The 103,526-nt window shown below is 55.9% G+C and carries 105 protein-coding genes, 4 tRNA genes and 4 pseudogenes (2 of these 113 only partly in view); 40 read left to right on the top strand and 73 right to left on the bottom strand.

All coding sequences use genetic code 11. The features are described from left to right. The 3 genes from ACF0H7_RS07180 to ACF0H7_RS07170 form a co-directional block, all read left to right on the top strand. On the top strand, positions 1-792 hold the 3' portion of the coding sequence (locus tag ACF0H7_RS07180) for an SDR family oxidoreductase (RefSeq protein ID WP_397452087.1). It extends 66 nt beyond the left edge of the window; the window shows 792 of its 858 coding nt (coding positions 67-858); its start codon lies beyond the left edge, outside the window; it ends in the stop codon at positions 790-792. A gap of 95 nt (positions 793-887) precedes the next feature. Next, positions 888-1,319: a hypothetical protein gene (locus tag ACF0H7_RS07175; protein WP_397452086.1), complete on the top strand. Its 432-nt coding sequence runs from the start codon at positions 888-890 to the stop codon at positions 1,317-1,319. 151 nt (positions 1,320-1,470) lie between these two features. Beyond that, positions 1,471-2,610 (top strand): glutathione-independent formaldehyde dehydrogenase, encoded by a 1,140-nt coding sequence (locus ACF0H7_RS07170; RefSeq protein WP_397452085.1) that lies wholly within the window; start codon positions 1,471-1,473, stop codon positions 2,608-2,610. A gap of 144 nt (positions 2,611-2,754) precedes the next feature. Here ACF0H7_RS07170 and ACF0H7_RS07165 read toward each other — a convergent pair whose 3' ends face one another. From ACF0H7_RS07165 to ACF0H7_RS07150, 4 genes are all read right to left on the bottom strand, one after another. After that, positions 2,755-3,141 (bottom strand): response regulator, encoded by a 387-nt coding sequence (locus ACF0H7_RS07165; RefSeq protein ID WP_397452084.1) that lies wholly within the window; start codon positions 3,139-3,141, stop codon positions 2,755-2,757. 530 nt (positions 3,142-3,671) lie between these two features. Then, on the bottom strand, positions 3,672-3,854 hold the full coding sequence (locus ACF0H7_RS07160; RefSeq protein WP_397452083.1) for a hypothetical protein: 183 nt from the start codon (positions 3,852-3,854) through the stop codon (positions 3,672-3,674). Between the two features lie 428 nt (positions 3,855-4,282). Beyond that, positions 4,283-4,612 carry a hypothetical protein gene (locus ACF0H7_RS07155; protein WP_397452082.1) on the bottom strand — a complete coding sequence of 110 codons (330 nt, stop codon included), beginning with the start codon at positions 4,610-4,612 and terminating at the stop codon, positions 4,283-4,285. A gap of 107 nt (positions 4,613-4,719) precedes the next feature. Next, positions 4,720-5,526, bottom strand: a complete 807-nt coding sequence (locus tag ACF0H7_RS07150; protein ID WP_397452081.1) for a sulfite exporter TauE/SafE family protein — start codon at positions 5,524-5,526, stop codon at positions 4,720-4,722. Between the two features lie 121 nt (positions 5,527-5,647). On the opposite strand from ACF0H7_RS07150, the gene ACF0H7_RS07145 reads away from it, so the two are divergent. Further along, a complete protein-coding gene (locus tag ACF0H7_RS07145) occupies positions 5,648-6,412 on the top strand; it encodes an AraC family transcriptional regulator (protein WP_397453848.1) in 765 nt (254 codons plus the stop codon). A 46-nt stretch (positions 6,413-6,458) separates the two neighbouring features. Here the strand turns inward: ACF0H7_RS07145 and tnpC are convergent, their stop codons facing one another. The 7 genes and pseudogenes from tnpC to ACF0H7_RS07110 all read right to left on the bottom strand — a co-directional run bounded on the left by tnpC (position 6,459) and on the right by ACF0H7_RS07110 (position 12,146). Continuing rightward, on the bottom strand, positions 6,459-8,006 hold the full coding sequence (gene tnpC, locus ACF0H7_RS07140; protein ID WP_397452080.1) for an IS66 family transposase: 1,548 nt from the start codon (positions 8,004-8,006) through the stop codon (positions 6,459-6,461). Between the two features lie 81 nt (positions 8,007-8,087). Further along, on the bottom strand, positions 8,088-8,423 hold the full coding sequence (gene tnpB, locus ACF0H7_RS07135; protein WP_397452079.1) for an IS66 family insertion sequence element accessory protein TnpB: 336 nt from the start codon (positions 8,421-8,423) through the stop codon (positions 8,088-8,090). Continuing rightward, the gene (gene tnpA, locus ACF0H7_RS07130) at positions 8,420-8,788 is read right to left on the bottom strand and encodes an IS66-like element accessory protein TnpA (protein ID WP_397452078.1); all 369 of its coding nucleotides are present in this window, start codon (positions 8,786-8,788) and stop codon (positions 8,420-8,422) included. Before tnpA ends, tnpB begins: the two co-directional genes overlap by 4 nt. Positions 8,789-9,236: 448 nt before the next feature. Next, a complete protein-coding gene (locus ACF0H7_RS07125) occupies positions 9,237-9,713 on the bottom strand; it encodes a CGNR zinc finger domain-containing protein (protein ID WP_397452077.1) in 477 nt (158 codons plus the stop codon). Between the two features lie 134 nt (positions 9,714-9,847). Continuing rightward, a pseudogene (locus tag ACF0H7_RS07120) lies at positions 9,848-10,090 on the bottom strand (LysR substrate-binding domain-containing protein); the annotation flags it as partial. 114 nt (positions 10,091-10,204) lie between these two features. Next, complete coding sequence (locus tag ACF0H7_RS07115) at positions 10,205-10,972, bottom strand: sulfite exporter TauE/SafE family protein (RefSeq protein ID WP_397452076.1); 768 nt, start codon at positions 10,970-10,972, stop codon at positions 10,205-10,207. A gap of 190 nt (positions 10,973-11,162) precedes the next feature. Then, on the bottom strand, positions 11,163-12,146 hold the full coding sequence (locus ACF0H7_RS07110) for a hypothetical protein (RefSeq protein ID WP_397452075.1): 984 nt from the start codon (positions 12,144-12,146) through the stop codon (positions 11,163-11,165). Positions 12,147-12,294: 148 nt separating this feature from the next. Here ACF0H7_RS07110 and ACF0H7_RS07105 point away from each other — a divergent pair, with 148 nt between their 5' ends. Then, positions 12,295-13,167, top strand: coding sequence for a LysR family transcriptional regulator (locus tag ACF0H7_RS07105; protein WP_397452074.1), 873 nt, complete (start codon positions 12,295-12,297; stop codon positions 13,165-13,167). Between the two features lie 882 nt (positions 13,168-14,049). Further along, on the top strand, positions 14,050-14,490 hold the full coding sequence (locus ACF0H7_RS07100) for an Lrp/AsnC family transcriptional regulator (protein ID WP_397452073.1): 441 nt from the start codon (positions 14,050-14,052) through the stop codon (positions 14,488-14,490). A gap of 39 nt (positions 14,491-14,529) precedes the next feature. Here ACF0H7_RS07100 and ACF0H7_RS07095 read toward each other — a convergent pair whose 3' ends face one another. The 4 genes from ACF0H7_RS07095 to ACF0H7_RS07080 form a co-directional block, all read right to left on the bottom strand. Beyond that, positions 14,530-14,841, bottom strand: a complete 312-nt coding sequence (locus ACF0H7_RS07095) for a cupin (RefSeq protein WP_397452072.1) — start codon at positions 14,839-14,841, stop codon at positions 14,530-14,532. A 151-nt stretch (positions 14,842-14,992) separates the two neighbouring features. Then, complete coding sequence (locus tag ACF0H7_RS07090; protein WP_397452071.1) at positions 14,993-15,775, bottom strand: carbon-nitrogen hydrolase family protein; 783 nt, start codon at positions 15,773-15,775, stop codon at positions 14,993-14,995. Continuing rightward, positions 15,762-16,766, bottom strand: a complete 1,005-nt coding sequence (ctlX, locus tag ACF0H7_RS07085; RefSeq protein WP_397452070.1) for a citrulline utilization hydrolase CtlX — start codon at positions 16,764-16,766, stop codon at positions 15,762-15,764. Before ctlX ends, ACF0H7_RS07090 begins: the two co-directional genes overlap by 14 nt. A gap of 513 nt (positions 16,767-17,279) precedes the next feature. Then, on the bottom strand, positions 17,280-17,795 hold the full coding sequence (locus ACF0H7_RS07080; protein ID WP_397452069.1) for a VOC family protein: 516 nt from the start codon (positions 17,793-17,795) through the stop codon (positions 17,280-17,282). Positions 17,796-17,816: 21 nt separating this feature from the next. On the opposite strand from ACF0H7_RS07080, the gene ACF0H7_RS07075 reads away from it, so the two are divergent. Continuing rightward, entirely contained in the window at positions 17,817-18,443 is a 627-nt protein-coding gene (locus ACF0H7_RS07075) for a helix-turn-helix transcriptional regulator (protein ID WP_397452068.1), read from the top strand. Positions 18,444-18,609: 166 nt separating this feature from the next. On the opposite strand, the gene ACF0H7_RS07070 is transcribed toward ACF0H7_RS07075, so the two are convergent. Then, positions 18,610-18,795, bottom strand: coding sequence for an antitoxin Xre/MbcA/ParS toxin-binding domain-containing protein (locus tag ACF0H7_RS07070; protein ID WP_397452067.1), 186 nt, complete (start codon positions 18,793-18,795; stop codon positions 18,610-18,612). A gap of 62 nt (positions 18,796-18,857) precedes the next feature. On the opposite strand from ACF0H7_RS07070, the gene ACF0H7_RS07065 reads away from it, so the two are divergent. From ACF0H7_RS07065 to ACF0H7_RS07045, 5 genes are all read left to right on the top strand, one after another. Continuing rightward, positions 18,858-19,046 (top strand): type II toxin-antitoxin system VapB family antitoxin, encoded by a 189-nt coding sequence (locus ACF0H7_RS07065; RefSeq protein ID WP_397452066.1) that lies wholly within the window; start codon positions 18,858-18,860, stop codon positions 19,044-19,046. A 761-nt stretch (positions 19,047-19,807) separates the two neighbouring features. Further along, positions 19,808-20,383: a hypothetical protein gene (locus ACF0H7_RS07060; protein WP_397452065.1), complete on the top strand. Its 576-nt coding sequence runs from the start codon at positions 19,808-19,810 to the stop codon at positions 20,381-20,383. A gap of 4 nt (positions 20,384-20,387) precedes the next feature. Beyond that, positions 20,388-20,771, top strand: a complete 384-nt coding sequence (locus ACF0H7_RS07055) for a hypothetical protein (RefSeq protein ID WP_397452064.1) — start codon at positions 20,388-20,390, stop codon at positions 20,769-20,771. 286 nt (positions 20,772-21,057) lie between these two features. Further along, on the top strand, positions 21,058-21,657 hold the full coding sequence (locus ACF0H7_RS07050; RefSeq protein WP_397452063.1) for a DNA translocase FtsK: 600 nt from the start codon (positions 21,058-21,060) through the stop codon (positions 21,655-21,657). A gap of 58 nt (positions 21,658-21,715) precedes the next feature. Next, a complete protein-coding gene (locus tag ACF0H7_RS07045; RefSeq protein WP_397452062.1) occupies positions 21,716-21,979 on the top strand; it encodes a hypothetical protein in 264 nt (87 codons plus the stop codon). Positions 21,980-22,454: 475 nt separating this feature from the next. Here ACF0H7_RS07045 and ACF0H7_RS07040 read toward each other — a convergent pair whose 3' ends face one another. The 3 genes from ACF0H7_RS07040 to ACF0H7_RS07030 all read right to left on the bottom strand — a co-directional run bounded on the left by ACF0H7_RS07040 (position 22,455) and on the right by ACF0H7_RS07030 (position 24,976). Beyond that, positions 22,455-23,828, bottom strand: coding sequence for a transposase (locus ACF0H7_RS07040; RefSeq protein ID WP_397452061.1), 1,374 nt, complete (start codon positions 23,826-23,828; stop codon positions 22,455-22,457). An 87-nt stretch (positions 23,829-23,915) separates the two neighbouring features. After that, complete coding sequence (locus ACF0H7_RS07035; protein ID WP_397452060.1) at positions 23,916-24,326, bottom strand: VOC family protein; 411 nt, start codon at positions 24,324-24,326, stop codon at positions 23,916-23,918. A gap of 167 nt (positions 24,327-24,493) precedes the next feature. Further along, positions 24,494-24,976 (bottom strand): GNAT family N-acetyltransferase, encoded by a 483-nt coding sequence (locus ACF0H7_RS07030; RefSeq protein ID WP_397452059.1) that lies wholly within the window; start codon positions 24,974-24,976, stop codon positions 24,494-24,496. 304 nt (positions 24,977-25,280) lie between these two features. On the opposite strand from ACF0H7_RS07030, the gene ACF0H7_RS07025 reads away from it, so the two are divergent. From ACF0H7_RS07025 to ACF0H7_RS07015, 3 genes are all read left to right on the top strand, one after another. Then, the gene (locus ACF0H7_RS07025) at positions 25,281-25,985 is read left to right on the top strand and encodes a CTP synthase (RefSeq protein ID WP_397452058.1); all 705 of its coding nucleotides are present in this window, start codon (positions 25,281-25,283) and stop codon (positions 25,983-25,985) included. 236 nt (positions 25,986-26,221) lie between these two features. Next, positions 26,222-26,728, top strand: coding sequence for a hypothetical protein (locus ACF0H7_RS07020; protein ID WP_397452057.1), 507 nt, complete (start codon positions 26,222-26,224; stop codon positions 26,726-26,728). A gap of 160 nt (positions 26,729-26,888) precedes the next feature. Then, entirely contained in the window at positions 26,889-27,290 is a 402-nt protein-coding gene (locus ACF0H7_RS07015) for a hypothetical protein (protein WP_397452056.1), read from the top strand. A 145-nt stretch (positions 27,291-27,435) separates the two neighbouring features. On the opposite strand, the gene ACF0H7_RS07010 is transcribed toward ACF0H7_RS07015, so the two are convergent. Continuing rightward, entirely contained in the window at positions 27,436-28,092 is a 657-nt protein-coding gene (locus ACF0H7_RS07010) for a DUF6988 family protein (protein ID WP_397452055.1), read from the bottom strand. An 888-nt stretch (positions 28,093-28,980) separates the two neighbouring features. Between ACF0H7_RS07010 and ACF0H7_RS07005 the strand changes: the two genes are divergently transcribed. Beyond that, complete coding sequence (locus ACF0H7_RS07005) at positions 28,981-29,673, top strand: hypothetical protein (RefSeq protein ID WP_397452054.1); 693 nt, start codon at positions 28,981-28,983, stop codon at positions 29,671-29,673. A gap of 198 nt (positions 29,674-29,871) precedes the next feature. Here ACF0H7_RS07005 and ACF0H7_RS07000 read toward each other — a convergent pair whose 3' ends face one another. The 3 genes from ACF0H7_RS07000 to ACF0H7_RS06990 all read right to left on the bottom strand — a co-directional run bounded on the left by ACF0H7_RS07000 (position 29,872) and on the right by ACF0H7_RS06990 (position 31,927). After that, on the bottom strand, positions 29,872-30,522 hold the full coding sequence (locus tag ACF0H7_RS07000; protein WP_397452053.1) for a hypothetical protein: 651 nt from the start codon (positions 30,520-30,522) through the stop codon (positions 29,872-29,874). A 382-nt stretch (positions 30,523-30,904) separates the two neighbouring features. Then, positions 30,905-31,435 (bottom strand): hypothetical protein, encoded by a 531-nt coding sequence (locus ACF0H7_RS06995; protein WP_397452052.1) that lies wholly within the window; start codon positions 31,433-31,435, stop codon positions 30,905-30,907. A gap of 51 nt (positions 31,436-31,486) precedes the next feature. Further along, on the bottom strand, positions 31,487-31,927 hold the full coding sequence (locus ACF0H7_RS06990; RefSeq protein ID WP_397452051.1) for a PACE efflux transporter: 441 nt from the start codon (positions 31,925-31,927) through the stop codon (positions 31,487-31,489). Between the two features lie 115 nt (positions 31,928-32,042). On the opposite strand from ACF0H7_RS06990, the gene ACF0H7_RS06985 reads away from it, so the two are divergent. After that, positions 32,043-32,933 carry a LysR substrate-binding domain-containing protein gene (locus ACF0H7_RS06985; protein ID WP_397452050.1) on the top strand — a complete coding sequence of 297 codons (891 nt, stop codon included), beginning with the start codon at positions 32,043-32,045 and terminating at the stop codon, positions 32,931-32,933. A gap of 42 nt (positions 32,934-32,975) precedes the next feature. Here the strand turns inward: ACF0H7_RS06985 and ACF0H7_RS06980 are convergent, their stop codons facing one another. The 5 genes from ACF0H7_RS06980 to ACF0H7_RS06960 form a co-directional block, all read right to left on the bottom strand. Then, entirely contained in the window at positions 32,976-33,122 is a 147-nt protein-coding gene (locus ACF0H7_RS06980) for a hypothetical protein (protein ID WP_397452049.1), read from the bottom strand. Positions 33,123-33,375: 253 nt separating this feature from the next. Beyond that, positions 33,376-33,687: a hypothetical protein gene (locus tag ACF0H7_RS06975; protein ID WP_397452048.1), complete on the bottom strand. Its 312-nt coding sequence runs from the start codon at positions 33,685-33,687 to the stop codon at positions 33,376-33,378. Positions 33,688-33,926: 239 nt separating this feature from the next. Next, positions 33,927-34,076 carry a type II toxin-antitoxin system Phd/YefM family antitoxin gene (locus ACF0H7_RS06970; RefSeq protein ID WP_397452047.1) on the bottom strand — a complete coding sequence of 50 codons (150 nt, stop codon included), beginning with the start codon at positions 34,074-34,076 and terminating at the stop codon, positions 33,927-33,929. Between the two features lie 124 nt (positions 34,077-34,200). Continuing rightward, positions 34,201-34,647: a hypothetical protein gene (locus tag ACF0H7_RS06965; RefSeq protein ID WP_397452046.1), complete on the bottom strand. Its 447-nt coding sequence runs from the start codon at positions 34,645-34,647 to the stop codon at positions 34,201-34,203. 73 nt (positions 34,648-34,720) lie between these two features. Beyond that, positions 34,721-35,224, bottom strand: a complete 504-nt coding sequence (locus tag ACF0H7_RS06960; protein ID WP_397452045.1) for a hypothetical protein — start codon at positions 35,222-35,224, stop codon at positions 34,721-34,723. 326 nt (positions 35,225-35,550) lie between these two features. On the opposite strand from ACF0H7_RS06960, the gene ACF0H7_RS06955 reads away from it, so the two are divergent. Further along, entirely contained in the window at positions 35,551-35,910 is a 360-nt protein-coding gene (locus ACF0H7_RS06955; protein ID WP_397452044.1) for a helix-turn-helix domain-containing protein, read from the top strand. A 279-nt stretch (positions 35,911-36,189) separates the two neighbouring features. Here ACF0H7_RS06955 and ACF0H7_RS06950 read toward each other — a convergent pair whose 3' ends face one another. The 5 genes from ACF0H7_RS06950 to ACF0H7_RS06930 form a co-directional block, all read right to left on the bottom strand. Then, the gene (locus ACF0H7_RS06950) at positions 36,190-38,019 is read right to left on the bottom strand and encodes an AAA family ATPase (RefSeq protein WP_397452043.1); all 1,830 of its coding nucleotides are present in this window, start codon (positions 38,017-38,019) and stop codon (positions 36,190-36,192) included. Between the two features lie 500 nt (positions 38,020-38,519). After that, complete coding sequence (locus tag ACF0H7_RS06945) at positions 38,520-38,843, bottom strand: hypothetical protein (RefSeq protein ID WP_397452042.1); 324 nt, start codon at positions 38,841-38,843, stop codon at positions 38,520-38,522. Between the two features lie 4 nt (positions 38,844-38,847). Beyond that, positions 38,848-39,420, bottom strand: coding sequence for a hypothetical protein (locus ACF0H7_RS06940; protein ID WP_397452041.1), 573 nt, complete (start codon positions 39,418-39,420; stop codon positions 38,848-38,850). Between the two features lie 308 nt (positions 39,421-39,728). Next, entirely contained in the window at positions 39,729-40,118 is a 390-nt protein-coding gene (locus tag ACF0H7_RS06935) for a hypothetical protein (protein ID WP_397452040.1), read from the bottom strand. Positions 40,119-40,132: 14 nt separating this feature from the next. Continuing rightward, a complete protein-coding gene (locus ACF0H7_RS06930) occupies positions 40,133-40,612 on the bottom strand; it encodes a hypothetical protein (RefSeq protein ID WP_397452039.1) in 480 nt (159 codons plus the stop codon). Between the two features lie 351 nt (positions 40,613-40,963). Between ACF0H7_RS06930 and ACF0H7_RS06925 the strand changes: the two genes are divergently transcribed. Further along, positions 40,964-41,128: a DUF5710 domain-containing protein gene (locus ACF0H7_RS06925; protein ID WP_397452038.1), complete on the top strand. Its 165-nt coding sequence runs from the start codon at positions 40,964-40,966 to the stop codon at positions 41,126-41,128. Between the two features lie 167 nt (positions 41,129-41,295). Here ACF0H7_RS06925 and ACF0H7_RS06920 read toward each other — a convergent pair whose 3' ends face one another. The 12 genes and pseudogenes from ACF0H7_RS06920 to ACF0H7_RS06865 form a co-directional block, all read right to left on the bottom strand. Then, a complete protein-coding gene (locus ACF0H7_RS06920) occupies positions 41,296-42,345 on the bottom strand; it encodes a hypothetical protein (RefSeq protein ID WP_397452037.1) in 1,050 nt (349 codons plus the stop codon). A 221-nt stretch (positions 42,346-42,566) separates the two neighbouring features. Beyond that, positions 42,567-44,207 (bottom strand): antiviral reverse transcriptase Drt4, encoded by a 1,641-nt coding sequence (drt4, locus tag ACF0H7_RS06915; RefSeq protein WP_397452036.1) that lies wholly within the window; start codon positions 44,205-44,207, stop codon positions 42,567-42,569. Positions 44,208-44,830: 623 nt separating this feature from the next. Continuing rightward, positions 44,831-45,130, bottom strand: a pseudogene (gene tmk / locus ACF0H7_RS06910) (dTMP kinase); the annotation flags it as partial. 19 nt (positions 45,131-45,149) lie between these two features. After that, positions 45,150-46,532, bottom strand: coding sequence for an endolytic transglycosylase MltG (gene mltG / locus ACF0H7_RS06905; protein WP_397452035.1), 1,383 nt, complete (start codon positions 46,530-46,532; stop codon positions 45,150-45,152). A 3-nt stretch (positions 46,533-46,535) separates the two neighbouring features. Further along, a complete protein-coding gene (gene pabC, locus ACF0H7_RS06900; RefSeq protein WP_397452034.1) occupies positions 46,536-47,351 on the bottom strand; it encodes an aminodeoxychorismate lyase in 816 nt (271 codons plus the stop codon). After that, positions 47,351-48,595 carry a beta-ketoacyl-ACP synthase II gene (gene fabF / locus ACF0H7_RS06895; RefSeq protein WP_397452033.1) on the bottom strand — a complete coding sequence of 415 codons (1,245 nt, stop codon included), beginning with the start codon at positions 48,593-48,595 and terminating at the stop codon, positions 47,351-47,353. Before fabF ends, pabC begins: the two co-directional genes overlap by 1 nt. Positions 48,596-48,707: 112 nt before the next feature. Beyond that, positions 48,708-48,944: an acyl carrier protein gene (gene acpP / locus ACF0H7_RS06890; protein ID WP_397452032.1), complete on the bottom strand. Its 237-nt coding sequence runs from the start codon at positions 48,942-48,944 to the stop codon at positions 48,708-48,710. 191 nt (positions 48,945-49,135) lie between these two features. Then, positions 49,136-49,879: a 3-oxoacyl-ACP reductase FabG gene (fabG, locus tag ACF0H7_RS06885; RefSeq protein ID WP_397452031.1), complete on the bottom strand. Its 744-nt coding sequence runs from the start codon at positions 49,877-49,879 to the stop codon at positions 49,136-49,138. A gap of 15 nt (positions 49,880-49,894) precedes the next feature. Further along, complete coding sequence (fabD, locus tag ACF0H7_RS06880; RefSeq protein ID WP_397452030.1) at positions 49,895-50,833, bottom strand: ACP S-malonyltransferase; 939 nt, start codon at positions 50,831-50,833, stop codon at positions 49,895-49,897. 143 nt (positions 50,834-50,976) lie between these two features. Continuing rightward, positions 50,977-51,984, bottom strand: a complete 1,008-nt coding sequence (gene plsX, locus ACF0H7_RS06875; RefSeq protein ID WP_397452029.1) for a phosphate acyltransferase PlsX — start codon at positions 51,982-51,984, stop codon at positions 50,977-50,979. Positions 51,985-51,988: 4 nt separating this feature from the next. Next, positions 51,989-52,171: a 50S ribosomal protein L32 gene (gene rpmF, locus ACF0H7_RS06870; protein WP_008152339.1), complete on the bottom strand. Its 183-nt coding sequence runs from the start codon at positions 52,169-52,171 to the stop codon at positions 51,989-51,991. Positions 52,172-52,184: 13 nt separating this feature from the next. After that, positions 52,185-52,715, bottom strand: coding sequence for a YceD family protein (locus ACF0H7_RS06865; protein ID WP_397452028.1), 531 nt, complete (start codon positions 52,713-52,715; stop codon positions 52,185-52,187). A 106-nt stretch (positions 52,716-52,821) separates the two neighbouring features. Between ACF0H7_RS06865 and ACF0H7_RS06860 the strand changes: the two genes are divergently transcribed. Continuing rightward, complete coding sequence (locus tag ACF0H7_RS06860; protein WP_397452027.1) at positions 52,822-53,400, top strand: Maf family protein; 579 nt, start codon at positions 52,822-52,824, stop codon at positions 53,398-53,400. 58 nt (positions 53,401-53,458) lie between these two features. Here the strand turns inward: ACF0H7_RS06860 and sppA are convergent, their stop codons facing one another. Genes sppA through rluC form a run of 3 tightly spaced genes read right to left on the bottom strand, consistent with a single transcriptional unit; the run spans position 53,459 to position 56,079 of the window. Then, a complete protein-coding gene (gene sppA, locus ACF0H7_RS06855) occupies positions 53,459-54,451 on the bottom strand; it encodes a signal peptide peptidase SppA (protein ID WP_397452026.1) in 993 nt (330 codons plus the stop codon). Positions 54,452-54,473: 22 nt separating this feature from the next. Then, the gene (locus ACF0H7_RS06850; RefSeq protein WP_397452025.1) at positions 54,474-55,133 is read right to left on the bottom strand and encodes an HAD-IA family hydrolase; all 660 of its coding nucleotides are present in this window, start codon (positions 55,131-55,133) and stop codon (positions 54,474-54,476) included. Then, complete coding sequence (gene rluC / locus ACF0H7_RS06845; protein WP_397452024.1) at positions 55,123-56,079, bottom strand: 23S rRNA pseudouridine(955/2504/2580) synthase RluC; 957 nt, start codon at positions 56,077-56,079, stop codon at positions 55,123-55,125. Before rluC ends, ACF0H7_RS06850 begins: the two co-directional genes overlap by 11 nt. A gap of 713 nt (positions 56,080-56,792) precedes the next feature. Here rluC and rne point away from each other — a divergent pair. Then, positions 56,793-60,003, top strand: a pseudogene (rne, locus tag ACF0H7_RS06840) (ribonuclease E). A 146-nt stretch (positions 60,004-60,149) separates the two neighbouring features. Beyond that, positions 60,150-60,608, top strand: a complete 459-nt coding sequence (locus tag ACF0H7_RS06835; protein ID WP_397453847.1) for an REP-associated tyrosine transposase — start codon at positions 60,150-60,152, stop codon at positions 60,606-60,608. A gap of 344 nt (positions 60,609-60,952) precedes the next feature. Here the strand turns inward: ACF0H7_RS06835 and ACF0H7_RS06830 are convergent, their stop codons facing one another. From ACF0H7_RS06830 to ACF0H7_RS06780, 11 genes are all read right to left on the bottom strand, one after another. Then, complete coding sequence (locus tag ACF0H7_RS06830; RefSeq protein WP_397452023.1) at positions 60,953-61,546, bottom strand: NTP transferase domain-containing protein; 594 nt, start codon at positions 61,544-61,546, stop codon at positions 60,953-60,955. After that, complete coding sequence (locus tag ACF0H7_RS06825) at positions 61,543-62,529, bottom strand: XdhC family protein (protein WP_397452022.1); 987 nt, start codon at positions 62,527-62,529, stop codon at positions 61,543-61,545. The genes ACF0H7_RS06830 and ACF0H7_RS06825 overlap by 4 nt, the downstream gene beginning before the upstream one ends. Further along, the gene (locus ACF0H7_RS06820) at positions 62,529-64,856 is read right to left on the bottom strand and encodes a molybdopterin cofactor-binding domain-containing protein (protein WP_397452021.1); all 2,328 of its coding nucleotides are present in this window, start codon (positions 64,854-64,856) and stop codon (positions 62,529-62,531) included. Before ACF0H7_RS06820 ends, ACF0H7_RS06825 begins: the two co-directional genes overlap by 1 nt. Then, positions 64,853-65,323 carry a (2Fe-2S)-binding protein gene (locus ACF0H7_RS06815; RefSeq protein ID WP_397452020.1) on the bottom strand — a complete coding sequence of 157 codons (471 nt, stop codon included), beginning with the start codon at positions 65,321-65,323 and terminating at the stop codon, positions 64,853-64,855. The genes ACF0H7_RS06820 and ACF0H7_RS06815 overlap by 4 nt, the downstream gene beginning before the upstream one ends. 265 nt (positions 65,324-65,588) lie before the next feature. Beyond that, positions 65,589-66,608, bottom strand: coding sequence for a UDP-N-acetylmuramate dehydrogenase (gene murB / locus ACF0H7_RS06810; RefSeq protein ID WP_397452019.1), 1,020 nt, complete (start codon positions 66,606-66,608; stop codon positions 65,589-65,591). After that, complete coding sequence (gene kdsB / locus ACF0H7_RS06805; RefSeq protein WP_397452018.1) at positions 66,608-67,372, bottom strand: 3-deoxy-manno-octulosonate cytidylyltransferase; 765 nt, start codon at positions 67,370-67,372, stop codon at positions 66,608-66,610. The genes murB and kdsB overlap by 1 nt, the downstream gene beginning before the upstream one ends. After that, complete coding sequence (locus tag ACF0H7_RS06800; RefSeq protein WP_087265487.1) at positions 67,369-67,554, bottom strand: Trm112 family protein; 186 nt, start codon at positions 67,552-67,554, stop codon at positions 67,369-67,371. The genes kdsB and ACF0H7_RS06800 overlap by 4 nt, the downstream gene beginning before the upstream one ends. 16 nt (positions 67,555-67,570) lie before the next feature. Further along, positions 67,571-68,566, bottom strand: a complete 996-nt coding sequence (lpxK, locus tag ACF0H7_RS06795; RefSeq protein WP_397452017.1) for a tetraacyldisaccharide 4'-kinase — start codon at positions 68,564-68,566, stop codon at positions 67,571-67,573. Beyond that, positions 68,566-68,997: an ExbD/TolR family protein gene (locus tag ACF0H7_RS06790; RefSeq protein ID WP_397452016.1), complete on the bottom strand. Its 432-nt coding sequence runs from the start codon at positions 68,995-68,997 to the stop codon at positions 68,566-68,568. Before ACF0H7_RS06790 ends, lpxK begins: the two co-directional genes overlap by 1 nt. Continuing rightward, the gene (locus ACF0H7_RS06785; protein ID WP_397452015.1) at positions 68,994-69,632 is read right to left on the bottom strand and encodes a MotA/TolQ/ExbB proton channel family protein; all 639 of its coding nucleotides are present in this window, start codon (positions 69,630-69,632) and stop codon (positions 68,994-68,996) included. Before ACF0H7_RS06785 ends, ACF0H7_RS06790 begins: the two co-directional genes overlap by 4 nt. Positions 69,633-69,715: 83 nt before the next feature. Further along, on the bottom strand, positions 69,716-71,932 hold the full coding sequence (locus ACF0H7_RS06780) for a DNA internalization-related competence protein ComEC/Rec2 (protein ID WP_397452014.1): 2,217 nt from the start codon (positions 71,930-71,932) through the stop codon (positions 69,716-69,718). A gap of 137 nt (positions 71,933-72,069) precedes the next feature. Between ACF0H7_RS06780 and ACF0H7_RS06775 the strand changes: the two genes are divergently transcribed. Next, the gene (locus tag ACF0H7_RS06775) at positions 72,070-72,591 is read left to right on the top strand and encodes a DUF2062 domain-containing protein (protein ID WP_397452013.1); all 522 of its coding nucleotides are present in this window, start codon (positions 72,070-72,072) and stop codon (positions 72,589-72,591) included. A gap of 93 nt (positions 72,592-72,684) precedes the next feature. On the opposite strand, the gene ACF0H7_RS06770 is transcribed toward ACF0H7_RS06775, so the two are convergent. The 3 genes from ACF0H7_RS06770 to ACF0H7_RS06760 form a co-directional block, all read right to left on the bottom strand. Continuing rightward, positions 72,685-73,464 (bottom strand): ABC transporter permease, encoded by a 780-nt coding sequence (locus ACF0H7_RS06770; RefSeq protein ID WP_397452012.1) that lies wholly within the window; start codon positions 73,462-73,464, stop codon positions 72,685-72,687. Then, positions 73,461-74,393 carry an ABC transporter ATP-binding protein gene (locus tag ACF0H7_RS06765; protein ID WP_397452011.1) on the bottom strand — a complete coding sequence of 311 codons (933 nt, stop codon included), beginning with the start codon at positions 74,391-74,393 and terminating at the stop codon, positions 73,461-73,463. The genes ACF0H7_RS06770 and ACF0H7_RS06765 overlap by 4 nt, the downstream gene beginning before the upstream one ends. A gap of 131 nt (positions 74,394-74,524) precedes the next feature. Further along, a complete protein-coding gene (locus tag ACF0H7_RS06760) occupies positions 74,525-75,148 on the bottom strand; it encodes a glutathione S-transferase family protein (protein ID WP_397452010.1) in 624 nt (207 codons plus the stop codon). Between the two features lie 272 nt (positions 75,149-75,420). On the opposite strand from ACF0H7_RS06760, the gene ACF0H7_RS06755 reads away from it, so the two are divergent. Together ACF0H7_RS06755 and ACF0H7_RS06750 are read left to right on the top strand one after the other, a co-directional pair. Next, positions 75,421-77,868: an acyl-CoA dehydrogenase gene (locus ACF0H7_RS06755; RefSeq protein WP_397453846.1), complete on the top strand. Its 2,448-nt coding sequence runs from the start codon at positions 75,421-75,423 to the stop codon at positions 77,866-77,868. Between the two features lie 77 nt (positions 77,869-77,945). Next, the gene (locus ACF0H7_RS06750) at positions 77,946-78,356 is read left to right on the top strand and encodes a PA2817 family protein (protein ID WP_397452009.1); all 411 of its coding nucleotides are present in this window, start codon (positions 77,946-77,948) and stop codon (positions 78,354-78,356) included. Between the two features lie 137 nt (positions 78,357-78,493). Here ACF0H7_RS06750 and ACF0H7_RS06745 read toward each other — a convergent pair whose 3' ends face one another. From ACF0H7_RS06745 to ACF0H7_RS06735, 3 genes are read right to left on the bottom strand one after another with little or no spacing between them, the layout of a single operon-like run. Next, the gene (locus tag ACF0H7_RS06745; RefSeq protein WP_397452008.1) at positions 78,494-79,501 is read right to left on the bottom strand and encodes an ABC transporter substrate-binding protein; all 1,008 of its coding nucleotides are present in this window, start codon (positions 79,499-79,501) and stop codon (positions 78,494-78,496) included. Between the two features lie 46 nt (positions 79,502-79,547). Continuing rightward, a complete protein-coding gene (locus tag ACF0H7_RS06740; RefSeq protein ID WP_397452007.1) occupies positions 79,548-80,321 on the bottom strand; it encodes an ABC transporter ATP-binding protein in 774 nt (257 codons plus the stop codon). Between the two features lie 2 nt (positions 80,322-80,323). Then, positions 80,324-81,184 (bottom strand): ABC transporter permease, encoded by an 861-nt coding sequence (locus tag ACF0H7_RS06735; RefSeq protein ID WP_397452006.1) that lies wholly within the window; start codon positions 81,182-81,184, stop codon positions 80,324-80,326. Positions 81,185-81,412: 228 nt separating this feature from the next. Between ACF0H7_RS06735 and ACF0H7_RS06730 the strand changes: the two genes are divergently transcribed. Continuing rightward, positions 81,413-82,501, top strand: a complete 1,089-nt coding sequence (locus tag ACF0H7_RS06730) for an LLM class flavin-dependent oxidoreductase (RefSeq protein ID WP_397452005.1) — start codon at positions 81,413-81,415, stop codon at positions 82,499-82,501. 120 nt (positions 82,502-82,621) lie between these two features. Here ACF0H7_RS06730 and ACF0H7_RS06725 read toward each other — a convergent pair whose 3' ends face one another. Together ACF0H7_RS06725 and ACF0H7_RS06720 are read right to left on the bottom strand one after the other, a co-directional pair. After that, complete coding sequence (locus tag ACF0H7_RS06725) at positions 82,622-83,422, bottom strand: class II aldolase/adducin family protein (protein ID WP_397452004.1); 801 nt, start codon at positions 83,420-83,422, stop codon at positions 82,622-82,624. 120 nt (positions 83,423-83,542) lie between these two features. Further along, positions 83,543-84,436, bottom strand: coding sequence for a LysR family transcriptional regulator (locus ACF0H7_RS06720; RefSeq protein WP_397452003.1), 894 nt, complete (start codon positions 84,434-84,436; stop codon positions 83,543-83,545). Between the two features lie 287 nt (positions 84,437-84,723). Here ACF0H7_RS06720 and ACF0H7_RS06715 point away from each other — a divergent pair, with 287 nt between their 5' ends. The 12 genes and pseudogenes from ACF0H7_RS06715 (at position 84,724) to ACF0H7_RS06660 (ending at position 99,042) form a co-directional block, all read left to right on the top strand. Continuing rightward, entirely contained in the window at positions 84,724-85,329 is a 606-nt protein-coding gene (locus tag ACF0H7_RS06715; protein ID WP_397452002.1) for a cysteine dioxygenase, read from the top strand. Next, a complete protein-coding gene (locus tag ACF0H7_RS06710) occupies positions 85,326-86,909 on the top strand; it encodes a rhodanese homology domain-containing protein (protein ID WP_397452001.1) in 1,584 nt (527 codons plus the stop codon). Before ACF0H7_RS06715 ends, ACF0H7_RS06710 begins: the two co-directional genes overlap by 4 nt. 127 nt (positions 86,910-87,036) lie before the next feature. Then, positions 87,037-87,915: a TauD/TfdA dioxygenase family protein gene (locus tag ACF0H7_RS06705; RefSeq protein WP_397452000.1), complete on the top strand. Its 879-nt coding sequence runs from the start codon at positions 87,037-87,039 to the stop codon at positions 87,913-87,915. A 114-nt stretch (positions 87,916-88,029) separates the two neighbouring features. Beyond that, positions 88,030-90,504, top strand: coding sequence for a TonB-dependent receptor plug domain-containing protein (locus tag ACF0H7_RS06700; RefSeq protein ID WP_397451999.1), 2,475 nt, complete (start codon positions 88,030-88,032; stop codon positions 90,502-90,504). A 339-nt stretch (positions 90,505-90,843) separates the two neighbouring features. Further along, entirely contained in the window at positions 90,844-92,436 is a 1,593-nt protein-coding gene (locus tag ACF0H7_RS06695; RefSeq protein ID WP_397451998.1) for an FAD-dependent oxidoreductase, read from the top strand. Continuing rightward, positions 92,433-92,795 (top strand): ferredoxin family protein, encoded by a 363-nt coding sequence (locus ACF0H7_RS06690; RefSeq protein ID WP_397451997.1) that lies wholly within the window; start codon positions 92,433-92,435, stop codon positions 92,793-92,795. Before ACF0H7_RS06695 ends, ACF0H7_RS06690 begins: the two co-directional genes overlap by 4 nt. A gap of 14 nt (positions 92,796-92,809) precedes the next feature. Continuing rightward, a pseudogene (locus ACF0H7_RS06685) lies at positions 92,810-93,788 on the top strand (ABC transporter substrate-binding protein). 36 nt (positions 93,789-93,824) lie between these two features. Continuing rightward, on the top strand, positions 93,825-95,168 hold the full coding sequence (locus ACF0H7_RS06680) for an LLM class flavin-dependent oxidoreductase (RefSeq protein ID WP_397451996.1): 1,344 nt from the start codon (positions 93,825-93,827) through the stop codon (positions 95,166-95,168). Next, complete coding sequence (locus tag ACF0H7_RS06675) at positions 95,165-95,848, top strand: peroxiredoxin-like family protein (protein WP_397451995.1); 684 nt, start codon at positions 95,165-95,167, stop codon at positions 95,846-95,848. Before ACF0H7_RS06680 ends, ACF0H7_RS06675 begins: the two co-directional genes overlap by 4 nt. 13 nt (positions 95,849-95,861) lie before the next feature. Continuing rightward, positions 95,862-96,866, top strand: a complete 1,005-nt coding sequence (locus ACF0H7_RS06670; RefSeq protein ID WP_397451994.1) for an ABC transporter substrate-binding protein — start codon at positions 95,862-95,864, stop codon at positions 96,864-96,866. Between the two features lie 32 nt (positions 96,867-96,898). After that, complete coding sequence (locus tag ACF0H7_RS06665) at positions 96,899-98,098, top strand: acyl-CoA dehydrogenase family protein (protein WP_397451993.1); 1,200 nt, start codon at positions 96,899-96,901, stop codon at positions 98,096-98,098. Beyond that, positions 98,095-99,042, top strand: a complete 948-nt coding sequence (locus ACF0H7_RS06660) for a D-isomer specific 2-hydroxyacid dehydrogenase family protein (RefSeq protein WP_397451992.1) — start codon at positions 98,095-98,097, stop codon at positions 99,040-99,042. Before ACF0H7_RS06665 ends, ACF0H7_RS06660 begins: the two co-directional genes overlap by 4 nt. A 257-nt stretch (positions 99,043-99,299) precedes the next feature. Here ACF0H7_RS06660 and ACF0H7_RS06655 read toward each other — a convergent pair. The 4 genes from ACF0H7_RS06655 to ACF0H7_RS06640 form a co-directional block, all read right to left on the bottom strand. After that, a tRNA-Gly gene (locus ACF0H7_RS06655) sits at positions 99,300-99,375 on the bottom strand. 3 nt (positions 99,376-99,378) lie between these two features. Then, a tRNA-Glu gene (locus ACF0H7_RS06650) sits at positions 99,379-99,454 on the bottom strand. Between the two features lie 101 nt (positions 99,455-99,555). Next, positions 99,556-99,631 (bottom strand) — tRNA-Gly (locus ACF0H7_RS06645). 2 nt (positions 99,632-99,633) lie between these two features. Continuing rightward, a tRNA-Glu gene (locus ACF0H7_RS06640) sits at positions 99,634-99,709 on the bottom strand. 273 nt (positions 99,710-99,982) lie between these two features. Between ACF0H7_RS06640 and ACF0H7_RS06635 the strand changes: the two genes are divergently transcribed. Further along, on the top strand, positions 99,983-100,747 hold the full coding sequence (locus ACF0H7_RS06635) for a hypothetical protein (protein ID WP_397451991.1): 765 nt from the start codon (positions 99,983-99,985) through the stop codon (positions 100,745-100,747). Positions 100,748-100,844: 97 nt separating this feature from the next. Here the strand turns inward: ACF0H7_RS06635 and ACF0H7_RS06630 are convergent, their stop codons facing one another. Next, positions 100,845-101,330: a GAF domain-containing protein gene (locus ACF0H7_RS06630; RefSeq protein WP_397451990.1), complete on the bottom strand. Its 486-nt coding sequence runs from the start codon at positions 101,328-101,330 to the stop codon at positions 100,845-100,847. Next, positions 101,327-102,220 (bottom strand): ATP-binding protein, encoded by an 894-nt coding sequence (locus tag ACF0H7_RS06625; protein WP_397451989.1) that lies wholly within the window; start codon positions 102,218-102,220, stop codon positions 101,327-101,329. The genes ACF0H7_RS06630 and ACF0H7_RS06625 overlap by 4 nt, the downstream gene beginning before the upstream one ends. 85 nt (positions 102,221-102,305) lie before the next feature. Here ACF0H7_RS06625 and ACF0H7_RS06620 point away from each other — a divergent pair, with 85 nt between their 5' ends. Next, positions 102,306-103,526, top strand: the 5' portion of a protein-coding gene (locus ACF0H7_RS06620) for a response regulator (protein ID WP_397451988.1). The gene runs 1,098 nt beyond the window's last position; the window shows 1,221 of its 2,319 coding nt (coding positions 1-1,221); its start codon is at positions 102,306-102,308; its stop codon lies off the right edge, out of view.

The raw sequence follows: 103,526 nt of genomic DNA, 5'->3' as shown, positions 1-103,526 counted from the left end.
ATGCATCCGCTGCCAGACTGCGGAGAGCGGACGTACAAGGGGTCTGGCCGATTGAAAAACAAGGTCGCGCTGGTTACCGGCGGCGATAGCGGCATCGGCCGCGCGGTGGCTATCGCGTTTGCTCGTGAGGGTGCAGACGTGGCGGTTGCTTATCTCGATGAGCATGAAGATGCGCAAGAGACGGCGTTCTGGATCGAGCAAACCGGGCAGCAATGTTTGCTGCTGCCAGGCGATATCGCGGAGAAAGCCAGGTGCCAGGATATCGTGGATAAAACCGCCGAGCGTTTTGGACGGATCGATGTGCTGGTCAACAATGCGGCTTTTCAGATGACCCACAAATCACTGGAGGACATACCAGACGAGGAATGGGTAAGAACCTTTGATATCAACATCACGGCCATGTTTCGTATCTGTCAGGCCGCGATGAAACACATGCAGTCCGGGGCGTCGATCATCAACACCAGCTCGATCAATTCTGATATGCCCAAGCCTACCTTGCTGGCCTACGCGGCTACCAAAGGCGCCATCGCGAATTTCACCGCAGGTTTGGCCCAGTTGCTGGGGGACCGTGGAATACGGGTCAACAGTGTGGCTCCCGGACCGATCTGGACACCGCTCATTGTCTCGACCATGACTGAGGATGACATTCAAAGCTTCGGTGCGGAGACCCCATTGGGGCGTCCAGGGCAACCGGCAGAGGTGGCTCCAATTTACGTGATGTTGGCTTCAGACGAGGCGAGCTATATCTCTGGGTCGCGTTACGGCGTCACCGGTGGAAAACCTATCCTGTAGCCATTCGGCTTGCCAGCAAAGGCCAGTGCAAAGGTCGCCGAGGTCGCTAAGCGAGTTGCGTTCGAGCCTTCTCTAATAAGTTGGAGCATCTTTTAATGAAAGCGCCTGTCTCTGTTCTCTTATGCGTTGCGCTACTAGCTGTCGGTACCAACATTGAATTTGCCAGCGCTGCTGAAGGCCCACCCTCATCGGCCTTCCCGCCAGCTGTAGCAATGGAAGATGGGAACTTCCTGTTGACGATCTTCCTCCGCCACGATCAGTCCAAACCTCTATCTGAAATCAATCGGGAATTGACCGAGCAGGAATTCTTCAAACGCTTCCCACCAGAGGGAATTGAAGTGGTCTCCTGGTACGTCATGATGGGGATTGGCCAAGTCGTCACGCTCAAAGTCCCTGCCGCAAGATTACGTGAAGTAAACCGCGTGATCGAAGACACCGCCTGGGGTGGGTTCAAGACCGAATTTTACCCCACGTACGACTACACACCCATGGCCAAAACGATGCACAGCGAAGCGTTAGGAAAGTAATTTTGCTCCGTGTTGCTCGGCTAGATACAACTCGGAGAACACCACCGGTCAGACGCTATGTCACAACGATTGAACGTCCTTCACCACCACCGGGACCAATATTTTGTGAGTCATGAATGACTCCCTTCCCGAGCACTAGAAGGAGAGCAAGATGAAAGCGATCATCTATAACGGACCGCGTGACGTCAGCGTACAAAATGTCCCTGATGCAAAAATAGAAAAACCCACCGATGCTTTGATTCGAATTACCACCACCAATATCTGCGGGTCGGATTTGCACATGTACGAAGGCCGCACCTCGTTTGAAAAAGGCCGAGCTTTCGGCCATGAAAATCTAGGTGAAGTCATCGAAATCGGTGCGGGTGTAGACCGGATTAAAGTGGGTGATCGTGTCTGTCTGCCCTTCAACATCGGCTGTGGTTTCTGCGAAAACTGCGAGAAAGGCCTTACCGGCTTTTGCCTGACTGCCAACCCTGGCAATGCTGGAGCCGCTTATGGCTTCGCAGAAATGGGTCCTTACCAAGGTGGTCAGGCTGAGCTACTGCGAGTTCCCTACGCAGACTTCAATTGTCTGGTGCTACCCGAGGACGCCCAAGAGCGTGAGGACGATTATGTCATGCTCTCGGACATCTTCCCGACAGGGTGGCACGCGACAGAATTGGCGGGGCTGAAACCTGGTGAAAGTATTGCCATCTATGGTGCTGGCCCGGTCGGTTTGATGGCTGCCCATTCGGCATTGATCAAAGGCGCATCCCAGGTGTTTGTCGTTGATAATCACCCCGACCGCCTGCAACTGGCGGCAAAAATGGGGGCTACCCCAATTAACTCATCGGAGAAAGAAGCGGTCGACCAGATACTCAACCTTACCCATGGCAAAGGGACAGATCGTGGGTGTGAATGTGTCGGCTATCAATGTTGCGACCGCCACGGGCATGAGGCCAACCACCTGACCATGAATAACCTTGTCGCTTCGACCAAGGCCACCGGCGGGATTGGAGTCGTGGGTGTATTCATACCTGAGGACCCAGGCGCAAAGAACGAGTTAGCGAAGGAAGGCAAAATGGCCTTCGACTTTGGCGCATTCTGGTTCAAAGGTCAGACCATCCGAACCGGTCAGGCGAACGTCAAGGCGTACAATCGCCAGTTGGCTGAACTGATTCATCACGACCGCGCCAAGCCTTCGCAAATTATCTCTCATCGCCTGCCTCTCGCTGAGGGCCCGGAGGCCTACAAGCACTTCGATGCACGAGACGATGGTTGGACCAAAGTTGTGCTCAAGCCTGCCGCTTGAGACCGGCCCCTCGCTTGCATTTTCGGATGCAAGCGATCACCTAGGTGAACAATTCGGAATAAGAGAGAACCGTTGCGAGGTAAATGGCTACTTACGGCGGAAGCATAGGCGGCAGACCCGGGCCATCTACAGATGTCCAAGGCTCTAACGAAGGAGTTCCAACGTCATCCGCTCGAATTGGTCAACTGTCCAAGGCTTCTGAATGTAAGCAGCGCCCGGAGGAAGTGTTGTCAATGGTAGCTCGTATCCGCTGGTAATCAGGAGAGCAACGTTGGGCCACTTCGCCTTGACCATCTCAGCAAACCTGGTTCCCAGCAACCGTCCAGGCAAGACATGATCGACGATCACCAGCGGACAAATTGCGTGGGACTCAAGGACATGTTCTAGGGCGTCATCGGCGGTTTCGAAAGCCACGGCCGTGGCGCCGATGTCTGTCAAAATATCAACGATGAGGGTACGTATGACGGGGTCATCCTCGACCACGACAACATCGCTACGATAGCCGTAAATCTGTCGAAATTTATCATTCATCGGTTTCGTCCAAGCCGAAGCCCAAATCGTGCCAAGAAGCGTCTCGACCAAGAGACTATCCGCGGACCTGCGTACTCGCCGGCTCGAAATCGGGTGGTACATGGCTGCCCCCTTCCATGTACTTCATGGCGCCATACACCACAGCGATCCACAGGAGCGCCAAAGCTACGATTCCCGCGATGAATCCTTTAGAAATCATGATGTTCTCGCCTGCCAGTTATGGGCTTACGACCACTCATTTTAATAGGTTGAAAATCGTTCAAATAAGTACAACTAAAAGTGCTTTTTCCGTCAACTATTTCAGACAGAAAATTTCAGAATCTCGACGAAAGACATCCAAATCATTTCCTCAAATACGCGCCCACTTTTCCTAGGCATCAGCAATGCTGACTTCTGACACGACTCGCAGATGCGGGCGTGAGCGTATTGGCCGTCGACGATTGTTTCTACAACACTCAGATCAAACCCACCAGTTACGGCTATGGAGGTTGCCACCACAGGAAGAACAACGAGTTCATCACATTGAATCATCATTGAAGATTGGGACGGAGACGGCACGGTTCATTCTCCTGAAGCCCTGCAAGCTGGGCGCGGACGTAGGAGATTCTCTCTACCTCATCGAGGTGTTCGTCGGTGAAGCGATACGCGAATTCCTCTGCCAGCAGCACGGCGATGAAGGAGCCCGCGCCGATGATCGCTAACGGCATGTTCAAGCCACGACTGCTGCAATCCGAGCGGGAATTGATCGCTGATGCCCGCTAACGGGCTTACCCAGGGTCGTGCAAGCCCGATAGCAGGCAGGTGAAAAACATAGGCGAGGCAGGCAAAACAAAGCAAAAACGGCCGAAAGAGCGGAGTTTACGAGCTGTAATGTAAGGTTTTCCTGCGCGATGGGAGGATCTGCTCATAGCGTTCGCATCCGTAAACTGTGTGCCGCTGGCGATCAACTGGCACGGGACAGAGGTCTTGGCTTCGATACTAAGTGATCAGCAACAATGATCTATTCAAGCCCACGTTGCCCTTCACTTTACGATTCAGGGGAATCTGCGGCTGAAGAATCAGGATTGCTGGAGTAATAGGATGCTGGGACCAAGGGGCCTATCAATGTCGAGTGAGCACGCACCCGGTGCCCGAACATTGGCTACTGGATGTCTTTCAAGTAGTCTTTGATCACAATGAGCGGGACATCCAGCTGCTCCATCGTTTTAGCACTGCTGAAATCAGCTGACAACCTGTGCAGCTCGCGCCCCAGTGGCTTATCAGTGCCCCCCAGTGCATTCAACGCCAGGCCCAGGCATTCATCGACTTTCAGCTGGATAGCCTCGACATCACCCCTCCGGACCAGCAACTCAAATACGTCCTTCTGGTAGTCGCCCATGATCAGATCGTCACGCAAAATCGGACTTTGACCTTCCGTTTCGTAAGCCAGCTTGAGGGAGAAAAGAGCTACTGTTTCCAGTGACGATTCCATTGTAAGCGTCCGGCGATCTCACCTTACTTATGAATTTTTACGTCCGGCGTAAACGTCCGGCCAAGTCATTTACCTTGTGTCGCAAGCCAGCCTTTTGAAGCCGTTAGCTAATTAATACATAGCGCTAACAAAACAAGTATGAGCAGTGCAACGTAAATGTGTGCATGCAGCTTGTCCGGGATCCTTCCTGCAAGAGGTAGTGCCAAGCGAACGCCGATCAACGAACCGACGGTCAATAAACCAAATGCGGGGAGATAGATATAGCCCAGAAAACCGTTGTTTATTCCCGCCGTTTCGAGTTGCCCGGTAGCTGCGTACATCAGCGATCCTACCAGCGCCACTGGCATGCTCAAAGGGTTCGCCAGTGCCGATGATTGAGCCATGCTCAAACCGGCTCTGCGCATTAGCGGCACGGTCATAACGCTGCCTCCTACGCCCAGCAGAGTAGCAACCGTTCCGATGGTGACACCTTTGATAGGTATCGCACGCACATTCCTTTTGGTGTGAACTGAATTCTGTAAAAAACCCTCGCGAAACAGGCAATCCGCGATGGTCAGCCCTAGGTAAACCATGAACGCTATCCGGATACCATTACTGCTCATTGCACTGGCCAGCACTGCTCCAGCCACCGAACCAAGTGCGATATAGCCTGCCAGCGGCCAGATGTAGCCACGAACAAGTTTTGCAGCCCGATGCTGTTTGAAAGTAGCCATCGATGCGCTGATCACCATGACAGCCGTTGAAGTGGCCACCGCGATTTGCATCGCAGAATCATAAACAGGCTCCCCCGGACTGTGACCGGAAATCAACACGTGATACACCAGCGGCACGACCACAAATCCGCCTCCGAACCCGAACAGCACAGTGGTCACTCCAGTCAAGCAGCCAAAGGCTGCGAGGATCAAAAGGCTCATCCAGTATCTTCCATTGCTCAATGTTTATTGAGCAGGCATCTTAGTAATGCGGCGCTTGGACAACTTTAGTGAACGAGCCAACCGTGTTTTCGTTTCGGCCAAAGCCTCATGGATCATCACGATGCACAATGCTTCCATCGCCATTCTGGATTCGACCCCTCGTAACGTTGTGGCTATCAGCACAGACTATAACCATGGGCATCGCCTACCGATGCACAGCCATCGGCGCTCTCAATTGCTCTATGGATCGAAAGGCGTCATGCAGGTAACGACGAGCCTTGGCACATGGGTGGTGCCACCACAACGCGCGGTTTGGATACCGCCGCAGATACCCCATGAAGTGCTCTTTCTTGGCGTAAGGACTCACAGTTTGTACATCGAGCCCGGCGAATCAACGATCACTCAAGAGCAATGCCAAGTGATCGAGGTGAGCGCATTAATGCGCCATCTGCTTCAGGATGCCGTGAATTTGCCTTTGGAGTACGAAGAGGATGGTCGAGACGGCGTGCTGATCAGTCTTCTGTTGCACGAAATACAACGTGCAAACGAACTCCCTTTGCATATTCCTATGCCCACACATGAGCGGTTGCTGGCAAGCTGTAAAAGCTTTCTGATGACGCCGGATATCAACCTGTCTCCCCTACAACTGGCTGATTCGTTATTCATGAGTGTGCGGACATTCACTCGCCTTTTTCGGGAGCAAACCGGCCTTAGCTTTGGGCAATGGCGTCAACGAGCATGCGTCGTTCTGGCACTTTCACGACTGGCCGACGGTCATAGTGTGACCACCGTTGCCCTAGAAATGGGGTATGAAAGCCCCGCTGCGTTCGCGACCATGTTTCGCCGGGTATTAGGTCAGGCACCTTCGATGTATCTAATCAACTAAGCCGCTTCTCGGCACCAGCTAAGCCCTGTCATCAAGCCTTGCGTAGTTAAGCTGGCAACCATTTATGCGGTAGCAGCTCTGTAATCTCACTCGCTCGCTGCGTCGGCAGACGCGTGAGGATGTCCTTCAAATAGGCGTACGGATCATGGCCGTTGAGCCGCGCCGATTGTATCAAACTCATGATCGCCGCTGCCCTTTTGCCGCTGCGCAGTGATCCTGCAAAGAGCCAGTTTTTGCGACCTAACGCCCACGGCCGTATCTGGTTCTCCGCCCAGTTATTGTCAATGGGTACGGCCCCGTCATCGAGATAGCGCGACAGCGCTGCCCAACGTTTGAGGCTGTAATCCAGAGCTTTACTGATAGCCGAACCATCATGCACAAGGTGGCGCTGGGCGATCATCCAGGCATGCAAGGCGTCCATTACAGGCCCCGCTTTTTCTTGCCGTATTCGGCGGCGTAAATCCGGTTCAAGATCGCGGACTTCGCTCTCGATTTCGTAAAGCAACTGGATGTAGCGCAAGGCCTGTTCGGCGAGCTGGCTCTTGTTGGTGGCGTGCAGTTCGAAGAACTTGCGCCGCGCATGAGCCATGCAGCCGATCTCAGTAACGCCGAGTTCAAAGCTGGCCTTGTAGCCGCCAAAATCGTCGCAGACCAACTTGCCTTTCCAATCTTGCAGGAAGTTACGTGCATGCTCTCCGGCGCGGCTGGGGCTGAAGTCGTAAACGACCGCCGCCAACTCCGAGAACTGGCTGGTGGCGTAGGCCCAGACATATGCTCGATGGGTTTTCTTTGCGCCCGGCGTCAGCATCTGTACCGGCGTTTCATCAGCGTGGATTACGCCATGTTCGAGAACAGCATCACGCAGGGCATCGACCAGCGGCTGCAACTGCACACCACAATTGCCGACCCATTGCGCCAGGGTTGAACGAGCGATGGCCAAACCGGCTCGCCCAAAAATCGACTCTTGGCGATAGAGCGGTAAATGGTCAGCGAACTTCGCGATCATGACGTGGGCCAGAAGCCCTGCGGTTGGGATGCCCTTGTCGATGACCTGCGCCGGAACGGGTGCCTGGATCAGGGTTTCGCAATCATCGCAGACCCACTTGCCACGGATATGGCGCTCGCCGGTGAACACGCCCGGCGTGTAGTCAAGTTTCTCGCTGACATCCTCGCCAATGCGCTTGAGGGCGCAGCCGCACGGGCAGTGACTGTTGTCGGGTTCGTGGTGGATCAGGGTGCGCGGAAACTGCGGCGGCAAGGCAGTACGCTTGGGTTTTTGCCGAGTCTCGGTCGAAACGGGAGCGGGCTGTAGCGCTTCAAGTTCGGCTTCGATGGCTGCGATGTCGGTGTCGATCAGGTCATCAAGCAGGCTGGTCTGATCCGGGCTCAGTTGCTCGCTGCGCTTGGCAAATTTGAAGCGCTTGAGCTGCGCGATCTCGTGGGCCAGTTTCTCGTTGACCGTTTTGTGATGATGGATTTGCTTGCCCATAGTCTCGACTTTCTGATCGAGACTCTCGACACGCTGCATCAACTGCGCCGCCAGAGCGCGCAGTTGTTCAGGGTTTAGTTGGTCAAGATTGGGAAGCGAAGTCATGCCGCCGATTCTGCCAGAGCGTGCTAAAACCGACGATAGGCTGAACGGATAGTTGCACGGCCTGGGTGGTCATGGCAGGTGTTATATGATGGAAATCGCGCCGCTGGGGCCGACTCTTTGCCAAGGTAAACCCAGCACCAGGGCATGCAGTTGTTCAGCACCCAATTCCATCTGTGAGCCGTGCCGAGAATCCGGCCAGAAGAACTTGCCTTGATGCAGGCGGCGCGCCGCCAGCCAGATACCCAGACCGTCGTGCACCAGCACTTTCATGCGATTGGCGCGGCGGTTGGCAAACAAATAAGCACAGTGCGGCTGCGCCGCACCGAACACGGCGACCACACGCGCCAGCGCAGTTTCGGTGCCGGCGCGCATGTCCATGGGCTCAGTGGCGAGCCAGATGGAGTCGATGCGGATCATCGCAACAGGTCTCGAAGAAAGGTGGCGCACGCAGCTGCACTTTCAGTCGGCCAGTTCACTTTGACAGTGCCACGCGGGTGCTGGATTTCAATGCAGATATTTGATGATCCAGCCTGCGAATTTGCTCCGGCTAGCGGCATGGGTAACGGAATAAACGCAGGTTGCAGCTCAGTTTTTTGCTGCGTTTGGACTCGAATCCATTTGTGGACGAGTTTCGCGTTGAGGCTGTGATTCAGCGCGACACTGGCAATCGAGGCGCCGGGCTGGGCGCACTCTTGAATGACCTGGGCTTTGAAGGATTTGGAGTAAGAACGGCGTTGTGGCTGCATGGAAAACCCGCTTAAAAGGCTAGAAATGGTGTCCACTTAAATTAGGTGGACACCATCGCCTTAGGCGGCGGTGTCAGGAAGGTGTGTTGGCCGGACGCATACATTCCATTTGATTAATCCTTGCAAAATGCTCTGCCAGTCAGAATGCGTGAAAGAGGAGGATCAAAAGATCTCAGCCTTCGGCAGCTCCTACAGGGCGGAAGGGAGTACGATGTCGTTTTTGCAGGCGAAAAAAAGCCCTGCCACGCAAAACCTTTCTTGAATTTGGTGCCTAAAGAGACTGGTGTCATCCATAGATTTCGTGGTTTTCAGCCAGATTCTATCCCCAAGGATATAAGCGGGATACGCGCTTCTCGGCGTTACCGGTCTTACTTCAAACGATCATAAGTCCAATAGTTTGTTTCTTGCCGTGGATATGGGGTGCAAGAGTGATGGCGATGTTACCTAGCGGCCGATAGAAGATCGCGCGCCCTTCACTACGAAATCATCGCTCCACTGAACGCCGCTCGGCCCGCCCTTTTTGCTTGAGTACTTTCTCCTTGCTCCCGCATGTCGACATGGAGCACCATCGCCGCTTATGGTTTTTTGAGGTGTCGATAAATAGCCAAGTACATCCCTCACACTGCTTCATTTTTGCAACCAAAGCGCCGCTCAGAAACTCGTTTAAGCCAAGGGCTAGTCGTTGAGCAATTGTTCCCAAGCTCAAACCTGACGGGGTCGTCCCCCATCGCACGATGCCAGTCTCATCAAATCGGAAAGCGGCGCTAGAGATCGCTTTCTGGATCGATAGCTCAATGGTTTTCCAATCCTCTTCAGTAAGCGTTTGGTTTCGAGAAAGGATGGCCAAAGACCTAAAAGCTACTTCGCGCCAGAGCACTAAATCCGCCAGCGTGCTTTCTGATTCGTAGGGCGCTACTTTTGCCTCAGATAACAGTTCATCAAACTCTTCGTCGTTGATCATGTTCGCTGCCAGGGCCCATGTCAAAACCATGGCAAAACTCGTGAGCCGGTTATGACCTTCACACCTGCCGCCAAAATCGACAGAGTGAATCTCGAACAAAACCACACTGTGTTAATCACTCAGGCCACACTCTTCTATCCTTCCAAGCTGGAGAGGTCATTAAATAGATTCGACGCCTCCGGCGAGATCCGTGAGTTTCTTGCTATTCCCACGTAAGGCGTTCGCTCAGCCCAATCATCTTCGAGAGTGATAGCTCTGAGACTTGCCTTGAACACCTACGGACGCACGGAGCAAATCGGCAGGATGCCAATCCCCAGCCCAGCTTCAATCATGCGACAAATGCCGCAAAAGCTGCTGACCTGGATTCTTACTTTTAATAGCTTACAACAGCGCAACTTTGCGAGTGATGACGCAGTGCAAAAAGCTGTAATTGTAATTGAAAATCATACGAATTTTAGCGCGCAGTCACTGATTGATACCTAGGTAACGAGTTATAAGAATATCGATATTCCCATTCTACCTATGAGGAACAAAAGTAAAACTAAAAAAAATTTTCGAATAAAACCACTTCCAAAACGCAAGGCCAAAAAAACACCCGTAAGAGAACCTGCGGTATTGCAGACCGCAACCACACCACCTATCGTCCATAAAACATTGCCGGAAGGAATAAAAAACAACAAAGCTGCGCTAAACGTCCCCAAGTTAACTAGCTTTGCTGAAGCTGATGCGTTAAGGAAGTCGAATCCAAAAAATCTGACAAAAATAAACAGTAGTAAGCTGCCACTACCTGGACCAAATACCCCATCATAGAAACCAATCACTCCCCCAAAAAAAATCCCTAGCAAAATTTCTCTTTTTCCGCAGTGCATGTCAGAACTGAATCGGCCTAGGTCTTTTTTTATAAATGTATAGCTCGCCATAACTATCAAAATTATAAAAACAACATACTCCATAAGACGTCTAGGAATTAGTGAAACAGAGAGGGCGCCAAGGAAGGCGAATATAAATGCTGAAACCATCGTTGGAAGCATGAGCTTCCATATGATTTTTATCCTTTTGAGATAGGTAAATATTGAAGAAAAATTTCCGGCCAACACAGCTAACTTATTAGTTCCAAAAACCGTTGCCAAACTGTATTGGGGAAGAGCGTGTAAGAGTGCCGGAACCTGCACAAGCCCTCCGCCGCCAACCGCTGCATCAATCAGTCCACCGCAGAAAGCGAAAAAACCCAATGCAACTAAACTACTTTCAAAACCCATATAAACCATCCGACGCAGATTTCAGTTTTCGACTGAGCATTGTGATTTCCCTTTGATATGCAATCTGTGATTTTCGTAAGATGTTCATCGAGGCTTCCCTGAGCATGATGATGACTGTCTCATTCCTCCGGGTTGAGGTAGCGACTTTCATTTTGGATCCGGAATTCCCAAGATGAAAGCCGCTAACGCGTTAATTAATCGACGCAAAGGATCCATGTAACGAGTTAAATGCTTTTCCAACCCGGCGGTTGTAATCAAGCATTATTTCTTTCAGTCGATCTATTTGAAATGGCAAGTCAACCGTTCGCCCGTAAGCCTGTGCTGCCGCTAATGCATGCAAGCCATGTTTGTTCTCTACCTCCCCAGCATGGCCAAAAATGTATCCTTTTGCATTGCGTAAACTCTGAGAATTGCTAGCTAACATAGGATTTATGGACAGAAGTTTTTCTTCAATGTATTGAGCGATAAAATTGTATTCCCTTCCATTCCAAAGTTCGGACGCGATGGAGATCATCATGGCATCCATAATAGATTGTTTGTGCTCAAGAGAGTTCATAGGCGACCTATGTTCCGCTACGCCTGTTTCGTAGAGGAAATCTGAAAACTCGTTACATTCCTTAACCTTATATCGAGCCTGTACCCAGTCTTGCGCTTCAAAGGCCGCTGTCAGGTAGCTGTACATGCCATCATGTCCCTTATGCCCTAGTCCAAAATCATCTTTTGCAACTTCATGCATGTGAGCCATAACGTTATGATAGCCAACTTGGTTTTCGGGAGACACAGACAATGCGTCTGCTGACAGACGCATTATGATTTTAGCGGAAACTAAACTGGTAGTTTTATGGGTTTCGTTCCATCCATTGAAAAATTTCAAAACAGCGGTATCAACTTCGGTTTTTTTCAAAAATGCATTGAATGCGTTTTCAGCGCAAGACTGAGCCTCTTGGGTGACTGAATGGCACAGCACCTCTCGCATTGCATTTTTAATTTCACCTATCTGCTCAACGTGTGCGAAACGGGGATCCCTCCGGAGATTTTCGAGGATAGCTCTGCCTGGTATTTTCAAATTTCCTAAATGCTTGGGTAGCGCCTCAATGAAAACTTCACCGAACTCCTGCATCGACTTGTTTTTTTCTAAAATCTCAAAATAACTTTGCAATGATGCTGAGTTCATAATTTCGCCTTTATCCTTGAGGGCTTATCTGGCTTATCCCAATGAATTTTTTGCATAGGGCCAGAGACGCCAACATTAAATACTTGAAAGACCGGCAACAAGTAACTTATAATGATTTCGTCATTCACTATTGGTGAGCAATGAGCAGATGGAACTATCCCAGCTAACTATGTTTAAAGTTGTTGCTGAGCAAGGAAGTATCATTCAAGCATCTAAAGTACTGCACTGCGTTCCGTCAAACATTACGAACAGAATCAAGCTTTTAGAAAAAGAACTTGAAACATCCTTGTTTATTAGGAAAGGCAGAGGGCTGGTAATTAGCCCTTCCGGTTTGATATTTTTAAACTACACAAACAAAATTTTGTCTTTGTGTCATGAGGCTCGTAGAGCTATCGACCCTGAGTCCGAACCCTCTGGAATACTGAAGATTGGTGCAATAGAGTCTTCTGCCACAGGAAGGTTACCTAATCTTTTATCTAGGTACCATCAGAATTATCCCTCTGTAAAAATGGAGTTCAGTACCGGGATCTGGTCGCAGCTGTTAAGTGACGTTGTCGCGCACAAACTAGATGGTGCAATTATTGCGGTCAAAGATGAGTGCCCAGATATTGAGCGCATGGAAATATATAAAGAGGAGCTTATGCTAATTGCTTCGTCAGTCATGGGCAAGATAAGCACTCCGCAAGACTTGATCGGAAAGAATATATTTATGTGGCCAGAAGGGTGCCCTTATAGGAAATCCCTTGAAGTTTGGTTAAACGAACATCGAATACCCACCCCTATAACTAGCATAGCAAGTTATGGCACCATTCTTGGGTGCGTTAGTTCTGGAGCAGGTGTATCCTTAGTGCCCAGAGGAGTATTTGAGCAGTTCAGAAGAATCGGCAGTATTAGTGGATATTCATTTAGTGGTTTAACGCCGATACAGAATTATTTTATCTGGAACAAACATACCGGGTTTCATCGTGCAAAAGATAAATTTTCAGAACTTTTAAAAGATGAGTTTAAAGATGGTTTATAGGGGAAAACCATGTTTTTAAAGCTTGGCTCCGATACCATTTACATAGAATGTGGCGATCTTCTATCTTCCAATACCCATTCCCGCTCCCCAGACTTCCTCGTGTCATTTCTATCTGAGGCTCTGCACTGAAATGAGGTTGTGATTTGGTCACGGTAGGGACGGCAGTTCCTGCTACCCCACACAGATTCGTACGTGCGGAACTACTGCATAGGGTCCTGCCTCGGGCAGGTGACGCGAGGCGATCCTCAGGGTAAGAACGTGGACATCTGGGTAGGCATATAGAGGTTGGCAAGACGCCCGTGGCGTGACGGCTGGAGTCGGTTATTTGAGCCACCGCCAGAACCGTGGTATCACCGTCCAGTGAAAGGCGTCAAGTATCCAGGGATATAGATCCAGACAGTGCTACTGAAAAGGATCGATTGCACTGGAGGATATGTGGGGATTGATGCGTCTGCTCTTGGAGTGTCGAGCATTGTTGATTCTCCTGCGATCGGAACAGCTGTCTGCCCGGAAAATGTTCATTCGGCAGTGCCACGAGTTCCTTGGGTCCTCGGCTGATGCTGAGAAACTCATTCAAAACTGTTCAGCGCGGTATCGACCACACTGTATGGCTGTTATGCCTTATTTTATAGAGTCAAAAAATCATAAAAGCGACTAGGACATGGCATGGTAAATTCTTACAATTGGGCGGTCACAGATGTCCTTTTTATCAAGATTTACCGGGATGAGGAGAATGCTATTCCTTCCGGAAAGACAGTCCCGTAAATTCGGGTTTGCAACGCGCCTCACACAACCATAAAATTGATCTCCACTGTCACAGATCACCCGCAAGGAAAGTCAACGTTCCACCTGGTCTGTACAACGCATTTTATGAGGCAGATTATGGATATAGATAGTATTGACAGAGCAATCTTAGACACGCTTTTAAATAACAGTCGATGCCCCGTCGCAACCCTTGCACAAAAAATAGGGCTGTCGAGGAACGCAATACAAGCGCGAATTGATCGATTGGAATCCAAAGGAATAATTGCCGGTTATACGCTACGACTGAACATTCCAGTTGACATGACAGCAGTAAAGTCCTTGCTTTTTGTCAAAGTCAAAGCGAGCAAGACGCCGGAAGTACTGCGCGCAGTGGCGAAAATGGATGCAGCCAAAAATGTCTACACAACAGGTGGCTACTGGGATGTGATTGCCGAGTTATCTAACAAAACCTTAGCGGACTTGGATAATGTGTTGTCGACGGTGAGAGAGTTTACTCATGTTATCAATACTGAAACCCATATATTGATGGCGCATCACAAAGGCGATAAAACGGGATAAGGACGATCATCGCCCTCTCGCAAAATCCGCAGAATGCAGTTAAACGCTTCCTTCGCTTTCTACAACTAGGATTCGCGCAACGCCACAGGGATGCGCAACATGCGCGGTGCCGACAGACGCATAGAAGATATCCCCGGTCTCAAGGAGGGTCGACTTCTCTACTCCGTCTTCCTTAAAAAACATTTCAACACGCCCATCCAGCACTGCAAAAACTTCCTGCCCGTCGTTCACGTGCCACTTATAAGGCTGGTCAGTCCAGTGAAGGCGAGTCGTAATGCCATTCATAGAGGCGATGTCGATAGAGGCCCAAGGACGATCACCTATGAACTGATTGGAACGAATAATTTTCAAAAAACATACTCCCGATAAATTTCACAACAGCGGCGGCGATGCAAAACAACTAATATTTGCTAACTGCATTTATGCAACTCACCAAACAGCATTGAGGTGTCGTGCGCGCTGAAACCGTGTTTCGCCAGCATGACTATACTCCTAAAAACAGCTAGATAGATTTATCAGCAACATAGCATGGATAAACACTTTTCTGTTTTTTTGCAACATCCAGGTTTATTTCTGTCACGAAGAGGCCATTACCTAATGTTAGTTTATCGCCCGCTTTACCGCGCGGAGAATACACCAGCCCAACCCCTCCAAATTCCGTTCCGCCAATCGAACGGCCTATGCGATTTGAGCTGACTACATATGATCCTGAAACGATGGCAGCCATAGATGCGGCGACAGTCCAATGCGGCTCAATTCTTCCTGTTGCTCTAGGCACCACGATTAGATCAGCACCCAGCTTGCCATAAGCACGCGCATGCTCGTTGAAAAACAATTCCGTACAGAGAAGCACCCCTATATTGATCCCCGCAGCATTCACGGTATCGAAGCCCGAAACTTCCGTACGAAACCATGTTGCTTCGAAATAACCTGTTTCCTGCGGAAAATACTGCTTCTGATGGATCGCTCGATATTCTCCTTTTTCCAACAGGAAGGCTTCATTTACTAAACCGGCATTCATGAATCGAGGCCTTGATGAGACCACGGCGCCGACCTCTAATTCCAAAAGTGCGTCAAGCCCCCGCTCATGACAATTCACACTATGTTTGGCATGAATGAGATCAAACTTTTCACCCTCAGCAAGCCAAGGCCCGAAAGGCATCTCATTAGTAACGAGTAAATCCAAGCCTGCGGCATTAACAGTATGATAAATTTCGCTCCATTGCGAGCTGCCAGGATCCAGGTCTTCTGGCCACTCAACAAACCCAATTTTACGCTTCACCATGCACCTTCCTGTATAGATAGCTTCCGCGATAAGTGTAGTCAGCCAGCATGCACCTCATAGAGCCGCCGGACAACTCCACATGGACCAACTCGACAGCGACAATTTTGTTAGTCCGCTCGATGACAGCTCGTTGATCGGCACTCAAACTATTGGCTGCGGTGGTGGACAGCGCTAACACCCTACCCTTTTTTCCGAAAAGCTCTATCGCGTTTCCCGCAAATAACCGAACCTGCTCAACTGAAATATTTATAACTGTCCGGCCTGGCGCGCTTAGCAGAGCATTCAACAGCTTGCGTTTTTTTTCATCCACTACCAATGCCAAGCAGACAATGGCAAAAAACTCTGCAACGCACAACATCACATTAGTGTGGTATATCGGATTACCCTTAGCATCCGCGGTATCAAACCATACCGGGAGGTATCCGAAGTCTGCGCAAAATACTTTCATGGCGCCCACGTCTGCGCGATTAGACAGCCCGGTGTAAGCAACACTTTCGTTATGGTCTATGACGACCGCCCCCGTGCCCTCCAGAAAAACTCCATCAACCTCCAAAGGCGAGTAATCCACTATTTCAGAAACGTGATAGTACTCCTTAAGAAAGGTCACTATTTCGTCTCGACGCTCTGCTCTTCTATTTTTTGAAAACATCGGGAATAACGCTATCTTCCCGTCCCTGCTTGTTGAAAACCAATTATTTGGAAATACTGAATCATGAGGATGATCAAGACCCAAATCGTCAAATAAATGAACACTGATACCTTCGTTCGCCAGCGTCTTCGCTGCACGAGTGACTTCGCTAAACACCTTCTCGGCAAGGTCTTTCTGAGACAACGGGATCATCTCTGCTTGAAATGCATTATCCGAAAGCGTTTCCGGATTGGTGCGGAAATTTTCCGGTCTAATCATGATCACCGCACTGGGCGACCCTCTATCATCACCAGAACAATCGGGGCCCCAATCAATACATTGATCGCGATTTAGCTTAAGCATGCGCACTCCTATTTGTCTCACCCAAATGGTAATGTTCAAATACGCTGTGGTACATCTGCGATTTGCTTACCTAGACCTCCTAACACCTAGCAAAATGCAAAGTCGATGGGCAATTTGCGAATTACACCGCAATGGATCGCTCGCTCGGGCAGCTGCGGCAACAGAGTCAGCAGCCAAGGTGGCTGCCGAGTAATCCTTCCTGCGCAGTTATGTAATGCTGGCGATTCATATCGCCAGCGCTCACTCATCCTTTAACAAAGTCTCCAGTCCGTACAGACCGCATACTCACCAACTCGGTAGTTGTTTGCCAGTTAACTGCGCAAGGCCAAGCGGGTGGCAGCAATCATGAGCCTGATCCAGCCGACACGGATGATTGACCATTACCCGTGTACTTCTCAAAGATGTGCTGGCACGGTTGCCGACGAAGCGGGCGAGTGAAATCGGGCAGCTGCTGCCGCATCAACGGGGATAGACCTGACTCATGCAAGGCATGTTGGGCAGACGCTTTCGCCGTCACCGCGAACCAAAGCGTGCTTTTGCGAAGTCCGTGAAAGGCGTAAACAAACCAACGATCGTTCCCTCGGGATCACGAAATTGTAAACAGCGGTTCCCCCAAGGCATCAATTTGGGCTCATGCACGAGATCAACCTTTCCCTGCAAGCGCTCAAAGTCGGCATCTACATCGTCTACAATGAATTTCAGGATCGCTGTGCGATTGCTGGCGGGTTCCGCGCTGCCCGCACTGAACAGCGCGACGGTTTCGGCACTTCCAATCGCGAGAGTTGCACTGGGGGTGATAATCTCGGCGAATTGCGGCGATAGCCATTGGGCCTTCGTTGCTGTGACCATTTCGTAGAAACTGACCAAAGTATTTATGTCGCCCGCGATTAGGCGAGTGGATGCGAATTTCATCAGGAATATCCTTTGTGGTGTGAGTGACATGATCTTAAAGGATCGCTGTTGCCACCGTTGTGTCAGCAGGAGTAATGAATCATTCGTCGCGCCGAACGCCTTTTCCAGATTATTCAAATTTTGCGCCGGTCAAATCGCGTGGTCACCGGCGCGGCGCTGGCCGCCGAACTTGAAGTGTCTACGCGCACGCTTTACCGCGACATGGCCGACCTGATCGGTCAAAGGGTTCCAATTACAGGCGAAACAGGATTGGGATACGTTCTGGGCCGCGAGTACAACCTGCCTCCATTGATGCTAACCCCAGATGAGATCGAGGCCGTGGTGCTCGGGGCTCAATGGGTAGTGGAGCACGGTGACAAGCAGCTCACCACTGCTGCGCTTGATGTAATCGCCAAGGTCTCCACCGTACTACCTCACCACTTGCGTCGGCTTATCGAAGTACCAAGCGTGGCGGCCAAACCTAATCTCGACTCGAAGAAAGAGCAAATGGATACGTCCGCATTCCGCCAGGCGATCCGCGAAGGATTAAAGATTAATCTGAGCTATAGGGCCTTGAGCGGTGAAGAGACAGCCCGAGTCGTTTGGCCCGTAATTGTTGGCTACGCGGAAGCGACGCCCATCTTGATCGCATGGTGTGAATCGCGTCAGGACTTCCGCCATTTTCGACTGGATCGCGTGAGCGAGGTTCAGGTGCTCAGCGTTTCGATTGGGTTACGAACTGAATCGCTGATGACCTTGTTGAGTACTGCCGAGGACGCGAGTTAAGCCGGCCGCCAAGGAATTGGAAGGTGTGTTAGCCGGACGCTTACGCCTGTTTGACCACGCAGCCACTTGCATTGGAAACTCAAACCGGTTTAGCCCACAACGGAACTTCCGCCCACACCATAAGCGCGCTTTATCACCCATAAAGGCAAAATAAAAAGGTCTCATACTAAGGAACAACGCCGTACTCGATCTGACCTATCAATCGGAGAACCTCACTTATCTCAACGTCGATAGGCTTTTTGCCGCCAAGAGCCCTCTCAGGCTTTTGAAGCCAACGGAGCGCGGATTGCTCATCGCCAGCAAACAGCCCCATCGCTGCTTTGAGCAGATCTTGGTCAATATTGTCGAGCATGCTGGTCTCCCCGCGGCTGGCTTTTAGACGTCCGTAATGAGGTGTGCTAGGAGTAGTTAATCATGAAAATCACTCACACGATTGAAAATGCGCTTTTCGAAAAAGCAATGGAGCTGGCCAGCCCCGATACCGGAAAAGCCGACCTCATCCGTGAGGCACTGGAGACGTTTGTGCGCGTCCAAGCGGCGAAGCGGCTAATGGCGCAAGGCGGCACAGTGCCTAGGATGAGCGATATTGAACATCGCCGATAAGTAGGTAGCCTCGGCGCACGCGCTCAGCCGATCGTGCGAGCATTCTCAGGCCACATTTTGCATCCAGGCCAGTGATCAGGCCCCTCACCGGTAATGGGCGGTGCGTCTCGCCTGATAGGTAATAACTCAGAGGTACAGGACATGCTGCCTCCTTGACTCAACCAATAGGGAACCCCCGATTGGCCTGAAAATACCTAAAACTCATCGCACTGTATTCCCCCACTTCAAACCATCATTCACGATTCGTGATTACACCCTTGGCCGGAACTGGAAATTTTGTCAAAAAAGGAGTTTGTTTTTGATAACCACAAGAACTTATTTTACATAAAAACTGTAAATTAATAACCTCACTCCTTATAACAGGCGACTTTAAGGGAAGTATCAATAAAAACAATTTATTGGCTCACGAAATTGAAACCATATAATAAAGACTTAATTATTCCGGCCATGATTCACGGTTCGCAGTTTATTTAAGTTAGCAATTGACCAGAGTTGCACTTCTGGTATCTTATGGACTCCCTCTTCAAAAATCAGCCACGATAAAAACGCATCACACGCATTTGGTGATGAGTCATTAACACTTCACGTATCTAGAAGCTATTCATTATAAGCAGACGAGCTGAGCCGTTTATCCAGGGCAAGGTTCTCCCGCGTTCGCTTTTTGAAGCTTCTGTAAGCGGAATGGTCGGGGTTTTTTCAATCTTACGCCGGCATCAATAAGCGTCTTAACCAAGACACGCGCGACATGAAAGGTACCGCCAATGAGCACGATACAACTCCCACTCTGTCCGCAGGACATCAAAAAAAACGCGGTTACGCGCTCAGCTAGGCGACTCATGTCGGCGTCACACTGTGTTGATAAATTGACCAAGGGGCGCGCGATCATAGCGAGGATTATGGGTTACTCCAGTGTCCACGATCTTCAGAAGTCAGCGTCGCAAATTCCATTCAGGTACCTCACCGAAGACGAGAAATCCAGGTTTTTGGCTGAGGCCGCCATGACACTTTCCGATCTGCTGAAAATGCGCTTTGCTGAATGCACTGGGCTGGTAGACAAGCTTGGCTTTCAGTACCTTGAAACGATGAGACTGCCAAAGCTACAAGAACAGGAACATCCCACCTCGTCACTAGAAGACCGAAAAATCTGCGCACCACTTCGACGCCCAAGAACGAAGAAGCAAACCGCGCAACAGCCCAAGCAGTCTTCAGAAGCGGCCACACCACAAACCAGAGTTGTCATCAAACAACGGCGGCAATACGCACTTCCACCGCGTTCTGTCGAAGACGCATCCGACCATCGTCTCGCACCGCTTATCCCTAACCACGTTGAGGAATGAATCGATGTCACCTGACCTCGAAAAGCAGCTGATCGAGCGCTACCCCAAGATTTTCTCGACTGACGAGGACGGCGACTCTCGGCCAACGCTGCGATACGGGATTGAATGCGACGATGGTTGGTATCAACTCATCGATACATTGTGTGCCTGCATTCAGCAGCACGTTGACACTTACAAACTGGAGCAAGTGACTACCAGGCAAGTGAAGGAAAAGTTTGCAGAACTGCGGTTCTACTACCATCGCGGGGATGAACGGATACGAGGGATGGTCGAGCTTGCTGCTGCCCTTTCTGCCCGAGTCTGCCCGGTCTGCGGAAACCCTGGCAAAAGGATAAAGACCGCTGAGAATTGGATGATTACACGGTGTGATGAACACGCTCCCACATGAAAGCGCGGCTTGGGTTTGTGTGGCACGCGGTCATGGCACACCTACCCGGCAGCAAGGCATCATCAATGGTGACGTCAGGGAATGATCCAAGTGCTGAGATGACGACAAGCATCTAATGAAGACATCCAGCTGCTTACAACGCCTCGGTCAACGATCTCTTGATGAGATCGATACGTACTAGATCTTGCGCACGCTGTGGTAGAGCTATGGCCAAGGTTAAGATTTGTGTTCAACATAGGCTCTGAATCTGACTTTGACCTTTTTCGCCACAACAGGGAGCGTTGAGATGACTTGGCGGAAACGCATTTTTGGAGACGCCGAGCAGCCAGTAGCTGCCGAGCCAAAGCTGCCTGAGCTATCAGATAATGAGGACCACTTATATCGAGATGCAGCCATGTTCGTTTTATCGTCTGGCCGATGCAGCATCTCCGCGATTCAAAGGCACCTGAAGATTGGCTACAACAGAGCAACCGACCTGGTGGACGCTTTAGAGAATGATTTCGTGGTCTCGCCAATGGGGGACCATGGTGAGCGCCACCTACTGACAGAGCCAGAGAAGCAACAAGCACGCCTCCGTCCGAGCAAGGCAGAAATTTTTCGTCAGCAGCAGGATAAAGAAACAGCGCTTCGCCTTTCCTACCTACTTGAAAAATACAACGACGATCACATCGTCAAGCAGATCATAAGCGGCAATTTATGGGAAGGTATGACTGCTGCTCATCTCTTTGACGCTTTTGGTGAGCCAGAGGCCGTCGACCAAAAATATCTTATGCAAGTGTCCCGAGAAGTCTGGAAGTACGAGAGCTTGGGCGGTAACCGGTATCGAATCCGCGTTACCCTCGAAAACGGAATTGTGGTCGGCTGGGACATCAAATCGTTAGTTTAGGCCACGTGGAAATTTTCTAGATAATCTGGCCCTACTCGCAGCAAATAGGAGGTAATCCATGTCAGACGCCGAAGACGTTTACCGGGTGGCCACAGCCATGAGCGCCAGCCACGATCTTGGCGAACGGTTGATCGGCTGGAGCGGTCGCTGGTCAATAATGGGGAATCTGGCGGTCTGTCATACCTGCTTGGCGTCGCAATCGGCTGATCAAGCCTGGAAGCCGTTTACACATATGGATGGCTGTATCGCGATCAGCGGCAAACTATACCCATGGCGGGAACTGGCGGAGATACTCGGCAATCTGCCACCGATGCTCAACTAACAAGCGGCAGAGTAACCAAGTCTGATTGGTTACTTTTGGTGGTTAACTCACATGGTTACCCTGTTTCTTATCCGCTCTAAAACGGTGGATACCAGAGTGGATAGCGGCAGCTTTCGGCCCAAGCTGTGTGAAAACCCTGAGCAAAAATTGAAGTTCGCGCTTCTATGTGGAATCTAAAATTAATCGTCTGGTTAGCAGACCTGGATTTTACGTAGACACGCGATTTTCAGCCCTGCTTTGGGCATCAATAGCGCATAAAAATGTTTTCACACAGCCTGGCCCCAAAGCTGGCTGTGGAGACAGGCAGAAATCGGCCGATTCTGTTGAAAAAGTCGATTTTTCAGGAAACGTGACACTGAGCTTGGCCTCATCAGAGAACCTATTCACCACTGTTAAGTGGCTTTTCGGTCCTTCGTTGACCGTTACTGCTTTGTCAGGGGGTTGATTTGCGGGTTTTTGCTTGAAACAGGCGCACCTATCCCGTGGCGGGTGGCCCTTGAGATGTAAGTTTGGCCAGTCGACGCAGGTTCTGTACCGCTGCCGCCAACGTGAATTCATCGGTCGCGCCACTCATGCCACGTAGTCGCAAGCGATCCAGTTTCAAGATGCGCTTGAGGTGGGCGAACAACATTTCGACCTTCTTGCGTTCGTGACGAGAGCGCACATATTCCGGCGTCCCTGCGATGCGGCGAGCCACATCACGAGCCGCTTCATGAACGCTGCGGGCGATCTTACGAAACGCAGTGTTCGGGCAGCACTTGGCTTTCATCGGACACGTCGCGCAGTCGGTTTGCCTGGATCGGAAGTTGATGGTGTTGGCTTTCGTGACGTGTGAGCGCAGGTTCTTGAAAGCACGCCATTCGCTACGTAATGCCTTACCAGCAGGACAGCGATACTCCTCAGCGTCTTTGTTCCAGTGGAGGTCGCTGATCGAAAAACTGTCGTCCTTGCGTTCTGTTTTATCCCACACCGGCACATGCGGCTCGATATCTTTCTCTTCCACCATCCAGGCCAACATCGGTGCTGTGCCGTAAGCGGTATCGCCGATTAGGCGATCCGGTTTGATGTCGAACAACTCTTCGACTCGATCAATCATGGTTTTGGTGCTCTCGACCTCGGCCGTTCGATGGGCCGGTGTCGGTTCTACGTCCATGATCACGCCATGCTCGACATCAATCAGGTAGTTCGTGGAATAAGCGAAAAACGCTGGCCCACCCGGGGCCGCCGTCCAACGGGATAGAGGATCAGTCAGCGATAAACGCTTGGGAAGTGCTTCAGCCAGCGCCTCTTCATCGAGTGCTTCGAGGTACTCACGGACAGCACGAGTGCTCAGAGAGGGGTCGCGCCAGTTGATCTCTTCATCGCCAGGCACGCCACGTTGCCGACTCGCGTCCGCCTTGATAATGCTGGCGTCCACGGCAAAGCCTTCGCCCTTTACCAGGCCCGCGTCCATGCAGCGACGCAACACTTCATTAAACAGCCAGCGAAACAGATCGCTGTCCCAAAAACGGCCGTGTCGATTCTTGGAAAATGTCGAGTGATTCGGGACTTCATCCTCAAGGCTCAACCGACAGAACCAGCGATACGCCAGGTTCAAATGGGCCTCTTCGCACAAGCGCCGTTCGGAGCGAATGCCATAGCAATAGCCCACGACCAGCATGCGGATCATCAACTCAGGATCAATCGAAGGACGCCCAATTGGGCTATAGAAGTCGGCGAGGTAGTGGCGCAGGTCACTAAGATCGAGGCACCGATCAATGCTGCGCAGCAGATGATTTGTTGGGATGTGATCTTCGAGGTTGAACGAGTAAAACAGCCGATCCTGCCCACTCGATAACTGTCCCATCATGCTGCGCACCCTCCCGCCGGCCGATGGGTAGATTTTGCCGCAAGCCAAGTAGGAGAGCTACTTATTCAATCAATCGGTCGAAAACAGTCAGTCAAAGAACTCCATACCTGCGTACGGCTGATGCCGACATTGCTCAAGTCGTGAAGCCAGACTGCCGACATGCACTTCCAGTCGATGCCCGTCGGGATCTGAGAAATAAAACGAGTCACCTTCGCTCGAATTGGTTTTCCACTCGATAACGTTCCGTAACCGTAAAAAAGCGGTTACTCCTTCAAAATCGTCCTGCCCCACCGAAAACGCATAGTGAGTGTAATCAGGGTGTTTTTCCAAAGCACAGTTCTCATCGAGAGACAAACAAAGCCAGAAATCGCCAAGAGTAAGATAGGCCCCCGTTTCCCAGCGAGCAGCCAACCTAAACCCGAGTAGCCCCACATAAAACTCGATACTGCGAGGAAGGTTTGCCGTCGCCAACGTAAGATGATTCAAGCCAGTCAACATGAGCACCTATCCAAAACAAGTCGATGAGAGGGGTTGAGCATACCAACGTCGACTTTTTCAACACAATCGGCCAGAAGCTGCCATTCGCTTCGTACACAAAAGCAGAGGTGGTTCAGCCCTGCGTCCAGGATGTATAAAAAACGTATCTTGAGGCGCATGACATCCAACTAGCAGTCTGGGTCAGTCGCAGGAATGTTCGGACGAATATAGAAATTGTCGAATTCACTGCTTTCGACAAATTGGAAGCCATGGCGAATGTAAAAGCGATTCGAGGCGCTTTCTTTGAGAGCGCCAACCTTGATTGGGAGCGCAGCAGAATCCGCCAATTTGAAAATCTGAGTGAGCACCGCAGAGCCTATACCTGAATCTTGCGCACTCGGTCTCACGTACAAGTGGTCAAGCAGTAATTCATTTTGGAGGTGCTTGACCACAACAAAACCAACCCTTTCTCCAGACATCTCGATGTGGTGTGTGCATTGGGCTTCATAGCCGCCAAGAAAGCGCTCACGCGCACGCACTGGATCAAATCGCCCAACACGCTCCAGGCTTTCGCGCATGGCCTCAATTCGAATAGCGACAAAATCGTCCAAGTCGCTTTGTTCAGCCAGGACCAAAACGACAGGGGGATTTTGGTTGGGTGTGACGGGCATTAGTTGCGCTCTAACTATCATCTTGGGGCTGACAGTATAGGGGGGCTGATATGTGGCTCCTAGCTTAGCCTTGCCGTCGCATTCAAGCATTTACTGCGAAATTGGATTCCTCTGACCAGTCATTTGCATTGGACTTGGCCAGCCCTGCACCATGATAGCATCCAGCAGAGAACGACCCATTTCGGATAACCCTCAGGATTACTTTTCGGATTTCACGATATTCGAATCGACCCCATTTCGTGATTCCTATTCTTTTCCGTCCCTCCTATAGTTGCGTCCTTTCCCACAGTCAAAGGAGTGACCCATGAGCACGCTGCCCACCTTACATGTCGGCCTGATTGGCGACCGCGACCTCAGCGTCACGGCTCACCGCGCCATCGAGCAAGCGCTGCCGCTAACAGCCGCGGCGCTGGGCATCAGTCTTGAATATGAATGGCTCACCACAGACTCGATCAACGCCGCACGCTTGCCCAGCTTCAATGGTCTATGGTGCGTTCCCGCCAGTCCTTACCGCGACACTGACGCCGTACTGGCCACGATTCGTTATGCGCGAGAGCACGCAACCCCATTCCTTGGCACCTGTGGTGGCTTTCAGCACGCTTTGCTGGAATACGCGCAGAACGCGCTGGGTTGGAGTGACGCGGAACATGGCGAACTGCCGAGCCAGGGTGGTCGGGCTGTAATTGCACCGCTAAGTTGCGCGTTGATCGAGGCCCGACAATCGATTCATTTGGCAGAGGGTTCGCAGGCCGCCCAGGCTTATGGTACTTCTTGTATCGAAGAGGGGTACCGCTGCCGCTATGGGCTCAACCCGCAGTTTGCCGCTGGGCTGCTTGATGGTCCTCTGCGCGCTACCGGTTGGGATGAAGACGGTGAAGTACGGGTGGTCGAATTAACAGGTCCCGGATTTTTCGTCGCGACCTTGTTTCAGCCAGAACGTGTAGCACTCGAAGTGCAGGTGCCTCCGTTGGTACGGAGCTGGCTACAAGCCTGTTTTGAGCGTCAGTAGTTATATCAAGGGTGCAATTAAAAACCCTGCATTAACGTCTGCCCAAGGGAGCTGTGGATCGACTTTTCTCCGTGGCGATGGGGTGGAGTCGATACACAACAGCGAGTCGCCACATGTTGCTCTCGAAAAATGCCGGCCGTTTTTATCACGCAATACGGGAGCTAGGACCGTGAGCAAAGCTCAGATAGATGAAGTCGAGATCTGCGTTGACGCTTGGATAATTCAAGACGGAAATTATGGCGATTTTCATCTCGGCGAAACGCTCAGATGCGCCATCGAATTCTATGGCGACTTCAGCGCAACCGAGTAACGTGGATCGTCGATCACGCACGTACAGCAGAATATTTTACCGGGTATGTGCACAGGTCATTTTCTCAGCACCAGATGCATGGGCGATTGATTGCAACTTGCCCGTCTTACAGGATTCTCAGCCACCCGAAATCGTATCCACCGGCACATGGACAGAAGGCGAGATCGGACTCGCGATTGATCCCTTCTTCTATAAGGAGCGCCTTGTCAACGAGGCTGGAATGCCGGATCTGTTCAATACTTGGCAGATCATTGGCATAACCCGTGAAGACACACCATGGATCGAGTCGCAGTGCGGGAAAATCTTTTCTCGGGACCGGGAGCGCCCGCATTGGACCGCTGTGCAGCAGACTGATGCCTGGAATGATGATAGCGGCCGGAGCGCTTACCTGCTCCGTCTTCGTATGCTGCGGCATAATACGGAAGGCCAGTGACAACAACTCTTGTTCGTTAGTGTCTGCATTGGATCGATAGTGAATGGGAGAGAGGGCCCCATTTCGGCCCAAAACTGAAGGTCAACAGGACATCTGGCAGTATGCTGTTCACAGCACTTGCGCTGCATCCGCCGGTCACCTAAACGGATATTTGAAGTCAATGACCACAGATCTGAGTAACGCCGATCTTCATTACGCACTGGGGGTCATTAAAAAAGACCCCAACGTGGATTTGAGCGTCATTTGTGAGCACTTGCAGATCAATAGCCGCGACTTTTTGAATCAATTGGCGATTGCCGTGGCGAGGCTCTTCATAACCGGCACCTGTGATTTTCATTACTGTGGCGAGGTAATGAATATCGTATCCAGTGATATTGTCGACTTGTCCATGCACGCGGAGATGCCTGAACCGGCATTTTCCATCTACCGTGCATTTGATGCAGGGGAGTATTGGCACAGTGGCGATACAGAGGATGTATTTCCTTGGGAAAAGTGGACGCGGCCAGAGCTTGAGACGATTTTGCGTGGTATCGACGACGGTGTGCCTGGACTTGCGCGGTAGGCACCGATTTTTGGACTACACAGGACAATTATCCAAGGGCCACTTCTGGGCGGGTGTAGCCGGTTCCCATGGGCCGAAGTCGACCCATTGCAGTCGGTCAGGGTGAGGTTGGGAGTCGCTGAGAAAACTGATGTACAGAGGGGGCTCAGTGCGCTGGCTCAGGCGTCCGCTTGTAAGGTGGATCAATAGGTGGCAAGCAGTCTTTGAATTCGGCATAAATACCAGCCATTTTTCCAGCCTCCGGCGGGACACCCGCAAGGATCAGAAGTAGATTTCCAGCGATTCCGAGCAGTCCGTTCGAATGCCGTATTTCCATCAGAACCAGATCTTGCTGGAAACCTTTTCCATGCCGATTGACCGCATGGATACCCCCATGCACGAACGAACTTAGAGGTCGCCACGAGTAGTGCTTAAACTCTTTTAGATGCGCCACTGGCACGTGAGGCGCGTTCTCCTCAATAGCCACCAACATTTTGCTGAGCATGGGGATTTTGCTGGCCCTCTTAGCAGATTCGTCATCAAGATCTGAAAGCATCAATTCAGCCTGGCTATCTGTCGCTACGTAAAGCGTCCAGATTGCTCGAACAAGGGATTCATACTGAACCCTAAGGAGAGCAGCAGCAGATATATACAAGCCTGCCGCCACGAGATGCTTCACGCTTTTAGCATGCTCGAATCCGAGGCTAGCGAGTGACCTGGCTGCCTGGACGCGATTGGTACTATCGACTAGGGGGAGTGCTAGGAAACCTGCAAGACGGTCTTCCAGTAACGCCGAGCGTGCGAGCAATTGATCTATGACCACTTCGAATCTTCCTGATGAGATCCTTAAGCTTGGTATTCTACTGACAGCAAGCTCTCGCCGCGTCGACAGTCGATAGTCGTTGGTCAAGAGAGGCGAGCTTCGACCCGCAGAGGCCACTCGCGCGATTAGTCGGCTTGCTCCAAAGTATTTCTGCCTCAGCACTCACCTATTCGATACAAATAGACCAGATCATCAGACTGCTGCCCGTCAATACACCGGGCGTTGGGCTGTAGTTGCGTATAAGGGTGTAGTGAACCTAGCCCGGTAGATCTCGGCCCTGGCGGGCTTCCATCCCCCACACCTCTGGCCCTCTGGGCGGCCCTATTCGAGTGACCTGCCTCCAACGCGGCTGTTGGGAGACAAGCCGCCACATTGGCCGGGCGTAACAGCCCTGACGGACTTCTATCCTGGCGGCTCAAGTTTTCTGGTCCCGTGCCGTCACAGTGAGCTGACAGATATCCATGCGCATGGAAGTCGGAACCATGGAATTTTCTAAAAGACGAGCGATGTGTGGGATAAAATCATTAGATATCTTCGTATCCCTTTTTGATATCTGGTTGAAGCTGAACGACGAGATGAAGGATAAGGTCCTATCTTCAATCCACCTGAGAATTAGAGATATATTGAGATTTACGTGTTCACCAGATAGGTAGATTGAAGAGCAGAGGGTAAGTGGCGATATCAGCGGACACCGTATCTGGATCTCAATGTTTGAAAGGATGGCCATCTAGTATTGATATTTAAGCTTTGGATTCGCCATTGGTGTTCAAGGTTCGATAAAGTGCTAAAGGTGACGTAGTTAAGGTTTTTGATTGGCGTGAGATGAGGCTTTAAAATAAATATTGACGCTGCTCGCGCTATCTAGATCATGTGCATGGGAGGAGTTGTATGCTTCAGGTTTTTCTAGTTCATGGATTTCGCAGCCACTGCATAAATATGCTTAGCTTTTATGAGGCTTACAAGAAAGATAAGATTCATTTCAAGTCTAACGTTCACGCCCATAATTGGGATGCAGGCACGATCATTCAATCGAAATTTGATACAGTCTTTGAAGTGCTATCCAAAGGCCTCCGCGGCCATGCCGACGAAGTAATGGATCAGTGGTCAGCAGCAGTTGATCGTATTGATGATACTGCACAAGTGCTCGTTAAGACGATCAACGATTCTGTTCCTCAAGGCGGTGATGCCTTGTTGGTTGCGCATTCGATGGGTACGGAAGTTGTACTTCAGGCCATTTCGCACATCAGAAAAGATATAGATATTTATCTGTTCTTCATGGCTGGCATCGCCAATTCTTTAGTCTACGAGGATTTGATTGAGCACGATGCTCGAATTCGACTTGTCTATAACTATTACTCAGATAGTGATTTAATTTTGGAACGGTACCTTCCCGAAATTGGTATTTGTTTTTATGATCCCATAGGGATGTTTGAAATAGATGGGAAGAAAGTGTCCAACGTCAATATAAAATGCGGGCATTCGGGCTATTTTTCTTCTAGGCCTGTACTAAATAAGTATACAGAGCTTGTAACGCAATTAGTGAATAAGACTCCAGGCACTTACATGCGCTTCACTAGCTAGCACTACTCAGGTTGACGCCCGCATGAACGTCCTCTGTGGGTCGACAGGTGTCACTGGACTGACCGGCGACAGGCCCATTGCAATCGCGCAGTATCTGGGCGGGAATCAGCCAAAGTGGGCGTTAAGGGACGGGCTTTAGCCCATCCCAGTGAGCGGATCGAACGATTTGAACCAATTGATATGGGTCGAAACCACGTTCTAAATGATGCCAGCTGCTTTTTGTAGTTTTTTAATATAAGCATTTAAGGATTTATTAAAAGCAGGGATGGTTTCGTTTACAAAACCCCAGTCAAAACTCAATAAGGCATTACTCCAGCCTACGCTGTAGATAACCCCGTCTTCATCAATTTTTTTATTGCCGTGCGTCATAATGAAGCTTTCTTGGTCAAAGTGAGCCCCGTGCTTGTTTCGGTATCCTCTGGCATCCTCTATAAATTTATTGAATTTTACTCTAATGTTGCCAGAAAATGCCTCTGCAATTATTTCATCTAGAATCGGCTCCCAAAATGGTTTCTTGTTGGCGGCAATAACTCCTGATTTCCCATGGCCGTCGTTAAAAATAGTGCAGAATTTAATAATTATCTCTTCAGATATCAGCTCGTCGACAAGTTGGACATCATGAATATCGGGGAATAAAGAACCATGTTCTTCTTCGAAGCTCTTTAATGCCGCCCCATCAAGTCGCAGACCAGTTTTCAACCTTCTGCGCTCATTATCATAAAATTCAGTTATATGTAGCGGCCTTCCAGTGTTACAGAAGCGACCAACTCGTTCCTTAAGTGCCAAAAGATCAATGATTCTACTGAGGGCTATTTGCCACAAATATAACCTGCCAAGGGTTTCTTTCACTATCAGTATCGCCTTTAATTAGTGCTGGTAACGAAATTTAAATGATTTGATCTGGCTGAGTGCGCATAAGTATAAGTATAAGTATAAGTATAAGTATAAGTGGGCGACTTTTATGGCGTAATTGCTTACGCTACATCTGTTGAAAAATCTTCTCTACCCATTCGTAATTCCTTAATCCCATTGAGTTAGACGCTTGAGTTGAGCCAGCTAGCAATGATGCAGAAGAGACAAGACCTTGCCTGACACTACGTAATCGTTGGACAGCGTGTCAATGGTCGGGGGGGAATTAAGCGCTCCGGTCTGTGAATGTCTGCTATTGGCCGCTTTCTGCCTGTCATGAGGGCCGCAATCGGCCAAGCGCGTACGTTTAAATCGATAGGGGTCATTCAGCAATGTAGACAAGAGCGGGCTGGAGGCAAGTGAGCGGCGGTGCCGAATCAAGCATGTCGATAGATTCACACCATGGATAGCTGCGACCTTGAAGCCAATCCATTATTTTGCGCATATGCTGAGAAGGGAACTCCAACATGTGTTCGATAACAATGGACAGTTGAATGGCCAGGCCGCTTTGCGGTGAAAAGACCCAATGATATTCTCCGCAACCTACGCGTAACTCTCCAGTTGCTTTTGTTGACATGCCAACCAGCCATTTGCACTTATGAACATTTGCTTCGGGCTTTGGAGGGGCACCGAAGCAGAATGTATAAATGTTCTCATACTGCTGGCTAAAACCGCGTACCAGTACTTCAGCAATATCTTCGCGCCCCTGGACGTTGGGAGGCAATCGGATGCTGCTCGTCTGCACTAACACGTTAAGAGTTGCGTCTAGACTGAAAGCATGCCGCAACAAGTCGGGCCGATTTCCGTCCTTGCCGAAGATGTAGTTCTCAATCGTTTTGGTGGTATTTTTCATGTTCAAATCCTAGTACTGCTAATAGGTAGGCTAATCGGGATTCCGGGCGGATTATGGGTTAGCCGAGACCTCTCCTTTCGCGGACTTTGGTACATCAAACACCCTATCGAAGACCCACTGAAACGCCAGCGCGTAAAAGAAGAAGAAAACGAACAGTCCCAGATCAGTGACCAATGCAGCCCACCAAGAAATCTCCAGCCACCATGCCACCAGTGGCACCAACAGTAGAACTAGCCCACCCTCAAACCCCAGTGAGTGGACCATGCGCCTGCCCAGCGTGCGAGCACGCTGCGGCTGATGCGCTTCCCAGAATTCAAAAACGTAGTTAAACAGTACGTTCCACAGCAGCGCGCATACAGACAACATCAACGACAGCGCACCCGCATGGGCCAGACCTTCGTCGTATATCAACGAGATACTGGGCGACAGCACCGCAACAGCGATTGATTCATAGAGGATTGCTTGAAGAATTTTTCGCGAAGGTCCTTGCATGGTGTTTTCCGAAGGTTGAGTAGATCGAATACACGCCACGGTATCGCTCCGTACACACCAGGAAAAATGAGATAAATTGAATACTCATTAATTCAATTCATCTAGGGAGCGATGCGTGTTTTCGACTCTTCCGCTTAACGCGTTGCGCACCTTCGAGGCGGCTGCGCGACTGGGTAGCTTTAAAGCGGCAGCAGAGGAACTCTCTGTCACCCCCGCAGCCATTTCCCACCAGGTCAAGACGTTGGAAACCTGCGTCGGAGCGAAGCTGTTCAAACGATCTGGACAAGGTGTGGCATTGACCGAAGACGGCGAGTTGCTATATCGCCAGACTCATCGCGCATTATTAGACATTCGCCGCAGTCTGGAGGCCTTCTATCCGGACACTGTTCCCCAAACCCTGACCATTTCCACTACGCCGGGCTTGGCCGCAGCCTGGCTGATTCCACGGCTGGGTGGTTTCTATCGGAGCTTTCCGCAATTCAATGTGCGGGTCGATACACGTAACGAACTAGTCGATCTGCTGCGTGACTCCAGTTTCGATCTTGCTATTCGCTCGGTCAGCCGCGATGACCCGAAGCTGTTCTGTCAGGAGCTAATGAACGAGCAGTTCTCGGTTTACGGCGCCCCCGGTCTGGTGGCCTCGCTGAACGTAAATCAGATCGAACTGATCAACCTACGCTGGAAAATTCCGGGAGCATTTTCAATAAACTGGGAAAGCTGGTGCGCGGCCGCAGAATGCCAGGCCTGGCTTGAAACCGCGCAGATGCGTGAGTTCGACGATGAGCATTTTGCTTTGAGTGCTGCAATTGCGGGTCATGGGCTGGTGCTGGCAAGCAATGTACTGGTAGCCGACAGCCTCAGGTATGGAGAGTTAGTAGCCTATAGACCAGAAGTAAGCCTGCTTGGTCCGCGTTACGTTGCGGTGTGCGTGCCAGGGTGGGAGCGGCAAGTGCATGTGAGCGCGTTCCTGATGTGGCTGGCAGATGCTGCTCTACAGGATGGATGACGATACTCGTTTGCTGCCCCTTACGACAGGTAGCAATCGACCCTAATGTTCGACCGATTGAGTAGGTGTCATGGCGATGCGGATCGTAGCCGTGGCTGCCAAACCACGCTTCGGTACGTTCGATCCCCCAAGTTGAGCGCTGCGGATTACCCAGTCGGCGTTGGCAGGTTGGGCTTTTTTCTGATCCATGAATTTACATTCCAGATTTTGCGCAGTGGTGGTGGATATCTGCGTATCGGGAATATACAAGCGCGGGTATTCAGGTGTCTGCTTTTGGCCGAGAGTCGCCGGTCGCGAGGGAGGACTTTTGACCCTTTGCTGCCTTTGGCGACTGGCGGAGATCGGTCAACAGGAGCCGGTCGTGGGGGATGGTTTTGGGCAAGTGCTCATGGTGACCAACCAGAGCCTAACGATCTCAAGTGCATCCAGATAACAATAACTTTTAGCTTCCGGTGTTATCGCCAAAGAAATCGTCTTTAGCGACCAGACCGAAATCGTCCCCCACCGTTGGCTCGTCATCGCTAAACAGACCCAAGGAACGCCGTTCCTGCTTGAGGTTCGCAATTGCTTGAAAGAAGCAGCCTTCGCATAGGTGTAACTCGTAGTGCTCACCGTCATGTCTTGTGCCGTAACCCCAGTGCGCTTGCAAGGTGCCAAACTGAAAACCACCGCTCTCCGCCCTAGTAGTAAGCTGACATATGTCGCACACAACGTCAGTTACTACCTCAGTCTCCACCATGCCTTTAATCTTCATAAATATTCTCCAATCGAACGCTACCATCAGGTATCTAGGATAAAGGTTTGTCGTTTGGCTGCTGTACGGCGTGGCCCACGACAAAGCGAATGCTCAATAGCTTCAGACTTTAGCCCTGCTTTTATCGGTTCGTAGTTTTCCCCAATGGCAGCCGCGGGTCGACTCCGGCCCGCCGCGGCCGACAAAAGTCGACCCGGCGCCCTTTTTACAGATACGGTTTCGAATTGGCTCGTAAAACGTCATTGATGCTTCTGGTCCGTTTCTGCGCTCAGCAGCCAACACACCGCCTTGCCGTGCTTGGTTATGACGAATGCGTGACCTAAGGCTGCCAACGCGATCAGGCGACGGAGACGGCGGCGGGCTTGGGTGCAACTGACGGTTTTATGCACGGCAGAAACGCCCTCAAGGAATGCTAAGTTTAGTGCTATCGCTTAATAGGATTCTCCAAGCCATAGCCCGACGGTATTGATTGCGTCGCCTAAATCCGCAAACCTATCGACGAAATCCCATCATTCAATCTCCCGAATCGAAATCAGACTCGTAAAGCAGCATGTCATTAGCACGATGTTCGGCAACAAGACTGCTAAAATATATTCGACCGTCCATAGTCTCAATCATAAGCTCACGTTGCTGAGTAGTGACCGAGTGATAGCTATAAACCCTTTCTACTCCTACGAGTCTGGGAGATTTGCTGCCGCTTACAGTGCGGGGCAGCAGCACATGAACTGAGTGCTCGTACCTGTAAATATTTTTAAGAAATCTGTCGCTCATTTCATCCAAAAGCGGGACGTATTTTTTTTCAACCGACGCCTGTTTATCATCTTCTAACTCAACGCGGCCGCATGCACCGGCATACAGCATGACATCTCCCGGTAGCCGGAGGTATTGTAGATACATCACGCCGGGATCAAACATATCACTACGTCTAACTGGTTCACTCTCATCTATCTCTAACAGCATACCCACCTCCAAAATAATATCGTAGTTTCAACTCAGTTTCTAACGCGAGTATTACGGCCAAGCCGATTGCCAGCTACCTTGCATCAGGGTCAACCTCAAGGTTGTACATTTGCATCAGATCATTCAGTGCACCGACCAATCTAGACTGACGGTACAACTCAAAGTCGGTATAAGACAGAGTTACAGAAATCTTCATCGCCTCAAAGCTGAGTAACTTTGGATCGAATGGCCAAACCTGAATTCGCGTAATACGTTCATCACGAAGTTCATAGTCTGAAACGATTTCTAGGTTCGGATAAATTAGCCGCCAGCGGCTCAGTTCCACGCCGTAGGACTTCTGAGACCAGTCCGAAAGCATCGTGTGCTCGTTCAAAAAGCTATCTCCGACCTTCGCGTAGCCATCAGTGTTGAAGTCGCGCACCCTGAAATCCGCCAATCGTGGTGACGAAACCAATGTCCGGAGGACACGCAACGGTGAGCGGCCGTCCCCCAGCGCATACATCTCTCGGAGATACGTCTCCACACGCTCAACCAAATCGGGATGATCTGCCATCATCAAAGCTGAACTGTCTGGCACTGCTCTACCCTCATACGTCATTCAATATTGTGTTCAAAACGTCCCATGAGGCCTCAGGGGCAATCCACTCGTCACAGGCTCACACAGCACCGCTTGACCGTTTTACGACCATACGCGCACGCCTACCCGGGACACTGGGAGTTAGCCTTTCAGTGCCTTCGTTTGCGTTCAAAAATTGACTTTTTATCTGAGTCGCCATAGGCGACAGATGCGCTAATCGGGATGGATGGCCTGGCAGAACTTCAGAAGCTCAGTACTAAATAGGCGTACCCGACGCGTTGGAGAGCCGCGGAATTAGGGTCGTATGCGCTTAAGATATATCTTATATGAGCGTCAACGCTCTGTTAATTTATGACATACGCGAATCAAATGCCAGCTTTTTAGACGGGCATTTAATGGAATATCGGGAGGCGTTCGGCGAAACCCTTCGGGACCTACGCCGGAAATTCGGGCTCACGCAGGAAGCGTTTCTGGGCGTCGCTGCGATCAGCACGATCAGCAGGATTGAACGCGGCGTCCAATTGCCGTCATTCGATATGATCGTTCAGTTCGCCACAATCCTGAAGATCGATACCATCACGCTCCTGATGCTCGCGGAGACGAAGAAGCAAGGCTTCGACACACCGGACGAGGTCATCAAGCGAGTTATCAAGCAACTGAAGCCATGGACTAGGCATGCGGATTAGCGTGTGGCATACCCTGTTTAATGGCTTCGAGATAATTAACGCTTAATGATCGTTTCACTGGCGTCGTAGATGCCCCCTGCCCCTGACTCCTGTGGCATTGAGGTTGAAAACAACCTGCCAAATCTTAATACACTCCTTTTCTCTCCAGCCCAACTGCCGAAAGCGCCGAAGATGCGATGCGCCCTTCTGACCCCATGAGGACTGTTGTTTTCAATTCCATGGCCAATCGGGATCAGCGTTTAGGTAGATTTTCGAGGCAATGGACTGCTGACTCAAAGCTCATGCGACCAGCGCAACCAGGTTACGGATAAGGTCTTGCAGCTCGGACCGTTCTTTGCCGTTGTCTTGGTACATCGAGCACTGGAGAATCTGCTCAGAACTCATCAGCGGCCAGAGTTTGTCAATGACGTCGTCCGCCTTGATGCTAACCGCTTTGCCGATGATCTTCTTCGCGTCGCAGGTTTCGGTGAAACTCACTTCCACTCCAGTCAGCTGCTCGATCATCTCCGGGCTGAGGTAGTTCTCAATCTCTCGTTTCCGCGTCGAGTAGAACGGGCGATTCCGGCCTTCAACTTCCTGCCTTCGTTTGGCCAGTGAGACAATCTGCTCGGGACTGCCGCCAATGTCCGAGTCAAGAAAGACGCACCAGGGCAGACCCAGATCATCCGCCAAGTTCAGAGTGACCCAATGCTTCACACTGCCACACCCGCCGATGAGAATTGGCACGACCCCCACGTCTGCAAGGCTTGACTCAATGTGCCCATCCGCCTTCAACGTGTTGGCTGCGTGGCGGAGGAAGGTGACGTCTGACTTACCCTCTACCAACACGACGCCTTTCGCCCTCTCCATCCCGGACTCGGGAAGTACGCCGAGGCTTTCGGCCGCCTGCTTAAGAACATCCGCGGTCGGCATTTTCACAATGGGAACGCCGTTATCGTCCCTAGTGACGTAACGGATGCCCTCAATGGGCATCAAGCCAGCCAACGCAGGTACGTGGGTGGTGACAACGATCTGGCGATTCGCCTGGGTAGAAAGCTCCAGCAATGCCTTCATCAGCATCATCTGGTAGTTGGGGTGCTGTGAAGTCTCAGGCTCCTCGATGGCATAGATGACGTTACGATGGGTGCCCACCGCAACCTTCTCTGCCTCGGCGCGGAAGAAGTTGAGCAGGATTAGGCGGCGCACGCCGCTGCCCCGTTTGTTGATGGGAATGCCGTTCTCACCATCAAGGGTAAAGCTGAAGGTCCACTTAGGCTTCTCTTTGAAGCGCGGCGTCAACTCGTTGGCAAGTTCGGGGGCCATCTCACGAAGCTTATCGAGCGTGCGAGTGGCAACATCCAGCACACTGGCTTCAATCTGCTGCTCCAGCGCAGTGATCTCCTGCTGGAGTGCCGCCTGGGCCTCTTTGACGGCCTGCTGGAGCGGGTTCTTGGCCTCCGCGTCACCGTCACTGCTCTCACGATCTGATTTGAACAGGGCGAAAGTCGGCAGCAGAGCTTCAATCCTCTCCCAAATCGATTTGCTATCAGCAGAAAGCCCCTTGCTCACGTCCAGCAAAGTTTCCTGGCAATCAAACGGCTCGGCCTCTGCGCGAATAGCATGGCGCCACTGCGAAGCTACGCGTTTGTCAGCAACCTGATCGGCGATGCCACGTTTCTCACCGAGCTTTTTCAGGTCAACCATTTTTAGGCTGAGCAATGTTGACAACTCAGCGTCAGAGGGATGCTGGCATCTGATGGAAGTACGCACCAACTTGCCCGAGCCGGCACTAAAGGTCTTGATAATCTCAAGTGCACTGTCAGCGTTGAGCAAATACTCTTGCGCCAGCGAGGTCTCAGCATTTTCATCCAGCACCAGTGCTGCGGGCAGCCCGTCGAACTCACAAGCCATTTCGAACTGCTCGGCGCCCGTGGCCAGGCTGAAGCAGTTCATATCACTTTTGTCAGCTTTGGCACCTTCGGTCTCAAAAAAGATGGCCAGCGCTTCCAGGATGGTGGATTTGCCGTAGTCATTGCGACCAACAATGCCAGTCATGGCCTCGTCGATAGGTATGGCGGTAGTGGTCTGGTAACCACGGAAATTGGTGAGCTTGACGGACTTGAGGCGCATGGCGATTTCCTTATCTTCGATTTTTATAATTTGCCAAACAGAGCAGCACGGTTTCCCCGTAGGGGAGCATGCAGTCGGGGCAGTCTAGGTCATAACTGGCAGGTGCGAGGCGAAGGTTCGGGAACAAAAACCTGGAGGGGGATGACGGTCATTTTGTAGTCAACTGCTCGCCGTGAACACGGCGTGATTTTGCCTACTACGTGTAACGGCGAAACCGCTGGCAGCAGGTGATGGTGAATGCCGCGGTACCCCGTTCAATCCCACCCTCTGTCGCGCCCCACCCCCACTGGGCAGCTTCGTGGCAGGGCCACGGTTGCCACATATTAAGCCGGCAACAGTGGAGGCATAGTTAAAACTCAGGCGGATGCTGAAAGCCGGAGCCGACTTCGCCAGCAGATATCCAGCGGCGTAGGTCAGATCGGCTAAGGCGGCCAATCACTGTCTTCGTCAGAGCCCAGTAAGTAAGACCGTGGAAAGAGCAATAGGAGCGAACCAGGCTCTCACATATTTATTCTCACCACACCCACAACCAGAACCGCAGCGACTACCAACAGCACCGTCCAATTGAAGTCATAAGAAAATACTACAACTGACAGTGCAATGCATACACCACAGACTATTGCCACAGCCTTTAACACGTAACCGACGCCAGAAAACACTGACATTCTCAAATCCCGAATCGTCTCGACCAAAGCAGCTACTTTAGGAACAGTCATTGCCTCATGTGCGCTACGAACCAGTATATTGTTCCGACCGTGTTTATCGTGATCCATAATTAAAGGAATGGCGAGTATACCCAGCGTAAACAAAAGTATAAACAACATTGCATCACCCTTTAGTTATAAGAATTAGAATATATACAGCCAAAAGCATGGTGCCGATCAAGCTATTGAGTAATGCGAGAAGACTAGGGTATTTTGCCCTATTCTGCTTTATATCGGACGCGATACGGGCGGTGAACACCATTGCGCCTAAAGCGATAAGAAACAACGTGAATAGCTCTGCCTGTCGGCTCAAAACCATGTCTGTTGAAGGGCTATGTGGAAAAAATGTCTGTAGACCCGGAAATAGATCTTGGGGAGAAAGAATTTGCAATGCCAGGGCGGTCAACAAAGCGCCAAATGCGATAACACAATTATCATACCCAAATTTATAAAATAGGAACTCCCCTGCGACGGTATCCCCAATAACAATTTTCACAACGAGCCCGACTGCCGTGCATACCAGCACAAATACAGCCTTATCAGCCAGATGAAAATCACCAAGCACCTCCGCTAAAACAGGAGTGCCTACCACAAGCGCAGTAGTTACTAACACGCCGAAAATCATTTTGTAAATACTAAAACTGCGACTATCTTTTATTGGAGTTACCATTTCTTGCAACGCGATATTTTCCGACATTATATTTTCACTGAACTATAGGATAATGACAAACGCCAAAACAGCATATCTAGATCACTTGAAACTCATCAAACGCCTACTCAGGCTACGCTAAATTTTCTAAAAGTACAGCTTGCCTCTCTTAAAAAATACAGTTTAGCCCCAACAAATATAAAACATGCGTGAATTCGTCTGAATGATGAAATGACCATGCAAACCCAACAAAACAAAGCAGTAAATCGCTAACTATAAAGACCGCACATGGCGCACTTGATCCAGGCTCCTCAACTCTTGGCTCTCATCACTTTGAACTCCAGGCAAAGTGTAAATTAGTGGCTAGGACTAGGTGAATCCGGCTTGGGCGGCAGAACAAACGAATTCACCAAATATTCTTCATCTGGAAAATCCATTTTATCTACAAGGCCCTTACTTAATGCTATTTTTTTGGTCACATCGTTTACAATAGCGAGGTAAACATTGAAACCTAACCCTCTTAAAACATTTACCTCCGCGAGGTACTCCGGCTTAACCTTAGGCTCTGAGTCCGTGCTTTTCACCACGACGAAAAACCTCTGTATCTTATCCTTGACAACCTTCTGCACATCTAACGAAATGTCGAACCCGCCAATTCTAACCCCCTTCCTGACGTCATGCCCCTTAATCACTAAAGGGAAAGATATAACGTCCCTACTATAAACATCCCGCAAATCTTCGTACATAAAACACCCTCCAACTATACAAATTTCGATGTGAATATATTAGCATGCTGATCGAAATAGTTCGACGCCTCAGCACGAAGAGCTAGTAGATTACTATCATTTTTTAGTATGTGCGTCTTTGGCACGCGATAAATTCCGGTATTTCTATTGCGGTCCAAAGCAATGAAATAACCTCTTTGTTGATTTCCTTTGATATGAACCCCGACAAGATAGGAAGGAACCTTCCTGAGTTTTACCATCTGGACTTCTTCTTTAGTAAACTCAATATCTAGCGGCTTCTTAAAATCATCAATTGCCTGAGCCTTAACCTGCAAAAGAAAAAAATGCCCTGTGGGCGCCCCATCTGATCCTATGATGTTAACCATGAAGTCAAAAAGTTCATATTTTGCCCCAAGGGGGGTAACTCTAAACAACCGATCCTTTCCGATCACTCTATGCAACGTGTTCGAAACATATTCCTCTCCTATAGTTCCTGTTATGTCATTAATTCTCACTACGGCACCACCTCATAAACCTAAATCTTTCATAACCAAAATTGCATATTAATGGAGCAACCTGCCTCCATTTTTTGCGATCATCAATATTCGTCAAAGGGGCGCAGGCCGAACCGTCTGAACAACGCCTTACAGGTTATGGGCATGGCCTTGATTCGGTATTCGCTAGCACTCATCCCCCCACAAAGGGTCACCTTACGCTCGCGGGCTATGAGACCTGGCCGAGATCCCATCCAACAATCTCGTGTGCCGCTTTTTGCCAGCGATCACTTGGAGCGAATTCTCCTCGCAATTTTCTGGGATACATGGCCTATTGGCAATACCGGAAGCCTCTAGTATCGGCTCTGGGGCATGATGACAGGCAACACGTACGGTGAGGGAATCGAAAGCATCTATCTCGCCGTCCCATTCTCAGAGAAAGATGAAGCCAAATCATTCACAGCCCGGCGGCACCCCGTCCTGAAGACTTGGTACGTACCAGTGAGCATAGAGATACCCGAGTGGTTAACAGAATAGTTAAGTGATTGGGTGAGCGCTGGGCCAATCTCAAATGCTTCGCGCACCAGGGTCACGCGATAGAATCATTATCTTGGCCAGCACGAGCGGTCCACCTGCATTCGGCAGTCACATTCAGCTTGCGCGACAAATCCAACGCATGTCGCGGAATTGGACATCAAGACCCACTACCCGGAAAAATTATCTGACAGCACGCCAGACATTTGCTCTTTAATTTTCAGTCCGTACCAACCATTCGCCACAAAAGCTTGTAGTGACAAAACGACTAAATTGAAGCCGAATTGCGATATATCAATAAGTTTTTTGAAGTCTTCATTTAAGCTTTGATCCATGATTTCATTTTTCATAGGATGGTGCACTCTGTATCCGCCATGCACGAAAGAACTTCGGTAGTCGTACATTTCACGCAAGCGTTTTTTCAATATTCCTTTGCCCTGAGAATCTAGATCTAAGAGTGTTGAGATCCGCTCTACTAGATTAGTGAACCCTTCTCCAACTTTTGTACCATAAATGGCTTCTAATGCATGAAATGCCCAAATTACCCAAACTACATCTGCATCTGCCCCACAGCAGATATGCAAAACTGAAAAAATAGCTTTCTCTACGCCAGACTCGGCTCTTTGCCTGACCCCCATATTAAGTTTTTTGTACCAAAGAACAACCGATGAGAGAGGTAATATTCGAGGCGCGAAGAGTGAATTCCCTGCCAGCAAACTTCTAAACCCTGACTCAAAACAATCTGCTGAAAGTCGTAATTCAGTAATCAGCCCTCTTCCCGTATCGATACGTAAACCAAGAAAATCACATACACCTGGGCGAGCAATGTTTAAAATAAAAAAAACATCGTACAGGAACTGCTCAACAAAATAGCTGGAATACCATTGTTGTCGACCGAGATCCTCATCATTCTCCAAAGTTACCTTTACCACAAACTCCAATTCCGGAAACAAAGCAGATTCGATTTTGTCTATGGACAACGTACGGCTTAGCTCCGCGACATAGACCGATTCAGTATCTATTTTGTAAGCTTCAACAAAAGGGGAAAAATCGCACTCAATGGTAACTTTTACGTCGCCATGTATGTAGTGCCAAGGCCCGATTACGCTAATCGCTTGCTTCAGTAATTCCATATCTCCAAACTTAATCTCCTCCCGCCGTTCATGTTCATCTAAGCGCCCCCACCCCCTCCTGCGAACCTTAACCAATGAAACTGCCACGCTACTTCCCCCTAACGCCAGTCATAATTTTGAAGTATAACATCAGCGCCTGAGAGATCAATCGTGAGCATGAGTGCGGAACGGCGAAAAAGCACTTCTCTCCTTGGTTATTTTAGAGATTGGAAATTTGGGGGCAATTCATGACCACCAGAAATCGTGGGACGATTTGCTGTGAACATATTCATTCGCCCCCTGCTAGAAGCGCCTACGCATCAATTATTTCAGGGATGACTCCGTTGCACGAATTCCTCAAATGTAAATGGCCCATGCTCTGGCTCGAATGCTTCTGCAAATTCCAGATGGGTGCAGTACGATTCAGCTACGCTTTCATTTCCTTCCGCTGGCATGAAGTCAACTTCCATATCTTTCATGATTTCGAACACGGGCGATTTGTAGGGGTTGGGTATGTAACCCTTAATAAAAGCCTGGTAGAGAAACACCCACTGGCGATCTTTTTGGTAAACATCGAGCTTGCTTAGTTCTTCGAATACTCGTTGTAGATTCTCCGTCCAGCCGGTGATTTGCATCAGTATGCACATTGACAGGCAGTCTTGAGAGTTGATGACCGCCGTTTCTGCTAAGGCGTTGAGGGCCAGTCCATACTTGCCGATGAAGTGTAAAGGCCAGCACATCCCATCAGAACGCCCATTTTTGGAGTTCTCAATTATGATTTGATTTAGCCTGTCCTCGTAGTCAGAATGTTGAATCTCATGCTTTTCGAACATTATCCCCAAATAAGGCAGTAACAACGGGTAATGCCAGCTCAAGTTAGTTACATAGTCAGTGACAACTCTGACCCAATCATCGTTAAGCAAGTGGATTAGTTGCTGCATGGCGTATTTTAATACACTGCCATCCGGCGTTTGATTGTTTAGTGAGATTGCAAATTCTAAAAAGTGTATCGTATCATCCGTGTCAAACTTCCTACCTTCGCCATTTTTTTGAGGGAGTGCAGCGTGAAGCTTTGCCACCCAGTTCGTTTGTATCGCAACGGGCAACGGTTCGACTCTGGTTTTCGATAGGTTTAATGAGAATTTAAACTTTTTCAACTCGCTGGCGAGCTTTTGCAAAAAACGTTCGGCTTCCGATGAATCTGTACAATAACACACATAGTCATCAACATATCGGACAAACTCAAATCCTCCTTCACGGAGCTTTTCGTCTACTACACCCAGTATGAGTTCTACGATGACTGTCGATGTGGCAGGCCCTATTGTAATACCCTGAGTTTCAAGACGTCGCGTATTCCTTTGCCACTTATCCAATTCTGTAGACCAGTGCTTATTGCCGCTGTCCTTTATACCAAGCTGTCTCTTGGCTTCTTCCTCACCCATTCCCGCCCATTCAATAGCATGGGTGTAAACAGAGTTAAAGCAGCTTGCCACGTCTGTATTTACCAAGTAATGCTTGCCGAATGATGCCCGACTTTTCTCCAACACCTTCTCTCGAAAACTGTCGTAGTTCATCACTACCAGTCGTTTGTCAGCATGGAAGTATGGCTTGATTTTGCTACTTTCGTTATCGCAGATTGCCCGAATATGCTCCCAGTTTTCAGAGATACATTTTGCGAGCCGCCCGTATGCCTGCGGATGGGGAATTCCTAGAAGTCGGGGCACATTGTTGTATCGAGTGGACGCATATTCAACAAAATCAAAGCCCTTTGAAGGCCTTCCTGCCTTATTGCTCGCTGGATCCTTTGCACGTTCATCGCATGCATCAGGCTCCTGGATGATTCGAAGGACTACTTCGGGTGTGAACCGTCTGGAATCGAAGATCGGTGGAATCTCGCGAACTCCCTGTTTTTGATTAGGGAAGTAGTTGAATCGGGTAAGCGCTTCAAAGACAAATCGTTCGTCGTCCATTTTGTAACCTGTCCTATTAAATTGAGTACTTGTCTGGATCCATGCTTTCTTCGTGTGCTGGAACGCATCGTACCTAGGTCGATATCTGGACTTACCTCTCAGGGGAGTATCCAGCTTAGTCGACACTGCTCACCGCAGTGATTATCCAGTGAACCACTTGGGCAGATCGAAAGGGAGCCCACGGCAATATTTACCTTCCTGCCCTCGCCCGTGCCATCAAAGGCAAATTCAGCAATCTGCTTCCTGAGAGTCGTGAGTCGAGAGATTTTATGACGTCATCGAAGGAAGTACCGAACAGGGAGAGCACCATCCTCTTCTATGCGAAAAGCGAGATATCCAACCCTTCCGAAATGCCAAAAACGCAGCCAGCGAGTCGATGTTTACACTTTCAATTTTCAGAGAGGAGGTTTTGAGGTAATTTTTAGCCAAAGACGTTTACATTCCGCTGCTTGAATTGGACTGGCAGTACTACGTTTACAGTAAGCTGGAAAATACGCTTGAATCAGAGGGAAAAAGCTGCGGAGGTAGGCGATACGGGCCAAGAGATACGGGGTTTTTTGGACGGTGGGGACGGATTAGACGAAGAAGGCGTCTTGTTTACACGATGGGGAGAACGAATCTAATGCTTGGGTGAAACGATCACACAAAACCACCGCACCACGGGCCAACGCCGGACGAATGACCTCGGCCAGATGCTGTGCCCGTGCCGCGAATACCAGCAGCAGTTCGGTATCGGCGTTCATCGGTTCATCGCTGGGTGCCAGCAACAGCTCGCGAATGCGCTCGGCCAATGGCGTGCCACCCGGTTCACGGGTCAGTACCACATCGATACCGGCCGCGCGCAAACGCTTGGCGAGGTATTCGCGATTGGTGCTCTTGCCCGCGCCTTCCGGACCTTCCAGGGTAATAAACAAGCCAGTCACAGGCAGTCCTTAATCATATTCATTGCGCGTTCTGCCCGGCTTTTTCCACCGGCGGAGCCGTCGGTGCCGGTGCGGCTTCGGGTTGTTGGCTCGATGGCGGAGTCACCGATTCGCCCTGCCCTTCAGGCTTGGCCGGCGGCGGCGATTCTGGCTTGGCCTCCGGCGCAACCGCAGCTTTCGGATCAGGCTCGGGCTTTACGTCAGGTTTTGCTTCCTGAATCGGCTCGGGTTTCATTTCAGGCGCCGGCTCAGGCTTAGCGTCGGCTTTTTGCTCGGGAGCGGCGGCAGGTTTAGCCTCCGGCGCCGATTCCAGCTTCGACTCCACCGTCGGCGCAACGGGCGCAACGGGCGCAACGGGCGCAGCAAACGCCGGCGCAGGGCTGGAGCGATAGTCGGCACGACGCTTGAGCTGAAACTCGCGAACCGCGCTGTTGTGGGATTCGAGATCGGCGGAAAACACATGGCTGCCATCGCCACGGGCAACGAAATACAGGCTGGAACCGGACAGCGGATTCAGCGCTGCGCGAATCGCTTCACGACCCACCAGCGAGATCGGCGTCGGCGGCAAGCCGGCAATCACGTAGGTGTTATACGGCGTCGCTTCTTTCAAATGCGCACGGGTCAGTTTGCCGTTGTAGCGCTCGCCGAGGCCGTAGATCACGGTCGGATCGGTCTGCAACAACATGCCGATCTGCAAGCGGCGCACGAACACCCCGGCAATCTGCGCGCGTTCCTGAGGAACGCCGGTTTCCTTTTCCACCAGCGAAGCCATGATCAGCGCCTGATACGCGTCGACATACGGCACATCCGCCGCGCGCTTGGCCCATTCATCAGCGAGCACGTCATCCAGGCGATTGTAAGCCTGCTTCAGCAGATCGGCGTCGGTCATGCCACGCACGTAGCGATAGGTGTCGGGGAAGAAACGCCCTTCGGGGAAGACGTTCGGATGGCCAAGCTTGGCCATCAGTTCAGTGTCGCTCAATCCCGCCAGGGTCTGGTCGAGCTTGACTTGCTTGGCCAGGGCAGCGCGGACCTGACGGAAATTCCAGCCTTCGACCAGCGTCAGGCTGTACTGCACAACTTCGCCGCGTTTCCACATCGCCAGCAACGCCTGGGCACTCATGCCGGGCGTCATGCGGTATTCACCGCTGTGAAACGATTGACCATTCAGGGTAAAGCGCCAGTACAGGCGCAACCAGAAGGCGTTCTTGATCACGCCGTCGGTTTCCAGACGATTGAGCACGCCACCCGGCGTGGCCCCGGAAGGCACGTCGAGCAATTGCTCCTGCGTCAGGCTCAAAGGCTGTTTGAGGGCGACGTCTTGCTGCCATGCGCAGAACGCCAGCAACAGCCCCGCCAGGACCAGACAACCTTCGAATAACACCAACAGTTTACGAATCACTGATCAAACATCCAGAAGCGCGCGGGCAATGCCCCGCAGTTTACGGGTGAGCGGCCCAACCGACCAGTTCAGCTGCGCAAAGCCTTTCACCGGCCAGACGCCATAGACGCTGTTGCACAGGAAAACCTCGTCGGCCGGCTCTAGATCAGTCATCTGAATATCACGCACCTCAGTGGCAATCCCCAACGCCTGGGCCTGAGCGAGCAACTCAGCGCGCATGACGCCAGCGACGCCACAGCGGCTCAGGTCGGCGGTCAGCAGCACGCCGTTCTTCACCAGAAACAGGTTGCTGTACACCCCCTCGACAACCCGCCCGGCCGTATCGCACATCAACCCTTCGGCATAGGCGGTGTCTTGCCATTCGCTGCGAGCAAGGACCTGCTCCAGGCGATTGAGGTGTTTGAGCCCGGCCAACAGCGGCTGCTCGGCCAAACGTGTGGCACAGGCAAATAAGGTTACACCTAGTTCGCCATGCGCCTGAGGATAGACCGGCGCTGGGCCGCCCTGCAGGATGCGCCGGGGTTGCGCCTGAGGTGCGGGGGCATAGCCACGCAGGCTGTCGCCACGGGTGACGATCAATTTCATCACACCATCGCCCAACTGCGCGGCAAAACTCAGCAACTCACTGTGGATAAGTGCCTGATCCGCGGCAATCGACAATCGGCGGCACCCGGATGCCAGGCGCTGCAGATGGCGCTCAAGCAACAGCGGCCGCCCTGATTTCACGGCGATGGTTTCGAACAGCCCATCCCCATAGGCCAGCCCCCGATCCGTGACGGATAGGGAGTCGGCCGGACGGCCATCGATCCAGCTCGTCATCAATCGGCGAACCGACGGAACACCAGCGAGCCATTGGTGCCGCCAAAACCGAAGGAGTTGGACACCACGACATCGATCGGCATGGCCCTGGCCTGATGCGCCACGAAGTCCAGATCGCAGCCTTCGTCCGGCTCATCAAGGTTGATGGTCGGCGGCGCCACCTGGCCATTGATCGCCAGGATGCTGAAGATCGCCTCTACCGCACCGGCGGCGCCGAGCAGGTGACCGGTCATGGACTTGGTCGAACTGACGGCCACCTTGTAGGCGTGATCGCCAAACACCGATTTGATCGCCGTCGCTTCTGCCAGGTCACCGGCCAGGGTCGAGGTACCGTGGGCGTTGATGTACTGCACTTCGTCAACGTTGACCTTGGCATCACGCAATGCATTGGCAATGCAACGCGCAGCACCGGCACCGTCTTCCGGCGGCGAGGTCATGTGGTAGGCGTCACCGCTCATGCCAAAGCCGATCAACTCGGCATAGATGGTCGCGCCACGGGCTTTGGCGTGCTCCAACTCCTCCAGCACCAGGGAACCGGCACCATCGGACAGGACGAAGCCATCACGGCCCTTGTCCCACGGACGACTGGCACGGGCCGGGTCATCGTTGCGGGTCGACAGCGCACGCGAGGCGCCGAAGCCGCCCATGCCCAGACCGCAGGCAGCCATTTCGGCCCCCCCGGCGATCATCACGTCGGCCTCACCGTAGGCAATGTTACGCGCGGCCATGCCGATCGAATGGGTACCGGTGGTACACGCCGTGGCGATCGCGTAGTTAGGTCCCTGTACACCCAGATGGATCGACAGGAAACCGGAAATCATGTTGATGATCGAGCCTGGCACGAAGAACGGCGAGATTTTTCCCGGACCGAGTTCATGCAAGGTACGACTGTTGTTCTCGATATTGGTCAAGCCACCGATACCGGCCCCCATGGCAACGCCAATGCGGTCGCGGTTTGCATCGGTCACTTCGAGTCCGGAATTGCGCACCGCCTGAAAGCTGGCTGCCAGACCGTACTGAATGAACAGGTCGAGACGACGGGCCTCTTTGGGCGCCAGGTAATCTTCGACTTTGAAGCCTTTGACCGACCCGCCAAAACGGGTGGTGAACGCAGAAAGATCTGTGTGTTCGATCAGGCCAATGCCACTGCGGCCAGCCAGAATGCCTTGCCAACTGCTCGGCACGTCCGTGCCCAATGGCGTCAGCATACCCATACCGGTGACCACGACGCGTCTACGCGACACAGCTCTCTCCTTTCTTTCTATGGACGACACTTTTGATCGTTTTTAAAGAAAAAACCGCACGCCGTGGATGGCAGTGCGGTTTTTCCCGACAACAAGCGACGACTACAAACGATTACGCCTGGTGGGCAGTAACGTAGTCGATAGCGGCTTGAACTGTAGTGATCTTCTCAGCTTCTTCGTCAGGGATTTCGGTCTCGAATTCCTCTTCCAGAGCCATCACCAGCTCCACGGTATCAAGGGAGTCGGCACCCAGGTCGTCTACGAAAGAAGCAGCGTTGGTCACTTCTTCTTCTTTGACGCCAAGTTGCTCGACAACGATTTTCTTGACGCGTTCTTCGATGGTGCTCATACCTTGTTTTAACTCCTAGAGGACAAATTCAGGCAGCGGGCCAGCGGGTAAGTGTATAGAAGAGGTTTTACGCATTTCAAGCTCAATGCTCCACCTCTTGCTCCCGCTCGCCTTCCGCCTATTAATAGATTGCAGCTTTATAACGGATTTTAGACAGCTCGTATGACATTTTTTTGAAGCGATCCGTCACATTAACTCATGTACATGCCGCCGTTCACCGGGATTGTAGCCCCAGTAACGTAGCCTGCACCTTCAGACGCAAGAAAAGCGACAACATGTGCGATCTCTTGTGCCTGACCCAAACGCCCCAGGGGAATCTGGGAAATCAGCGATTCACGCTGCGCTTCCGGCAGCTCGCGGGTCATATCAGTATCGATAAAACCGGGTGCAACCGAATTCACGGTGACCGCACGCGAACCGACTTCACGGGCCAGGGCCCGGCTGAAACCTTCCAGACCGGCCTTCGCGGAAGCGTAGTTTACTTGGCCGGCGTTGCCCATGGCACCCACCACCGAACCAATACTGATAATTCGACCCCAACGGGCCTTGGTCATGCCGCGCAAAACACCCTTGGACAGCCGGAACAGACTGTTCAGGTTGGTGTTGACGACGTCATGCCATTCGTCATCTTTCATGCGCATCATCAGGTTATCGCGGGTGATACCGGCGTTATTGACCAGGATCAACGGCGCACCTACACGCGCCTGGATCAACGCCAGGGTCGCCTCGACCGAAGCGGAATCGCACACGTCCAGCATCAGACCGAAGCCTTCGATACCGTTTTCCTTGAACGTCGCGCTAATGCGCTCGGCACCGGACTCGGACGTTGCCGTCCCGACCACGACCGCACCGTTACGTCCCAACTCAAGGGCAATGGCTTGGCCAATACCACGGCTCGCACCGGTGACCAGTGCAACTTTACCTTGCAGGCTCATGCAAGCTTCTCCTAATCAGGCCAATGCCGCCTGGGCGGCAACAAAGGCGTCTGGGGTATTGAGGTTGTAGGTCGTCACGCCTTCGGCGCAGCGCTTGTTCAGGCCAGCCAGGACTTTGCCCGGACCGCACTCGACCAACTGCACCGCGCCGTTGGCCGCCAGGCACTGGATCGACTCGACCCAACGCACCGGTTTGTACAACTGCTCCAGCAGGTCGCGCTTGAGCGTAGCAAGATCGGCAACCGCCGACGCGCTGACATTCTGAACCAGCTTGATCTCTGGCGCCTGCCAGTCGATGGCTTCGATGGACTCGGCGAAGCGCTCGGCCGCCGGGCGCATCAATTCGCAGTGAGACGGCACGCTGACCGGCAACGGCATGGCGCGCTTGGCACCACGGGCCTTGCAGCCCTCGATCGCACGCTCGACAGCGGCCGCGGAACCGGCGATCACCACCTGGCCCGGCGAGTTGAAGTTGACTGCGCTGACCACGTCGCCCTGCGCCGCCTCGACACAGGCGGCCAGCACTTCGGCGTCGTCCAGGCCCAGAATCGCTGCCATACCGCCCTGACCGGCCGGAACAGCCTCTTGCATCAGCTGACCACGGCGCTCGACCAGTTTGACCGCATCGGCCAGGGTCAGGCTGCCAGCGGCGACCAAGGCGCTGTACTCACCCAGGCTGTGCCCGGCAACGAAGGCAGGACGTGCGCCACCTTCAGCCAGCCACAAACGCCACAGCGCCACGGAAGCGGTAAGGATCGCCGGCTGGGTCTTGTCGGTTTGATTCAGTTGCGCTTCCGGACCTTGCTGAGTCAACGCCCAGAGGTCATAACCCAAGGCTGCGGAGGCCTCGGCGAAAGTGTCGAGGATCAGCGGATATTTCGCGCCCAGCTCGGCCAGCATGCCGAGGGACTGGGATCCTTGACCCGGGAAGACGAATGCGAGGGATGCAGACATTGAACAAGCCCCTAATGATTTATCGTCGAAAAAAACACGCCCGGCCATGCCCGGCGCAAGAATTCTAAGTTAAGTGACTGGTCAGTTGGATGACTGAGCGGTCATGAGCGTCACATTTGCCCATAGCGGCTTACACCAAGGCCCTACAGCAACTCCTCCAGACGCCCGCTGGTACGTTGCGGCAGATTCTCCTGGATTTCGATCAACGCCCGCTGAATGGCGCTCTGAAAGCCTTCCACACTGGCCGAGCCGTGGCTTTTCACCACAATGCCCTGCAACCCCAGGAAGCTTGCGCCGTTATGCCGTGCCGGCGCCAGATCGGCGCGAAGGCGTTTGAGTAGCGGCATCGCCAGCGCACCAACGGCCATGGTCAGCAGGTTCTGTTTGAACAGTGCCTCGATCCGCGAGCCGATCATGGTCGCCAGGCCTTCACTCGATTTAAGCAAAATATTGCCGACAAAACCGTCGCAGACCACCACATCCGCCTCACCACGATAAACACCGTCACCCTCAACGAAACCCACGTAGTTCAAGCCCGGCGCCGTCTGCAGCCGAGCGGCCGCCTGCTTGACCTGCTGATTGCCCTTCATGTCTTCGATGCCGATATTGAGCAACGCCACCCGAGGCCGGGGAACACCCAAGGCTTCGGCCGCGACCGAGCCCATCACCGCAAACTGGTAGAGGTGTTCCGCCGTGCAATCGACATTAGCCCCCAGATCCAGCAACTGACAAAAGCCACGCTGGGTCGGGATCGCCGCCACCATTGCCGGACGATCGATGCCGGGCAAGGTCTTGAGCACGAATCGCGACAAGGCCATCAGCGCCCCGGTATTGCCGGCACTGACACAAGCCTGCGCCTGACCGCTCGCCAGCAACTCCAACGCCACGCGCATCGAGGAATCAGGCTTGCCACGCAAGGCCTGAGCAGGACGCTCATCCATGGTGATCACTTCACTGGCGTTTACAACACGCAGACGTGAGCGATCCACACCGGAATGGCGAGCAATCAATTCTTCAATAAGGGAGGCTTGACCGACGAGGGTCAGGTGCAGCGAGGGTGTTGCGAGCAAGCAAGCGATGCTGGCCTGCACAATGTTGCGGGGACCGAAGTCCCCGCCCATTGCGTCGATCGCGATGATCGGAGCGGACAAGAAATTACTCGTCAGCGCCTTTATCGATCACTTTACGACCACGGTATACGCCTTCTGGCGATACGTGGTGACGCAGGTGAATTTCACCGGTGGTCTTTTCTACAGACAGAGTGCTCGCGGTCAGCGCATCGTGGGAACGACGCATGTCACGGGCAGAGCGGGATTTTTTGTTCTGCTGAACAGCCATAATTGATTAACTCCTAAACGTTTGGGTCACGCTTTAACTGCGCCAATACACTGAACGGGTTGGACCGCGGTACCTCGTCCTCGCTCGGCTCGGACACCTGGTTGCTGTCCGCCGGCTGCTGGCATTCTTCCGGATGATGAGCAGGCACAATGGGCAAGGCGAGCAAAAGCTCCTCCTCGATCAATGCCAGCAGATCCAATGGATCTTCGCCCAGTTCCAGCACGTCATAACCTTTCGGTAACGACTGGGTATTCGCACCCTCTTTCACCACAGCGTAACTGCATTCGCTGTGGATTGGCAGGGTGACCAGCTCAAGACAACGCTGGCAAACCATTTTGACGTCGACTTCGATAGAGCTGTGGATAACCACAGATCTACGTTCATCACGCTCAAAAACGAATTTAGCCTGCACCGTACCGAGGTTATCGGAAAGCGGGTCGCAGAGTCTCTCCAAATCAGCCAGCAGTACTTCTCCCTGAAGAGTAGTGCCACGATCAGCTAATTTGCGCGGGTCAACGTGAGGTGGAATCGGGTCATTCAACATAGGCGCAGCATTCTAGGGATGCCCCCTTCCTCTGTCAAAGGAAATTCCGGCTGTCCTGATGCTTAGGTGCTGATTAGAATGACCTTTCATCTAATCGGAGAACAGCATGCTGCCCCTGCTCCTTGCTTCCAGCTCGCCCTATCGTCGCGAATTGCTGTCCCGCCTGCGCCTGCCGTTCGTCTGCAGCTCGCCCGACATCGATGAAAGTCGACGCCCCGCAGAGCCTGCGATTGAGCTGGTGCAGCGCCTGGCCCGGGAAAAAGCCTTCGCGCTGGCCGACAGCCATCCGGATCATTTGATCATCGGCTCGGATCAGGTCGCGGTGCTCGGCGAACACATCCTCGGCAAGCCACACACCTTCGAGCGCGCCCTGGAGCAGCTATCTGCTGCCAGCGGCGCCAGCGTGACCTTCCTCACCGGCCTGGCCCTGCTCAACAGCCGCACCGGCCACTGCCACGTCGACTGCGTGCCCTTCACCGTACACATGCGTGACCTGGATCAGGCCAGCATCGAACGTTACCTGCGCGCTGAACAGCCCTACGATTGCGCTGGCAGCTTCAAGGCAGAAGGCCTCGGCGTGAGCCTGTTCCGCAGCACCGAAGGCCCGGACGCCACCAGCCTGATCGGCCTGCCATTGATTCGCCTGATCGATATGCTGCTGGCAGAAGGCGTGCAGATCCCGTAATCCTGATACGAAGAAACCCGACCAATGGCCGGGATTCTTTCTGTATCAAAACTTCGGATTAACGCAGCTGCGGCCCCTGGAAGCCCATCCACATCGCCAACTGATTGGCCATGCTCACGCCCAGCTTCTTCGAGAAGCGATCAAAGGCCGAGTCCTCGATGGTGTAGTCCACCATATCCTTGGCGCCGATGATTTCCCGGGCGACGTAGCTGGAATTACCCAAACCATCGATCAACCCCAGTGGCAGCGCCTGCTCGCCAGTCCAGACCAGGCCGGAGAACAACTCCGGATGCTCCTTGTCCTTCAGCCGGTCGCCACGGCCCTGCTTGACGCTGGCGATGAACTGCTGATGAGTGGTATCCAGCACCGTCTGCCAGAACGCCGTCTCATCAGCCTTGGGCGCCTGGAACGGGTCCAGAAATGCCTTGTGCTCGCCAGAGGTGTAGGTCCGACGATCAACACCCAGCTTGTCCATGGTCCCGACAAAGCCGAACCCGGCCGCCGTGACGCCGATGGAGCCCACCAGACTGGCCTTGTCGGCGTAGATCTGATCCGCAGCGCTGGCGATGTAGTACGCGCCTGACGCCCCCAGATCGGTAATCACCGCGTAGACCTTGATCTCCGGTTTCTTGGCGCGCAGACGACGGATTTCGTCATAGATATAGCCGGATTGCACCGGACTGCCGCCTGGACTGTTGATGCGCAGGATCACGCCCTTGGTCTTGGCATCATCGAACGCCGCGCGCAACGCACCCACCACGTTATCGGCACTGGCCACTTCTTTGTCGGCAATTACGCCCTGCACGTCGATGACAGCTGTGTGCTCCGAGCTACGCGAGCCACCTTTGCCGAAGTCCATCAGCGGGGTAAACACAACCAGCGCACCGATGAGGTACGCAAAGGTCAGCAATTTGAAGAAAATTCCCCAGCGACGCGCGCGACGCTGTTCTTGAACACCCGCCAGCAACGTCTTTTCCAACAGCTTCCAGCTTCTGTCGTCACCACCCGTGCCAGAGGCTTCGGATTTGCTGTCCTTCCATTCGTCCGACATCTGTTCTCACCCTGTTAAAGACTCAGTGCTGCCCGTTCAACCACGCGCGCAGCTCAGAAAAACGCTCAATAGCCAGACGAGGCCCGAACTCGCGCAGCGTGTCCAGTGCCAGCGCACCGTAGCCCACCGCCACCGAATCCATGCCGGCGTTGCGTGCCATCAACAAATCAAACGATGAATCGCCGATCATCAGCGCCTGCTCGGGCTTGACCTGGCAGCGCTCGAGGATCTGATGCAGCATCAACGGGTCCGGCTTGCTCGCCGTTTCATCAGCGGCGCAGGTGATCTCGAAGTAATCCTGCCAGCCGTGCGCTTTCAACACTCGATCCAGGCCACGACGCGACTTGCCCGTTGCCACCGCCAACTGATAACCCTCGGCACGAAACGCAGCCAGAGACTCGGCAACATCCGCGAACAGCGGCGACGGCGCGGCTTCCAGCGCCACGTAACTGTCGGCGTAGTGCTGGCGAAATTCCAGCATCTGGTCCGGGCTGATTTCCGGGTACAGCGTGCGAATCGCCTCCGGCAGACCCAGCCCGATAATGCCTTTGATCGCAAAGTCATCACGCACCGGCAACGCAGAGCGCTCCGCCGCAGTGCGCATCGCTTCGACGATCCGACCAATGGAATCGGCCAAAGTGCCGTCCCAGTCGAAAATCAGCAATTTATACTCAGGGTGCACTCAGTCGCTCCACGGTCTTGGCCCACATCTCGTCCACTGGTGCTTGCAGCTTCAGCTCGCCACCGTCCGGCAGCGGCACCGTCAGCATGTAGGCGTGCAGGAACAGACGCTTGCCGCCCAGATCGCGAATTTCCCGACTGAAATCTTCGTCGCCGTACTTGGTATCGCCAGCAATGCAATGCCCGGCGTGCAAGGTGTGAACACGAATCTGGTGGGTGCGGCCAGTGACCGGCTTGGCCTCGACCATCGTGGCGAAGTCGCCGAAGCGGCGCAGCACCTTGAAAATCGTCAGCGCCTCCTTGCCCTCTTCGTTGACTTCGACCATGCGCTCACCGGAACGCAGGTTGCTCTTCATCAACGGAGCGCGGACTTGCTTGATGGACGTTGCCCAGTTACCACGAACCAGCGCCATGTACCGCTTGTCGACACCATCACCGCGCAATGCAGCGTGTAAATGACGCAACATGCTGCGTTTTTTCGCGATCATCAGCAGACCGGAGGTATCGCGATCAAGGCGATGCACCAGCTCCAATTCCTTGGCATCCGGACGCATCTGACGAAAGGCTTCAATAACCCCGTAATTCAGGCCGCTACCGCCGTGAACCGCGATGCCAGCGGGCTTATTGAGCACAATCAGCGCCTTGTCTTCGTAGACAATCGCGGCTTCCAGGCGCTGCAACAAACCCTGGGCCACGGGCACAGGCTCATCACGTTCAGGCAAGCGAACGGGCGGCACGCGGATGATATCGCCCGCCTGCAGCTTGTACTCGGGCTTGATCCGCCCCTTGTTCACGCGCACTTCGCCTTTACGCAAAATGCGGTAAATCAAGGTCTTAGGCACGCCCTTGAGGTAGGTGATGAGAAAGTTATCGATGCGTTGACCGGCAAGTTCCGGCGCAACCTCAACCAGCTGGACGCCGGGGGTTGGAGGGGCAATATTTGTCATGCCGCAAATCATAACAATTTTTTATGGATTTGAAGCACTTAATGATTGCTGCTATAGTCGCGAACGTCGCCAAAAGCGGCCTGGACAGCGGACAAACGGTATAACCACCGGCCCTGACCAACGCAATTCACGAGGACGCGAGGCCGTCCTACGGGGCTTTCGCTGATAATGGAAGGTCTGGAAACGTAACAAGCGCAGGTGACATGAGGCCTGAAACAAGCCAGATCGCAGAGTTATCACTCGCCTTCCGCGCCCATATTCACGGCCAGTTCACAAAGTGCAGTCGCTTTCAGACGTCCCGAGCGAATGTTTCGGAAATAACGCCTTAAGCCATGACGCGCGGTCTTCCCTTTCGAAGATCGCGGTAAATGCCAACCCGCTGCGGATTCTGCGCGCGGCAGCACCCGAATTATCAGGGATACGTGTGGGGTGGAGACGCACAACCGTCGGACCATGTAGCACCAGGCGCGATTCAAGACGCCTCGTTATTGTTCGCTACCGACGGTTGATTCCTCCTCCTGACAAAGCTTTTGCTGACAGGGTGTCTTTTGTCACCACAGCAAGCAGGATACGTCGTCGCGACTCCGGCCCCATTGGCTGAAACTCGCTAGACACTGGAGTGGCCAACCACTCCTGACGCGCCCTGACACCGACCGTGAGAAGTCGTGTGTGCCGAACGCCGTTTCCGGCAGCCCGGAAACCGACGGTACTACATGAAAAGAATGCTAATTAACGCAACTCAACCCGAAGAGTTGCGTGTCGCACTGGTAGACGGCCAACGTCTCTATGATCTGGACATCGAGTCCGGTGCCCGCGAGCAAAAGAAGGCCAATATCTATAAAGGCCGGATTACTCGCATCGAACCAAGCCTTGAGGCTGCCTTTGTCGATTTCGGCTCTGAGCGCCACGGCTTCCTGCCACTTAAAGAAATCTCCCGCGAATACTTCAAGAAGTCTGTTGAAGGCCGCGTCAACATCAAGGACGTCCTGAGCGAAGGCCAGGAAGTCATCGTTCAGGTCGAGAAAGAAGAACGTGGCAACAAGGGCGCAGCCCTGACCACCTTCATCAGTCTCGCCGGTCGTTATCTGGTGCTGATGCCGAACAACCCGCGTGCCGGCGGCATCTCGCGCCGTATCGAAGGCGAAGAACGCAACGAACTGCGTGAAGCGCTGAACGGCCTGGTTGCTCCAGCCGACATGGGCCTGATCGTGCGCACTGCCGGCCTGGGCCGCAGCAGCGAAGAAATGCAGTGGGACCTCGATTACCTGCTGCAACTGTGGACCGCCATCAAGGAAGCTTCTCTTGATCGTTCCGCGCCGTTCCTGATCTATCAGGAAAGCAACGTCATCATCCGCGCCATCCGCGATTACCTGCGCCAGGACATCGGCGAAGTGCTGATCGACAGCGTTGAAGCCCAGGAAGAAGCCCTGACCTTCATCCGCCAGGTGATGCCGCAGTACGCCAGCAAAATCAAGCTCTACGAAGACAGCGTTCCGCTGTTCAACCGTTTCCAGATCGAAAGCCAGATCGAAACCGCTTTCCAGCGCGTTGTCGAACTGCCTTCCGGCGGCTCCATCGTTATCGATCCGACCGAAGCCCTGGTGTCCATCGACATCAACTCGGCCCGCGCCACTAAAGGCAGCGACATCGAAGAAACCGCCCTGCAAACCAACCTGGAAGCGGCTGAAGAAATCGCCCGCCAGCTGCGTCTGCGTGACATCGGTGGCCTGATCGTCATCGACTTCATCGACATGACGCCGGCCAAGAACCAGCGCGCCGTGGAAGAGAAAGTCCGCGAAAGCCTGGAAGCCGACCGCGCCCGCGTTCAAGTGGGTCGCATCTCGCGCTTTGGTCTGCTGGAAATGTCCCGTCAGCGCCTGCGTCCTTCGCTGGGCGAGAGCAGCGGCATCGTTTGCCCGCGTTGCAACGGCACCGGCATCATCCGTGACGTCGAATCGCTGTCGCTGGCGATCCTGCGCCTGATCGAAGAAGAAGCCCTGAAAGACCGCACCGCCGAAGTTCGCGCACAAGTGCCGATCCCGGTCGCTGGCGTTCCTGCTCAACGAAAAACGCAACTCGATCACCAAGATCGAACTGCGCACTCGCGCTCGCATCGTCATCCTGCCGAACGACCACCTCGAAACGCCTCACTTCGAAGTGCAACGTCTGCGTGACGACAGCCCGGAAGCTCACACCAACCAGTCCAGCTACGAAATCGCTGCGGCCGCTGCCGAAGTCGAAGAAGTCGCACCGCCAGCCGCTGCCACCCGCACCCTGGTGCGCCAGGAAGCCGCCGTCAAGACCGCGCCAGCTCGTGCCAACGCACCGGTCCCGGTCGAAGCGGTTGCAACTCCGGCAGTCACTGCACCGGTCGTCCACGAGCCAAGCCTGTTCAAAGGCCTGGTGAAGTCGCTGGTCAGCCTGTTTGCGTCGAAGGAAGAGCCGGTTGCGCCGGTCGTTGCCGAGAAACCGGCCAGCGAACGTTCACCTGCGCGCAGCAACGATGAGCGTCGCAACGGTCGTCAGCAGAGCCGCAGCCGTAACGGCCGTCGCGATGAAGGCAAGCCGCGTGAAGAGCGCGCCGAACGTGCCCCTCGTGAAGAACGTGCTCCGCGTGAAGAGCGTGCACCTCGCGAAGACCGTGCTCCGCGTGAAGAACGCGCGCCACGTGAAGTGCGTGAAGAAACCACCGCTCCCCGCGAAGAACGTGCACCGCGTCCACCGCGCGAGCCACGTGCCCCGCGTGAAGATCGCAAGCCGCGTGAAGAGCGCGTGCGTGAACTGCGTGAACCGCTGGACGCCGTTGCCCCTGCTGAAGCCCGTAGCGAAGAGCAGCCTCGTCCAGAGCGCGCACCGCGTGAAGAGCGTCAACCGCGTGCACCGCGTGAAGAGCGTCAGCCACGTGCCGAGCAGGCCGCCGCTGCGGTCAGCGAAGACGAAGCACTGCCGAACGAAGAACTGTTGCAGGATGACAACCAGGACGGCGCAGAAGGCGATCGCCCTCGTCGTCGCTCCCGTGGTCAGCGTCGTCGCAGCAACCGTCGTGAGCGTCAACGTGATGCCAATGGCAATGTGATCGAAGGTCCGGAAGGCTCTGAAGACGGCGCCGAAGGTACTGACGAAGGTACCCACAGCGAACCTACCAGCGCTGAACTGGCTGCCGGTCTGGCTGTAACAGCCGCCGTTGCCAGCAGCGTAATCAGCGCAACGGCCGAAGCCGACGCCCATCGTCAGGCCGAGCGAGCAACCGCTACTGTTGAAGCCAGCGAAGCACCTGCGTTCGAAGCGCCAGTGGTTGAAGCGCCGATTGCCCAGGTTGCAGCGCACGTTGAAGCCACGCCGGACGTTGAAGTCCAGCACGCGCCTCGCGAAGAAGTGGTTCATGCACCGGTCGTTGCCGAAGAAGCACCGATGGCCGCTCAAACCGAGCTGTTCAGTGCTCCGGTTGCCGAGCTGCCAGTTGCTCCGGTTCACGAGGAAGTGAAGGTCACTGAATCGCCGGAACTGCCAACTGAGTTTGTGGCCCCGATCGTCGCTGAACCTGTGGTGGCTCCGGCCGTAGTGGCTGAAGTTGAAGCCCCTGCACCGGTCGCTGCTCCTGTTACTGAACCTGAGGTGGTGGAAGCACCGGCTGCTCCGGTCAGCAGCACAGGCCGCGCGCCGAACGATCCTCGCGAAGTGCGTCGTCGCAAGCGTGAAGCCGAAGCCGCCGCTGCCGCCGCTAAAGTGACTGAAGTAGAAGCCGCCCCGGCGCCTGCTCCAATTGCCGAAGAAGTGGTTGCAGAAGTTGCAGCACCGGTTGAGCACAGTGCACCTGACGCCCACACGCCGGTGATCGACGAAAACCTGCGCTCGGCTGAAGAAGTCGTGAAGCACCACGCAGAAGAACTGGAAGAAAGCACCGAGCCTAAACCACTCGCTTAATCCCGTTCGTTAAAAAGCCCCCGCCTGCGCAAGCAGCCGGGGGCTTTTTTATGCCTGCTGAAACATCCGGCTGTTGTTTAGGCAGGCGCCACGGCGACTACACCGTTAGATTCACTGGCTGGTTTTCTGCGAAGGAAGGCGATGGAATGCTCCGACATGAACATGGACGTCATCTACGCTTAGGCCGTTTTTCCGAAATCTGGCGTGTTTACAACGTGACATCGATTATTGAAGATCGCCGCCCCATATTTGAAGATTGGCGCTTGGGGCGGTTAGTCATCGATGAGTTCAGGCGCGCGGAACAGCAAGGGCTGGCGTTGTCTTTGGCCTGGGTAGTAATGCCAGATCACTTCCATTGGTTACTTCAACTCAGACATGGCTCTTTAGATAAGGTCATGAAGCAGGTAAAAGCCCGCAGCGCGATTGAGATTAATAGGGCCACTCATCGCGAGGGGCGGCTCTGGCAGAAGGGTTTTCACGACCGAGCGGTTCGCCATGAAGATGACCTAAGGAAAATAGCCCGCTACATCATCGCCAATCCTCTGCGAGCAGGACTGGTCGAATATGTGGGCGACTATTCTCTATGGGATGCGATATGGGTTTGAGGCTGCGCGACGGCACCCTGTAGGAGCGAACTTGTTCGCGAGGCGATGTGCCAGGCAAACCGCATCAAGCTGCTCGCCAACAAGTTGGCTCCTACAACGAGGCGATGTGCCAGGCAAACCGCATCAAGCTGATCGCCAACAAGTTGGCTCCTACAACGAGGCGATGTGCCAGGCAAACCGCATCAAGCTGATCGCCAACAAGTTGGCTCCTACAACGAGGCGATGTGCCAGGCAAACCGCATCAAGCTGATCGCCAACAAGTTGGCTCCTACATCGAGGCGGTGTGCCAGGCAAACCGCATCAAGCTGATCGCCAACAAGTTGGCTCCTACAGAGGTATGGCAATCAAGGGTTGAATAGCAGTGCCTCAGGCACATCGACATCCCACAACACCCCAGGATCATTCACTTCGATCTGCCGCACCAACTCCGGCTGAAACAAGCGCTTGGCGCCTCGATCACCTGACAGCGCCATCAATGGCAAACAAAACCGTCGACCAAACGCCACGGGATGCCCCAGGGCGCCGTTGTAGACCGGCACACAGATGTGATCATCGTCTAGCGACTCGACCAGAAAGCTCAAGGTTTCGGGCAATATGAACGGCATATCCCCCAGCACCACCAGCCAACCGCGATGATCAGGTTCAGCGGTCACCGCTGCAGCAATGCTGTCGCCCATACCGGCGGACTCCAGCAACTCCACACGGCAAGCGTAGCGTTGCCCAAGCTCAATGACCGCATGGCACTCTGGTCGGGCCAGCAGCACGACCTGGTCGACAATGTTGGCCACATTCAGCAGCACTTGCTCCAGCACCGGCCTGACAACGCCATCACGCCCGACGCAGGGTGCCAGCAACTTGTCCTGATCAGCACCCGCCACCTCCCGGTAGCGACTGCCCTGCCCGGCCGCCAGCACGATGGCACAAAGGCTGGCGCTCAATGCGCGACCTCGGCGGCGGCAGGCCTTTTCTGTTTCAAGGCCACGCCGTTTTTCAAGGTCACGATCTCGGCCATCAACGACAAGGCGATTTCCGCCGGGGTATGACTGCCGATATGCAAACCGATCGGCCCATGCAGACGGTCGACGGCCTCAGGGGTGAGTCCCAGTTGCGCAAGATTTTCCCGGCGCTTCTGGCTAGTCACCCGCGAACCCAGCGCACCGACGTAAAACGCGTTGGAGTTCAGCGCCGTGAGCAACGCCATGTCGTCCAGACGCGGGTCATGGGTCAACGCGACAATTGCCGTACGCTCGTCCGGTTCGATGGCCAGCACCGCGTCGTCCGGCATGCCAGGAACGAAGCGGGCTTGTTGATCTTCCCAACCGAAAGCGAATTCCTTGCGTGGATCACAGATCAGCACTTCGAAATCCAGTAACCGGGCCATTTCCGCGACGTAGCGCGACAATTGGCCCGCCCCGATCAACAACAAACGCCAGCGCGGGCCGTAAACCGTACGCAGCGTGGTTCCGTCGAAACTCAGCTGATCCTCTCGACTGCCCGGATGCAGCGTGACCCGCCCCGTCGGCAGGTCCAGGGTGCGAGCCACCAGTTGGTGGTCCGCACAACGCTGCAGCAGCTCTTCGACCCAGCGTTCGTCGCCCACCCACTCTTCAGTCAGACGCAATGTCCCACCGCACGGCAGACCAAACCGCGCCGCTTCCTCCTGGGTGACGCCGTATGTCACCAGCTGGACCGACCCCCGATCCTGCAAGCGACCGTCCTGCAAACGCGAAATCAGGTCGTCTTCAATACAGCCACCGGACACCGAGCCGATGACCATGCCGTCTTCACGCAAGGCCAGCATCGCCCCCGGCGGCCTCGGCGCGCTGCCCCAGGTCTGTACCACGCTGTACAACACCACCCGATGCCCGGCGCGACGCCAGTCCAGCACGCTGCTCAAGACGTTTAGATCAACACTGTCCATCAGGCTTTCACCTGTTTGCTCTGCCAACCGTTGAGCTGAAAACGTATCGGCAAGCTGCGGATGCGCTGCCCCGTGGCGGCAAAGATGGCGTTACACAAGGCGGGCGCTATGGGCGGCACGCCTGGCTCACCGACACCGCCCAACGGCACACCCTCAGGCGGTGCGACCAAATGCACGGCAACCTGTTTCGGCGCCAACGACATCCGCGCGACTTCATACATATGGAAGTTGTCCTGCTGGACTTTGCCATCCTTGAAGCTGATTTCACCGACTACCGCATTGCCCAGTCCCATGACGCACGCGCCTTCGAACTGCGACCGAATACGTTCCGGGTTGATCTGCGGACCGCAATCCACGGCGATGTCGGCTTTGTGCACGATCAGCGTGCCATCGTCCTTGACCTCCACTTCAATCACCGCCGCCACATAGGTGACGAAGCTGTAATGCACCGCCAGGCCCAAACCACGGCCCTTGGGCAATTCACGGCCCCAGCCGGCTTCCCGGGTCGCCCGCTCCAGCACGCCACGCACCCGTGCAGTGTCGATCGGGTAGCGTTCAGGCGACTCACCGTAGTTCCACTCTTCACTCAAGGTGCGCGGATCGATCTTACGATCCGGCCCCAACAGTTTGAGCTGGTACTTCAGTGGATCCTGACCGGCTTTGGCAGCCAACTCGTCAATAAAGCTCTGGATCGCAAAGCCATGGGGGATGTTCGACACCGAGCGGTACCAGCCTACGCGGGTATGCGCGACGGCGTCGGGGTTTTCCAGACGCACGTTAGGAATCGAGTACGGCAGGTTGGTAAAACCCATGCCCAACTCGAAGCCGCCTTCGTTTTTCACCCCAGGAGCAAACAACGCGGTGATGCTCGGCGCCACGGTGCGATGCAACCATCCCGATGGCATGCCGTCCTTGTCGAGGCTGGCCTTGAGGTATTCCGCCGACACCGTGTGGAAGTAGGAGTGGTGGATATCGTCTTCACGGGTCCACTGCACGCGCACCGCTTTGCCGGGCATGGCCTTGGCCAGAATCGCCGCTTCGACGATGTAATCCGGTTTGGACTTGCGCCCAAAACCGCCACCAAGCAAGGTAATGTTGACCGTCACCTTGTCGAAACCAATCCCCAGCCGATCGGCGATCCGGGTGCGAGTCACCTGCGGCGCTTGGCTGGGTGCCCATACTTCGCAGGCGCCGTCATTGAACAGCGCAATGGCAACCATTGGCTCCATGGGCGATTGCGCCAAGTGCGGCAAATAATAGGACGCCTCATGGTTGCCCGGTGCCGCGCTCAAGGCCTTGTCGACATCACCGGTGTTGCGCACCACTTTGCCGGGTTTGCGCGACGCCTCTTCGAGTTGCTGGCGATACACGACGGAGTCGTACGTCGCATTGCCGCCATCGTCCCATTCGATCTTCAGCGCCTCACGGCCCTTGATCGCCGCCCAGGTGTTGCTGGCGATCACGGCGACACCGCCCAATGGCTGAAACTCAGAGGGCAACGGACGGCTCTCGACTTCCATCACCTTGATCACCCCCGGCACCTTCAGCGCAGCGCTGGCGTCGTAGGATTTGACCTTGCCGCCATATACCTGCGGCCGGGCGATGGTGGCGTAAAGCATGCCGTCGATGTGCACGTCGGCGCCATACACGGCACGACCGTGGACAATGTCATCGCCATCCAGCGCGCGCCGGGCTTCCTTGCCGATGTACAAAAACTCGGACGGTTGTTTCAGCCGCAGCGTCTCACGCGCCGGAACCGCCAATGCACCGGCCGCAGCGGCCAGCGCGCCGTAACCCAGTTCACGACCGCTCGGGCCGTGGATAACTTTATGCAGTTTCGCCTGACATTCGGTCACCGGCACTTGCCATTGGTTGGCGGCGGCCTGCTCGAGCATGGTCCGGGCAGCGGCACCGCAACGGCGCATCGGCTCGTACCAGTGGCGCATGCTGCGCGAACCGTCGGTGTCCTGGTTACCGAAGCGCACCTCATCGGCCGGCGCCTGGCGAACCTTGACCAGCGCCCAGTCGGCCTCCAGTTCATCGGCCACCACCATGCTCAGGCTGCTGCGAATGCCCTGGCCCATTTCCGAGCGGTTGCAGGTCACGGTGACACTGCCGTCGCTGCCGATGCTGACGTAGACCTTCGGATCGTCGATCCAGCCGTGAGGCATGCCGTCGGCGCCGAACTTTTTCTCATCGGCAAACGCGTCCTGCCAACCCCAGCTGGCAGCCAGCACCAGCGCGCTGGTGGCGCCTACACCTTTGAGAAAACCGCGACGACTGAGGTTGCTCAGGGCGAAATCATTCAGGGACTCGGACTGGCTCATGCCTTGGCCTCCTGCAAATGGCTCGCGGCCTGCTGAATGGCAGTCTTGATCCGGTTGTAGGTGCCACAGCGGCAGATATTGCCGGCCATGAACTCTTCGATCTGCACTTCGGAAGGCTTGGGATTGCTTTTCAGCAAGGCGGTGGCGGACATGATCTGCCCACCCTGACAGAAACCGCACTGCGCCACGCCATTGTCGAGCCAGGCTTGCTGTACGACTTGTCCGATCGGATCGCTGTGCAGGTTATCAATGGTGCTGACCGCCTGTCCGACGACGCTGCTGATCGGGATCACGCACGAGCGCACGGCCTCGCCATTGATGTGGATAGTGCAGGCGCCACACAAGCCCATGCCGCAGCCGAATTTGGTGCCGGTGTAACCGGCGACATCGCGAATCGCCCACAGCAGCGGCATATCGTCGGTGGCGTCCAGTTGCAGGTCTTTACCGTTCAGGTTCAGGGTAATCATTCGAACACACTGCCTTATCATCAGGTTTGTCGAGCGACCGGTCTCTGATTCAGCTCTGTGGCTGGGCAGGTCGGCTCGAACAGAGAGGGGCCGTGTCGCACAGCCCTTACGGTTTTATTGCAGAAAACGGGAAATGATCGGGACGGATAGCCAGCTAAGCATTTTAGGCCCAGGCACCGCAATATGCCTCCTAAAGATGCTTAAAAGGGCATGAAGTCAAATGAATAAACTGGCCACAGCGCTGCAGCCGGGGTAAGGCCAAACCTCAGTAGAGGTTCGGCTCCATTTCCAGGTGCACGCCGTAGCGCTGGGCAATGTCCTGCTGGATACGCTGCGCCAGGCCCAGCAGTTGCAAGCCACTGGCCGTGCCGTAGTTGACCAGCACCAATGCCTGCAAACGATGCACCCCGGCGTCTGCCTCGCGGAAGCCTTTCCAGCCAGCCTGCTCGATCAACCAACCGGCGGCCAGTTTGACCTGGCCGTCAGCCTGTGGATAAGCCACCAGCCCCGGATGCTCGCGCTTCAGTTCGGCGCCCAGCTCGGCAGACACCAGCGGGTTCTTGAAGAAGCTGCCGGCGTTGCCCAGTACCGCGGGGTCTGGCAGTTTTTCACTGCGAATCGCGCAGATCGCCGCACTGACGTCTTTCGCCGTCGGCTGCTCGATTCCTTGTTCGGTCAAGCGCTGACGCACCGGGCCATATTCCAGGTGCAAATGCGCTGCGCGAGTGAGCACAAAGCGCACGCGCAGGATCAACCAGCGCCCGGCCTGATGTTTGAACACGCTGTCGCGATAGGCGAAAGCGCAGTCGTCGAGGTTGAACTCGCGCAGTTCGCCAGTCTGGCGATCCAGTGCGGTCAGGCTGTGGAAAACATCTTTGATCTCGACACCGTACGCGCCAATGTTCTGCATCGGTGCGGCCCCGACGGTGCCGGGAATCAGGCTGAGGTTTTCCAGGCCGGACAGGCCTTGCTCCAGACTCCACAGTACAAACGGATGCCAGGTCTCGCCGGCCTCCGCTTCGACGATCACCCGCTGGCCGTTGTCGCTGAGAACGCGAACGCCCCGGCTGGCCATGCGCAGCACCAATGCCTGAATGTCAGCGGTCAGCAGCAGGTTGCTGCCGCCGCCGATCACCAACAGCGGCAGTTGATGCGCCGCCGAATACGCCAGTGCTTCACGCACGTCGTCATCACTGTGGGCTTCGGCAAACAAACGAGCCTGGACATCGACGCCGAAGGTATTGAACGGTTTAAGCGAGACCGCGGACTGCACCTGCAAAGACATCAAGCCTCCAGCAAGCGACGCACGCGCTCAAGATCTTCCGGCGTGTCGACGCCGGCTGGCGGTGCCTCAAGGGCGTCGGCGACGTGAATCCGCACGCCATGCCACAGCGCACGCAATTGCTCCAGGCTCTCGGTGCTTTCAAGCCAGCACGGGCCCCAACCGACGAAATCATGCAGGAAGCCCGCACGGTAGGCGTAGATCCCGATATGTCGGCGATAGGGTACGTCGGCGGGCAGCTGGTCGCGGTTCTGCGCCAGTGCATCACGCGCCCATGGCAAGGGTGCGCGGCTGAAGGTCAGGGCCAGACCGTTGATGTCCGCCACCACCTTGACCACGTTGGGATTGAACAGGTGCGCTACGTCGTCGATCGGCTCGGCCAGGGTCGACATCCGTGCTTCCGGGTGCGCAGCCAGGTTAGCCGCCACCTGATCGATCACCGCCGGCGGGATCATTGGTTCGTCACCCTGCACGTTGACCACGATGGCATCGGCGGCGAGGCCCAATTGCGTGGCCACTTCGGCCAGGCGATCGGTACCGGAGTTGTGATCGTCACGGGTCAGCAGCACGTCGGCGCCGAACGCACGGCAGGCTTCGACAATGCGCGGATCATCCGTGGCGACTACCACCCGCTCGGCGCTGCTTTTGCGCGCCTGTTCCCAGACGTGCTGGATCATCGGCTTGCCGGCGATCATTTTCAGCGGTTTGCCGGGGAAGCGAGTCGAGCCGTAACGCGCCGGGATGACAACGGTGAACACTGCGGTCATTTATCCAGACGCTCGTCGGTGGTCAGGGTGCGCGCTTCGCTTTCCAGCATCACCGGGATGCCATCACGGATCGGAAAGGCCAGGCCCGCACCTTTGCTGATCAGCTCGGTTTTATCGGCACTGAGCTTGAGCGGACCTTTGCAGATCGGGCAAGCGAGGATATCGAGCAATTTGGTGTCCATAAGAAATCCTGAGGTGTTATGGCAAAAGACGTAACAACTGCGCATCGAACCAGCTGACAAACGCCTCGGAAGGCTCGGCGTCTACCGCCAGATACCACCAGTCATCGGCGGAGAAGGCCCGGCATTTGACGGCGTCCTTCTCGGTCATGATCAGCGGCAGCCGGGGCGTAAAGGTCAACGCCTGCGCGCTAAAGACCGCATGGTCGGCGAACGCGTGGGGCACAGGCCGCCAGTGTAGCCCTTCGAGGGTGTTGAAGAAACGTTGCGGATTGCCAATCCCGGCCACTGCGTGCAGCGCTTGCCCGGCGGGGAAATGGCTCAAGGGCTGGCGTTCGCCGCTGCGCAGGTTGACCACCGTCGTCGGTTTAAGCACAAAGCCGAAGCCGTCATCGCGGTCACTGCTGGCACCGTTGTAGAGCAGCGCATCGACGCTGTTCAGACGCTCCACTGGCTCGCGCAACGGGCCAGCCGGCAGGCAACGGCGATTGCCCAGGCCGCGAGCGGCGTCGATCAACACCAGTTCCAGGTCACGGGCGAGACGGTAATGCTGCATGCCGTCGTCACAGAGGATCAAGTCCAGCGGCTCGGCAGCGAGCAAGCCGCGGACGGCGGCGCTGCGGTCGGGGTCGATCATCAGCGGTACGCCGCTGCGCTGCACGATGAGCAAGGGTTCATCGCCGGCCTGACTGGCGTCCTGATCGGCCCGCACCCGCCACGGCAAACTTGGCGGTTTGGCGCCGTAACCCCGGCTGACCACGCCCACGCGCAGCCCGCGACGGCGGCAATGTTCGATCATCCACAGGATCATCGGCGTCTTGCCGGTGCCACCCACGGTGATATTGCCCACCACCAGCACCGGCACCGGCGCTCGATAAATAGTGCCCTCGCCGGCCACGAATCGCGCACGCTTGCTGTCCACCACCCGCCGATACAGCCACTCCAGCGGACGCAACAGCCCTAGCGCCGGGTGACCGGTGTACCAGGCGTCGAGTAAACGATCGGTCAGCGCCATCAGTTAGCCGATGGCGCCTCGACCGTGGTCATGCGCAGGTGGCTGAAACCCAGCTTGCCCGCCGCATCCATGGCCGTGATCACTGCTTGATGAGGGGTTTTACCGTCGGCGCTGATCGACAGCGGCAGCTTGGTATCGCCCTGCGACTCCCGCTGCAGTGCGTCCATCAACGACGACAAATCGTTCTTCGGCAGCAGTTGGTTATTCAGTGAATACACGCCCTCGGCGCTGATCGCGATGTCCAGATGCTTGAGGTTGGTATCGGTTTCCAGCGTGCCACTGACCGCTTCCGGCAAGTCGACACGCAACTGCGTTTCGCGGGTGAAGGTGGTGGTGACCACAAAGAACAGCAGTAGGATGAACACCACGTCAATCAACGACACGAGGTTGATGTCGATGTTCTCCCGCGGCTTGCGACGGCGGAATTTCACGCTTTGTCCCCGTTCAGATCGACATCGCGGTCGCCCTGCACCACTTCAACCAGCTTGATCGCTTCCTGCTCCATGCCGACCACCAGCTCATCGACCCGGCTTTGCAGGAAACGATGGAAGAAGATCGCCGGAATACCGACCATCAGGCCGGACGCGGTACAGATCAAGGCTTTGGAGATACCGCCGGCCAGTACCGCCGGGTTGCTGCTCATACCGCCGGAGTTCATGAACGAACCGAAGATATCGATCATGCCCAAGACAGTGCCGAGCAAACCGAGCAACGGCGCCATGGCGGCGATAGTGCCCAACGCACTCAGGTAGCGTTCGAGTTCATGGATGACCCGCTGCGCAGCCTCTTCGATGCATTCCTTCATGATCTCGCGGCCATGTCGGGAGTTCGCCAGACCGGCCGCCAGAATCTCGCCCAGTGGTGAGTCGGCGCGCAGTTCCCTGAGCTTTTCCTTGTTCAGCTGCTTGTCTTTGATCCAGCGCCAGACCTGACCGAGCAAGTGTGGCGGCGTGATCCGGCTGGCGCGCAAAGTCCACAGTCGCTCAATAATGATTGCGACAGCAGCGATGGAACTCAGAATGATCGGCAGCATCATCCAGCCGCCTGATTTGACCAGTTCCCACACAGTAAAGACCCCTCGAAAAAAGTGGCGCCACTCTAACATAGGGCTGCCGCGACGCCGAATCCTGCGATGAATAACCGCCGCGTTCAATCCCGCCAGAAGCGCCTTCGCCCCTGCTCGCCTTGCGCCTGGCCGAACTGGCCCAGTTGCAGGCGAATGGCACCCAGTTGCGCGTTGTCATAGGCGGTTATCCCCAACGCAGCATAGCGCGCCAAGACCTGCGGGTGCGGATGGCCGAAATTGTTGGCGCGCCCACGGGAAATCAGCACGCCATCGGGCTGGACCGCCTTGAGCAGCACCATGGACGACGAACTGCGGCTGCCATGATGCGGCGCCAGCAACCAGCGCGCCCGCACGTCGAAACCGCTGGCGATCAGCGCCCGCTCGGCATCGCTGTCGATATCACCGGTCAATAACAGGCGCTCACCCTTGGCTTCGATCATCAGCACGCAGGAAGCCGGGTTGCTCGCCCGGGCGTCTTTCCAGCGCCAGGTCGAGAACTGCACGCCATCCCACTGCCAGCGCTCATCGTTGTCGCAATACTGCGCCTGCAAGATGTCCGGCAACTGGCTGGCTTCGCCGCTGAGCACTCGGCCGACCGGCAGCCCGCCATACACCGCCAAGGCGCCGCCGGTGTGATCGGCGTGGTTATGGCTGAGCAGCATCAGGTCGAGATGACGAACCCCGGTCTTGCGAATCGACGGTAAAACCACGCGCTGTCCGATGTCGAAATCACCAAAGCGCGGCCCAGCGTCGTACAGCAGGGTGTGATGGCGGGTTCGCAACAACACCGACAATCCTTGGCCGACGTCCAGTTGCAGCACCTCGACTTCACCGTCGGGCACGTGCTTTAACGGAGGAAATACACACAACAACAGCAGCGGCCACCCCAACAACCGCAGGGGTATGCCTTTGGGCAGCAATAACAGCACCCCGCCGAGCAGGCTCAGGCACCATGCCCACCACGGCACGGCACTGCCGACCCAGGCCGGCAGCCAACCGGCAATCAGCGTCAGCCCTTGGAACAGCGCCTCCAGCAATCCTCCTGCCAGCCACAACAGGCTGGCACCCACTCCCGGCACCGGCAATAACGCCGTGCCCAGCAGCGCCAATGGCAACACCAACAAACTGACCCAGGGCACCGCGAACAGATTGGCCAGCGGCCCGGTAAGGCTGACCGGCAGGTTCAACGCCAGCAACATCGGCAACAAGCCGATCGCGATCAGCCATTGCGCGCGGGTCCAGCTTTGCAGCCAGCTCCAGGCCCCCAGCCGTCCGCTGAAGATCAGAATCAGAATCGCCACTGCCGCGAAGGACAGCCAGAAGCCCGGTTGCAGGCTGACCAGCGGCTCGAAAATCAACACCAGGTTCAGCGACACCAGCAACGGCCACCACACCCCCAGATGGCGAAAACGCAAACGCCAGAGCAGGACCAGACCAATCATGGTGCAGGCTCGGCGCACCGGGACATCAAAGCCCGCGAGCAGGCCATACGCGAGCGCCGCAGCGAACGCCAAGCCGCAGGCCCACGGCAACCAGGGCACGCGACCGGGCCACAGCCCCCAACGCGCCATGCCCGCCACCAGTGCATAGATCAAACCGGCCAACATTCCGATGTGCTGCCCGGAGATCACCAGTAAATGCACGGTACCGGTGTCTTGCAGCACCTGCCAATCCTGAGGGCTCAAGCCTGAGCCATCGCCCAATACCAGCGCGGCCAACGCGCCTTCGCGGCCTTGAGCGTCGACGGCCAGCAAAGGCTGGCGCACCGCATCACGCCACGCAGACTCGGCGACCGTCAGTCGTTGCCCGTCGACGACCGTGCCAGTGGCGCCGATCCGTTGCGCGAGCAGCCAGGCTTCATAGTCGAACGCGTGAGGGTTGAGCAATCCGGTCGGACGCTTGAGCTTGACGGCCAATCGCCAGCGTTCACCACTGCGCACCTCGGGCCCGCCATACCAGGCCACGCGCAGGCGTTCGGGCAGCGGCGTGCGACGCGATTGCGCTTGCTCGATCTGAAAACGCACCACGCCATCGGCAGGCAGCGGCAAACCGACCACCTTGCCCTCGAGCCAGCGCGTCTGACCGTCCAGCGCCTCGGGCAAGCGATCATTCAGCGCGCCTTGCGCCGAGACACAGGCCCACGTGAAGCCAAACAGAAAAAATGCCAGTGGATAACTGCGAAACGGCAGCAGCATCAAACCGACGACAGGCATCACCAACAACAGCCAGGTTGGCGGCAATGCCGGCAGAAACCGAAGGCTCAAAAGCCCGAGCGCGAGCGCCACCATCCCTGTGCGCATGAGTTGCTCCTGTGAAAAGTCGAGCCCTTCAATTAGCGCACTTGGCCAGACGCTGCTTTATTAATTGTCACAAAGTCTGAATTTGATGTGGACAAAATCTGGGCATACTGGCCCCCACCCTCGGGACGAGAACCCTTATGCCGCGCCATTTGTTCAAACGCTACATGCCGGACCCGGCCAGCATCAGAGAACACAAATCCTTACGATTTCTTGGCCGTCTTCTGCATGATCCCAACCTTTGGCACCTCAATCGCCACTCGGTGGCGCGGGCGATGGGTATCGGCTTGTTCGCGGCGTTCATGCCCATTCCATTGCAGATGCTGCTGGCCGCCGTGCTGGCGATTAGTTTGCGCGCCAACATGCCGATCAGCGTCAGCCTGGTCTGGCTGACCAACCCGATTACCATGCCGCCGGTGTTTTACGGCACCTACAAACTCGGCTCGTGGCTGATGCAAATCCCGTCACGGCAGCTACCGGACGAGTTGACCTGGGAGTGGATCAGCGGGCAGTTGTCCACACTGTGGCAACCCTTTTTACTGGGTTCGTTGGTGGCGGGACTGGTGTTCGGCGCGACGGGCTATTGCCTGACCCAACTGTATTGGCGCTGGTGGGTCGGACGGCAATGGCGTTTGAGAAAGGAAAAGCGGCGGGCACGTTGAACAGTACACAAAATCCGTATCGGAGGTATCAAGACATCGGTAGATCTGTGGCTGGACACGCTCTATGTCTCGCCACAGATACCAAACGCCTGACTACTGACGCATCCCACGCCCGCTGACCAGCAACCGCGCACAGCCCCAGTACAAGGCGATGGTGGCGACGATCATGAAGGCCATGGCGATGCTGATGCGGATATCGGACACCCCCAGAATGCCGTAGCGGAAGGCGTTGACCATGTGCAGCACCGGGTTGGCCAGTGAGACGGTCTGCCAGAACGGCGGCAGCAGGTTGATCGAGTAGAACACCCCGCCCAGGTATGTCAGCGGCGTCAGGACGAAGGTCGGGATGATCGAGATATCGTCGAAGTTGCGCGCAAACACCGCATTGATGAAGCCCAACAGCGAGAAAATCGTCGCCGTCAGCACCACCACGATGATGGTGATCCCCAGGTGATGCACCTGCAGGTCGGTGAAGAACATCGACAGCAGGGTCACGATAACCCCGACGATCAAGCCACGCAGCACGCCACCCAAGGTATAGCCGATCAGAATGGTGTGCGGTGAAACCGGCGACACCATCAACTCTTCGACGGAACGCTGAAACTTGGCGCCGAAAAAACTCGAGACCACGTTGCCATATGAGTTGGTGATCACCGACATCATGATCAGGCCCGGCACGATGTACTGCATGTAGGTGAAGCCGCCCATATCGCCGATTTGCCGGCCGATCAGGTTCCCGAAGATCACAAAGTACAGCACCATGGTGATCGCTGGCGGCAGCAGGGTCTGCGGCCAGATTCGGGTGAAACGACGAACTTCGCGATAAACGATGGTGTTGAGGGCAACCAGGTTTGGCTGTAGCTCGGAATTCATACGGCCACCTTCGCCAGGTTTTTTTCCACCAGAGACACGAACAACTCCTCGAGGCGATTGGTTTTGTTGCGCAGGCTCAGTACTTCGATGTTCTGCAGCGCCAATTGGCCGAACAGCGCAGTGATGCCCACTTGCTTGTCGACCTGAACTTCCAGCGTATGGCTATCAACCAGTTTCGACGGATATCCGATCAGGTTTGGCGCCGCCACACACGTATCTTTCAGGTCCAGCAGGAAGGTCTCGACGTGCAACTTGTTGAGCAACGTCTTCATGCTGGTGTTTTCGACAATGGTGCCGTGGTCAATGATGCCGATGTTGCGGCACAACTGCTCAGCCTCTTCCAGATAGTGCGTGGTGAGGATGATGGTGATGCCTTTCTGGTTCAGTTCGGTGAGGAACGTCCACATCGAGCGACGCAGCTCAATGTCCACGCCCGCAGTCGGCTCGTCGAGAATCAACAGACGCGGCTCATGGATCAGTGCGCGGGCAATCATCAGACGCCGCTTCATACCACCGGACAACGCCCGCGATGGCACGTCGCGCTTGTCCCACAGGCCCAACTGCGTCAGGTACTGCTCGGCGCGTTCCTTGGCGATCTTCGGTGGAATCCCGTAGTAACCGGCCTGGGTCACGACGATGTCGAAGGTCTTCTCGAACTGGTTGAAATTGAATTCCTGCGGCACCACGCCGATCGAGCGCTTGAGCGCTGCCGGTTCGCGGTCGAGGTCATGGCCAAAGATATTCACACTGCCGCTGGTTTTGTTGACCAGGGTAGAAATGATGCCGATGGTCGTGGATTTACCGGCGCCGTTAGGGCCGAGCAAGGCAAAGAAATCACCTTCAGCGACATCCAGTTCGATACCACTCAGGGCCTGGAAACCGTTGCCGTAGGTTTTGGTTAGCTGCCGGATGGACAGAGCGGAACTCATGCTGGAATACGCACCAAGAAGGAGAAGGAAGAATAAGTAGGGGCGATCACACTTGATGACAACTGCGGCGCTCCGCGCAATGGTGCTTGGCAACGCCGCTCAAGTACAGCCCCGCGTAATGATAGTGACTATTAACTCAACGCAGTCATGACTGCTTTTTGATAGGCCGGACGCTGCTTCAGGCGCCCGTACCACGCTTCGAGATGCGGCATCGGAGTTCGTTCAATCGGCATTTCGAACCAGGCGTAAATAAAACTGCCCACCGGAATATCGCCCATGCCGAACGCTTGACCGGACAAATAGGGTTGTTTGGCCAATGCCGCATCGACCACCGACAATGCCTCTTCACAGGCTTTGATCCCGGCGTGGATCTTCGCCCAGTCCTGTTGTTCGGCCGGTGTACGCAGTACGCCCCAGAACACGGTCTTGAACGGATCGGCCAGGGTCGAGGTCATCCAGTCCATCCACTTGTCCGCTCCCGCGCGGGCAACTGGATCGGCCGGGTACAGCGCGCTGTTCGGTGCATAACGCGCTGCCAGGTAACGCACGATGGCGTTGGATTCCCAGAGCACCAAATCCTCGTCCTCGATCATCGGAATCCGGCCATTGGGATTCTTCGCCCGGTATTCAGCCTTCTCGACCAGGCCAAACGCGCCGCCCGCATCGATGGCCTCATACGGCAAGGCTATTTCCTCGGCGCACCACAATACTTTGCGGACGTTGGAAGAGTTTTTTCGGCCCCAGATTTTCAGCATTACCAGTCCTCTTTCGCGACAGTGGTTTCTTGTTCGCCGGCCAGTCTACTCCTTCTTTTTTTGCCGAGGTTGTCGGCTGCCGCCTAATAAAGGCTGATCGCTTGATCCGGCGGATGTTTAGCGTAATCACCCTCGCGCCCGGCGAACTCCAGCACGGCCGGGTGGTCATTATCGATGAAGCGACCAACCTTAAGTACACCCACCCTGTTCATCTGATGCCGTCTACGCTGTTGGAGGCGGTTTGTCACCGCGTTCATCACGGAGGATTACCTATGCTGTTGTTGTGGATACTGGTTCTGCTGGTCGGGGCTGCTTATTTGGCCCATCGACGCATTGCCCCCCTGCCCGCCTTGGGCGCGGTGGCGGTTTACTTGCTGGCCATGAGTATCGTCGGCCATGCGCCGGGCTGGTTGATGGTGATTTTCTGGGTGCTGTGGCTCGCCGCCGTGCTGCCCCTGGCCCTGCCGGACCTGCGCCGCAAATACTTCACCGCACCACTGTTTTCATGGTTCCAGAAAGTCTTGCCACCGATGTCCACCACCGAGCGCGAGGCGATCGACGCCGGCACCGTATGGTGGGATGGCGAACTGTTCAGCGGTCGGCCGAACTGGAACACCTTGTTGGCCTACCCCAAGGCCCAGTTCAGCGAAGAAGAACAAGCCTTTCTCGACGGCCCGACCGAAGAATTGTGCGCGATGGTCAGCGATTGGCAGATCGGTCAGGACATGGACCTGCCGCCCGCCGCCTGGCAACACATCAAGCAGCACGGTTTTTTTGCCCTGATCATCCCTAAAGAGTACGGCGGCAAAGGCTTCTCGGCCTACGCTCACTCGCAAGTGGCGATGAAGCTCGCGTCGCGCAGCGGCGATCTGGCCTCCACCGTCATGGTCCCCAACTCCCTCGGCCCGGCAGAGTTGTTGCTGCACTACGGCACCGACGAACAACGCAATCACTACCTGCCGCGCCTGGCCCGTGGCGACGACATTCCCTGCTTCGCCCTCACCGGCCCGCTGGCGGGATCGGACGCCGGTTCAATGCCCGACACCGGGGTGATCTGCAAAGGCCAGTGGCAGGGTGAAGAAGTCATCGGTCTGCGCCTGAATTGGGAAAAACGCTACATCACCCTTGGCCCGATCGCGACCTTGCTTGGCCTCGCCTTCAAAGCCTTCGACCCGGACCACCTGCTGGGTGAGGAAGAGGACCTGGGCATCAGCTTGGCGTTGATTCCGACCGACACCCCCGGCGTCGAGATCGGCCGTCGCCACAACCCGCTGGGCGCGGCGTTCATGAACGGCCCCAACGCCGGCAAGGACGTGTTCGTGCCCCTGGACTGCTTGATCGGCGGCCAGGCCATGCTCGGCAAAGGCTGGATGATGCTGATGAATTGTCTGTCGGTGGGGCGTTCGATTTCCCTGCCGGCAGTCGGCACCGGCATGGCCAAGTTCACCAGCCTGGTGACCGGGCAATACGCGCAGGTGCGCGAACAATTCAACGTACCACTGGCGGCGTTCGAAGGGATTCAAGAGGTCATGGCGCGCATCGGCGGCAACGCCTGGCTGATGGACAGTGCACGGATGCTGACCACCAACGCCGTGGACCTGGGGGAGAAACCGTCGGTCTTGTCGGCGATTCTCAAGCACCACCTGACCGAACGCGGCCGCGAGTGCATCAGCCACGCCATGGATGTTCACGGCGGCAAGGGCATTATCCTGGGCCCCAACAATTACCTGGGCCGCATCTGGCAAGGCGCGCCGATCCCGATCACCGTGGAAGGCGCCAACATTCTTTCGCGCAACTTGATGATCTTTGGCCAAGGCGCGATTCGGTGCCATCCGTTCGTGCTCAAGGAAATGGCCCTGGCCGGTCGCGAGGACCGTGATCAGGCGCTGCGCGAGTTCGATGACCTGCTGCTCAAGCACATCGGCTTCGCCATCGGCAACGCCGCCAGCACCCTGGTGCTCAATCTGGGCGTCGGCCATTTCGAAAGCGCCCCGGGCGATGGCCTGAGTCAGGGTTATTTCCGTGCCTTGAACCGTCAGGCGGCGGCGTTCGCGCTGCTGGCGGACTTGAGCATGATGCTGCTGGGCGGCGAATTGAAACGCCGGGAACGCTTGTCGGCGCGCCTGGGTGATGTGCTCAGCCATCTGTATCTCGCCTCCGCCGCGCTCAAGCGTTACCACGACCTCAATTCGCCGGAATACCTGAGCCCGTTGTTTCGCTGGGCGCTGGAAGAAAGCCTGGGCAAATCCGAGCACGCGCTGGATCAACTGCTGAACAACTTCCCGAACCGAATCATCGGCTGTGCGCTGCGGGTGCTGGTATTCCCCTTCGGCCGCCGCCATACCGGACCGTCGGACGCGCTGGATGCCGAAGTGGCGCAAGTTATGGGCCGGGCCAAAGGCGATCCGGCGCTGGAAGCGATGCTGGCCGGCTGCTACCGACCGCAATCGGCGGACGATGCCGTGGGCGCCCTGCAACACGCCTGCGACCTGCTGAACACCAGCCAACCGGCGCAACAAAAACTGCACCACGCGCTGAAAAGCCGCCAGTTGAAACCGGTGCTGGGTGAACCGCTGGTCGATACCGCGTTGCATGCCGGTGTATTGCAACCGGTGGAAGCCGAATCGCTACGCGCAGCGCAAGCCGCGCGGCGCAAGGTCATCGACGTGGATGATTTCGATCAACAAGAACTGACCCTGACGGCTGGCAAAGTCCGTTAGTGGTTAAACGCAAACAACACAGCAGGCGCGGACACCTTTATACTCCCGCGCCTGTTTTTGCCTTTGAGGACTGCATCATGGCCGACGCCAATCTCGACCACCAACTGAACCTGTTGGCGCACCTGCGCGGCATCCTGGCCGCCTTGGGCGAGGCCGAACAAGTGCCTGAGGAAAGCCACGCGTTGTTCATGGAGCGCTTCGTCGAACTGATCGAACTGCTGCCGAAAAACCCGATTGAAAGCCAGTACCTGGGCCAGGACATCATCTGCCAGGTGATCCAGCGCTACCCGCAAATCGCCCACCTGGTGCCGCGCGACCTGCTGTGGTACTTCGCCGGCGACTGCCTGCACTTCATGCCGGATGACGAAATCGAGCTGTATCAGGCACTGGAAGAGCGTCGCTACGAAGCCGAGCAGAACGACGAACCGTTCGACTGGAATATGGAAAAGAAACTGCTGTCGATGTCGGCGCAATCCAGCAAGCATTGATCAGCTGACACACCGCCGTCCCTGTAGGAGCCAACTTGTTGGCGAGCAGCTTGATGCGGTGTGTCTGGCACAACGCCTCGCGAACACGTTCGCACCTACAGTGAAGGCTGGCATTTCAGAATTTGCATCACCTGGTTCTAACGCAGAATCTCCCCCTCCGTCTTGGCAAACACCTCACGATCCACCAGGGTCGAAACATCCACGCCGTGGGGAAATATTTTCTTCGCAACGAATAAATCATCCACGCCCTGTAACGCCACCACGTCCGATGCCTCCACCGGCAACAACGACTCGATCCCCCAGCCATGCAACCGCTGGGACACTGGCAACGGAATGTCGTTGATCCGGGCGAACAGCCGCGCGTATTCATCCGGATGGCTGCGCGCCCACTCGAACGCCTTGGCAAAACGCTGCAATACATCGTTCAGCGCCCGACGCTTGAGCGGGTCGTACAAGGCTTCGTCCGAGGCGGTGATGAACGTCAAACCCGTGTTGATCCCCTCCCCACTCAATAACACTCGCGCCCCCCCTTCCTCGGCAAACGCCTGATACACACCAAACGTTGCCCAGGCCTCGATCTTGCCCGCGTTGAACGCCGCCAAGGCATCGGTTGGCAGTACAAACCCGATGTTCACCTCCGACTCACTCACCCCGGCGTTGGCCAAGGCGCGAATCACCAGGTATTGCGAGATGCTGCCGCGAGCCGAAGAGATGATGACGTTTTTGCCCCTGAGATCAGCGACGCTGTGAATCACGGAATCCTTGGGAACCAGAATGGCGATGCCCCGCGATTGACTGCGACGCACGGCGACGATGCGCAACGGAGCGCCGCCGGTGGCAGCGGCCAGCACCGGTGTGTCCCCTGCGGGTGCAAGATCCACTGCCCCGGCCCGCAAGGCTTCAAATAACGGCGCAGCCCCCTGAAAGTTGGCCCACTCCACTTGATACGGTGCGCCGTCCAGCGCTTTCGAGGCCTCGACCACGGTGCGCAGGCCCTTGGCCTGATCACCGAGGATCAGCTTGACCTTCGACCAATCCACCGCCGTCGAGACTGCTGCGGTTTTTTCGGGTTTTGGACCGCAGGCCACCAGCATCAGCGAGGCCGCGAAAATAAACGTGCAACGAGCTAACAAGTGCAACAGCATGCAAAAACACCCTGGTTATAAAAGAGAGAACACCCGCTGAACTGCATCAGGCATTGGCAAACCGCAAAAACTTCTCCGGCACCGGCTCTTCACGCCGCCCCGCCTCAACCCCCAACAAGCCCAATAACCGCGCACGAATCGCTTGAAAACCCGCCTGCCCGGTATCCCGCTGGCGTGGCAGTTCAATGTGGATTTCGTCGGCGATCTTGCCCTCGGCAAGTACGATCACCCGGTCGGCGAGCAAAATCGCTTCGTCGACGTCATGGGTCACCAGCAGTACCGCTGGCGTATGTTTGCGCCACAGGTCGATGATCAGTTGGTGCATGCGAATCCGGGTCAAGGCGTCCAGCGCGGCGAAGGGTTCGTCGAGCAAGAGCAACTTCGGCTCACGCACCAAACCTCGCGCCAACGCCACCCGCTGCGCCTCGCCACCCGAGAGCGTGGCGGGAAAGGCATTCAAGCGATGCGCCAGGCCCACTTCAGTCAAGGCCTCGGTTGCGCGCTGTTTGGCGTTGTCGATGTGCAGCCCCAGCACCACGTTTTTCCACGCGTTTTTCCACGGCATCAGGCGCGGTTCCTGGAACACCGCCGCCCTTGCCAATGGCACGCGCAATTGGCCGCTGTCGATGCTGTCGAGCCCGGCCAACGTTCGCAGCAACGTGGTTTTGCCCGAGCCACTGGCGCCGAGCAAGGCCACGAACTCACCGGGGGCAATGTCCAGATCCAGGCCGTCGATCACCCGTTGCTGGCCAAATTGGCGGACCACGTTGCGCAATTGCACGGGGGCAGCCGAGGTGTGCAGAAGGTCGAGAGCAGCCATGTTCAATTCCTCACGAAAGTAGGTCGCCAGGCCAGCGCGTAACGCTCCAGCGTGCGGATAAGGCCGTCGATCAACAGGCCGAGGACGCTGTAGATCAGCAGGCAGATGACGATCACGTCGGTGCGCATGAAGTCTCGGGCGTCGCTGGCGAGAAAGCCGATCCCGGCCGTGGTGTTGATCTGTTCGACAAACACCAGCGCCAGCCAGGAGATGCCCAACGAGTAACGCAGGCCGACAAAAAACGACGGCAGCGAACCCGGCAGGATCACATGCCAAATCAGCTCGCGACGATTGAGACCCAGGGTGTTGGCGGCTTCGATCAGTTTCGGGTCGATGTTGCGAATCCCGGAAAACAGGTTGAGGTACACCGGAAAGGTGGTGCCGATGACGATCAGCGCGATCTTGGTGAATTCGCCGATGCCGAACCAGAGAATGAACAGCGGCACCAGCGCCAGCGACGGAATGGTGCGCAGCATCTGCATCGGCGAATCCAGAATCAGTTCGCCGCGCTTCGACAGCCCGCTGACCAGCGCCGCGACCACGCCAATGCTGACCCCGATGCTCAAGCCCAGCAGCGCGCGTTGCAGCGACACCCACAGGTGCTTGCCCAACTCGCCGGAAATGATCATGGCCCACAGCGTGTCACCGATTTGCGACGGCGCGGCGATGACTCTGCTCGGAATCAACCCCGCGCGCGAGGCCAGTTCCCACAACAGCAGCAACACCAGCGGGCTGATCAGACGTAGGACAAATCCGGGGAGGCGCCAGGCTTTTTGCCTGACGACACCCCGCGCCGACTCGGCTTTGTTGAGGATGAAAAAGCCCGTGTCGGCGCGTGGCGTATCGAGGGTGGTGTCGGACATCAGGCTTCCTTCCTTAAGGTATGGCGCGATCACCCCATGCTATTCGCATAAAAAACCTCAGTGAAATTCTTTTTAGGAATAACCTAATAGTTAAAGTTATTGATTTCTATACAACACTAAAATGCATATTTTTTATAATTAACTTAGACCTAAATAGAATTTCACAGCTTTCGCCGATCCCCCTATGTTGCAGGCACAAGGTCGTCTCACCATTGGAAGGAGTTGTTCATGAGTATTGAATTCATCGGTTATATCGCCACCCAACCCGGATCGGAAATCCACCCGCGCAGCGGTCCAACGATCCAGCCGGAGTATGTGGAAAAGGTTGCCAAAGCCCATGAAGAAGCGGGTTTCGACCGCGCCTTGGTGGCCTTCCACTCCAATAGCCCCGACAGCGCTTTTGTCGCCGCTCACGCCGCCAGTGTCACCACTCGCCTGCAATTTCTGGTGGCCCACCGACCAGGCTTCATCGCGCCGACATTGGCCGCTCGACAGTTCGCGACCCTGGACGTGTTCAACGGGGGCCGCACCGCCGTGCACATCATCACCGGCGGCAATGACGAGGAACTGCGCGCGGATGGCAGCTACATCGGCAAGGACGAACGTTATGCGCGCACCGATGAATACCTCGACGTGGTGCGTCAGGAATGGACCAGCGAAAAGCCTTTCAACTATCAGGGCACCTATTACCAGTTTGAAGGCGCGCATTCGGCAGTGAAATCGCCGCAGTTGCCACACATCCCACTGTATTTCGGCGGTTCATCGCCGGCTGCCATTGCCGTCGCCGGCAAGCACGCTGATGTGTATGCGTTGTGGGGCGAGACCTACGAGCAAGTGCGGGACGTGGTGAAACAGGTGCGAGCCGAAGCCGCCAAACATGGTCGGACGGTTCGTTTCAGTTTGTCGCTGCGGCCGATTCTGGCTGAGACCGAAGAAAAAGCCTGGGCCCGAGCGGACAGCATCCTGCAGAAAGCCAAGGCATTGGCCGAAACCAACGGCTTCGTGCGTCGTGATCCACCGAATGAAGGTTCCCGTCGTTTACTGGCTGCCGCAGCACAAGGCGCGCGCCTGGATAAACGTCTGTGGACCGGCATTGCCGAACTGCTCGGCGCCCAAGGCAACTCCACCTCGCTGGTGGGCACCCCGGAGCAAGTGGCCGAAGCGTTGCTCGACTACTACGACCTGGGGATTACCACCTTCCTGATCCGTGGCTTTGATCCTCTGGACGATGCCATCGACTACGGCCGCAAACTGATTCCGCTGACCCGTGAGTTGGTCGCCAAGCGCGAGCGCGATGCCCAGGAAAAAGTCGCCTGATTGGGTGCACATCCCTTGTAGGAGCGAACTTGTTCGCGAGGCGGTGTGCCTGACATACCGCATCAAGCCGCTCGCTAACACGTTAGCTCCTACAGGCGAAGGCTGCCCACTTGGCACCCATCAATTCTTGTAATCCGTATCCGTACGCTCCAACTGCCGAATCAGCGCATTCCAATGCCGCACCACATGCGGCCCAGTCCCGCTTTTGAACACCTTGGCCTGCTCTTCCACCTTGGCCACCACTTCAGCCGGTGGAAAGATCAGTTCGGCATTACCCGACGCCTGGGCAGCGATCTGGATGTTGCAGGCGTACTCCAGTGTTTGCAGCTGCTGGAACGCGTGCTCGACGCTGACACCCGCCGCCAATAACCCATGGTTACGCAGGATCATCACGCTCTTGTCACCCAAGTCCGCCACCAGTCGCTCACGCTCATCGAGGTCCAACGCGACACCTTCGTAGCCGTGATACGCCACCCGGCCCGAGAAGCCGATGGAGTGCTGGGATATCGGCAGCAATCCACCCTTCTGCGCCGACACGGCAATCCCATCGCGGGTGTGGGTGTGCAGCACGGCTTTGAGGTCGTGGCGCGCGGCATGGATTGCACTGTGGATCACATAACCGGCGTAGTTGATGCCCAGACCGGTAGGGTCATCAACGATGGTGCCGTCGATGTCGACCTTGACCAGGTTCGACGCGGTGATTTCGTCAAACAGCAAGCCGAAGGCATTGATCAAAAAATGCTCTTCCGGCCCCGGCACCCGCGCCGAGAAGTGAGTGTAGATATGATCGGTCCAGCGCTTGAGTGCCGCCAGCCGATAGGCCGCAGCCAGCGCAACCCGGACTTCCCATTCTTCAGCGCTGACCCGATCCCGGACGCCCGACTCGTTGTGCTGAACGGGCAAAGAACTGACGTTGCTCATGGCATGACTCCCTGTAGGTCTTGATAGACGTAAGGGAACAGCCTAAGCGCATAAGAAACCCATTAAAAATGACATTTTAATCTAAGCTAATTATTAATTTTTTTTATTATCGAATCGCCTTCAAGCCTGCTTCAGCGAACTCGCGACCAATGAGCCAAACGATGCCACGGCACCTTGCAGGTTACCGAGGAACCGTGGGTACATCAGCCACAGGTCCATCACCGGCCTGAAGTCCTTGAGCGGCATCACTGCCAGTTGTTCACGGTGGGCGCTGCGCTCCAGCAACGGTCGTGGCACCAACCCCAGGCCCATACCGTCGGCGACCAACCCCAGCTGCAACTCGGTGCCGAAGGTTTCCAGGTTGACCTTCAACGTCAGCCCCTGATCGGACAACGTCCGCTGCAAGCCGGCGCGGAAACCACAACCATCGGGGTTGAGCACCCAGCCCTGTTCATAACAGTCGGCCAGCTTGCACGGCTTTTTCGGCAGCGCGGCCTTGGCGCAGACCACCACCAGTTCCATCTTGCCGATGGATTCGCCGATGATGTTTTCCGGAAAAATCTTCCCCGCAGGAAACAATGCCGCAGCGGCATCCAGCTCGCCCTTCTCGATCTTGCCGATCAAGTGGCTGCCCCAACCGGTGACCACCTGCGCACGCAAATCGGGGAATTCTGCACGTAGGTGCTTGAGCGCATCCAGCAGAATCACGTCGCCAATGGTTTGCGGCACACCGAGGCGCAACACGCCGCTGGGGGGGGTGTCACTGGCCACCAACTCCCGAAGCGCATCCATTTCCCGCAGGATCGACAGACATTTCTGATACACCTGCGTGCCCATGGATGTCGGCTTCAGCGGTTTGGTATTACGATCGAACAACTCGACCCCCAACGCCTGCTCGAAATTCTGCACCCGACGGGTGATGGCCGGTTGTGTGAGGTCCAGCGAATCGGCGGCGAGGCTGATGGACTGACAGCGAATCACCGCGACAAAGGCATCGATATCATCAATTTTCATTCGGACCGCACATAGTAAAAGGCCTTGGAGATATCGAAAAAGCATAATTCCAATCCCTGAATTCTGCAAAGCACAGATCCCCTGTAGGAGCGGGCTTGCCCGCGATAGCGATCTAGCTGACCCACCGCATCAAGCTGATCGCGATCAAGCCCGCTCCTACAAGGATTGTGCAAAAAAGGAATTAAATGCGTTTTCGTTATAACCTAATCATTAAAAAATAGCATATTAACCGCCAGCATTATGTTTATATTTCTAAAACCAACGTAAGCACTGGCTTCGGAACAGACATGACCCAGACCCGACACCCGGAACGACTCAGGGCCTTCATCGGCGCACTCGCCGAACTGATCGACAGCAACCCTCGCGAGGGCGACCTGCTGCATCGCGGCGGCAAACTGCTGACGCAACTGATCAGCTTCGACGACTGGCTGCCCGATGACTATGCGCAGCCCGATCCGCAGCGTTATCAACAATTCCTGCTGCACGCCGATTCGCGCCAACGGTTTTCCGTGGTGAGTTTTGTCTGGGGCCCAGGCCAAAGCACGCCGATTCACGATCACCGGGTCTGGGGTTTGATTGGCATGTTGCGCGGCGCCGAATTCTCTCAGGGCTATGCCCGCAGCCCGAATGGCAGCCTTGAGAAAGAAGGCCCGGCGATTCGTCTGGAGCCCGGTCATGTTGAAGCGCTGTCACCGCGCAGCAACGATATCCATCAAGTTCATAACGCCTTCAGCGACCAAGTGTCGATCAGCATTCACGTGTACGGTGCCAACATCGGCGCGGTACGGCGCGCGGTGTACCTGCCCGACGGCACTGAAAAACCATTCATTTCCGGTTATTCCAATACCGTTCTCCCGAATATCTGGGACCTGTCTAAAGAGAGCCAAGCATGAGCAAGGTTGCCACCCGATCTTTCAGCGACATCCGCCGCGCGTTACTGGCCCACCAAGAACTGGCGCTGGTCGATGTTCGCGAAGAAGCACCGTTCGCCGAAGCGCACCCATTGTTTGCAGCCAACATTCCACTGTCGAAGCTCGAACTGGAAATTTTCTCGCGCGTTCCTCGGCGCGACACCGCGGTCACTGTGTATGACAACGGCGAAGGCCTGGCGGATATCGCCGTACAACGCTTGCAGGCACTCGGCTACAGCGATGTGCGCCTGCTGGAAGGTGGCTTGCAAGGCTGGCGTGATGCCGGCGGCGAGCTGTTTATCGACGTCAACGTGCCGAGCAAAGCCTTTGGCGAACTGGTGGAAAGCCAGCGTCACACGCCCTCGCTGGCCGCCGAAGAAGTGCTGGCCTTGATCAACGCCAAGGCTGACGTGGTGGTGCTGGACGCGCGCCGTTACGACGAATACCAAACCATGAGCATCCCCAGCGGCATCAGCGTACCCGGCGCCGAACTGGTGTTGCGCGCCCGCGAACTGGCGCCTGACCCAAGCACGCGGATCATCGTCAACTGCGCGGGCCGTACCCGCAGCATCATCGGCACCCAATCGCTGGTCAACGCCGGCCTGCCGAACCCGATCTCGGCCTTGCGCAACGGCACCATCGGCTGGCTGCTGGCCGGTCAAACCCTGGACCACGGCCAGGCGCGACGCTTCTCTGAAGTGGGCGAAGACACTCGCGAACAGGCCAGCGCCGATGCACGCAAAGTGGCCGACAAAGCACGCGTACAGCGCGCCAGCCACGCCGAGCTGAAACGCTGGCAAGCCGACCTCACGCGCAGCACGTACCTGTTCGATGTCCGCACCCCGGAAGAATTCGCTGACGGTCACTTGCCGGGCGCGCGCTCGACGCCGGGCGGACAACTGGTGCAAGAAACCGATCACTTCGCCAGCGTGCGCGGTGCGCGCCTGGTATTGGTCGACAACGATGGCGTGCGCGCCAATATGTCGGCCTCATGGCTGGCGCAATTGGGTTGGGACGTGTTCGTGGTCGATGGCTTGAACGCTGCCGATTTCAGCGAGAAAGGCGAATGGAACGCGCCGATTCCAGCACCGCATCAAGCCGAAGAAATCAGTGCACAAACCCTCGCCGACTGGCGCCTACAGGGCGATGTCGCCGTGCTGGATTTCACCACCAGCGCCAACTACGTCAAACAGCACATTCCCGGCGCCTGGTGGGTATTGCGCAGCCAATTGCAGGACGCCCTGAACAACATTCCGGCGGCTTCACGCTACGTTCTGACTTGCGGCAGCAGCCGTCTGGCGCGTCTGGCGGTGGCCGAGGTCGAAGCGTTGACCGGCAAACCGGTGTTCCTGCTGCAAGGCGGCAGCGGCACTTGGTTCGCCGCCGGGTTTGCCGCCGAGAGCGGCGAAAGCCAGCTGGCCTCGCCACGTATCGACCGCTATCGCCGGCCGTATGAGGGCACCGATGCACCGCGCGAAGCCATGCAAGCTTATCTGGACTGGGAATTCGGTCTGGTCGAGCAACTCGGGCGCGACGGCACCCACGGCTTCCATGTGATTTGACCGACAACACGGCGCGGTGAATCCCACCGCGTCGCTTCACCCCGGCTACATCCCAATAGCGCACTCCCTACCCGACCCCTCTCCAGGCGGAGGTTACTGAACAACAACCACGAGAGGTTCCATCCCCATGTCTGCAGTTTTAGCGTCGCACACTCCCCTTGCCGTCCAGCCAGCTCGCACCCTACAGGTCACTCGTCTCGAGCCGACCATCGGTGCGGAAATTTCCGGCATCGATCTCAGCCAACCGATTACCCCGGCGCAACGCGGCGAGCTTCGCGCGCTGCTGCTGGAACACAAAGTGATTTTCTTCCGCGACCAGCCAATCAATACCGCGCAGCAGATCGCCTTCGCCCAGGAGTTCGGTGAGCTGTACGTGCACCCGACCACCCAACAAAATGATCCGACCCGGCCCCACGCGCATCTGATCCAGGCCCAGGACGAGCGCAAGCTGTACGGCCCGCGTACCAGCGGCCGTTGGCACACCGACACCAGTTGGCTATTGCAGCCGACCCTCGGCGCCATTTTGCGCGCGGTGGATTTGCCCGAGATTGGCGGTGACACGCTGTGGGCCGACACGGCAGCGGTCTATCACGCCTTGCCGGACGAGCTGAAGCAGGAAATCGACAGTCTTTACGTGGTGCATGATTTCAAGAAGTCACTGGATCAGGTCGGCTTCGACTACCCGATCCTTGCCCATCCCTTGGTACGCACCCATCCCGAAACCGGCGAAGACAGCCTGTTCATCAACTTTTCGCAAAACCCTTCGGTGATTGGTTGGGCGCCGGAACGCAGCAAACAGTTGATTGAGCGTTTGTTGCTGGAAGTCAGCAAGCCCGAGCATCAGGTGCGTTTCAAATGGCGCGAACACTCCATCGCGTTCTGGGACAACCGCGCCACCTTGCATTACCCGGTCTACAACTATGGCGACTACCCACGGCGCATGGAACGGGTGTTGATCGCGTACGACGATATCCCGCATCGCGTAAGACGCCCCAACGTCGCGTGATCTAAAGCCTCACCACTCCCAACGCTGAACCACCCCCTTCGCGATTCGCATTTCACTGCGAAGGGGTCGGTGTGTGCGCAAAACGCTCAAGAGCAACACCAAGGAAGCCGTTCCATGCCTGCCATAACGTCCCGCAAGAACAACGATTACATGGCCTACGCCGCCCTCAGCCTGCTGGCCAGCAGCCTTCCGCTGCAAGCGGCTGAAACCGACAGCGATCCGACCCTGAATACCGTGGTGGTCACCGGCAATCGTGGCGGGCAACCGCGCACCGTGGCCGACAGCCCGTCGCCCATCGACGTGATTACCGCCGAACAATTGCAAGCCACCGGCAAGGTCGGGCTCAAGGAAATACTGGCGCGGCTGCTGCCCTCGTTTAACCTGCCAGCGATCAACGGTGGCGGCACCTCGTGGTCGGTGCGCGGGGTGACCATGCGCGGCCTGTCCGGCGATCAGGTGTTGGTGCTGGTCAACGGCAAACGCCGACACAACACCGCGCTGATCAACAACCTGGCGCGGATCGGCACCGCCGCAGTGCCAGTCAACCTCGACCTGATTCCGGTGTCGGCCATCGACCACATCGAAGTGCTGCGCGACGGCGCCTCGGCGCAATACGGCTCGGACGCCATCGCCGGGGTGATCAATATCATCCTCAAGGAAACCGACCACGGCGGCAGTGCCGAAACCAGCTTCGGCCGTTATGGCAGCGGCGATGGCGACACCATTCACCAGACCGCCAACTACGGCACCACGATGCCCAACGACGGTTTCCTCAACCTGGCACTGGACACCAAGGAACAGGAACCTTTCAACCGCACCGGCAGCGCCACCGGCCAGCTCTATGGCACGCCGGGGCACCCTGATCCGCGCGACCAAACTGTCGACCGGCATGGCTGGAACCCGAGTTACGGGCTCGGTCGGGAAAAGGTCACCAACGGCAGCTACAACCTGGAAGTGCCGCTGCAGGACGGCGCGAAGTTCTACTCGTTCTCCACTTTCAGCTACATGGAGACCACCAAGGTCACCGGCAACTACAAACCCAACGACATCACCTCGCTGGCCGGCGATCCGAACACGCCTTACCCCGACGGCATCCACGCCCAGCGCCGCAACCGCACCAATGACTTTCAGGTGGCGGGCGGTTTCAAGGGCGATATTGGCGGCTGGAACTACGACGTCAGCTCGACCTGGGGCGAGGACGATTCGGTGCTGAACGCCGCCAACACCTTGAACCCGTCGTTGGGGCCGACCAGCCCGACCTCGTTCAACCTCGCCTCGCAAATCTTCGACCAGTGGACCAACAACCTCGACTTCAGCCGCAGCTTCAACATCGGCCTGAAGAACCCGCTACAAGCCTCGTTCGGCTTCGAGCACCGCTTCGAACGCTACGAAATCGACCCTGGCGACTTCGACAGCTACACCCCCGGCAACTACGTGCTGCCCAGCGGCCCGTACGCCGGACAAACGCCATTGCCGGGGTTGGCCTCCTACAACGGCACCAGCCCCGCCGACGCCGGCAGCATGAGCCGCAACAACGTCGCCAGCTACTTCGACCTCGGCACCGACCTCACCGACAAGTTGTACGTCGGCGTCGCCGGGCGTTACGAGCACTACACCCAGGACATCGGCAGCACCTGGAGCGGCAAGTTCTCCACCCGCTATGAAATCGCCCCAGGCCTGGCGCTGCGCGGCACCATCAACAACGGCTTCCGCGCACCGTCGCTGGCGCAGACCATCTACTCCTCATCGACCTTCACCTCCGGCGGCGTGGTCAATGGCGAACTGGTGTCGGTGCCCGTCAAAGTGCTGCCGGTGGACACTCCGGAAGCCCAGGCCCTCGGCGCGAAAAAACTCAAGCCCGAGAAGTCGACCAACTACAGCTTCGGTTTCACCTACGAGCCTGTGGATAACTACCGACTGACCACCGACTTCTACCAAATCGGCATCCGCGACCGCATCGTCTCCACCAGCCTGCTCGGCGGGCCAGCCGTGTCGCAAATCCTCGTCGCCAACGGCCTCGCGCCGTCGCTGTACGCGCAGTACTACGCCAACGCCGTCGACACCCGCACCCGAGGCGTGGACATCGTCAACGAGTTCCGCCAGCAACTGGGCAAATACGGGCAAGTGAAATGGAGCGCGGCCTACAACTGGAACCAGACCAAAATCGAACGCATGGAGGCCAACCCATCAGAACTGGTCAGCCTCGGGCCGCAATACCAACTGTTCGACCGCCGCCTGCAAAAAGACCTGACCGTCGCCACCCCGCAGTCGAAACTGATCCTCGCCTCTGACTGGAAAGTCACCGACTACAACGTCAACCTCGCCGTCACCCGCTTCGGCAGCTACACCGAAGGCGACAACAACCCGATCAACGACCGCAAATTCTCAGCCAAATGGATCACCGACCTCGACCTCGCCTACGACCTGAGCAAACACCTGACCGTCGCCCTGGGCGCGAACAACCTGTTCAACGTTTACCCGGATAAAAAGGGCATTCAGGACTGGGCCGGCGCTTATAAATACGGACAGTTCTCGCCGTTCGGGTTTGGCGGGTCGTATTACTACACGCGGTTGGCGTACAACTTCTGAGGCACGCCATGGTTCTGTAGGCGCTGCCGAAGGCTGCGAAGACGCCGGAATCCGCACCGCGTTTTAAGGCCATTCGCAGCCTTCGGCAGCTCCTATAGGGGTGTGGTGTTGCATAGGTTGCGTGCACACCGCCGCTACGGGTACTACTGCATATATCTCCAAAAACATGATGCATATTATTAATATTAGACCACCGCAAAATCACCAAAATACATAATTAGCTTATAACCAAACGATACTTCCAATCCATTTCTTATAGGCATAACTTCAATACCAGACCGACCCCTTTCTCCAGGTGGAGGCCGCTGACTGCCAAACCTTCACCTGGAGCAATACCGCATGTCCCGTTCTAAATACTCTCCATTACTGGACTTGACCGCCGATGTGTTGATCATCGGCGGTGGGCTGGCCGGGACGTGGGCTGCCGTTGCCGCTGCGCGTGAAGGTGTTCGGGTGGTGCTGGTGGACAAGGGTTTCTGTGGCACCAGCGGCGTGACTGCCACTGCCGGACCTGGCCACTGGTGGGTGCCGCCGCACGCCGAGGCCCGTGAAGCGGCGATTGGCAAACGCCTGTCGATTGCTTACGGTCTGGCCGACCCGCGCTGGATGGCCCGCGCCCTCGACACCACCTGGAACAGTTTGCCGAGCCTGGCCGGTTATTACGATTTTCCTCAGGACGAAGCCGGTATTACTCAGTATCGCGGCTTGCGCGGCCCTGAGTATTTGCGTGGCCTGCGCCGTCTGGTGGAGGACAGCGGCGTGACCATCCTCGACCACAGCCCTGCCCTTGAGTTGTTACGCGATCAGCACGGCGTGATTTCCGGCGCGCGCGGCTGGCGGCGTCAGGCTGGGGGCGACTGGCAGGTGCGAGCGAAAGCGGTGGTGGTGGCGACCGGCGGTTGTGCGTTTTTGTCGCGGCTGCTGGGCTGCCATACCAACACGGGCGACGGCTATCTGATGGCGGTCGAAGCCGGGGCTGAGTTGTCGGGGATGGAGTTTTCCAACTACTACGGCATCGCGGCGGCGGGCAGCAGCATGAGCCGGTCGATGGTGTACAGCTTCGGCGATTATTTCGACGAAGCTGACCGTCAACTGCCGATCAACCAAGGCCCGACCTTTACCGAAGACCTGGCCCGCGCGCTGATCGATGGGCCGGTGTACTGCCGACTGAATCGCGTCCCAGAAAATATTCGCCGACAACTGCCGACCATCCAGCCGAACCTGATGCTGCCGTTTGATCGACGCGGGATTGATCCTTATCGCCAGCGCTTCGCTGTCACTTTGCACGCCGAGGGCACCATCCGTGGTGTCGGTGGCCTGCGGGTGATCGACGACAGTTGCCAAACCACCGTACCCGGCCTGTTCGCCGCCGGGGATGCCGCCAGCCGCGAGCCGATTGCCGGCGCGACCTCGGGCGGCGGTGCACAGAATTCCGCCTGGGCGCTGTCGTCCGGGCAATGGGCCGGTCGTGGCGCAGCCCGCCTGGCCCGTGAACGCGCAAGCCAACCGGGCAACCTCACTGGCTTTCAAGGCTTCGGCCTGAACCGCCGCAATGCTGCCACCCCCGCAGATATCCCGAGCTTGATCCAGCGCATTCAGACTGAGGTTCATCCGCTGGACAAGAACCTGTTTCGTTCCGGCGAGCAGCTCAATCGCTCATTGCAGGCGTTGAACTCGGTGTGGGATCAGGTGCGCAGCGCATCGCTGGGCACCGATCAAAACCCGTTACGCGCCCGCGAAATCGTGGCCATGGCGGCGACTGCACGCTGGTGCTACAGCGCTGCCGAGCAACGCCGGGAAAGTCGTGGCATGCACCAGCGCAGTGACACCCCGCAGCAGAATCCGCGTTTCGACGCCCACCTGCGCGTGGGTGGTCTGGACCATCTGTGGAGCCGCTTCGACCCGACATCCAGTGCAGGAGCCGCGGCATGATCGAGTTGATTTATTCCGACCTGTGCAACGGCTGCGGCCAATGCGTCGAGGTCTGCCCGACCAACGCCCTGGCGTTAAGCCCAAGCGGCGCGCCGTCGATTCGCGAGCAGTCGGCGTGCCAGACCTGCTTCCTCTGCGAGCTGTATTGCCAGCGCGATGCGCTCTACGTCGACCCCGACTGCGAACAGCCCCGCGCCCTTGATCCGCAGGCCATACGCGACAGCGGATTACTCGGCCAATACCGCCGCGACTCCGGCTGGAACGAATGGGCCAACGACCCGCGATACCCCAATCAGCACTGGCGCATGGACGGGATTTTCGCCCTGGCGCGCGGTGCCGCAACGACTCTCAAACCTTGACCAAAGGAAGCCCTATGTCATTTCACAGACCGCTACTCACTCGACTGTTGCTGGGCACATTACTGGCGCTGTCCATCGGTCAGACTACCCAGGCTGCCGAGCTGCAACCGTTGCTGGTGGCCAACCAAAAGTCCTCGATCAAGGTGCTATTGCAAGTCTCGGGCGAGTTGAAGAACGTGCCCTACGAGATTCAGTTTTCCGAATTCCCGGCCGCTGCGCCCTTGGGTGAAGCACTCAACGCCGGCGCCGTGGATATCGGCGCCCTCGGCGATGCGCCTTACGTGTTTGCCCTCGGTGCCGGTGCGCAATTGAAAGTGGTCGGGATCATTCACGCCCAGGGCCGCTACACCACCGCGATCCTCGCGCCGAAAAACTCGCCCTTGAACAAGGTCAGCGACCTCAAGGGCAAACGCATCGTCACCACTCGCGGGTCCATCGGCCATTTCCTGGCGATCAAGGCGTTGCGTGAAGCCGGCCTGAAGACCAGCGACGTCAGCTTCATTTACCTGATGCCCAGCGAGTCTCGCCTGTTGCTGGACAGCGGCGACGCCGATGCCTGGTCGACCTGGGACCCCTACACCACGATTTCCATCTCCCAGAATCAGGCCAAGGTATTGGTCAGCGGCGAACAACTGCTGACCAACCACCTGTACCTGGCCGCGACCAGCAAGGCCATTGCCGACAAACGCCAACAGCTTGAGGACTTTGTCGCTCGGGTGGACCGCGCCTACCAATGGACCAACGCCCACCCGGACGAATACGCCGCCGCTCAGGCACAGGTCACCGGCCTGCCGCTTGAGGTGCATTTGTCCGCTGGCGAAGAACACAAAAATGCAGCGCGTAGAGATCAGCGACAGCGTGATCAAGGGCCTGCAAGGCACCGCGGACATTTATCAGGAAGAAGGCATTTTGACCAAACACATCGACGTCTCCCAAGGCTTCGACAAAAGCTTCAACGCAGCACAGGCGCAAGTTTCTCAAGCCGCTCAGTAACCCCACTTTCCGAAACTCGACTGCAGGAGCACGATCATGAGCAAGCAACGTCAACTTAAATTCGGCGCCATGGTTCACGGCGTAGGTCATGGCTGGGGCGAATGGCGCCATCCCAATGCGCAGACCGATGCCAGCGTCAATTTCGGCTTTTATAAGCAGCAGGCGCACTTGGCTGAAGCAGCGAAATTCGATTTTGTGTTCATCGCCGACAGCCTGCACATCCACGAGAAATCCAGCCCGCATTACCTCAACCGTTTCGAGCCGCTGACCATCCTGTCGGCGCTGGCGGCCGTCACCGAGAACATCGGTCTGGTGGCGACGGTGACCGTCAGCTACACCGAACCCTTCCAGGTCGCCCGCCAGTTCGCCTCGCTGGACCACATCAGTGGCGGTCGCGCCGGTTGGAACGTGGTGACCTCGTGGCTCAGCGGCACCGCCGACAACTTCGGTAAAGCCGAACACCCGCCGCACCCGGTGCGCTACCGCATCGCCAAGGAACATGTGGCGGTGGTCAAGGGCCTGTGGGATTCCTGGGAAGACGACGCCTTCGCCCGTAACAAGCAGACCGGCGAATTCTTCACCCCCGGCAAGCTGCATGCGCTGAACCACAAGGGCGAGTTTTTCTCAGTCAAAGGGCCGTTGAATATCTCGCGCTCGAAACAAGGCCAGCCGGTGATTTTCCAGGCTGGAACTTCCGAAGATGGGCGTAACTTTGCTGCTGAAAATTCCGACGCGATCTTTGTCGGTGCCGAGTCGTTCGAGGAAGCCCAGGCTTACTATCAAGACCTGAAGAAACGCGCCAAAGGCTTCGGCCGTGACGCTGATCAACTGTCGATCCTGCCGGGCATCCGGCCGATTGTCGGCCGCGATCAGGCCGAAGTGGACAGCCGTTATCAACAGGCGGTGGAACTGGTCAGCATCGAAGACGCCATCGTCGCGCTGGGTCGGCCTTTCAACGATTACGACTTCACCGTGCATGATCTCGACGCGCCGTTCCCCGACCTCGGTGACTTGGGCGCCAACAGCCACAAGGGCTCGTCGGACCGCATCAAGCAACTGGCCAAGGAGAAAAACCTGACCCTGCGTGACGTGGCGCTGTATTTCTCCCGCCCACGCCGCGAGTTCGTCGGCACCCCAGAGCAAGTCGCCGACGCGATTCAGCACTGGTTCGAAACCGGCGCCGCTGACGGCTTCATCATCAACTCGGTGCTGCCGGACGGCCTGCAATATTTCACCGAGCTGGTGGTGCCTGTGCTGCAACAACGCGGACTGTTCCGCAGCGACTACAGCGGTTCGACCTTGCGCGAGCATTTCGCTCTGGACGTACCGGTCAATCGCAACGCCACGTCGGCCGAATCAGTTGAGGAGGCCGTAGCATGAGCGAATCCCTGAACCGACAGTTGGCCGACCTGCACGCCGAACGCGTCGCCAGCTGGGCAGCGGAAAGCCTGAAGATCAATATCGATCAGCGTCGACACCTGGTCGAAACCGCCGACCATGAGCGCTTTGTCAGGGCCGGCGATCACATAGAGCCCTTCGAACTGCTCAACGTTGACGGGGGAGTGTTGAGCCGCGAGCAACTCATCACTCATGGCCCAGCGGTCTTGATCTTCTTCCGCTTCGCCGGTTGCCCTGCGTGCAATATCGCCCTGCCTTACTACGAACGGCAACTGTTCCCACAGTTGAAAGCGCTGGGCGTGCCCTTGGTGGCTGTCAGCCCGCAAGTGCCGGAAAAGCTGGTTGAGATCAAACAGCGTCACGCCCTGGAACTGCTGGTGGCCAGCGACAAGGACAACGCGCTGGGTCGACGTCTGGGGATTCTCTACAGCTTTGACGACGCCTCGCGTCAGGCGTCGTTGAGCAAGGGCGGCGGTATCGGTGAAGTGACCGGCACCGGGACTTGGGAGTTGCCGCAGCCGACCGTGGTGGTGCTCGATGGCAACGGCGTGGTCGCCTTCGCCGACGTCAGTCCCGACTGGCTGGTGCGTACCGAGGCGGGGCCGATCCTTGCCGCAGTCAAGGCAGCGCTGGCGCAACACACGCTGCCGATCGCGATTTGAGAAGGGAAGATCGATGACGACAACCATCAACCGACGCGCCTTTCTCGGCGGCGCGTCGCTGGCGCTAGGCGCACTGGGTCTGGGGCTCTCGCCCCGGCTCTTTGCCCAGGGCAACGACCTCGCTGGCCTGACTCTGGAGGTCGCCACCTATAAAGGCGGCGACTCCTATTTCAGCGACAACGCCGCCACCGACCAGCGCCCGTACAAGGTCAATTATTCGGAGTTTTCCGGCGGCAATCTGATCGTCGAGGCGTTGGCGTCCGGCAGTCTCGACATCGGTTCGATGAGCGAGATCCCGCCGATCTTTTCGATTCAGAGCCATCGTCAGCCGAAGCTGATCGCGGTGATTCAAGGCGACGTTAACAATCAAGTGTTCCTGATCCCCAAGGACTCAACGCTGGAATCCGTCGAACAACTGCGTGGCAAGCGCGTCGGTTACGTGCGCTCCACCACCTCCCACTACTTCCTGATCAAGGCCCTGAAGGAGCAAGGCCTGTCGATGGCTGACATCAACGCCATCGCCCTGACCCCGCAAGATGGTTTCAGCGCGTTTCAGAGCGGGCAGCTGGATGCGTGGGTGATTTATGGGGTGTTTATCCAGTTGGCCAAGTTCCGCAGCGGCGCCCGTGTGTTGAAAACCGCGCTGGGTTATTTGTCCGGTAACTACCTGATGGCCGCTCGCCCCGCCGCGCTGGAAGACCCCGTGCGACGCCAGGCGATTCAAGACTACCTGCACCGCGAAACCCAGACCCTGCAATGGATCAACAACAACCCCGACGCCTGGGCCGCCAAGTCGGCGCAGTTGCTGGGGGTCGACAAGGCGGTGTTTCTCGACCAGTACAACAACCGCAGCCAACCGTGGAAGGTGCTGGAAGTCAGCGAGCAGGCCATCACTTCGCAACAGGAAGTGGCCGATCTGTTTCACGACGCTGGCGTGTTGAGCGAACGCATCGATGTCACGCCCCTGTGGGATCGGCAGTTCCGGCTTTTATCCACAGGCGCTGGCAGCCAAGGCTGATCAACGGCCACGTATTAAAAAGGAATTCATTGATGAGCCTTTCAACCCTTCGCCCAGCTGTTGCACGACAGCCCCTGAGCGAATCAGCCGAAGACTTCAGCGCGCGACTGGCCAGGCTCAGCGCGATCCTGGCGCAGACCGCCGCTGACTATGACGAAAGCGCTGACTTTCCTCACGACAATTTCCGACTGTTGCATGAACAAGGCCTGACTGCCCTCACGGTGCCCGTCGACCTCGGTGGCGGGGGTGCCGACCTGGCCCAGGCGCAACAGGTGATCAGCGCCGTGGCCAAGGGCGAACCCTCGACCGCGCTGATCCTGGTGATGCAGTACCTGCAGCAGTCACGCCTGCAAGACAATCACAACTGGCCGGCCGCGCTGCGTCGTAAAGTGGCCGAAGACGCCGTGCTGGACGGCGCGCTGATCAACGCGCTGCGGGTCGAGCCTGACCTCGGCACCCCGGCCCGTGGCGGCCTGCCGGCAACCACTGCCCGGCGTACTGCCGAGGGTTGGCGCATCAGCGGCAGCAAGATCTATTCCACCGGCAGTTACGGCCTGACCTGGTACAGCGTCTGGGCCCGCAGTGACGATCCGGACCCGCTGGTCGGCGCCTGGCTGGTGCACAAGGACACGCCCGGGATTCGTATCGTCGAGGATTGGGACCACCTGGGCATGCGCGCCACGTGCAGCCATGAAGTGATTTTCGACAACGCGCTGGTGCCCCTGGAGCATGCCGTCAGCGTCAGCCCGTGGAGCCAACCCCAAGCCGAACTGGATGCCTCGGCCTTGCTCTGGATGTCGGTGTTGCTGTCGTCGGTGTATGACGCCATTGCCCAATCTGCCCGCGATTGGTTCGTCGACTGGCTGGAGCAACGCAAACCCTCGAACCTCGGTGCCGCACTGTCGACCTTGCCGCGCTTTCAGGAAACGGTCGGCCATATCGACACCCTGTTGTTCGCCAACCGCAATCTGCTGGAGTCGGCTGCCAACGGGCATGTCGCGCCGGCACATGCGGCGCAGATCAAATACCTGGTCACCGGCAATGCGATCCGCGCCGTGGAGCTGGCCATCGAAGCCACGGGTAACCCCGGCCTGTCCCGCAACAACCCGCTGCAACGGCACTACCGCAATGTGCTGTGCGGGCGGGTTCATACCCCACAGAACGATGCGGTATTGACCAGCGTCGGCAAGGCCGCCTTCGCACAACGCCAACCGAAAGGACTACGCCCATGAGCCAACTCGTAATCGCCAGCCAACTGGACGAGGACTACAACCAGAGCCTGCGTGAGCGCCTGCCCGAAGCGCGGGTGCTGACGATTGCACCAGGCACGCCTGTCAACCTGCCGTCCGACGTCAGCGTGTTGCTGGCGCGGCCGATCAATGTGCGTGGCTACCAGGCGCCAGAGGTTGCGCCCGAAGGCTGGCCGTACGGACTGAAATGGATTCAGGTGGTGTCGTCGGGCATCGATGCTTATCCAGCGTGGTTTCTGCAAGGTCCACCGCTGACCACCTCACGCGGCAGTGCCGCCGAAAACCTGGCCGAATTCGCCCTTGCCGCGATCTTTGCGGCGGCCAAGCACTTGCCGGATATCTGGGTGCATGATTCGCAATGGCACTTCACCCCGCTCAAGCCGGTGAAAGGCACGACCTTGGGCATCTTCGGCTTCGGTGCCATCGGCCAGAGCCTCGCGAGCAAGGCGTTGGCGCTGGGGATCAACGTGCTGGCGTTACGTCGTGGTGATACCCCGTTGGAAATCGAGGGCGTGAAGGCCGCGCGCGACATTCATCAGTTGTTTGCCGAGTCTGACCATGTGGTGTTGGCAGCGCCCATCACAGCGCAAACCCACCACATCGTCGACCGTGACGTGCTGGGCGTGGCGAAACCGGGACTGCACTTGATCAACATCGCCCGCGGCGGGCTACTGGATCATGAGGCGTTGCTGGAGGCGTTGAATCAGGGACAAATCGGCCTGGCCTCGCTGGACGTCACCGACCCGGAACCGCTGCCCGACGGGCATCCGCTCTATCACCATCCACGGGTGCGTCTGTCGCCGCATACCTCGGCGATTTCCAGCAACAGCCGGCAAGAGTTGATTGAAGGCTTTACCGCCAACCTGCAGCGTTACTTGAATGATCAGCCACTGGAGAATTTGACCGATCCGAAGCGGGGGTATTGATCGCCGATCCATTGTAGGAGCTGCCGCAGGCTGCGATAAGGCCGGCACGGCCCTCCCGATGTCGATTTTTTGCAGCCTTCGGCAGCTCCTACAAGATCGGGTCGGGGTCAATCACAGATTCCGCTCAGGCAGTGGCAGGCTTGTCGGACCGCCACACTGCTGCGAAGGCGATGCATCTGACAACCCTCTGATTTACCTAACCCACAAAAAACGCACAAACAAAAACGCCGCTCTGTTGAGCGGCGTTTTTGTATAAATGGAGCGGGAAACGAGACTCGAACTCGCGACCCCGACCTTGGCAAGGTCGTGCTCTACCAACTGAGCTATTCCCGCAAATGGCGTCCCCTAGGGGACTCGAACCCCTGTTACCGCCGTGAAAGGGCGGTGTCCTAGGCCACTAGACGAAGGGGACGCTGCCCGAAACATACAACGTATGTTCCAGTGTCCAAAACATCACCCGAAGATGCTGCCTTGGTTTCACCAGCCCTGCCCGAGAGCAAGACTGCTTAAAAATGGAGCGGGAAACGAGACTCGAACTCGCGACCCCGACCTTGGCAAGGTCGTGCTCTACCAACTGAGCTATTCCCGCAATGGCGTCCCCTAGGGGACTCGAACCCCTGTTACCGCCGTGAAAGGGCGGTGTCCTAGGCCACTAGACGAAGGGGACACACTACAACTTCACTACTCGTTTGCGCTCCGCTGTGTGCTTTACGCTGCAAGTGGCGCGCATTCTATGGATGCGCAGGCATGTCGTCAACCCCCATCTATAAATATATTTAAATCAATGACTTCGCCTGCTTTACCCTAGACCACCCGTCGTGATCGCGCCTGATTAACCACGCCGTTAGTTTGACGATCCATCCGTTACATCTATCGGCCATTAGCCTTAAGCACTACACTCGGGCAAAACTACCCGAACTACCTGAACGAGGTTTCAACGGTGACACCACTCCTCATTACCTTACTGATTGTTGCCGGCATAGCTGTTCTGATCGCCATCGGCTTCCTCAATCACGTGGCGGAGAAAAAGAAGCTGGAACGGGCTCGCCTCAAGGTAGAACTCGGAGACCGCTTGCGTCGCTGTGGCGAGATCACTGAAACCTTTCCCGGCCAGTTGATGAGCCCAGCCCTCAAGTTGCTGATGACCCGCCTCGAACTGAATGTGGTCACGCGCCTTCTGGCGCTGGATAAAGACAACCAGGAGCTCAAAACCCGCATCGACGAACTGACGGCGCTGGTGGATAAAGGCGAGCAGATTCCGGTCAACAACCCACCCTCTCCGATCCAGACCGAAGCCAAGGCCAAGGATGTGCGCTTCTTGCTGGAAGCCTTGCACGGCCAGGTCACCCGCGCCGCTCACGATGGCTTCCTGGCCAATGGCGAAGCCAAGCACTGGGTCAAGGAAATTCGCCATATCCTGGTCCTGCTGCACATCGAGTTCTTCAATAACCTCGGCCAACACGCACTGTCCCACGATCAACCGGGTCAGGCGCGCCTGGCGTTCGAACGGGGTGTGCAGTATTTACGCAAACAGCCAGAGCCGGCGTTCTATCAGGAGCAACTGACGTACCTGGAAAAACTCCTGGCCCGCTCCAATTCCATGGTCCTGACCAATATCGCACCCGTGGAAGGCGAGGTGAACGAGTTGACCGAAGGTCTGAAGGAAGTCGAGACCGAGTGGAAGAAGAAAGTCGTTTACGACTAAATAGAAGATACACATCTACTAGTCCGGCTTGCCGGCAATGGCGAATCTGAAATCGCCATCGCCGACAAGCCGGACTGCTACGAACTTTGCGAGAGCCTTACTCGCAGGTGGTCAGCTTCAAGAAGATCGCCGCCAACTGTTCGACTCCCGCCTGATCCGCCTCGCTGAAACGTCCGACACTCGGACTGTCCAGATCCAGCACACCAATCAAGCGCCCGTCCTTGACCAATGGCACCACCAGTTCGCTGTTGGAGGCGCTGTCGCAAGCGATGTGCCCCGGGAACACGTGAACGTCCTCGACGCGCTGAGTCTTCAGCGACGCCGCCGCTGCACCGCACACGCCCCGACCGAACGGAATGCGCACACAGGCAATCTGGCCCTGGAAGGGACCCAGCACCAACTCCTCGCCCTGAGTCAGGTAGAAACCGGCCCAGTTCAAATCATCCAGCTGACTGAACAGGAATGCGGAAAACTGCGCGGCATTGGCGATGAAATCGCGCTCGTCAGCCAACAGTGACTCCAACTGAGCCGCGAGCAGGCTGTAACCGTCCAGACCGGCACCGCTGTTTTGTAAATCGATCATGCTTGTTGCTCCAACAATTTAAGACCAACCCAGTAGCGCGCGAACTGGTAAGCGCAACGGCCATTGCGATTGCCACGTCCAGTCGCCCAACGGACGGCGAGAATGTCCAGCTCTTCATCGCGCTGCCATTTGAGGCCAGACGCCGAGGCCAATTCGCCGATCCAGTGTTCAACGACGTCCAGAAAGTGCTCTTGGGTGAAGGGATAAAAGGACAGCCACAGGCCGAAACGGTCGGACAAGGCGATCTTGTCTTCGACCGCCTCGCTCGGGTGCAGCTCGCCGTCATCGCCGCGTTTCCAGTGCTCGTTGTCGCTTTCCTTTTCCGGCACCAGGTGGCGACGGTTGGAAGTGGCGTACAACAGCACATTGTCCGGCGCTTGTTCCAGCGAACCGTCCAGCACGCTTTTCAGTACGCGGTAATCGCTCTCGCCCGCTTCAAACGACAGGTCATCGCAAAACAGCACGAAACGCTGGGGCAGCTTCTGCAATTGCTCGACCACGCGCGGCAGGTCGCCCAGGTGGTCGCGCTCGATTTCGATCAGACGCAAGCCGTCTTGATGGTTCTCGGCCAACAGCGCCCGAACCAGCGAAGACTTGCCCGTCCCGCGCGATCCCCACAACAGTGCGTGGTTGGCTGGCAGGCCGTCGATGAATTGGCGGGTGTTGCGCGACAGTTGATCACGTTGGCGGTCGACACCGATCAAGTCGGTCAGACGCATGTCCAGGCTGACCTCCAACGGCATCAGGTAACCACTGCGACCTTCCTGCACCCAGCGCGCAGCCAGCGAGCGGTTCCAGTCAACGGCCTGGCGCGGAGCCGGCAGTAGCGGCTCCAATCGAGCCAGCACGGTTTCGGCTCGCTCGAGAAAGGCGTTCAATCGAGAGTCCACGTTGTCTCCTTAATTAATCTCAATAAAGGCAAGGCCCAATCGGCTATGCTTGCTCAGCGAAGGAACCGAGGATCGGCTTTACCCCATGGATATATCGTTCATCAACCGCCTGTCGTTCAAGCAAGCGCGGCTGACAGTCCTGGTCGGTTTCGTTTTGGGAACCGTGCTCAGCCTGGTGCAAATTACCCTCGATTATGCCAGCGAAGACGCCTCGATCGATCGTGAAATTCGTTCGCTGCTGGAAATCAGCCACAACCCGGCTTCGCGCATCGCCTACAACATCGATGCCGAACTGGCTCAGGAACTGACGTTAGGGCTGCTGCACTCCCCGGCGGTGATCGGTGCCCGCCTGAGCGATAACAACAATGTAACCTTGGCCAGCGTCGATCGTCTGCCCGCCCAAAGTCGATACCGGGTGATCAGCGATTTCCTGTTTAGCGCCAGCCGCCAGTTCGATGACCCGCTGTACCTCGACCATCTGCCCAACGATCCCATGGGCAATCTGCACCTTGACGTCGATACCTACGCCTTCGGCAGCCATTTCCTGCAGCGCGCCGAGATCACCCTGGTCAATGGCTTTACCCGCAGCCTGCTGCTGAGCGCGATCCTGTTGATGCTGTTCTATGTCTCACTGACCAAGCCACTGGTGACAGTCATCGGCGCGCTGGCCAGCCGCGACCCCCGTCAGCCGAATCAACCGCCCCTCGCCTGCCCGCCACGTCACGAACAGGATGAAATCGGGGTACTGGTGCAAGTCGCCAACCAACAGTTTGACATGGTCGCCAGCGAGTTTTCCCGCCGCCGTGTCGCCGAGAACAGCCTCACTCGCCATTTGAGCGAGCTGGAAAATATCGTGGCCGCGCGCACCATCGAACTCAAGGCCAGCAACCTGCGCCTCAGTCGCTCCAACGATGAGTTGCAGATTGCGCGCAGCACCGCCATGGACATGGCTCACGCGCGCTCGGTGTTCCTGGCCAACATGAGTCACGAAATCCGTACGCCGCTCAACGGCCTGCTGGGCATGCTCTCGCTGTCGCTGGATAGCTCGCTGACCGCCGAACAACGCCAACAGCTGTCGATTGCCCACGACTCCGGCAAGGTGCTAGTGGAGTTGCTCAACGATATTCTCGACCTGTCGAAATTCGACGCCGGCCAGCTTGAGCTGGAGCGCATTCCGTTCGACCTGGGGGCCTTGGTGGAGGACACCGCCAACCTGCTGTCGCAAAACGCCGCCCCCAGCGTGGAACTGACCTGCCTTATTGAGCCAAGCTTCCCGGCGATGATCCTGGGCGACCCGACGCGGGTT

This window comes from Pseudomonas sp. NA-150 (genome assembly GCF_044336365.1).
GTDB lineage: Bacteria > Pseudomonadota > Gammaproteobacteria > Pseudomonadales > Pseudomonadaceae > Aquipseudomonas.
Note: the sequence above shows the minus strand (reverse complement) of the source record. Positions and strands in the feature narration are given on the sequence as shown.

Coding starts and splice junctions, on each gene's coding strand:
- ACF0H7_RS06975 (WP_397452048.1), bottom strand. CDS start 33,687: ATGAAGATTAAAGGCATGGTGGAGACTGAGGTAGTAACTGACGTTGTG.
- ACF0H7_RS07155 (WP_397452082.1), bottom strand. CDS start 4,612: ATGGAATCGTCACTGGAAACAGTAGCTCTTTTCTCCCTCAAGCTGGCT.
- ACF0H7_RS06695 (WP_397451998.1), top strand. CDS start 90,844: ATGTCCCGTTCTAAATACTCTCCATTACTGGACTTGACCGCCGATGTG.
- kdsB (WP_397452018.1), bottom strand. CDS start 67,372: ATGACCGCAGTGTTCACCGTTGTCATCCCGGCGCGTTACGGCTCGACT.
- ACF0H7_RS07020 (WP_397452057.1), top strand. CDS start 26,222: ATGGCGATTTTCATCTCGGCGAAACGCTCAGATGCGCCATCGAATTCT.
- ACF0H7_RS06715 (WP_397452002.1), top strand. CDS start 84,724: ATGACCCAGACCCGACACCCGGAACGACTCAGGGCCTTCATCGGCGCA.
- ACF0H7_RS07105 (WP_397452074.1), top strand. CDS start 12,295: ATGGAACTATCCCAGCTAACTATGTTTAAAGTTGTTGCTGAGCAAGGA.
- ACF0H7_RS07175 (WP_397452086.1), top strand. CDS start 888: ATGAAAGCGCCTGTCTCTGTTCTCTTATGCGTTGCGCTACTAGCTGTC.
- ACF0H7_RS06925 (WP_397452038.1), top strand. CDS start 40,964: ATGATGACAGGCAACACGTACGGTGAGGGAATCGAAAGCATCTATCTC.
- ACF0H7_RS07115 (WP_397452076.1), bottom strand. CDS start 10,972: ATGGGTTTTGAAAGTAGTTTAGTTGCATTGGGTTTTTTCGCTTTCTGC.
- ACF0H7_RS07015 (WP_397452056.1), top strand. CDS start 26,889: ATGACCACAGATCTGAGTAACGCCGATCTTCATTACGCACTGGGGGTC.
- ACF0H7_RS06665 (WP_397451993.1), top strand. CDS start 96,899: ATGAGCCTTTCAACCCTTCGCCCAGCTGTTGCACGACAGCCCCTGAGC.
- ACF0H7_RS06990 (WP_397452051.1), bottom strand. CDS start 31,927: ATGCAAGGACCTTCGCGAAAAATTCTTCAAGCAATCCTCTATGAATCA.
- ACF0H7_RS07100 (WP_397452073.1), top strand. CDS start 14,050: ATGGATATAGATAGTATTGACAGAGCAATCTTAGACACGCTTTTAAAT.
- ACF0H7_RS07070 (WP_397452067.1), bottom strand. CDS start 18,795: ATGCTCGACAATATTGACCAAGATCTGCTCAAAGCAGCGATGGGGCTG.
- ACF0H7_RS07170 (WP_397452085.1), top strand. CDS start 1,471: ATGAAAGCGATCATCTATAACGGACCGCGTGACGTCAGCGTACAAAAT.
- fabD (WP_397452030.1), bottom strand. CDS start 50,833: ATGTCTGCATCCCTCGCATTCGTCTTCCCGGGTCAAGGATCCCAGTCC.
- ACF0H7_RS06680 (WP_397451996.1), top strand. CDS start 93,825: ATGAGCAAGCAACGTCAACTTAAATTCGGCGCCATGGTTCACGGCGTA.
- ACF0H7_RS06945 (WP_397452042.1), bottom strand. CDS start 38,843: ATGTTGTTTATACTTTTGTTTACGCTGGGTATACTCGCCATTCCTTTA.
- ACF0H7_RS06675 (WP_397451995.1), top strand. CDS start 95,165: ATGAGCGAATCCCTGAACCGACAGTTGGCCGACCTGCACGCCGAACGC.
- sppA (WP_397452026.1), bottom strand. CDS start 54,451: ATGTCGGACGAATGGAAGGACAGCAAATCCGAAGCCTCTGGCACGGGT.
- ACF0H7_RS06725 (WP_397452004.1), bottom strand. CDS start 83,422: ATGAGCAACGTCAGTTCTTTGCCCGTTCAGCACAACGAGTCGGGCGTC.
- ACF0H7_RS06860 (WP_397452027.1), top strand. CDS start 52,822: ATGCTGCCCCTGCTCCTTGCTTCCAGCTCGCCCTATCGTCGCGAATTG.
- ACF0H7_RS06630 (WP_397451990.1), bottom strand. CDS start 101,330: ATGATCGATTTACAAAACAGCGGTGCCGGTCTGGACGGTTACAGCCTG.
- ACF0H7_RS06730 (WP_397452005.1), top strand. CDS start 81,413: ATGAGTATTGAATTCATCGGTTATATCGCCACCCAACCCGGATCGGAA.
- ACF0H7_RS06865 (WP_397452028.1), bottom strand. CDS start 52,715: ATGTTGAATGACCCGATTCCACCTCACGTTGACCCGCGCAAATTAGCT.
- ACF0H7_RS06750 (WP_397452009.1), top strand. CDS start 77,946: ATGGCCGACGCCAATCTCGACCACCAACTGAACCTGTTGGCGCACCTG.
- ACF0H7_RS06940 (WP_397452041.1), bottom strand. CDS start 39,420: ATGTCGGAAAATATCGCGTTGCAAGAAATGGTAACTCCAATAAAAGAT.
- ACF0H7_RS06705 (WP_397452000.1), top strand. CDS start 87,037: ATGTCTGCAGTTTTAGCGTCGCACACTCCCCTTGCCGTCCAGCCAGCT.
- ACF0H7_RS06690 (WP_397451997.1), top strand. CDS start 92,433: ATGATCGAGTTGATTTATTCCGACCTGTGCAACGGCTGCGGCCAATGC.
- ACF0H7_RS06710 (WP_397452001.1), top strand. CDS start 85,326: ATGAGCAAGGTTGCCACCCGATCTTTCAGCGACATCCGCCGCGCGTTA.
- acpP (WP_397452032.1), bottom strand. CDS start 48,944: ATGAGCACCATCGAAGAACGCGTCAAGAAAATCGTTGTCGAGCAACTT.
- pabC (WP_397452034.1), bottom strand. CDS start 47,351: ATGACGAGCTGGATCGATGGCCGTCCGGCCGACTCCCTATCCGTCACG.
- ACF0H7_RS07125 (WP_397452077.1), bottom strand. CDS start 9,713: ATGATCAACGACGAAGAGTTTGATGAACTGTTATCTGAGGCAAAAGTA.
- ACF0H7_RS07050 (WP_397452063.1), top strand. CDS start 21,058: ATGACTTGGCGGAAACGCATTTTTGGAGACGCCGAGCAGCCAGTAGCT.
- ACF0H7_RS06965 (WP_397452046.1), bottom strand. CDS start 34,647: ATGCTGTTAGAGATAGATGAGAGTGAACCAGTTAGACGTAGTGATATG.
- ACF0H7_RS07040 (WP_397452061.1), bottom strand. CDS start 23,828: ATGATGGGACAGTTATCGAGTGGGCAGGATCGGCTGTTTTACTCGTTC.
- ACF0H7_RS06765 (WP_397452011.1), bottom strand. CDS start 74,393: ATGAGTTCCGCTCTGTCCATCCGGCAGCTAACCAAAACCTACGGCAAC.
- ACF0H7_RS06740 (WP_397452007.1), bottom strand. CDS start 80,321: ATGGCTGCTCTCGACCTTCTGCACACCTCGGCTGCCCCCGTGCAATTG.
- ACF0H7_RS06995 (WP_397452052.1), bottom strand. CDS start 31,435: ATGAAAAATACCACCAAAACGATTGAGAACTACATCTTCGGCAAGGAC.
- ACF0H7_RS06660 (WP_397451992.1), top strand. CDS start 98,095: ATGAGCCAACTCGTAATCGCCAGCCAACTGGACGAGGACTACAACCAG.
- ACF0H7_RS07145 (WP_397453848.1), top strand. CDS start 5,648: ATGCACAATGCTTCCATCGCCATTCTGGATTCGACCCCTCGTAACGTT.
- ACF0H7_RS06735 (WP_397452006.1), bottom strand. CDS start 81,184: ATGTCCGACACCACCCTCGATACGCCACGCGCCGACACGGGCTTTTTC.
- ACF0H7_RS06775 (WP_397452013.1), top strand. CDS start 72,070: ATGCCGCGCCATTTGTTCAAACGCTACATGCCGGACCCGGCCAGCATC.
- fabG (WP_397452031.1), bottom strand. CDS start 49,879: ATGAGCCTGCAAGGTAAAGTTGCACTGGTCACCGGTGCGAGCCGTGGT.
- ACF0H7_RS07025 (WP_397452058.1), top strand. CDS start 25,281: ATGAGCACGCTGCCCACCTTACATGTCGGCCTGATTGGCGACCGCGAC.
- ACF0H7_RS06980 (WP_397452049.1), bottom strand. CDS start 33,122: ATGGATCAGAAAAAAGCCCAACCTGCCAACGCCGACTGGGTAATCCGC.
- ACF0H7_RS06950 (WP_397452043.1), bottom strand. CDS start 38,019: ATGCGCCTCAAGTCCGTCAAGCTCACCAATTTCCGTGGTTACCAGACC.
- ACF0H7_RS07090 (WP_397452071.1), bottom strand. CDS start 15,775: ATGGTGAAGCGTAAAATTGGGTTTGTTGAGTGGCCAGAAGACCTGGAT.
- ACF0H7_RS07055 (WP_397452064.1), top strand. CDS start 20,388: ATGTCACCTGACCTCGAAAAGCAGCTGATCGAGCGCTACCCCAAGATT.
- ACF0H7_RS06670 (WP_397451994.1), top strand. CDS start 95,862: ATGACGACAACCATCAACCGACGCGCCTTTCTCGGCGGCGCGTCGCTG.
- ACF0H7_RS07035 (WP_397452060.1), bottom strand. CDS start 24,326: ATGTTGACTGGCTTGAATCATCTTACGTTGGCGACGGCAAACCTTCCT.
- ACF0H7_RS06760 (WP_397452010.1), bottom strand. CDS start 75,148: ATGCTGAAAATCTGGGGCCGAAAAAACTCTTCCAACGTCCGCAAAGTA.
- ACF0H7_RS06700 (WP_397451999.1), top strand. CDS start 88,030: ATGCCTGCCATAACGTCCCGCAAGAACAACGATTACATGGCCTACGCC.
- ACF0H7_RS07110 (WP_397452075.1), bottom strand. CDS start 12,146: ATGAACTCAGCATCATTGCAAAGTTATTTTGAGATTTTAGAAAAAAAC.
- ACF0H7_RS06755 (WP_397453846.1), top strand. CDS start 75,421: ATGCTGTTGTTGTGGATACTGGTTCTGCTGGTCGGGGCTGCTTATTTG.
- tnpC (WP_397452080.1), bottom strand. CDS start 8,006: ATGACTTCGCTTCCCAATCTTGACCAACTAAACCCTGAACAACTGCGC.
- ACF0H7_RS06825 (WP_397452022.1), bottom strand. CDS start 62,529: ATGGACAGTGTTGATCTAAACGTCTTGAGCAGCGTGCTGGACTGGCGT.
- ACF0H7_RS06815 (WP_397452020.1), bottom strand. CDS start 65,323: ATGATTACCCTGAACCTGAACGGTAAAGACCTGCAACTGGACGCCACC.
- tnpB (WP_397452079.1), bottom strand. CDS start 8,423: ATGATCCGCATCGACTCCATCTGGCTCGCCACTGAGCCCATGGACATG.
- ACF0H7_RS07005 (WP_397452054.1), top strand. CDS start 28,981: ATGCTTCAGGTTTTTCTAGTTCATGGATTTCGCAGCCACTGCATAAAT.
- ACF0H7_RS07045 (WP_397452062.1), top strand. CDS start 21,716: ATGTCAGACGCCGAAGACGTTTACCGGGTGGCCACAGCCATGAGCGCC.
- ACF0H7_RS06935 (WP_397452040.1), bottom strand. CDS start 40,118: ATGTACGAAGATTTGCGGGATGTTTATAGTAGGGACGTTATATCTTTC.
- ACF0H7_RS07150 (WP_397452081.1), bottom strand. CDS start 5,526: ATGAGCCTTTTGATCCTCGCAGCCTTTGGCTGCTTGACTGGAGTGACC.
- lpxK (WP_397452017.1), bottom strand. CDS start 68,566: ATGGCGCTGACCGATCGTTTACTCGACGCCTGGTACACCGGTCACCCG.
- drt4 (WP_397452036.1), bottom strand. CDS start 44,207: ATGGACGACGAACGATTTGTCTTTGAAGCGCTTACCCGATTCAACTAC.
- ACF0H7_RS06820 (WP_397452021.1), bottom strand. CDS start 64,856: ATGAGCCAGTCCGAGTCCCTGAATGATTTCGCCCTGAGCAACCTCAGT.
- ctlX (WP_397452070.1), bottom strand. CDS start 16,766: ATGCTTAAGCTAAATCGCGATCAATGTATTGATTGGGGCCCCGATTGT.
- ACF0H7_RS06955 (WP_397452044.1), top strand. CDS start 35,551: ATGAGCGTCAACGCTCTGTTAATTTATGACATACGCGAATCAAATGCC.
- ACF0H7_RS07060 (WP_397452065.1), top strand. CDS start 19,808: ATGAGCACGATACAACTCCCACTCTGTCCGCAGGACATCAAAAAAAAC.
- ACF0H7_RS06720 (WP_397452003.1), bottom strand. CDS start 84,436: ATGAAAATTGATGATATCGATGCCTTTGTCGCGGTGATTCGCTGTCAG.
- ACF0H7_RS06770 (WP_397452012.1), bottom strand. CDS start 73,464: ATGAATTCCGAGCTACAGCCAAACCTGGTTGCCCTCAACACCATCGTT.
- ACF0H7_RS06835 (WP_397453847.1), top strand. CDS start 60,150: ATGCTCCGACATGAACATGGACGTCATCTACGCTTAGGCCGTTTTTCC.
- ACF0H7_RS07065 (WP_397452066.1), top strand. CDS start 18,858: ATGAAAATCACTCACACGATTGAAAATGCGCTTTTCGAAAAAGCAATG.
- rpmF (WP_008152339.1), bottom strand. CDS start 52,171: ATGGCTGTTCAGCAGAACAAAAAATCCCGCTCTGCCCGTGACATGCGT.
- ACF0H7_RS06800 (WP_087265487.1), bottom strand. CDS start 67,554: ATGGACACCAAATTGCTCGATATCCTCGCTTGCCCGATCTGCAAAGGT.
- ACF0H7_RS07165 (WP_397452084.1), bottom strand. CDS start 3,141: ATGAATGATAAATTTCGACAGATTTACGGCTATCGTAGCGATGTTGTC.
- ACF0H7_RS06780 (WP_397452014.1), bottom strand. CDS start 71,932: ATGCGCACAGGGATGGTGGCGCTCGCGCTCGGGCTTTTGAGCCTTCGG.
- ACF0H7_RS07030 (WP_397452059.1), bottom strand. CDS start 24,976: ATGCCCGTCACACCCAACCAAAATCCCCCTGTCGTTTTGGTCCTGGCT.
- murB (WP_397452019.1), bottom strand. CDS start 66,608: ATGTCTTTGCAGGTGCAGTCCGCGGTCTCGCTTAAACCGTTCAATACC.
- rluC (WP_397452024.1), bottom strand. CDS start 56,079: ATGACAAATATTGCCCCTCCAACCCCCGGCGTCCAGCTGGTTGAGGTT.
- ACF0H7_RS06745 (WP_397452008.1), bottom strand. CDS start 79,501: ATGCTGTTGCACTTGTTAGCTCGTTGCACGTTTATTTTCGCGGCCTCG.